106 protein-coding genes, 2 tRNA genes, 1 other RNA gene, 1 pseudogene and 2 riboswitches (2 of these 112 cut by a window edge) are annotated in these 112,675 nt (G+C 68.6%); of the genes and pseudogenes, 66 read left to right on the forward strand and 44 right to left on the reverse strand.

Going from position 1 to position 112,675, the window contains the following annotated elements:
• Both nadA and AC3ENO_RS08210 read right to left on the reverse strand, forming a co-directional pair.
• Positions 1–112, reverse strand: partial view of a quinolinate synthase NadA gene (gene nadA, locus AC3ENO_RS08205; protein WP_434970157.1) — the beginning only. The gene continues 1,238 nt to the left of window position 1, outside the view; only the first 112 of its 1,350 coding nucleotides appear in the window; it begins with the start codon at positions 110–112; its stop codon lies beyond the left edge, outside the window.
• A complete protein-coding gene (locus tag AC3ENO_RS08210) occupies positions 109–900 on the reverse strand; it encodes an NUDIX hydrolase (RefSeq protein WP_434970308.1) in 792 nt (263 codons plus the stop codon). The genes nadA and AC3ENO_RS08210 overlap by 4 nt, the downstream gene beginning before the upstream one ends.
• 137 nt (positions 901–1,037) lie before the next feature.
• On the opposite strand from AC3ENO_RS08210, the gene AC3ENO_RS08215 reads away from it, so the two are divergent.
• From AC3ENO_RS08215 to gcvP, 4 genes are all read left to right on the forward strand, one after another.
• Positions 1,038–2,222: a MarP family serine protease gene (locus AC3ENO_RS08215; RefSeq protein ID WP_434970158.1), complete on the forward strand. Its 1,185-nt coding sequence runs from the start codon at positions 1,038–1,040 to the stop codon at positions 2,220–2,222.
• A 65-nt stretch (positions 2,223–2,287) separates the two neighbouring features.
• Positions 2,288–2,379, forward strand: a riboswitch (glycine riboswitch).
• A 1-nt stretch (position 2,380) separates the two neighbouring features.
• Positions 2,381–2,495, forward strand: a riboswitch (glycine riboswitch).
• Between the two features lie 48 nt (positions 2,496–2,543).
• On the forward strand, positions 2,544–3,812 hold the full coding sequence (locus AC3ENO_RS08220) for a glycine cleavage system aminomethyltransferase GcvT (protein WP_434970159.1): 1,269 nt from the start codon (positions 2,544–2,546) through the stop codon (positions 3,810–3,812).
• On the forward strand, positions 3,809–4,192 hold the full coding sequence (gene gcvH, locus AC3ENO_RS08225; RefSeq protein WP_434970160.1) for a glycine cleavage system protein GcvH: 384 nt from the start codon (positions 3,809–3,811) through the stop codon (positions 4,190–4,192). Before AC3ENO_RS08220 ends, gcvH begins: the two co-directional genes overlap by 4 nt.
• A gap of 56 nt (positions 4,193–4,248) precedes the next feature.
• Entirely contained in the window at positions 4,249–7,104 is a 2,856-nt protein-coding gene (gene gcvP, locus AC3ENO_RS08230) for an aminomethyl-transferring glycine dehydrogenase (RefSeq protein ID WP_434970309.1), read from the forward strand.
• Positions 7,105–7,258: 154 nt separating this feature from the next.
• On the opposite strand, the gene AC3ENO_RS08235 is transcribed toward gcvP, so the two are convergent.
• Together AC3ENO_RS08235 and AC3ENO_RS08240 are read right to left on the reverse strand one after the other, a co-directional pair.
• Positions 7,259–8,227 (reverse strand): hypothetical protein, encoded by a 969-nt coding sequence (locus AC3ENO_RS08235; RefSeq protein WP_434970161.1) that lies wholly within the window; start codon positions 8,225–8,227, stop codon positions 7,259–7,261.
• A gap of 203 nt (positions 8,228–8,430) precedes the next feature.
• Positions 8,431–9,225: a CPBP family intramembrane glutamic endopeptidase gene (locus AC3ENO_RS08240; protein WP_434970162.1), complete on the reverse strand. Its 795-nt coding sequence runs from the start codon at positions 9,223–9,225 to the stop codon at positions 8,431–8,433.
• Positions 9,226–9,407: 182 nt separating this feature from the next.
• Between AC3ENO_RS08240 and AC3ENO_RS08245 the strand changes: the two genes are divergently transcribed.
• The 3 genes from AC3ENO_RS08245 to AC3ENO_RS08255 all read left to right on the forward strand — a co-directional run bounded on the left by AC3ENO_RS08245 (position 9,408) and on the right by AC3ENO_RS08255 (position 14,236).
• Positions 9,408–11,291 carry an ABC transporter family substrate-binding protein gene (locus AC3ENO_RS08245; RefSeq protein ID WP_434970163.1) on the forward strand — a complete coding sequence of 628 codons (1,884 nt, stop codon included), beginning with the start codon at positions 9,408–9,410 and terminating at the stop codon, positions 11,289–11,291.
• 202 nt (positions 11,292–11,493) lie between these two features.
• Positions 11,494–13,029: an ABC transporter permease gene (locus AC3ENO_RS08250; RefSeq protein ID WP_434970164.1), complete on the forward strand. Its 1,536-nt coding sequence runs from the start codon at positions 11,494–11,496 to the stop codon at positions 13,027–13,029.
• 1 nt (position 13,030) lies between these two features.
• Positions 13,031–14,236: an ABC transporter permease gene (locus tag AC3ENO_RS08255; RefSeq protein ID WP_434970165.1), complete on the forward strand. Its 1,206-nt coding sequence runs from the start codon at positions 13,031–13,033 to the stop codon at positions 14,234–14,236.
• Here AC3ENO_RS08255 and AC3ENO_RS08260 read toward each other — a convergent pair.
• Positions 14,227–14,838, reverse strand: coding sequence for a hypothetical protein (locus AC3ENO_RS08260; RefSeq protein ID WP_434970166.1), 612 nt, complete (start codon positions 14,836–14,838; stop codon positions 14,227–14,229). The genes AC3ENO_RS08255 and AC3ENO_RS08260 overlap by 10 nt on opposite strands.
• A gap of 29 nt (positions 14,839–14,867) precedes the next feature.
• On the opposite strand from AC3ENO_RS08260, the gene AC3ENO_RS08265 reads away from it, so the two are divergent.
• Both AC3ENO_RS08265 and typA read left to right on the forward strand, forming a co-directional pair.
• Positions 14,868–16,607 (forward strand): dipeptide ABC transporter ATP-binding protein, encoded by a 1,740-nt coding sequence (locus AC3ENO_RS08265; protein WP_434970167.1) that lies wholly within the window; start codon positions 14,868–14,870, stop codon positions 16,605–16,607.
• A gap of 113 nt (positions 16,608–16,720) precedes the next feature.
• Complete coding sequence (gene typA / locus AC3ENO_RS08270) at positions 16,721–18,634, forward strand: translational GTPase TypA (protein ID WP_434970168.1); 1,914 nt, start codon at positions 16,721–16,723, stop codon at positions 18,632–18,634.
• 31 nt (positions 18,635–18,665) lie between these two features.
• On the opposite strand, the gene AC3ENO_RS08275 is transcribed toward typA, so the two are convergent.
• Positions 18,666–19,796, reverse strand: coding sequence for a serine hydrolase domain-containing protein (locus AC3ENO_RS08275; RefSeq protein WP_434970169.1), 1,131 nt, complete (start codon positions 19,794–19,796; stop codon positions 18,666–18,668).
• A 72-nt stretch (positions 19,797–19,868) separates the two neighbouring features.
• Between AC3ENO_RS08275 and AC3ENO_RS08280 the strand changes: the two genes are divergently transcribed.
• From AC3ENO_RS08280 to AC3ENO_RS08305, 6 genes are all read left to right on the forward strand, one after another.
• Entirely contained in the window at positions 19,869–20,648 is a 780-nt protein-coding gene (locus AC3ENO_RS08280) for an AzlC family ABC transporter permease (RefSeq protein WP_434970170.1), read from the forward strand.
• On the forward strand, positions 20,645–20,959 hold the full coding sequence (locus tag AC3ENO_RS08285) for an AzlD domain-containing protein (protein WP_434970171.1): 315 nt from the start codon (positions 20,645–20,647) through the stop codon (positions 20,957–20,959). The genes AC3ENO_RS08280 and AC3ENO_RS08285 overlap by 4 nt, the downstream gene beginning before the upstream one ends.
• A gap of 33 nt (positions 20,960–20,992) precedes the next feature.
• Positions 20,993–21,376 (forward strand): histidinol dehydrogenase, encoded by a 384-nt coding sequence (locus tag AC3ENO_RS08290; RefSeq protein WP_434970172.1) that lies wholly within the window; start codon positions 20,993–20,995, stop codon positions 21,374–21,376.
• Positions 21,377–21,386: 10 nt separating this feature from the next.
• Complete coding sequence (fdxA, locus tag AC3ENO_RS08295; protein WP_434970173.1) at positions 21,387–21,707, forward strand: ferredoxin; 321 nt, start codon at positions 21,387–21,389, stop codon at positions 21,705–21,707.
• Between the two features lie 15 nt (positions 21,708–21,722).
• Positions 21,723–22,829: a succinyldiaminopimelate transaminase gene (dapC, locus tag AC3ENO_RS08300; protein WP_434970174.1), complete on the forward strand. Its 1,107-nt coding sequence runs from the start codon at positions 21,723–21,725 to the stop codon at positions 22,827–22,829.
• Between the two features lie 207 nt (positions 22,830–23,036).
• Complete coding sequence (locus tag AC3ENO_RS08305) at positions 23,037–24,332, forward strand: citrate synthase (protein WP_434970175.1); 1,296 nt, start codon at positions 23,037–23,039, stop codon at positions 24,330–24,332.
• Between the two features lie 11 nt (positions 24,333–24,343).
• Here the strand turns inward: AC3ENO_RS08305 and dapD are convergent, their stop codons facing one another.
• Positions 24,344–25,303 (reverse strand): 2,3,4,5-tetrahydropyridine-2,6-dicarboxylate N-succinyltransferase, encoded by a 960-nt coding sequence (dapD, locus tag AC3ENO_RS08310; protein ID WP_434970176.1) that lies wholly within the window; start codon positions 25,301–25,303, stop codon positions 24,344–24,346.
• A 79-nt stretch (positions 25,304–25,382) separates the two neighbouring features.
• Between dapD and dapE the strand changes: the two genes are divergently transcribed.
• The 3 genes from dapE to AC3ENO_RS08325 are packed head-to-tail and all read left to right on the forward strand — an operon-like array spanning position 25,383 to position 27,882.
• Complete coding sequence (dapE, locus tag AC3ENO_RS08315) at positions 25,383–26,447, forward strand: succinyl-diaminopimelate desuccinylase (RefSeq protein ID WP_434970177.1); 1,065 nt, start codon at positions 25,383–25,385, stop codon at positions 26,445–26,447.
• A gap of 23 nt (positions 26,448–26,470) precedes the next feature.
• Positions 26,471–27,673 carry a hypothetical protein gene (locus tag AC3ENO_RS08320; protein WP_434970310.1) on the forward strand — a complete coding sequence of 401 codons (1,203 nt, stop codon included), beginning with the start codon at positions 26,471–26,473 and terminating at the stop codon, positions 27,671–27,673.
• A gap of 35 nt (positions 27,674–27,708) precedes the next feature.
• On the forward strand, positions 27,709–27,882 hold the full coding sequence (locus tag AC3ENO_RS08325; protein ID WP_076490128.1) for a DUF3117 domain-containing protein: 174 nt from the start codon (positions 27,709–27,711) through the stop codon (positions 27,880–27,882).
• A gap of 90 nt (positions 27,883–27,972) precedes the next feature.
• On the opposite strand, the gene AC3ENO_RS08330 is transcribed toward AC3ENO_RS08325, so the two are convergent.
• Positions 27,973–28,605, reverse strand: coding sequence for an O-methyltransferase (locus AC3ENO_RS08330; protein WP_434970178.1), 633 nt, complete (start codon positions 28,603–28,605; stop codon positions 27,973–27,975).
• Between the two features lie 79 nt (positions 28,606–28,684).
• On the opposite strand from AC3ENO_RS08330, the gene AC3ENO_RS08335 reads away from it, so the two are divergent.
• Positions 28,685–29,089 carry a twin-arginine translocase TatA/TatE family subunit gene (locus tag AC3ENO_RS08335; protein WP_434970179.1) on the forward strand — a complete coding sequence of 135 codons (405 nt, stop codon included), beginning with the start codon at positions 28,685–28,687 and terminating at the stop codon, positions 29,087–29,089.
• A gap of 13 nt (positions 29,090–29,102) precedes the next feature.
• On the opposite strand, the gene AC3ENO_RS08340 is transcribed toward AC3ENO_RS08335, so the two are convergent.
• Genes AC3ENO_RS08340 through AC3ENO_RS08350 form a run of 3 tightly spaced genes read right to left on the reverse strand, consistent with a single transcriptional unit; the run spans position 29,103 to position 32,126 of the window.
• Positions 29,103–30,260, reverse strand: a complete 1,158-nt coding sequence (locus AC3ENO_RS08340) for a P-loop NTPase (RefSeq protein WP_434970180.1) — start codon at positions 30,258–30,260, stop codon at positions 29,103–29,105.
• Between the two features lie 16 nt (positions 30,261–30,276).
• Positions 30,277–30,846, reverse strand: a complete 570-nt coding sequence (locus AC3ENO_RS08345; protein ID WP_434970181.1) for a DUF1003 domain-containing protein — start codon at positions 30,844–30,846, stop codon at positions 30,277–30,279.
• Positions 30,846–32,126, reverse strand: a complete 1,281-nt coding sequence (locus AC3ENO_RS08350; RefSeq protein ID WP_434970182.1) for a magnesium transporter MgtE N-terminal domain-containing protein — start codon at positions 32,124–32,126, stop codon at positions 30,846–30,848. Before AC3ENO_RS08350 ends, AC3ENO_RS08345 begins: the two co-directional genes overlap by 1 nt.
• 91 nt (positions 32,127–32,217) lie before the next feature.
• On the opposite strand from AC3ENO_RS08350, the gene AC3ENO_RS08355 reads away from it, so the two are divergent.
• Positions 32,218–32,892, forward strand: coding sequence for a YflT domain-containing protein (locus AC3ENO_RS08355; RefSeq protein ID WP_434970183.1), 675 nt, complete (start codon positions 32,218–32,220; stop codon positions 32,890–32,892).
• Between the two features lie 24 nt (positions 32,893–32,916).
• Here the strand turns inward: AC3ENO_RS08355 and AC3ENO_RS08360 are convergent, their stop codons facing one another.
• Both AC3ENO_RS08360 and AC3ENO_RS08365 read right to left on the reverse strand, forming a co-directional pair.
• Positions 32,917–34,344, reverse strand: coding sequence for an aminopeptidase P family protein (locus AC3ENO_RS08360; protein ID WP_434970184.1), 1,428 nt, complete (start codon positions 34,342–34,344; stop codon positions 32,917–32,919).
• Positions 34,345–34,377: 33 nt separating this feature from the next.
• Positions 34,378–35,400: an endonuclease/exonuclease/phosphatase family protein gene (locus tag AC3ENO_RS08365; RefSeq protein WP_434970185.1), complete on the reverse strand. Its 1,023-nt coding sequence runs from the start codon at positions 35,398–35,400 to the stop codon at positions 34,378–34,380.
• 83 nt (positions 35,401–35,483) lie between these two features.
• On the opposite strand from AC3ENO_RS08365, the gene AC3ENO_RS08370 reads away from it, so the two are divergent.
• Positions 35,484–36,347 carry a PHP domain-containing protein gene (locus tag AC3ENO_RS08370; RefSeq protein ID WP_434970186.1) on the forward strand — a complete coding sequence of 288 codons (864 nt, stop codon included), beginning with the start codon at positions 35,484–35,486 and terminating at the stop codon, positions 36,345–36,347.
• Between the two features lie 168 nt (positions 36,348–36,515).
• Here AC3ENO_RS08370 and AC3ENO_RS08375 read toward each other — a convergent pair whose 3' ends face one another.
• Complete coding sequence (locus AC3ENO_RS08375; protein ID WP_434970187.1) at positions 36,516–36,950, reverse strand: SHOCT domain-containing protein; 435 nt, start codon at positions 36,948–36,950, stop codon at positions 36,516–36,518.
• A 114-nt stretch (positions 36,951–37,064) separates the two neighbouring features.
• Positions 37,065–38,492, reverse strand: a complete 1,428-nt coding sequence (locus tag AC3ENO_RS08380) for a DEAD/DEAH box helicase (protein ID WP_434970188.1) — start codon at positions 38,490–38,492, stop codon at positions 37,065–37,067.
• A 182-nt stretch (positions 38,493–38,674) separates the two neighbouring features.
• Between AC3ENO_RS08380 and AC3ENO_RS08385 the strand changes: the two genes are divergently transcribed.
• Entirely contained in the window at positions 38,675–39,394 is a 720-nt protein-coding gene (locus tag AC3ENO_RS08385) for a ferritin-like fold-containing protein (protein ID WP_434970189.1), read from the forward strand.
• A 15-nt stretch (positions 39,395–39,409) separates the two neighbouring features.
• Here AC3ENO_RS08385 and AC3ENO_RS08390 read toward each other — a convergent pair whose 3' ends face one another.
• Positions 39,410–39,634: a DUF3107 domain-containing protein gene (locus AC3ENO_RS08390; RefSeq protein WP_434970190.1), complete on the reverse strand. Its 225-nt coding sequence runs from the start codon at positions 39,632–39,634 to the stop codon at positions 39,410–39,412.
• A 98-nt stretch (positions 39,635–39,732) separates the two neighbouring features.
• Between AC3ENO_RS08390 and AC3ENO_RS08395 the strand changes: the two genes are divergently transcribed.
• On the forward strand, positions 39,733–42,960 hold the full coding sequence (locus tag AC3ENO_RS08395; RefSeq protein WP_434970191.1) for an ATP-dependent helicase: 3,228 nt from the start codon (positions 39,733–39,735) through the stop codon (positions 42,958–42,960).
• Positions 42,957–46,538, forward strand: coding sequence for an ATP-dependent helicase (locus AC3ENO_RS08400; protein ID WP_434970192.1), 3,582 nt, complete (start codon positions 42,957–42,959; stop codon positions 46,536–46,538). The genes AC3ENO_RS08395 and AC3ENO_RS08400 overlap by 4 nt, the downstream gene beginning before the upstream one ends.
• 344 nt (positions 46,539–46,882) lie before the next feature.
• Here AC3ENO_RS08400 and AC3ENO_RS08405 read toward each other — a convergent pair.
• Positions 46,883–47,632, reverse strand: a pseudogene (locus tag AC3ENO_RS08405) (phosphotransferase); the annotation flags it as partial.
• A gap of 68 nt (positions 47,633–47,700) precedes the next feature.
• On the opposite strand from AC3ENO_RS08405, the gene nudC reads away from it, so the two are divergent.
• Complete coding sequence (gene nudC / locus AC3ENO_RS08410) at positions 47,701–48,612, forward strand: NAD(+) diphosphatase (protein ID WP_434970193.1); 912 nt, start codon at positions 47,701–47,703, stop codon at positions 48,610–48,612.
• Positions 48,588–50,330 carry an ATP-dependent helicase gene (locus tag AC3ENO_RS08415; protein ID WP_434970194.1) on the forward strand — a complete coding sequence of 581 codons (1,743 nt, stop codon included), beginning with the start codon at positions 48,588–48,590 and terminating at the stop codon, positions 50,328–50,330. Before nudC ends, AC3ENO_RS08415 begins: the two co-directional genes overlap by 25 nt.
• A gap of 769 nt (positions 50,331–51,099) precedes the next feature.
• Here AC3ENO_RS08415 and AC3ENO_RS08420 read toward each other — a convergent pair.
• On the reverse strand, positions 51,100–52,494 hold the full coding sequence (locus AC3ENO_RS08420; RefSeq protein WP_434970195.1) for a zinc-dependent metalloprotease: 1,395 nt from the start codon (positions 52,492–52,494) through the stop codon (positions 51,100–51,102).
• A gap of 121 nt (positions 52,495–52,615) precedes the next feature.
• Between AC3ENO_RS08420 and AC3ENO_RS08425 the strand changes: the two genes are divergently transcribed.
• Positions 52,616–53,734, forward strand: coding sequence for a YlbL family protein (locus AC3ENO_RS08425; protein WP_434970196.1), 1,119 nt, complete (start codon positions 52,616–52,618; stop codon positions 53,732–53,734).
• Between the two features lie 93 nt (positions 53,735–53,827).
• On the forward strand, positions 53,828–56,746 hold the full coding sequence (locus tag AC3ENO_RS08430; RefSeq protein ID WP_434970197.1) for a UPF0182 family membrane protein: 2,919 nt from the start codon (positions 53,828–53,830) through the stop codon (positions 56,744–56,746).
• Between the two features lie 6 nt (positions 56,747–56,752).
• On the opposite strand, the gene AC3ENO_RS08435 is transcribed toward AC3ENO_RS08430, so the two are convergent.
• The 7 genes from AC3ENO_RS08435 to idi form a co-directional block, all read right to left on the reverse strand.
• Complete coding sequence (locus AC3ENO_RS08435) at positions 56,753–57,667, reverse strand: prenyltransferase (protein ID WP_434970198.1); 915 nt, start codon at positions 57,665–57,667, stop codon at positions 56,753–56,755.
• Positions 57,654–57,977, reverse strand: a complete 324-nt coding sequence (locus AC3ENO_RS08440) for a lycopene cyclase domain-containing protein (protein WP_434970199.1) — start codon at positions 57,975–57,977, stop codon at positions 57,654–57,656. The genes AC3ENO_RS08435 and AC3ENO_RS08440 overlap by 14 nt, the downstream gene beginning before the upstream one ends.
• Positions 57,974–58,330: a lycopene cyclase domain-containing protein gene (locus AC3ENO_RS08445; RefSeq protein WP_434970200.1), complete on the reverse strand. Its 357-nt coding sequence runs from the start codon at positions 58,328–58,330 to the stop codon at positions 57,974–57,976. Before AC3ENO_RS08445 ends, AC3ENO_RS08440 begins: the two co-directional genes overlap by 4 nt.
• Position 58,331: 1 nt before the next feature.
• The gene (gene crtI, locus AC3ENO_RS08450; RefSeq protein ID WP_434970201.1) at positions 58,332–59,945 is read right to left on the reverse strand and encodes a phytoene desaturase family protein; all 1,614 of its coding nucleotides are present in this window, start codon (positions 59,943–59,945) and stop codon (positions 58,332–58,334) included.
• Between the two features lie 66 nt (positions 59,946–60,011).
• Positions 60,012–60,884, reverse strand: coding sequence for a phytoene/squalene synthase family protein (locus AC3ENO_RS08455; RefSeq protein ID WP_434970202.1), 873 nt, complete (start codon positions 60,882–60,884; stop codon positions 60,012–60,014).
• Entirely contained in the window at positions 60,881–61,936 is a 1,056-nt protein-coding gene (locus tag AC3ENO_RS08460) for a polyprenyl synthetase family protein (protein ID WP_434970203.1), read from the reverse strand. The genes AC3ENO_RS08455 and AC3ENO_RS08460 overlap by 4 nt, the downstream gene beginning before the upstream one ends.
• Entirely contained in the window at positions 61,933–62,484 is a 552-nt protein-coding gene (idi, locus tag AC3ENO_RS08465; RefSeq protein ID WP_434970204.1) for an isopentenyl-diphosphate Delta-isomerase, read from the reverse strand. Before idi ends, AC3ENO_RS08460 begins: the two co-directional genes overlap by 4 nt.
• Before the next feature lie 81 nt (positions 62,485–62,565).
• Between idi and AC3ENO_RS08470 the strand changes: the two genes are divergently transcribed.
• Positions 62,566–63,036, forward strand: coding sequence for a MarR family winged helix-turn-helix transcriptional regulator (locus tag AC3ENO_RS08470; protein WP_434970205.1), 471 nt, complete (start codon positions 62,566–62,568; stop codon positions 63,034–63,036).
• 88 nt (positions 63,037–63,124) lie between these two features.
• On the opposite strand, the gene AC3ENO_RS08475 is transcribed toward AC3ENO_RS08470, so the two are convergent.
• Positions 63,125–63,201: transfer RNA gene (locus tag AC3ENO_RS08475), tRNA-Met, on the reverse strand.
• A 103-nt stretch (positions 63,202–63,304) separates the two neighbouring features.
• Here AC3ENO_RS08475 and AC3ENO_RS08480 point away from each other — a divergent pair.
• The 3 genes from AC3ENO_RS08480 to AC3ENO_RS08490 all read left to right on the forward strand — a co-directional run bounded on the left by AC3ENO_RS08480 (position 63,305) and on the right by AC3ENO_RS08490 (position 66,312).
• Entirely contained in the window at positions 63,305–63,835 is a 531-nt protein-coding gene (locus tag AC3ENO_RS08480) for a DUF6328 family protein (protein ID WP_434970206.1), read from the forward strand.
• A gap of 5 nt (positions 63,836–63,840) precedes the next feature.
• Entirely contained in the window at positions 63,841–64,650 is an 810-nt protein-coding gene (locus tag AC3ENO_RS08485; RefSeq protein WP_434970311.1) for a carbon-nitrogen hydrolase family protein, read from the forward strand.
• Between the two features lie 183 nt (positions 64,651–64,833).
• Complete coding sequence (locus AC3ENO_RS08490; protein WP_434970313.1) at positions 64,834–66,312, forward strand: S1C family serine protease; 1,479 nt, start codon at positions 64,834–64,836, stop codon at positions 66,310–66,312.
• 46 nt (positions 66,313–66,358) lie between these two features.
• On the opposite strand, the gene AC3ENO_RS08495 is transcribed toward AC3ENO_RS08490, so the two are convergent.
• A complete protein-coding gene (locus tag AC3ENO_RS08495; protein ID WP_434970207.1) occupies positions 66,359–67,324 on the reverse strand; it encodes a hypothetical protein in 966 nt (321 codons plus the stop codon).
• Between the two features lie 91 nt (positions 67,325–67,415).
• On the opposite strand from AC3ENO_RS08495, the gene AC3ENO_RS08500 reads away from it, so the two are divergent.
• The 3 genes from AC3ENO_RS08500 to AC3ENO_RS08510 all read left to right on the forward strand — a co-directional run bounded on the left by AC3ENO_RS08500 (position 67,416) and on the right by AC3ENO_RS08510 (position 70,675).
• A complete protein-coding gene (locus tag AC3ENO_RS08500) occupies positions 67,416–68,789 on the forward strand; it encodes an ABC transporter ATP-binding protein (protein WP_434970208.1) in 1,374 nt (457 codons plus the stop codon).
• Positions 68,765–70,333 carry a hypothetical protein gene (locus tag AC3ENO_RS08505; protein ID WP_434970209.1) on the forward strand — a complete coding sequence of 523 codons (1,569 nt, stop codon included), beginning with the start codon at positions 68,765–68,767 and terminating at the stop codon, positions 70,331–70,333. Before AC3ENO_RS08500 ends, AC3ENO_RS08505 begins: the two co-directional genes overlap by 25 nt.
• A gap of 75 nt (positions 70,334–70,408) precedes the next feature.
• Entirely contained in the window at positions 70,409–70,675 is a 267-nt protein-coding gene (locus tag AC3ENO_RS08510) for a DUF3039 domain-containing protein (protein WP_434970210.1), read from the forward strand.
• Positions 70,676–70,694: 19 nt separating this feature from the next.
• Here the strand turns inward: AC3ENO_RS08510 and AC3ENO_RS08515 are convergent, their stop codons facing one another.
• Complete coding sequence (locus tag AC3ENO_RS08515; RefSeq protein WP_434970211.1) at positions 70,695–72,023, reverse strand: nicotinate phosphoribosyltransferase; 1,329 nt, start codon at positions 72,021–72,023, stop codon at positions 70,695–70,697.
• Between the two features lie 96 nt (positions 72,024–72,119).
• Between AC3ENO_RS08515 and murI the strand changes: the two genes are divergently transcribed.
• The 4 genes from murI (at position 72,120) to AC3ENO_RS08535 (ending at position 75,363) form a co-directional block, all read left to right on the forward strand.
• Entirely contained in the window at positions 72,120–72,938 is an 819-nt protein-coding gene (gene murI, locus AC3ENO_RS08520) for a glutamate racemase (protein WP_434970212.1), read from the forward strand.
• Between the two features lie 58 nt (positions 72,939–72,996).
• The gene (rph, locus tag AC3ENO_RS08525; RefSeq protein WP_434970213.1) at positions 72,997–73,737 is read left to right on the forward strand and encodes a ribonuclease PH; all 741 of its coding nucleotides are present in this window, start codon (positions 72,997–72,999) and stop codon (positions 73,735–73,737) included.
• Positions 73,738–73,742: 5 nt separating this feature from the next.
• Entirely contained in the window at positions 73,743–74,360 is a 618-nt protein-coding gene (gene rdgB, locus AC3ENO_RS08530; RefSeq protein ID WP_434970214.1) for an RdgB/HAM1 family non-canonical purine NTP pyrophosphatase, read from the forward strand.
• An 88-nt stretch (positions 74,361–74,448) separates the two neighbouring features.
• Entirely contained in the window at positions 74,449–75,363 is a 915-nt protein-coding gene (locus AC3ENO_RS08535) for a cation diffusion facilitator family transporter (protein ID WP_434970215.1), read from the forward strand.
• Here the strand turns inward: AC3ENO_RS08535 and AC3ENO_RS08540 are convergent.
• Positions 75,360–77,777, reverse strand: a complete 2,418-nt coding sequence (locus AC3ENO_RS08540; RefSeq protein WP_434970216.1) for an ATP-dependent DNA ligase — start codon at positions 77,775–77,777, stop codon at positions 75,360–75,362. The two genes, AC3ENO_RS08535 and AC3ENO_RS08540, sit on opposite strands and share 4 nt — an antisense overlap.
• Before the next feature lie 76 nt (positions 77,778–77,853).
• Here AC3ENO_RS08540 and ku point away from each other — a divergent pair, with 76 nt between their 5' ends.
• The gene (ku, locus tag AC3ENO_RS08545; RefSeq protein ID WP_434970217.1) at positions 77,854–78,678 is read left to right on the forward strand and encodes a non-homologous end joining protein Ku; all 825 of its coding nucleotides are present in this window, start codon (positions 77,854–77,856) and stop codon (positions 78,676–78,678) included.
• A 17-nt stretch (positions 78,679–78,695) separates the two neighbouring features.
• On the opposite strand, the gene AC3ENO_RS08550 is transcribed toward ku, so the two are convergent.
• Together AC3ENO_RS08550 and AC3ENO_RS08555 are read right to left on the reverse strand one after the other, a co-directional pair.
• The gene (locus AC3ENO_RS08550; protein WP_434970218.1) at positions 78,696–79,439 is read right to left on the reverse strand and encodes a DedA family protein; all 744 of its coding nucleotides are present in this window, start codon (positions 79,437–79,439) and stop codon (positions 78,696–78,698) included.
• Positions 79,440–79,488: 49 nt separating this feature from the next.
• Positions 79,489–79,570 (reverse strand) — tRNA-Leu (locus AC3ENO_RS08555).
• A 180-nt stretch (positions 79,571–79,750) separates the two neighbouring features.
• Between AC3ENO_RS08555 and AC3ENO_RS08560 the strand changes: the two genes are divergently transcribed.
• The 4 genes from AC3ENO_RS08560 to AC3ENO_RS08575 all read left to right on the forward strand — a co-directional run bounded on the left by AC3ENO_RS08560 (position 79,751) and on the right by AC3ENO_RS08575 (position 83,940).
• Positions 79,751–80,146, forward strand: a complete 396-nt coding sequence (locus AC3ENO_RS08560; RefSeq protein WP_434970219.1) for a nuclear transport factor 2 family protein — start codon at positions 79,751–79,753, stop codon at positions 80,144–80,146.
• Between the two features lie 174 nt (positions 80,147–80,320).
• Positions 80,321–81,373 (forward strand): sugar ABC transporter substrate-binding protein, encoded by a 1,053-nt coding sequence (locus AC3ENO_RS08565; protein WP_434970220.1) that lies wholly within the window; start codon positions 80,321–80,323, stop codon positions 81,371–81,373.
• A gap of 3 nt (positions 81,374–81,376) precedes the next feature.
• Complete coding sequence (locus AC3ENO_RS08570) at positions 81,377–82,933, forward strand: sugar ABC transporter ATP-binding protein (protein WP_434970221.1); 1,557 nt, start codon at positions 81,377–81,379, stop codon at positions 82,931–82,933.
• Entirely contained in the window at positions 82,930–83,940 is a 1,011-nt protein-coding gene (locus AC3ENO_RS08575; protein ID WP_434970222.1) for an ABC transporter permease, read from the forward strand. The genes AC3ENO_RS08570 and AC3ENO_RS08575 overlap by 4 nt, the downstream gene beginning before the upstream one ends.
• 15 nt (positions 83,941–83,955) lie before the next feature.
• Here the strand turns inward: AC3ENO_RS08575 and AC3ENO_RS08580 are convergent, their stop codons facing one another.
• The gene (locus AC3ENO_RS08580; RefSeq protein WP_434970223.1) at positions 83,956–84,180 is read right to left on the reverse strand and encodes a PLDc N-terminal domain-containing protein; all 225 of its coding nucleotides are present in this window, start codon (positions 84,178–84,180) and stop codon (positions 83,956–83,958) included.
• A 157-nt stretch (positions 84,181–84,337) separates the two neighbouring features.
• On the opposite strand from AC3ENO_RS08580, the gene AC3ENO_RS08585 reads away from it, so the two are divergent.
• The 7 genes from AC3ENO_RS08585 to AC3ENO_RS08615 are packed head-to-tail and all read left to right on the forward strand — an operon-like array spanning position 84,338 to position 88,826.
• Complete coding sequence (locus tag AC3ENO_RS08585; RefSeq protein ID WP_434970224.1) at positions 84,338–85,513, forward strand: TadA family conjugal transfer-associated ATPase; 1,176 nt, start codon at positions 84,338–84,340, stop codon at positions 85,511–85,513.
• A complete protein-coding gene (locus AC3ENO_RS08590; RefSeq protein ID WP_434970225.1) occupies positions 85,510–86,370 on the forward strand; it encodes a type II secretion system F family protein in 861 nt (286 codons plus the stop codon). Before AC3ENO_RS08585 ends, AC3ENO_RS08590 begins: the two co-directional genes overlap by 4 nt.
• Positions 86,367–87,239 (forward strand): type II secretion system F family protein, encoded by an 873-nt coding sequence (locus AC3ENO_RS08595; RefSeq protein WP_434970226.1) that lies wholly within the window; start codon positions 86,367–86,369, stop codon positions 87,237–87,239. Before AC3ENO_RS08590 ends, AC3ENO_RS08595 begins: the two co-directional genes overlap by 4 nt.
• A gap of 52 nt (positions 87,240–87,291) precedes the next feature.
• Positions 87,292–87,510, forward strand: coding sequence for a hypothetical protein (locus AC3ENO_RS08600; RefSeq protein ID WP_434970314.1), 219 nt, complete (start codon positions 87,292–87,294; stop codon positions 87,508–87,510).
• Between the two features lie 11 nt (positions 87,511–87,521).
• Entirely contained in the window at positions 87,522–87,920 is a 399-nt protein-coding gene (locus tag AC3ENO_RS08605) for a TadE/TadG family type IV pilus assembly protein (RefSeq protein WP_434970227.1), read from the forward strand.
• Complete coding sequence (locus AC3ENO_RS08610) at positions 87,892–88,383, forward strand: TadE family protein (RefSeq protein ID WP_434970228.1); 492 nt, start codon at positions 87,892–87,894, stop codon at positions 88,381–88,383. Before AC3ENO_RS08605 ends, AC3ENO_RS08610 begins: the two co-directional genes overlap by 29 nt.
• Positions 88,380–88,826 (forward strand): pilus assembly protein TadG-related protein, encoded by a 447-nt coding sequence (locus AC3ENO_RS08615; protein WP_434970229.1) that lies wholly within the window; start codon positions 88,380–88,382, stop codon positions 88,824–88,826. The genes AC3ENO_RS08610 and AC3ENO_RS08615 overlap by 4 nt, the downstream gene beginning before the upstream one ends.
• A 29-nt stretch (positions 88,827–88,855) precedes the next feature.
• Here AC3ENO_RS08615 and AC3ENO_RS08620 read toward each other — a convergent pair whose 3' ends face one another.
• Positions 88,856–89,143: a hypothetical protein gene (locus AC3ENO_RS08620; RefSeq protein WP_434970230.1), complete on the reverse strand. Its 288-nt coding sequence runs from the start codon at positions 89,141–89,143 to the stop codon at positions 88,856–88,858.
• Between the two features lie 72 nt (positions 89,144–89,215).
• Between AC3ENO_RS08620 and AC3ENO_RS08625 the strand changes: the two genes are divergently transcribed.
• The gene (locus AC3ENO_RS08625; protein WP_434970231.1) at positions 89,216–90,535 is read left to right on the forward strand and encodes an FAD-dependent oxidoreductase; all 1,320 of its coding nucleotides are present in this window, start codon (positions 89,216–89,218) and stop codon (positions 90,533–90,535) included.
• Between the two features lie 75 nt (positions 90,536–90,610).
• Here the strand turns inward: AC3ENO_RS08625 and AC3ENO_RS08630 are convergent, their stop codons facing one another.
• Complete coding sequence (locus AC3ENO_RS08630) at positions 90,611–93,352, reverse strand: cation-translocating P-type ATPase (protein WP_434970232.1); 2,742 nt, start codon at positions 93,350–93,352, stop codon at positions 90,611–90,613.
• 165 nt (positions 93,353–93,517) lie between these two features.
• Here AC3ENO_RS08630 and AC3ENO_RS08635 point away from each other — a divergent pair, with 165 nt between their 5' ends.
• On the forward strand, positions 93,518–94,249 hold the full coding sequence (locus AC3ENO_RS08635; RefSeq protein WP_434970233.1) for an alpha/beta fold hydrolase: 732 nt from the start codon (positions 93,518–93,520) through the stop codon (positions 94,247–94,249).
• A gap of 42 nt (positions 94,250–94,291) precedes the next feature.
• Here the strand turns inward: AC3ENO_RS08635 and AC3ENO_RS08640 are convergent, their stop codons facing one another.
• Positions 94,292–94,678 (reverse strand): thioredoxin family protein, encoded by a 387-nt coding sequence (locus AC3ENO_RS08640; RefSeq protein WP_434970234.1) that lies wholly within the window; start codon positions 94,676–94,678, stop codon positions 94,292–94,294.
• Between the two features lie 57 nt (positions 94,679–94,735).
• Here AC3ENO_RS08640 and AC3ENO_RS08645 point away from each other — a divergent pair, with 57 nt between their 5' ends.
• Positions 94,736–95,104 (forward strand): rhodanese-like domain-containing protein, encoded by a 369-nt coding sequence (locus AC3ENO_RS08645; protein WP_434970235.1) that lies wholly within the window; start codon positions 94,736–94,738, stop codon positions 95,102–95,104.
• Positions 95,105–95,107: 3 nt separating this feature from the next.
• Here AC3ENO_RS08645 and AC3ENO_RS08650 read toward each other — a convergent pair whose 3' ends face one another.
• Positions 95,108–96,427 carry an MFS transporter gene (locus AC3ENO_RS08650; RefSeq protein WP_434970315.1) on the reverse strand — a complete coding sequence of 440 codons (1,320 nt, stop codon included), beginning with the start codon at positions 96,425–96,427 and terminating at the stop codon, positions 95,108–95,110.
• A 25-nt stretch (positions 96,428–96,452) separates the two neighbouring features.
• Here AC3ENO_RS08650 and prfB point away from each other — a divergent pair, with 25 nt between their 5' ends.
• The 5 genes from prfB to smpB all read left to right on the forward strand — a co-directional run bounded on the left by prfB (position 96,453) and on the right by smpB (position 100,578).
• Positions 96,453–97,565 (forward strand): peptide chain release factor 2, encoded by a 1,113-nt coding sequence (gene prfB, locus AC3ENO_RS08655; protein WP_434970236.1) that lies wholly within the window; start codon positions 96,453–96,455, stop codon positions 97,563–97,565.
• 79 nt (positions 97,566–97,644) lie between these two features.
• Complete coding sequence (ftsE, locus tag AC3ENO_RS08660; protein ID WP_434970237.1) at positions 97,645–98,766, forward strand: cell division ATP-binding protein FtsE; 1,122 nt, start codon at positions 97,645–97,647, stop codon at positions 98,764–98,766.
• On the forward strand, positions 98,763–99,677 hold the full coding sequence (gene ftsX / locus AC3ENO_RS08665; protein ID WP_434970238.1) for a permease-like cell division protein FtsX: 915 nt from the start codon (positions 98,763–98,765) through the stop codon (positions 99,675–99,677). Before ftsE ends, ftsX begins: the two co-directional genes overlap by 4 nt.
• A 38-nt stretch (positions 99,678–99,715) precedes the next feature.
• Positions 99,716–100,048, forward strand: a complete 333-nt coding sequence (locus AC3ENO_RS08670) for a hypothetical protein (protein WP_434970239.1) — start codon at positions 99,716–99,718, stop codon at positions 100,046–100,048.
• A gap of 53 nt (positions 100,049–100,101) precedes the next feature.
• Positions 100,102–100,578 carry an SsrA-binding protein SmpB gene (gene smpB, locus AC3ENO_RS08675; RefSeq protein WP_434970240.1) on the forward strand — a complete coding sequence of 159 codons (477 nt, stop codon included), beginning with the start codon at positions 100,102–100,104 and terminating at the stop codon, positions 100,576–100,578.
• An 11-nt stretch (positions 100,579–100,589) separates the two neighbouring features.
• Here smpB and AC3ENO_RS08680 read toward each other — a convergent pair whose 3' ends face one another.
• On the reverse strand, positions 100,590–101,255 hold the full coding sequence (locus AC3ENO_RS08680; RefSeq protein ID WP_434970241.1) for an SIMPL domain-containing protein: 666 nt from the start codon (positions 101,253–101,255) through the stop codon (positions 100,590–100,592).
• Between the two features lie 160 nt (positions 101,256–101,415).
• Between AC3ENO_RS08680 and ssrA the strand changes: the two genes are divergently transcribed.
• The 6 genes from ssrA to AC3ENO_RS08710 all read left to right on the forward strand — a co-directional run bounded on the left by ssrA (position 101,416) and on the right by AC3ENO_RS08710 (position 105,789).
• Positions 101,416–101,787: a transfer-messenger RNA gene (gene ssrA, locus AC3ENO_RS08685) on the forward strand.
• 120 nt (positions 101,788–101,907) lie between these two features.
• A complete protein-coding gene (locus AC3ENO_RS08690; RefSeq protein WP_434970242.1) occupies positions 101,908–102,759 on the forward strand; it encodes a sulfurtransferase in 852 nt (283 codons plus the stop codon).
• 136 nt (positions 102,760–102,895) lie between these two features.
• Positions 102,896–103,723 (forward strand): DUF4397 domain-containing protein, encoded by an 828-nt coding sequence (locus AC3ENO_RS08695; protein ID WP_434970243.1) that lies wholly within the window; start codon positions 102,896–102,898, stop codon positions 103,721–103,723.
• Positions 103,724–103,890: 167 nt separating this feature from the next.
• Complete coding sequence (locus tag AC3ENO_RS08700; protein WP_488185772.1) at positions 103,891–104,388, forward strand: class F sortase; 498 nt, start codon at positions 103,891–103,893, stop codon at positions 104,386–104,388.
• 5 nt (positions 104,389–104,393) lie between these two features.
• Positions 104,394–104,963: an RNA polymerase sigma factor gene (locus AC3ENO_RS08705; protein ID WP_434970245.1), complete on the forward strand. Its 570-nt coding sequence runs from the start codon at positions 104,394–104,396 to the stop codon at positions 104,961–104,963.
• On the forward strand, positions 104,950–105,789 hold the full coding sequence (locus tag AC3ENO_RS08710; RefSeq protein WP_434970246.1) for an anti-sigma factor: 840 nt from the start codon (positions 104,950–104,952) through the stop codon (positions 105,787–105,789). The genes AC3ENO_RS08705 and AC3ENO_RS08710 overlap by 14 nt, the downstream gene beginning before the upstream one ends.
• A 23-nt stretch (positions 105,790–105,812) precedes the next feature.
• Here AC3ENO_RS08710 and AC3ENO_RS08715 read toward each other — a convergent pair whose 3' ends face one another.
• Together AC3ENO_RS08715 and AC3ENO_RS08720 are read right to left on the reverse strand one after the other, a co-directional pair.
• Positions 105,813–107,135: a flavin monoamine oxidase family protein gene (locus AC3ENO_RS08715; RefSeq protein WP_434970247.1), complete on the reverse strand. Its 1,323-nt coding sequence runs from the start codon at positions 107,133–107,135 to the stop codon at positions 105,813–105,815.
• 43 nt (positions 107,136–107,178) lie between these two features.
• Positions 107,179–108,873, reverse strand: a complete 1,695-nt coding sequence (locus AC3ENO_RS08720) for an ABC1 kinase family protein (protein ID WP_434970248.1) — start codon at positions 108,871–108,873, stop codon at positions 107,179–107,181.
• A gap of 56 nt (positions 108,874–108,929) precedes the next feature.
• Here AC3ENO_RS08720 and AC3ENO_RS08725 point away from each other — a divergent pair, with 56 nt between their 5' ends.
• Entirely contained in the window at positions 108,930–109,274 is a 345-nt protein-coding gene (locus AC3ENO_RS08725) for a hypothetical protein (protein ID WP_434970249.1), read from the forward strand.
• Positions 109,275–109,310: 36 nt separating this feature from the next.
• Here AC3ENO_RS08725 and AC3ENO_RS08730 read toward each other — a convergent pair whose 3' ends face one another.
• The 5 genes from AC3ENO_RS08730 to AC3ENO_RS08750 form a co-directional block, all read right to left on the reverse strand.
• On the reverse strand, positions 109,311–109,892 hold the full coding sequence (locus AC3ENO_RS08730; protein WP_434970250.1) for a hypothetical protein: 582 nt from the start codon (positions 109,890–109,892) through the stop codon (positions 109,311–109,313).
• Positions 109,889–110,239 carry a hypothetical protein gene (locus AC3ENO_RS08735; protein ID WP_434970251.1) on the reverse strand — a complete coding sequence of 117 codons (351 nt, stop codon included), beginning with the start codon at positions 110,237–110,239 and terminating at the stop codon, positions 109,889–109,891. Before AC3ENO_RS08735 ends, AC3ENO_RS08730 begins: the two co-directional genes overlap by 4 nt.
• Entirely contained in the window at positions 110,236–112,029 is a 1,794-nt protein-coding gene (locus AC3ENO_RS08740) for a TIGR03767 family metallophosphoesterase (protein WP_434970252.1), read from the reverse strand. The genes AC3ENO_RS08735 and AC3ENO_RS08740 overlap by 4 nt, the downstream gene beginning before the upstream one ends.
• 79 nt (positions 112,030–112,108) lie before the next feature.
• The gene (locus tag AC3ENO_RS08745) at positions 112,109–112,561 is read right to left on the reverse strand and encodes a hypothetical protein (RefSeq protein WP_434970253.1); all 453 of its coding nucleotides are present in this window, start codon (positions 112,559–112,561) and stop codon (positions 112,109–112,111) included.
• Positions 112,562–112,616: 55 nt separating this feature from the next.
• Positions 112,617–112,675, reverse strand: the 3' end of a protein-coding gene (locus AC3ENO_RS08750) for a DUF3558 domain-containing protein (protein ID WP_434970254.1). It continues 523 nt past the right edge of the window; only the last 59 of its 582 coding nucleotides appear in the window; its start codon lies beyond the right edge, outside the window; its stop codon occupies positions 112,617–112,619.

Here is a 112,675-nt window from a genome sequence, read left to right on the forward strand (position 1 = left end):
GGTCGGTGTTGCAGGTCTCACCGGGTTGGGAGCCCTCCACGATCGCGCGGATCTCGTGATCGATCGACGGGTCGATGGTGCGGGGGGTGAGGGCGATGTTGACAGCGGTCATGAGGTGCTCGATTCGGGCGAGGGACGGCGGGCGCCGCCGGCCACGGTCTCGGGCGGGCATGCGCCGAGCGTGGACAGCTCCGCCGCCGAAGGGCTTAGAGGCCCCCGGTCGGCGAGTTCGACGTCCTGGTTGTATCGGTAGAGACGGGCGGGGCGGTGGCTTCCCGTGCGGAAGCGGTCGGTGGGGATGAGGGTTCCGGAGTTCTCGACCTGGCGCCGGAAATTCGCGGGGTCGAGGCGCCGATCGAGGATCGCTTCGTACACCTCACGCAGGTCGGCCAGCGTGAACAATTCGGACAGAAGGCCGTGTGCGATGCGGCTGTAGCCGACCTTGTTGCGAAGTCGCCAGAGGGCGTACGACACGATCTCGTTGTGGTCGAACGCCAGCACCCCCGGTGCGCCCGCGTCGAACCATGCGACGTTCTCGGGAGCATCGCCAGCGGCCTCGTGCGCCGCGCGCTGCGCATCCACGTCATCGGCGCGTAGGAGCGCCCAGTACACGATCGACACGACTCGGGTGGGGGAGCGGTCAACGTCGCCGAATGCGTACAGCTGTTCGAGGTAGCTCGGGGTGAGTCCGGTCGTCTCCGCCAGCGTGCGGGACGCCGCGGCATCCAGCCCCTCGCCGGCGTCGAGCCACCCGCCGGGCAGCGCCCACAGTCCTTCATGGGGTTCGCGAGTGCGACGCACGAGAGGCATCATGAGGCGCGCGGATGCCTCGCCCGGCGCGCGGCGGACCGTGAAAATGACGGTCGACACGGCGACGCGGATGGCATCGGTGGAGGCCATCCGTCGGGGACCGGGAGCGAGGCTGGTTTGTGTCATGGTGACCCTAAGTTCTGCGACGATCTTAGAGTCACCCTGACCCGAACCGCAACTCCGACCCGTGTGAAGAAATCCCTCAGGGTGATGGACAGACTTGATACGTGGTCCTGGGCATCCTCACCGACGTTCTCGTCGTGATCGTGCTGCTCGGCGCGCTCGCGTGGGGTATCGGAAGTGGGGTGCTGGCGATTCTCGGCGCGGCAGCGGGGCTTGCCGCGGGCGGCGTCGCGGTGTGGTGGCTGCTCCCGGTCGTGGCGCCGCTGCTGCCGGAATCCGAATGGCGGGGGCCGGTCCTGATCGCGGGGGTCATCGCGCTCCTGGTCGGTGGTGCCATCGTGGGCGGCGCGATCGGGGGCGCATTACGTCGTGGCGCCGAGAAACTGCATCTCCACGTGTTCGATCGGCTGTTCGGGGGTGCCGTCGCGGTCGTCGTCACAGCGCTCTCGTTCTCGCTTGTCGCTCAGAGCGCCGCGGTGTCGGGGGTTCCCGTGGTGACCGCGGCCACCTCGTCCTCGCGCGTACTCTCGGCCATCGATGCACTCACTCCCGAACCGGTCAGCGCCGCGCTGGCGCACCTGCGACAGGCGGTGTTCGTCGATGCGCTCCCGCGGGTGGGGACGCTCCTGGACCTGCCCACGACCGCACCCACCGCGCCGCCGGTCGCCCTCGACGATCCTGCGCTCAGCACCGCAGCCCAGTCCGTAGCCCGTATCTCGGGGACCGCGTTCAGCTGCTCGCGGGGCATGACCGGTTCGGGCTTCGTCATCGCCGACGATCGCGTGCTCACCAACGCCCATGTCGTTGCCGGGATGGAGCAGATCGTCATGGAACTACCGGGACGCACGGCGCAGGCGGGACGGGTCGTGTGGTTCGATCCCGATCAGGACCTCGCAGTCGTCGCGGTCGAGACCGACGACGCCGCACCGCTGACAGTGTCCCCCGCACTGGCGGCGGGGGACACTGCGGCGGTCGCCGGCTACCCCTACGGCGGTCCGTTCACGCTCGGACAGGCATCCGTCCTCTCGGTCGGCACCGCCCGTGTGCCCGACATCTATGACCGCGGGGAAGCGACCCGCGAGATCTATGCCCTCAGCGCGCGGGTGGCGCCGGGCAACTCGGGAGGACCCGTGCTGACCGCCCGTGGCGAGGTGGCGGGAGTCGTGTTCGCGCGCGCCGACGACGGTGCCGAGGTCGGCTACGCGGTGACCTCGGGCGTGCTCGCCCCGCTTGCGCAGCAGGCGCCGGGCCTCGCTGAGCCCGTTTCCACCGGTTCGTGCACGCCGTGACGCGCGTTGCCGGCCGCAGCGGCATGCCTGGGATATGCTGGCCGCGCAACTGAAGATCCGGCCACATGACGGGTGCGGGAGAGCCCCGGGTCGCACCGGGCACCGAAGGAGCAAGCCTCCCCGCCAATCTCTCAGGTCCGCGTACCGCGCACGTCCGGCCACTCTGGAAAGCGACATCTCCCGCCAGGCGGAAGATGCCCGCCGACGGTGAAAGCGCAGCATCCGTGTGCATCGGGTGCCGGGCGAAGCTCTCAGGCCACAGACAGAGGGGGAGTTCACGGGCGTCGTACGGCGTCCCCCGTCCGACGACCGGGAGAACTCATGTCACACCCCGCTCCACCAGGGAACGCCTCGACACCACCGGAGCCGAGACGCTCGCCGCTGCACGATCGGCACGTCGCGCTCGGCGCCGCCTTCACGGACTTCGGCGGCTGGCAGATGCCCGTGCGCTACGCATCCGACCTCGCCGAACACCGCGCCGTGCGTGAGGCGGCTGGCCTGTTCGATATCTCCCATATGGCGGAGTTTCTGGTCACCGGACAGCCCAGCGGCATGTTCCTCGACTACGCCCTTTCGGGTGATCACTCGGGCATGCGGGTCGGCAAGGCGAAGTACTCGCTCGTCCTCGCCGAAGACGGCGGCATCATCGACGATGTCATCGTCTACCGCACCGCCGAGGACCGATACCTGGTCATCGCCAATGCCGGGAACCGGGATGCCGTCGCCGAGGCGTTCGCGCAGCGCGCCGCGCGCGCGCCTGTCGCGGCATCCTTCCTCGCGCCCCGTGAGCGCGGCGAGGGAGCCGCGTCGTTTCTCTTCGTCCCGGGCCCGTCCGACACCGCACAGATCGAGGACGTGACCGATCAGCTGGCGCTCATGGCGGTCCAGGGTCCCGCAGCGCAGGAGATCCTCGAGGCGACGCCCGGGATCGACGACCTCTCTCCCACACTCGCGGCCGTCGGCTACTACGCCTGGGCGGCCGGGTCGTTCCGCGGAGAGCCACTTTTTCTCGCGCGCACCGGCTACACCGGCGAAGACGGCTTCGAACTGCTCGTGTCCCACCGCGCGGCGGGAGCTCTCTGGGACGCTCTGTTGACCGCGGGAGCGCCGCGTGGTCTCGTCCCAGCGGGACTCGCCGCCCGCGACACGCTGCGGCTGGAGGCCGGCATGCCGCTGTACGGCCACGAGCTGTCCCGCACGACGGCGCCCGCGCAGGCGGGGCTCGGCTGGGCCGTCGCCGCCGGCAAGGCCGAGTTCGTCGGCAAGGATGGGGCGCTGGCCGCGGATGCCGACGCTCGCGTCCTCGTCGGGCTCGTGTCCGAGGGCCGTCGCGCGGGGCGGGCCGGCTACCCGGTCGTCGCCGTGCCCGAGACGGATGCCGCGGGTCCCGGCGCGACGGATGCCGCGGGCCCCGTCGTCGTCGGTGAGGTGACCTCGGGCGCGCTGAGCCCGACCCTCGGGCATCCGATCGCTCTCGCCTATGTCGACCCCGCGTACGCCGCACCCGGCACCGTGCTCGCGATCGACGTGCGCGGCACCCTCATTCCCGCATCCGTGACGACCCCGCCTTTCTACCGGAGGAAGAGATGACCGACCTGACGGCCCTGAAATACACCGCCGAGCACGAGTGGCTGCGCCTGGACGGCGACGAAGCCGTCATCGGGATCACCGACTACGCCGCCGAGAAGCTCGGCGACGTCGTGTTCCTCGAACTGCCCGAGGTCGGCGCAGACGTGTCGGCCGGACAGGTGTGCGGCGAGATCGAGTCGACGAAATCGGTGGGGGAGCTGTTCGCACCCGTCAGCGGCGAGGTGCTCGCCGTCAATCACGAGGCGGTCGACGACCCGTCCGTCGTGAACTCCGACCCGTTCGGTGCGGGGTGGCTCATGAAACTGAAGGTCTCGCCCGCCGACGTCGACGCGCTGCTGGACCGCGACGCGTACGTGGCGCTCACGGGCGGCGACGCGTGACCGGCGGCTCCTTCGCCGAACGCCACATCGGCACCGACGACGCCGCGCAGCGCGCGATGCTCGAGGCCCTCGGGTACGAGAGCGTCGATGCCCTCGTCGAGGCGGCGGTTCCGGCATCCATCCATGCCACATCTCTGGAGTCCTCGCGGATTCCGCACGCGGCGACTGAGGCCGAGGCGCTGGGGGAACTGCGCGCGCTCGCCGGGCGCAACCGCGTCTCGCGCTCACTGATCGGGCTCGGGTACTACGACACCGTCACGCCGGCCGTCATTGCGCGGAACGTCTTCGAGAACCCCTCGTGGTACACGGCGTACACGCCCTACCAGCCTGAGATCTCGCAGGGGCGGCTCGAGGCGCTCATCACGTTCCAGACGATGGTGACCGACCTCACCGGGATGGCGACGGCGGGCGCGTCGATGCTGGACGAGGCCACCGCCGTGGTCGAAGGGATGCTGCTGGCCCGGCGGGCGTCGAAGAGTGCGTCGAACGTCTTTCTCGTCGATGCCGATGCACTGCCGCAGACGGTCGCGCTGCTGCGTCACCGCGCCGAGGCGCTCGGGATCGAGATCCGTGAGGTGCGGTTCGGCGCGTCCGAGGCCCTTCCCGAGGCCTTCGGCGCGTTCATCCAGTACCCCGGTGCCTCGGGGCGGGTGTGGGACCCGACCGACGCGATCGCCGCCGTGCACGAGCCCGGCGGGCTCGCCATCGTCGCGGCGGACCTGCTTGCCCTCACACTGCTGCGCTCGCCGGGTTCGATGGGCGCGGATGTCGCCGTCGGCACGACGCAGCGCTTCGGGGTGCCGATGGGCTTCGGCGGTCCGCACGCCGGCTACCTCGCCGTGCGGGCGGGCCTGGAGCGTCAGCTCCCGGGGCGCCTGGTCGGAGTGTCGGTGGATGCCGCCGGGCATCCGGCCTACCGGCTCTCGTTGCAGACGCGCGAGCAGCACATCCGGCGTGAGAAGGCGACCTCCAACATCTGCACCGCCCAGGTGCTGCTGGCGGTCATGGCGGCGATGTACGCGGCGTATCACGGGCCGGAAGGGCTGCGCCTGATCGCTCAGGCCGTGCACACGCGGACGGCGCTCGTCGCCGGTCTGCTGCGTGCGCGGGGGGTCGAGGTGCTGACCGAGGCATTCTTCGACACGCTCGAGGTCCGGGTCGCGGATGCCGATGCCGTCGTGTCGGCGGCTGCCGGGCTCGGCATCCTGCTGCGACGGACTGATGAGCGCACGGTCGGGATCTCGTTCGACGAGGTCAGCGCTGTGGACCCCTCGATCGAGACCGATCTGCTCGCGGTGTTCGGAGCGACGGGTGATGCCCGCGCCGGGGACGTGCCCACCGAGCTTCCCGAGGGCTGGTCGTGGACCGCACTCGACGCGGTGCGCCTGTACCCCGAACAGCTGCGGCGCACGGATGCCTACCTCACCCACGAGGTGTTCCACGCGCACCGGTCCGAGACGGCGATGATGCGCTACCTGAAGACCCTCGCCGACCGCGACTACGCGCTCGACCGCGGCATGATCCCGCTCGGGTCCTGCACGATGAAGCTCAACGCCGCCACCGAGATGGCGGCGGTCTCGTGGCCGGAGTTCGCGCGGATGCATCCGTTCGCCCCCGCCGCCGACGTCGACGGCTATCTCGCGCTCATCGATCAGCTCGAGACCTGGCTGGCCGACGTGACCGGATACGACGCGGTCTCGGTGCAGCCCAACGCCGGGTCGCAGGGCGAGCTCGCCGGTCTCCTCGCGATCCGCGGCTACCACCGCTCCCGCGGCGACGAGCAGCGCACGGTGTGCCTCATCCCGTCGTCGGCGCACGGCACGAACGCGGCATCCGCGGTGCTCGCCGGGATGCGGGTGGTCGTGGTCGCGTGCGACGAGGCCGGCAACGTCGACCTCGGCGATCTGCGCGCGAAGATCGCCGAGCACGCCGACACGCTCGCGGCGCTGATGATCACCTACCCCTCGACGCACGGGGTGTACGAGCACGACGTCCTCGAGATCACGGGGGCCGTGCACGACGCGGGTGGCCAGGTCTACGTCGACGGCGCGAACCTCAACGCTCTCGTCGGATACGCCCGGCTGGGCGATCTCGGCGGCGACGTGTCGCACCTGAACTTGCACAAGACGTTCGCCATTCCGCACGGCGGCGGCGGCCCGGGCGTCGGTCCGGTGGCGGCAAAGGCGCACCTCGCGCCGTTCCTGCCGTCGCATCCGATGGCGCAGCGGGATCGGCATCCGTCGCTCGCAGATGCCGAGGGCGCGGTGTTCGCCGGGGGGCCGATCTCGGGCGCGCCGTACGGTTCGGCGTCCATTCTGCCGATCTCGTGGGCGTATGTCCGGATGATGGGCGCCGATGGCCTTCGGCGTGCGACCGGCGCTGCCGTGCTCGCCGCGAACTACATCGCGGCGCGGCTGCGGGCGCACTTCCCCGTGCTGTACGCGGGCGAGAACGGTCTGGTCGCGCACGAGTGCATCCTGGATCTGCGCCCGCTGCGCGAGGCGACGGGGATCACGGTCGACGACGTGGCCAAGCGCCTCATCGACTACGGCTTCCACGCGCCGACGATGTCGTTCCCCGTAGCGGGCACACTCATGGTCGAGCCGACCGAATCCGAGGACCTCGGCGAGCTCGAGCGGTTCATCGAAGCGATGATCGCGATCAAGGCCGAGGCTGATGCCGTCGCGGCAGGGGAGTGGCCCGCAGACGACAACCCGCTCGTGAACGCGCCGCACACGGCCGAGTCGATCGCGGCCGGCGACTGGCAGCATCCGTATTCGCGGGAGCGCGCCGTGTACCCCGTGCGCTCTCTGGTGCGCTCGAAGTACTGGCCCCCGGTGCGCCGGATCGACCAGGCCTACGGCGACCGCAACCTCGTCTGCGCCTGCCCCCCGCCCTCCGCCTTCACCTAACCCCGCCCCCCGCGCCGCCGCCCCGCCCCCGCCCCCGCCCCACCCACCCCGCCCCACCCACCCCGCCCCACCCACCCACATCCGCGAACAAGCCGCTCGTTGCCGAACCAGCCCGCATTGCCGGCTTGTTCGCGGGAGGCCGGCTTGTTCGGCGTCAGTGTCCGACGGACCGAACCCGCCGGAGCGTCGCGAGGAGAGCGTGGTCGGGTGGGGCGATCGGGGTGAGCCCGGCTGCGACGAAGCGATCGCGCAGTGTCAACCCGGCGAAGAGGTCAGCCCAGGTCCACCGGGTGAATGCGCGTACGCGGGCACGGACGCGGTCCTCTCGCCGTTTTTCTTCGATGAGGCGGCGGGCGGCGAGATCCGGAGCTACCGAAAGGTATTTGAGGTAGCCGTCGGATTCTCCGACGAATGATGCGTCCCGCCACCAGAAGTCGACCCGGTCGATTCCCTCGCGGTGAGGGAATTCCGCCTGCAACTGAGGAGCCGGAAAGCCGAGCCATCCGATGACTGCGCGGCTCACCGACTCGCCCGCCGACTCAGCGAGTGTTGTGGCGTGCGCGAAAAGCCAGGTCAGCTGCCGTGCATTGCGTGCTCGGGCTTGGCAACGCGCGAGGAGCCGGAGGTCGGAGATGGTGGTTCGGTCTCGGCGCTCACCCTGAATCGCCGCATCGACGACGGCGAGGGCATAGGCCGGGCTGAGGACGCGTGCCAGATCGAGAGCCGTCGTTGCGACATCCGCAACGCGAACCCCATCGCGAGTGATGGTTGCCCTGTCGATTTCTCCGGCGTGCTCGACGATCCCCGACCGTCGCCGCGTCGCGGACCCGGGAGGCAGAAGGATGTGGATGTCTCGCGGTTCACCGAAGATCGGCAGACCGAGGCAGACGGCCGCGGACTCGAATCCGAGGGTGTCGCCTGGCCGCACAAGCGTGTGGGCGCGTACTCGCTCGGTGTACCGCTCGTGCGCGGCCAGAGCGCGCCACTCGTCGGGGGCAGCGTATACGCCCGGACGGACGCGAATGAACCGTCCCGATGCGAGGCCATCGCGAAGCCGGCGGGGAAGCAGCGGATCCGGGTTGGCGCTCAGCATCCATCCGTCTCGGTGAGGTAGCGCGTGCATCGCCCCACCCTCCTGCCGCGCGCCACCACACCCGCCGCCCCTGGGCCCACGACCCGAACAACCCGCCCGAAACCCACCCTGGGGAGGGGTGGGTCCAACGCGAACGAGCCGCGCTACGCCGAAGCATCCGGCAATGCGGGCTCGTTCGCGACGACGTGGCTTGTTCGCGGTTCTTTGCGCGAGGGGGCGGCGCAGGCGCGGGGTTAGAAGACGGAGGGGAAGAGGGTTACCGCTAGGGGGTAGCCGATGAAGGCCACGATGTCGATGAGGGTATGGGCGATCACGAGGGGCATGACGCGGCCCCAGCGGCGATAGCACCAGCCGAAGACGACGCCCATCGCGAAGTTGCCGATGATCGCGCCGAAGCCCTGGTAGGCGTGGTAGGCAGCGCGCAGGCCCGCGGTGGTGAGGATGATGGCCCACCAGTTCCAGCCGAACCGGCGGAGGCGATCGAACAGGTAGCCCAGGAAGATCACCTCTTCCGTGAGTCCAGCTCGGAGGGCGGCGAGGATCAGCAGCGGAACTGTCCACCACGCGGCATCCAGCGGCGACGCGCTCACCTGAAGTGTCACGCCGAGCGCGCGCCCGACGATGTAGAGTGCGAGCCCCGGGATGCCGATCGCGGCGCCCAGCAGCAGGGCGCGGCCGAGGTCTCCGCCGAAGCGAGAGAAGTCCAGACCGATCCGCCGCAGGGCGTTGGACCCCGGCTCCCACAGCAAATAGACGACCAGCGCCACGAGTGCCACACCGAAGAAGATGTTCAGGAACTGGTACAGCGCATTCCACAGCGCCTCAGCGTCCCGGTTGGGGTTCAGCTGAGTCTGCTGTTGCGCGAGCGTCTGGTTTTCCTGAGCGGCGCGAATGAGCGAGCGGATGAAGGACAGCACGCTGTAGAGCGCGGACTGGCCGACGGTGATCGCGAGAACGATCCACAGTTCCCAGGTCAGCCGCAGACGCGCCTGCCCCTCCACCCGAGGAACGTTCAGCACTTCGCTCACAACAGGAGGCCGCTTCGGGGGGTTCACCTTGTCAGATTGCCACATACAACTGCTGTCGAGTTAAGGGTATGTAACTTTTCGGCCTCAGGTTTTGAACAACTCACAGCCCGCGCTTAGGGTTTTTCCATCCGTGCCGGGGTCGATCGCGCCCCCGGCACACAACCCCTTGCACAGGAGGAAATGTGAAGATCGCACGTCTTGCGGCGGGCGTAGGCGTCGTTGCGGTGGGAGCCCTCGTGCTCGCCGGCTGCAGCAACCCCTATCAGTCGGATGTCGTGGAGAACACCGAGGTCACCGTTGCGTACAACGAGGGCTTCTTCCACTTCAACGACGACAGCTCGGCTGGCAACAACACGGCCAACGGCAACATCAAGTACATGACCGACACCCCGTTCGGGTACTACAACAACACCCCGGAGTTCGTATCGAACACGGACTTCGGTACATATGAGAAGGTGAGCGATGACCCGCTCACCGTTGAGTACACGATCACCGCCGATGCGGTGTGGTCCGACGGTGTGCCGATTGACGAGGCCGACATGCTGCTGCAGTGGGCAGCGATGTCGGGCAATGTGAGCGACGCATTCTCGCCTGCCTCAACGACCGGGTTCAATCTCATCACCTCGACGCCTGAAACCGGCGACAAGACGATCACCCTCGTCTACGACGAGCCGTACGTCGACTGGGAGCTGATCGGCGGCGCCTCGGGTGGAATCCTCGGCGTCTCGGCGCACGGCACCTACGCGCTCGCGTTCCCCGAGGAGTACGCAGACGTCCAGGCAGCGTGGGACACCTACTCGGCTTCGGGCGAGCAGGGCGACTGGGATGCCTACAGCGAAGCGGCAAAGAGCTTCGCCGAGACCGCGAAGCAGAACGTGGTCGACGCGATCACCAACGGTGACGACGCGGTTCTCGACGCTCTCGGCACCGCGTGGAACGACGGCTACGCCTACACCACGCTGCCCGATAGCCCCGCGGCCGCCCTGACCAGCGGTGCGTACACGATCGAGGAGACCGCTGAGGACCAGTACACGACCCTCATCGCGAACCCGCTGTACACGTGGGGTCCCTCGCCGAAGTTCGAGCGCATCACGGTTCGCGCCATCGGCGACGCAACGACGGCGCTCCAGGCCCTCGAGGCCGGCGAGCTCGACATCTGGACGGGTCAGCCCACCGCTGACATCCTCCAGGTCGCCGAGGGCATCGCGACGGCGGAGGTTCAGACCGGCGTTCAGGCCTCGCACGAGCACGTCGACCTCACCGTCAACAACGGCGGTCCGTTCGACCCCGCGACCTACGGTGGCGACGAGGCCAAGGCTCTCGCCGTCCGCCAGGCGTTCTTGAAGACGATTCCCCGCCAGGAGATCGTGGACAAGATCATCAAGCCGCTCAACCCCGACGCCGAGGTGCGCAACACGAACCTCGTGAGCCCTGCTGACACCGTGCGGTACCCGATCCTCACCGCCGACAACGGCTCGGCCGACTACGCGGACGTCGACATCGAGGGCGCGATCCAGCTCCTCGCCGACGCGGGTGTGACGACGCCGATCGAGGTGGGCTTCTGGTACCCCGAGGGCAACGTCCGTCGCGGCCAGGAGTTCGAGCTCATCGCCTCGTCGGCTGCTCAGGCGGGCTTCCAGCTCGTCGATCAGAGCGAGCCGAACTGGGAGTTCACCGACCCGTCGATCAACCCGATCAACCCTCACGACGCGACGATCTTCGCCTGGTCGCAGACCAGTCTCGCCGTGGGTGGCTCGGACCAGATCTACGCCTGCTACGACTTCGCGGCTCCGGACACGAAGGGTGGCAACTACAACGGCTACTGCAACGAGGACGTCACGGCTGCGCTGGAGACACTCAACGTCACCTCGGACTACGACGCGCAGACCGACCTCCTCAACGAGGCCGAGATGGGCATCTGGTCGGATGCAGTGACGATCCCGATCTTCCAGTTCCCCGGCCTGCTCGTTTCGAGCGACCGCGTGACCGGAGTGAAGGCCATGCCGCTGAGCCCGGACTACTTCTGGAACTTCTGGGAGTGGGCGCCGGTCGACGCTGAGGGTTGATCCCTGCTTCGTCGGAAGCGGTGAGAGCCGCTTCCGACGAAGTCGACAGCAATAGCGTGGGCGCCGAGGTGACCCCTCGGCGCCCACAGCTGTGTCGGGGCGACCCGCCGCGACACCGCATGCCGTAGTACCTTTGGGCAAAGCTTTGCCCCGAACGGAACACCCCCATGACACCTGAGTCTGCGAACCCGCGAGGCCGAACGTGCTGACATTCCTGCTGAGGCGGCTGGGCGCAATCCTGCTCGTCCTCCTCGTCGCGTCGTTCATCGTCTACACCCTCACCGCGATCGGCAGCGACCCGCTGCGAGACCTCCGCGGGAGCAGTGCACCGAACCGCGAAGAGCAGATCGCGTATCGCATCGAGATCCTCAACCTCGACCTTCCGCCGGTCGTCCGTTACTTCACGTGGCTGGGCGGAGCGGCGAAGTGTCTCATTCTGCAGTGCGACCTCGGCGTGGCCTACACCCGTGGTAACCAGCCTGTGACCGAAGCGCTGGCCTCGGCAGCCGGATCCACCATCCAGCTGGTGACGGCCGCGACGATCATCGCCATCCTCGTCGGTGTCACGATCGGTATCCTCACCGCGCTGCGGCAGTACAGCGGGTTCGACTACAGCGTCACCTTCTTGACCTTCATCGTCTACTCGCTCCCGATCTTCTGGGTGGCGGTGCTCCTGAAGGAGTACGGTGCCATCCGATTCAATGAGTTCCTCGCCGATCCCAACGTCACCTGGCTCGCCGTTCTCATCACCGGGCTGATATCCGGAGTCGTGTTCATGAGCCTCCTCGGCGGCAGCTGGCGAACACGCCTCATCACTTTCGGATCGGCGTTCGTCGCCGGCGCGGGCCTTCTGGGACTGCTCGGCGTGACGAACTGGTTCGCTCAGCCGACGATCGGACTGATCGGCGTCATCATCACGGGTATCGGTGCCGCCGTCGGTGTGACGGCGATCTCGACGGGGCTGGCAAACCGCCGGGCCCTGCTCGCCTCGCTGATCACCGTGGCCATCTGGGTCGCAGCGTACTTCCCGCTGCAGTACCTCTTCTTCTACGTCCCCGAGGGCTGGATGCTTGTCCTGCTCGGCATCGCCGCGATCGGCATCGGCATCCTCGTGGGGATCCTGGTCGGCGGAGACGGCAAACGGGAAGCCGCGCGAACCGCTGCGATCGTGAGCTTCATCGCGTTCTTCGTGATCGTGATCGACCGCGTCCTGCTGGTGTACCCGGACTACGTGCAGCGGATCCCCCAGAGCGGTGTCATCGCCACGATCGGCTCGCGGACGCCCGGCCTACAAGGCGATATGTGGTTCGAGATCCTCGACGGCTTCTCGCACCTCGTCCTCCCGACGATCGCGCTCGCGGTGGTCTCGATCGCCGCGTACACGCGCTATACCCGGTCGAGCCTGCTCGAAGTCATGAACCAGGACTACGTCCGTACCGCCCGGGCGAAGGGCCTTACCGAGCGCACGGTGGTCGTGCGCCACGCGATGCGAAACGCCCTCATCCCGATCGCGACGATCATCGCCTTCGACATCGGAGCGCTGATCGGTGGTGCGGTGATCACCGAGACGATCTTCGCGTGGAAGGGCATGGGGTCGCTCTTCGTCGACGGACTGGAACACGGCGATGTGAACCTCGTGATGGGCTTCTTCGTTGTCACCGGCGTCCTGGCAGTGATCTTCAACCTGATCGCCGATCTTCTCTACTCCGCTCTCGACCCACGGATCCGGGTGAACTGACATGGCGACTCCGATTCCCACCGACGCTCCGCAGGACCGCGGGTCCGAGCAGACGATCGAACAGAAGGCCGTCGCCGGCATGAGCCAGGGCGCGCTCGTGCGCCGCCGGTTCTTCCGTCACAAGCTCGCAATGACCGCGCTCGTCGTGCTCGTGCTCATCATCCTGCTGGCGTTCACCTCGGTCGGTACGGTGATCGGCGGAACTGGCGCGTTGCAGGCAGACGCGTCCGGCGTTCTGACGATCAACGGATGGCGCATCCCAGGGTGGTGGCCGCTCGACTGGTGGACCGCCTACCCCATCGTCAACGGCGGGCAGCCGACTCTCACGCTGTGGCCGTTCAGCCTCGGGGAGCACCCGTTCGGTCAAGACACCCTGGGCAAGGACGTGTTCGCCCAGGTCATGCGCGGTACACAGCAGTCGATCACCGTGATGTTCCTCGTCGGCCTGGTCTCGTTGATCGTCGGCGTGAGCCTGGGCGCGGTCTCCGGGTACTTCCGCGGCTGGTCGGACTCGCTCATCATGCGGTTCACGGACGTCATCATCATCATCCCGATCATCGTTCTCGGCTCGATCATGGGGAAGCTGTTCGGCGGAAATGCGTTCGTGTTCGGTCTGTTCCTGGGCATCCTGAGCTGGACCGGACTTGCCCGGCTCGTGCGCGGTGACTTCCTGTCGCTGCGAGAACGCGAGTTCGTCGATGCCGCCCGCGTCGCCGGTGCGAGCAACGCGCGCATCATCTTCCGGCATATCCTTCCGAACGCCGTCGGCGTCATCATCGTCAACACGACCCTGCTCATGAGTGCCGCCGTGCTGACGGAGGCGGCGCTGAGCTTCCTGGGCTTCGGCATCCAGTATCCGGATGTGTCCCTCGGCCAGATCATCTCCGAGTATCGCGAGGCATTCCGCACGCGCCCGTGGCTGTTCTGGTGGCCGGGTCTGTTCATCATCCTCTTGGCGCTGTGCATCAACTTCATCGGTGACGGTCTGCGCGACGCGTTCGACCCACGTCAGCAGGCGAAGGTCAGCCGTCGCAAGGCAGCGCGCGCGGTCGCCGCGATCCCTTCGGTACAGGCGGTCACGATGGTGGAGGGTCCGACCTCGGCATCCGACGCGCCGTACATCGACGAGTTCACCGATCTGGGGGAGAGATCGGGTCCACCCGATGCGCGAGGCGACCGCGGTGATAGGCCGGGTGATCAGCCGTGAGGCAGGACCAGGCTCAGCACCGCGGCAGCCGTCAGGACGGCCGTGCCGGCGATCAGCAGCGGATGCCACGTGACCACCGCCTCACCGGCAGCAGGAGCGCTGCTGAGCGGGGAGTCCTCGCGACGGTGCCGGTCGAGTTCGCGGCGCACGAGCCCCGCCGCATCGCCCGAGGCGGTTCCCTCGGCATCGGACGGCCGGCGGGTGTCGTCGTCTCCCGGCGTGTGGGCGACGTCCGCGCGCTGCGTCGACAGGGCCTGGCGGGCACCGGGAGCCGGCGCCGCCCAGGCCCGGATGGTGCGGCCACTGCGTGTACGGATCGTGAGTGCGAAGCGCGACTCGATCGTTTCGATGTCGCTCCACGGCACGCGGTACGTGCGAACGATGTTGCTCACCTCGACGAAACCTTCGGATACGCGCACGAACGGGCGCAGGTACAGCAACCATGCGCCCCACCCGAGCAGGACGACCGGCCACGCCCAGCGGGCGAGCTCGAGCAGACCGCCGTCCACGACGATGAACACCAGTGCTGCTGCCGTGATCATCAGGGCGATCGCGGCGATGATCATTCCGCCGCGAGGGCGAAGAGTGACCGGTTCGGGCATGCGCCCATCCTGACACGGGAGAACGAACGATGACCTCTGACCAGCCGCGCACGGGCGGCCGTTCCAGCCGCCGTGACCGGGCCGCGGAGACCGCCTCCGCATCGACCGCAGGCCCTGCGCTGTCGGTCTCGAACCTCGGAGTGGAGTTCTTCGTCGGGGGGAGCTGGGTCGCGGCCGCCAAGCACGTCAGCTACGACCTGATGCCGGGGAAGGTCCTGGCGATCGTGGGCGAGTCGGGCTCGGGAAAGAGCACCAGCAGCATGGCCATCATGGGTCTGCTCCCCAAGAACGCCCGCGTGCACGGCAGTGCCAAGCTCGCCGGCAAGGAGCTCGTCGGCGCCCGTCCCGAGGTCCTGCGGAAGGTGCGCGGTGAGGGAATCGCCGCGATCTTCCAGGAGCCGATGACCGCGCTCAATCCGGTGTACACGGTGGGCTTCCAGATCTCCGAAGCGCTCATGACTCACCGACCCGGCATGACCCGCAAGCAGGCGAAGGAGCGCTCGCTCGAGCTGCTCCGCCTGGTCGAGATGCCCGATCCGCTCAAGGCGTTCAACTCGTATCCGCATCAGCTCTCGGGCGGTCAGCGTCAGCGCGCGATGATCGCGCAATCGATCTCGCTGGAGCCCCGCGTGCTCGTCGCCGACGAGCCCACGACCGCGCTGGATGTGACGGTTCAAGCCGAGATTCTCGACCTGCTTCGAAACCTCCACACGAAGCTCGACTCCGCGATCATCCTCATCACGCACGACATGGGGGTCGTCGCAGACATGGCCGACGACGTCATGGTGATGAAGGACGGCGACGTCGTCGAGTACGGTCCCGCATCCCAGGTGTTCGGCGAGGCCGAGCATCCGTACACCCGCGCGCTCATGGCATCCGTGCCGCACCTGGGCCTGGGCGAAGCCAAGACCGAGGAGGAGAGCCGGCGCGACGAGTCCACTGCCGCGCTGCGTCTGGAGAACGTCTCGATCGAGTACCCCAAGCGGGGACGCGTTCCCGCGTTCCGGGCGGTGTCGGATGCCACACTCTCGATCCAGCCGGGTGAGGTGCTGGGCCTGGTGGGGGAGTCCGGATCCGGTAAGACGACGATCGCCCGCGCCATTGTCGGCCTCGTGCCGATCGCAGAGGGAAGCCTTCGTGTCGCCGGCCAGGACATGGTCGGCGTGAGCGCCAAGGAGTTGCGCGCGGTGCGTCGCAAGCTCGGGATCGTGTTCCAGGACCCGGGATCCTCCTTGAACCCGCGCTGGCCCGTCGGCGAGTCGATCGGTGAGCCGCTCGAACTGGCCGGTCGTGGCCGTCAGGAGATCTCCCGGCGGGTCGAAGAGCTCCTGGATCTCGTCGAGCTGCCCCGCGACTTCCGAAACAGGTATCCCCACGAGCTCTCGGGCGGCCAGCGCCAACGTATCGGTATCGCGCGAGCCCTTGCCCTGGACCCGACGGTTCTCGTCGCCGATGAACCGACGAGTGCGCTCGACGTGTCGGTGCAAGCGAGGGTGCTCGAGCTGCTGCAGGCGATCCAGAAGGAGAAGCAGTTCGCGACGTTGTTCGTCACTCACGACCTCGCCGTGGTGGACCTCCTCGCGGATCGCATCGCGGTCATGCAGCACGGCAAGATCGTCGAGCAGGGCACGAAGGAGCAGATCCTGCGCAACCCGCAGGATGACTACACCAAGCGCCTGATCGCCGCGGTCCCCGTGCCCGACCCCGCCGAGCAGCGTCAGCGACGCGAGGCTCGGGCAGCGCTGCTGGCGGAACAAGCCTCCGGCTGACGGGTCCGCCCCCGCGTCCAGGGCGGCTATCGGTTCCGCGGGCACGAAGCCTGCCTGAGATACCCTGGAGGGTGCCGGCATCCCGGCAGCACCCCACCCGCAAGGATTCCCTCATGGCGCATGCCCTCCGTTCGGACCTCCGCAACGTCGCGATCGTCGCGCACGTCGATCACGGCAAGACGACCCTCGTGGACGCCATGCTGCGCCAGACCGGCTCGTTCGGGGAGCACGCGCACGTCGAAGAGCGCGCGATGGACTCGAACGATCTCGAGCGCGAGAAGGGCATCACGATCCTCGCGAAGAACACTGCGATCACCTACAACGGCGCCCACACCGACGTTCCCGTGACGATCAACGTCATCGACACCCCCGGCCACGCCGATTTCGGCGGCGAGGTCGAGCGCGGCCTGTCGATGGTCGACGGCGTGGTGCTGCTGGTGGATGCCTCGGAGGGCCCCCTGCCGCAGACGCGCTTCGTGCTGCGCAAGGCGCTCGAGGCCAAGCTTCCCGTCATCCTGCTCGTGAACAAGACAGACCGGCCCGACGCCCGCATCGCCGAGGTCGAGGAGGAGTCCCACGACCTGCTGCTGGGGCTTGCCTCGGACTTGCAGGAAGATGTGCCCGACCTCGACGTCGACGCCCTGCTGGACGTGCCGGTCGTGTACGCCTCCGGACGCGCGGGCGCGGCATCCCGCAATCGGCCCGCCAACGGATCGCTTCCCGACAACGACGACCTCGAGCCGCTGTTCGAGGCGATCCTCGAGCACGTCCCGGCCCCCTCGTACGACGACGAGGCTCCCCTGCAGGCGTGGGTCACGAACCTCGACTCCAGCCCCTTCCTCGGTCGCCTGGCCCTCCTGCGCGTCTTCAACGGCACGCTGAAGAAGGGCCAGACGGTCGCGTGGGTGCGCCACGACGGCTCGCACTCGAACGCGCGGATCACGGAGCTGCTGAAGACCCGGGCGCTGGAGCGCTACCCCGCCGAGTCCGCCGGTCCCGGCGACATCGTCGCGATCGCGGGCATCGAGGAGATCACGATCGGCGAGACGATCGCCGACCCCGAGGACGTGCGCCCGCTGCCGGCGATCACGGTCGACGACCCCGCCATCTCGATGACGATCGGCACCAACACCTCGCCCCTGGTCGGCAAGGTCAAGGGCCACAAGGTCACCGCGCGCATGGTCAAGGATCGCCTCGACCGCGAGCTCATCGGCAACGTCTCCATCAAGGTCGTCGACATCGGCCGGCCGGATGCGTGGGAGGTGCAGGGCCGCGGGGAGCTGGCCCTCGCGATCCTCGTCGAGAACATGCGCCGCGAAGGTTTCGAGCTCACCGTCGGCAAGCCCCAGGTCGTGACCCGCAAGGGGCCGAACGGGCAGGTGCAGGAACCGTTCGAGCACCTCACGATCGATGCTCCCGAGGAGTACCTCGGCGCCATCACGCAGCTGCTTGCCGCGCGCAAGGGCCGTATGGAGACGATGGTCAACCACGGTACGGGCTGGGTGCGGATGGAGTTCATCGTCCCCTCCCGCGGTCTCATCGGCTTCCGCACCGAGTTCCTCTCGATCACGCGCGGCACCGGTATCGCCAACGCCATCTCGCACGGCTACGACGACTGGGCCGGTCACATCGTCGCCCGCCAGAACGGCTCGATCGTCGCCGACCGCGCCGGCGTCGTCACCCCCTTCGCGATGATGGCGCTGCAGGAGCGGATGAGCTTCTTCGTCCAGCCGACCGAAGAGGTCTACGAGGGCATGGTCGTGGGCGAGAACACGCGCGCTGACGACATGGACGTGAACATCACCAAAGAGAAGAAGCTCACGAACATGCGCTCCTCCACCGCGGACGAGCTCGAGCGTCTCACGCCGCCGCGCCAGCTTTCGCTCGAAGAGAGCCTGGAGTTCGCCCGCGAGGACGAGTGCGTCGAGGTGACGCCCGAGAAGGTGCGCATCCGCAAGGTGATCCTCGACCAGACCGAGCGTGGCCGCGCGGCGTCGCGCCTGAAGCGCCAGGACGCGAACGCCTGACGCGTCCTGTGACCGGCTCTGGACCCGCTGCTCAGTCGGCGAGGATGAGATCCGCCAGCTGTTCCAGAAGATGCGCGGGCAGGTCGGAATCGGGTCCCGTCGCGTTGAGGACGATCGCGGCCGCCGTCTCGGTCTCCGGGTGGTACATCGCGAGCGCCTGGTAGCCGAGTCCGTTCCCCGTGTGTCCGATCCATTCGCCGATGCGTCCGATGCCGAAGCCGTACTCGTCGTAGTAGGGGCTGTGCGGATCCGGCGACGTAGTGCGCAACGCACCAAGCCGGTGCGCGTGCGCAGAGGCAGACACGAGCGTGCCGGAGCCCAGCGCTTCAGCCCAGGTCGCGAGGTCGCCCGCCGTGCCGAACAGCCCACCGGCGGCCGAGAACGCGCTCGCGCGGACCTCCGGCAACGCCTCGACGCTGCCGTCGGCATCCACCTGGAACGGCGCAGCGGTGCCCTCGGGCGGCAGCGCGTTCCCGGGGTAGACCACCGTCTCGAGCTGTAGCGGCTGGAGGATGCCTGTCTGGATCGCTTCGGGCCAGCTCTCCCCGGTCGCGGTGTCGATGATCTGCCCGAGCAGGACCGTGTTCGTGTTCGAGTACTCGTAACTCGTTCCGGGCGAGAACTGCTCGGATGCGCTGTCGGCAAGCCCGTACAGGGTCGTGTCGGTCCAGCTGCGAGTCCATTCCTCGCGCAGCAGGTCGATCAGCCCTGGTTGCGCCGAATAGTTGGCGATTCCCGAGGTCATGGTGGCGAGGGCATCGATCGTTGCGGTCGTCTCGACCCCGGTTCCCGCCGTCGGGGCGGGAGCGTCCAGGTCGAGGATGCCCTCGTCCGCGAGCTGGAGCACGACGGTCGTGACGAACGACTTGGTGACACTGCGGAACCCGAAGAGGGTGTCGTCGGTGACCGGAGTGCCATCGAGGTCAGCGACGCCCGCCGGGTACACCGCGCTTTCCCCGTTCCGGTGGACCGCGAGCGCGCCGCCGGGCACGGATGCGGCGGCCAGCGCTTCCGCGAAGGCCTCGCCCAGGGGCGTCGACGGCGCCGCGGGGCTGCATCCGGAAAGGAGCGGGGCAACGAGCGTGGCGGCGGAGATGGCGGCGGCGGTGGCCCGGCGGACTCCCGCGAGGGAGCGTCCACGGTGGCGGGGAGAGCGGGTCATCTGTTCAGCCTACGGGCGCGCCTCGCGCGCCTTCGGACTCACGGAGGCGCGCGGACTGGGAGGATGGCGAGCATGCGGTCGCCTCATGACCCGTCGGCACACGACGAGACAGACACGGCCCGTGGTGCGTGGCGCCAGGGTGTGGGTGTCGCGATCGCCACGAGCGCCTACGGGATCTCGTTCGGCGCATTGGCCGTCGCCGCGGGGCTGGATGTCTGGCAGACCTGTGTGCTGAGCCTCGTCATGTTCACCGGCGGATCGCAGTTCGCCTTCGTCGGCGTCATCTCCGCGGGAGGACTGGCCGCCATCCCCGCTGCGATCGCCTCGGCGGCGCTGCTCGGCGTGCGAAACGTCGCCTACGGGATCCGGATGTCGACGCTGCTGCCACCGGGACGGTTCACCCGGATCGCGGCGCCCCAGTTCACGATCGACGAGTCCACGGCCGTCGCTCTGGCACAGAGCTCGCCCCGAGCCCGAACCGTCGGCTTCTGGGTCACCGGCCTCGGCATCTACATCGGGTGGAACCTCTCCACCCTGGCGGGCGCGTTGCTGGGCGACGTGCTCGGTGACCCGCGAGCGTATGGGCTGGATGCCGCGGCGGCGGCAGCTTTCCTCGCTTTGCTGTGGCCGCGGTTGCGCGGGAGGCAACCCATCGTCGTCGGTGTCGCCGCCGCTGTCGTCGCCACGGTGCTGACCCCCGCCCTGATGCCCGGACTCCCGGTCCTCCTTGCCGCTGTGGTGGCCATCGTCGTCGGGTGGCTGGACTGGGGAAGCGGAGCGACCCGAGGCCCCGGCACCGCCGAGGGTCTCGACGAGCCCGACGATCTCCCCGAGCGAGAGGGGCTGCCATGACCCTGTGGAGCGCGATCGCCCTGGCATCCGTCATCTGCCTGGCTCTCAAGGCCACCGGGTATCTGGTGCCTACTCGCGTGCTCGAGGCGCCGCGACCGGCGAGGATCGCCGATCTGCTGACCGTTGCCCTCCTCGCGGCGCTTGTCGCGGTCCAAACCCTCGGGGTCGGGCAGCAGATCGTGGTCGATGCCCGCGTGCCCGCAATCCTCGTGGCGGCGGGCCTGCTGATGCTGCGTGCCCCGTTCCTCGTGGTCGTGGTCGCCGCGGCCGCGGTCGCTGCAGCGCTGCGGTGGTGGGGTTTGGCGGTCTGAGTCCACGGGGGCACGGCGCGGTACAGTGAAGCGGTGCCACGCTTCTCGTTCCTGCGACTTGCCGCGTGGGCAGTTGCGTTGGTGGTCGGTGCCATCTACGGCGCCGCGGGAACGATCAGTCACGCCTACCGCGTGTTCGGCTTCCCAGTCGGGCTGATACTCGCGATGGTCGCGGCGGGTGCCGTCATCATCGCGGTACGCGCGCTCACGGCAGACAGATGGGCTGCCCTTGCCACGGGGCTCGGCGCGATGATCGTGTCGCTCGTGCTGTCGGGAACCGGAGCGGGTGGATCGGTGATCGTGCCGCAATCGATTCTCGGCATCGTGTGGACGCTGTGGCTTCCCCTGGTCACGACGTTCGTCGTGGCGTGGCCCGAGCGGATCGATCGCGGCCGGGCGGTCGGAGTGGCCGACTAGACTTGTTGCCGTGACGTATGTGATCGCCCTTCCGTGCGTCGATGTCAAGGATCGCGCCTGCATCGACGAGTGCCCCGTCGACTGCATCTATGAGGGGGAACGCAGCCTGTACATCCACCCCGATGAGTGCGTGGACTGCGGCGCCTGCGAGCCTGTCTGCCCCGTCGAGGCGATCTACTACGAAGACGATCTGCCCGAGGAATGGCAGGACTATTACAAGGCAAACGTCGAGTTCTTCGACGACCTGGGCTCGCCGGGAGGCGCCGCGAAGGTCGGGGTGATCCCCAAGGATCACCCGGTCATCGCTGAGTTGCCCCCGCAGAGTCACTGACCGCGGATCTCGAGGATGGGCGTCGCCGATCTGGCCGATTACCCGTGGGACGCAATGGCGCCGTACGCGGCGCAGGCCCGGTCCCACCCCGATGGCATCGTGGATCTCTCGATCGGATCGCCGGTGGATCCGACCCCCGAGGTGGTTGCGCGGGCGCTCGCGGCGGCGACCGATGCGCATGCGTATCCGCAGACCGTGGGAACCGTGCCGCTGCGCGAAGCGATCGTGGACTGGTACGAGCGTCGGCGTCGCGTGCCGGGGCTCACGGTGGACCAGGTGCTCCCAACGATCGGCTCCAAGGAGCTGGTGGCCCTGCTGCCGCTGCTGTTGGGGCTCGGGCCGGGCGATGTCGTCGTGCACCCGGTCGCTGCGTATCCGACCTACGAGGTCGGCGCACGTCTCGTGGGGGCGACCCCGCTGGCCTCCGACGACCCCGCCCAGTGGCCGGAGCCGACGCGACTGATCTGGGTGAACTCGCCGGGAAACCCCGATGGCGCGGTCCTCGATGTCGCCGGGCTGCGCGCGGCGCGGGAGCGTGCTCGCGAGCTCGGCGCCGTGCTCGCCAGCGACGAGTGCTACGCAGAGCTCGGATGGGACGCGCCGTGGGACGGTGAGGCGATCCCCTCGGCCCTCGACCCCCGGGTGACCGATGGCGACCCCGCCGGGGTGCTCTCGGTGTATTCGCTGAGCAAGCAGTCGAACCTCGCGGGATACCGTGCTGCCTTCGTCGCGGGCGACCCCGTGCTCGTCGGTCGGATGCTGACAGCCCGCAAACACCTGGGGCTCATGCCGCCCGCCCCGGTTCAGGCGGCGATGACGGCGGCGCTGCGCGATGACGCCCACGTCGCCGAGCAGCGCGAGCGCTACCGGCGTCGCCGTGAGGTGCTGCGCCCTGCCGTGGCGCAGGCGGGTTTCCGCGTCGATCGCAGCGAGGCAGGCCTGTACCTCTGGCTCACTCGCGATGAGGACGCATGGGCGTCGGTCGAGTGGTTCGCGCAACGCGGCATCCTCGTCGGGCCCGGGGTGTTCTACGGGGCTGACCACGCGCGCCACGTGCGGCTCTCGTTGACGGCGACGGATGAGCGCATCGCCGCGGCAGCAGACCGCCTCCGTGCGGGCTGATACCGGATGCCGTGACGTGCCGTCAGGACGAGATCGCGAGCTTATCTCCATCGAAACGGCCCCTGCTTTGGCGGTGCGCACAGTAGGCCGAGCGGACTACTAGGCTGTAGGGGCAGCCCGGGCACGTACTCGTGCGCGGACGGCTCCGCGAGGCGGCGAACCCGACTCGCGTGCCGACGACAGCCCCAGACAACGCAAGGAGGCGCCGTGGACGACGCGCAGACCCCGCAGCAGAAGGCCATCCTGACCGTCGGCGAGCGGACCGCCGAGTTCCCCGTGCTTCAGGGCACCGACGGCGTCCCGAGCATCGATGTCGCGACATTCACGCGGCAAACGGGGTTCACGGCCCTGGACTACGGGTTCGTCAACACGGCGTCGACCAAGTCGGCGATCACCTACATCGACGGCGACGCCGGCATCCTGCGTTACCGTGGCTATCCGATCGAGCAGCTCGCGACTCACAGCACGTACCTGGAGGTTGCGTGGCTGCTGATCTATGGTGAACTGCCCACCGCCGACGAACTTGCGGCGTTCGACACCCGCATCCGTCGGCACACCCTGCTGCACGAGGACCTCAAGCGTTTCTTCGGCTCCCTGCCGCCCACCGCCCACCCGATGTCGGTGCTGTCGGCGGCGACGGCGGCCCTCTCGACCTACTACGAGGACGAGTCCGACCCGCACAACCCCGAGCACGTCGAAGTCAACACGATCCGCCTGCTGGCGAAGCTCCCCGTGATCGCGGCCTACGCGCACAAGAAGAGCATCGGTCAGGCTTTCTTGTACCCGGACAACTCCCTGAGCTTCGTCGACAACTTCCTGAAGCTCAACTTCGGCGTCCTCTCCGAGATCTACGAGGTCAACCCCGTCATCTCCCGAGCCCTCGAGCGTCTGCTCATCCTGCACGAGGACCACGAGCAGAACGCTTCGACCTCCACCGTCCGCCTGGTCGGTTCAACCGGCGCCAACCAGTTCTCCTCGATCTCGGCGGGCATCAACGCGCTCTACGGACCGCTGCACGGCGGTGCCAACGAAGCGGTGCTCTCGATGCTCGCCCAGATCCGCGAGTCCGGCGAGAGCGTGCAGCGCTTCGTCGAGCGGGTCAAGAACAAGGAGGACGGCGTCAAGCTCATGGGCTTCGGCCACCGGGTGTACAAGAACTACGACCCGCGTGCGAAGCTCGTCAAGGAGTCCGCGGACGAAGTCCTCTCCGAACTCGGCGTACACGACCCGCTGCTGGACCTGGCCAAGCAGCTCGAAGAGATCGCCCTCAACGACGATTACTTCAAGGAACGTCGTCTCTACCCGAACGTGGACTTCTACACGGGCGTCATGTACAAGGCGATGGGCTTTCCGACGCGCATGTTCACGGTGCTGTTCGCGATCGGGCGCCTGCCGGGCTGGATCGCGCAGTGGCGTGAGGCGATCACCGACCCGCAGACCAAGATCGGGCGCCCTCAGCAGCTCTACATCGGCTCACCCGAGCGCAACTACCCGGGCGTGTAGCGCAGCCGCCGTCAGGCGTGCAAGGCGTCATTGAGCGTGACGCCGACGCCCGCCCGCCGGACCGCTTCGACCGCTCCGGTCACGGAGTTGCGACGAAAGAGGATGCCGCCCCGCCCGGAGAGGTCGGCGCCCTTCACCGTCGGGCGGCTGCCGTCGGCGCGCGCGGGCTCGTCGGCGAGGACGATCTTCGATCCGGCCGTCACGTACAGACCCGCCTCGACGACGCAGTCATCGCCGAGGGAGATCCCGATCCCGGCGTTCGCGCCCAGCAGCGTCCGCTGACCGATCGAGACCCGGTGTGCGCCACCGCCGGAGAGCGTGCCCATGATGGATGCGCCCCCGCCGATGTCGCTTCCGTCACCGACGACGACGCCCTGCGAGATCCGCCCCTCGACCATGCTCTGGCCGAGAGTGCCGGCGTTGAAGTTGACGAATCCCTCGTGCATGACCGTCGTGCCGGGGGAGAGGTATGCGCCCAGACGGACCCGCGACGCGTCGGCGATCCGCACTCCCGGAGGTGTGACGTAGTCGGTGAGGCGCGGGAACTTATCCAGACCTTGCACCTGGATGCCCGCGCGGCGAAGCCGAGCCCGCAGCGCGGGGAGCTCGCGCGGGTCGACGGGACCGGCGTTGGTCCAGGCGACGTTGGGAAGCGCGCCGAAGATGCCGTCGAGGTTCAGGTCGTTGGGTGCGACGAGCCGGTGCGACAGCGCGTGAAGGCGAAGGTAGGCATCCGGTGTGTCTCGCGGGGCCGTGTCGAGGTCGATCTCGACCTCGACCGCCTCGATGCGCACGGCGCGCACATCATCGGCGCCGGTCGCCTGTGCGACGAGGGTTCGCGCCGCGTCGTGGGCTGCCGCGTCCGCACGCAGCGGGCCGAGCTGGGGCGCCGGGTACCAGGTGTCGAGAACTGTGCCGTCGGCCGCAACCGTCGCCGCACCGATTCCGCTGACCATCCGCTGTGCCGTCATCGTTCCAGGCTATCGAGTCCCACGCGTCACGCGTGCGCCGCCCGGGCGGCGGAGCACGCCCGCTGGCTAGACTCGAGGAGTGCTGGACCTGACCTCGGACTCTGTCGATCTGACCCGCGCGATCTGTGACATCCCCAGTGTGTCCGGGGAGGAAGGACGGCTCGCAGATCTGATCGAGCAGGCAGTGCGGACCCTGCCGCACTTAGAGGTCATCCGAGACGGGGACACGGTTATTGCGCGCACGCAACTAGGCCGGCCGCGTCGCGTCGCGATCGCCGGCCACATCGACACCGTGCCGATCAACCGGAACGTGCCCACGCGCACTATCGAGATCGACGGTGAGGAGTTCATCTGGGGACGCGGCACCGTCGATATGAAGGCCGGCGTCGCTGTGCAGGTGAAACTTGCCGCGGACCTTGTCGCACCGAAAGCGGACATCACGTGGATCTGGTACGACCACGAGGAGGTGGCGGCGGCCCTGAACGCCCTCACCCGCATCGCCGCGACGCGCGCAGACCTGCTCGCGGCCGACTTCGCCATCCTCGGAGAGCCCTCCAACGGGCAGGTCGAAGGGGGGTGCAACGGTCACATGCGGGCAATCATCAGAACCCATGGTGTGCGATCGCACAGTGCCCGTTCGTGGATCGGTGAGAACGCCATCCACAAGGCCGCTCCGATCCTCGAACGGCTCGCCGCCTACACGGCGCGAGAGGTTCCCGTCGACGGTCTCGTCTACCGCGAGGGACTGAACGCCGTACGCATCGCGGGTGGTGTGGCGGGCAACGTCATCCCGGACCTGTGCGAGGTGGAGGTCAACTATCGCTTCGCCCCGTCCCGCAGCGGCGCTGACGCCGAGGCGCACGTTCGGGAGGTCTTCGACGGCTTCGAGGTCGAGGTGATCGACATGGCAGAGGGTGCGCGTCCGGGGTTGGACGACCCGCTGGCTCAGGAGTTCGTCGCCGCAGTCGGCGGCCAGGCGTACCCCAAGTACGGCTGGACGGATGTTGCACGCTTCTCGGCGCTGGGCATCCCGGCTGTCAACTACGGACCCGGCGATCCGCAGCTTGCGCACCACGACGAAGAGCGGGTCGCGGTCGCGCAGATCCGGGACGTCGAGCGCGGGCTGCGCGCGTGGCTGAGCTGACACGCGAACAGACACGCGAGGGGATGCCGCCGCGGACGCGGCATTCCCTCCCGCCGGCGTTAACGATCGCCCTGGTGTACCTCGCCGCCCGCGCCGTCACTCTCGGCTTCCTCGTCCTGGCGGCCACGCTGTCGGCCGAGGGCACCCGCTTCGGCGCAGGAGCGAGCGTGCAGGACCTCGCCGTGGGATGGGATGCGCAGTGGTACTGGTATCTGGCGGTCAACGGGTATCCGACGGAGCTTCCGCTGACCGACACGGGTGCTGTTGCCGAGAACCAATGGGCATTCATGCCGATCTACGCATACCTCGCTGCGGCGCTGGCTCCGCTCGTCGGCGGCTGGTGGGGAGTCGCCGCCGTGCTGATCTCGCTCGCGGCGGGCTACGGGGCGACCTACGTGCTCTACCGCATGCTCCGTGGCCGGATCGGCGGGAACGCGGCGGTATGGGCTGCCGCCTTCTTCGCGACAGGGCCGCTGGCTGCCCTGTTCCAGGTGGGATACGCCGAGGCGCTCTTCCTACTGTGGCTGTTCTTGGCGCTCTGGGCGGTGTCCGCCCGACGCTACGGATGGGTCTACCCGCTGGTGATCCTCATGGGGTACACCCGCCCTGGTGTGCTCGCGTTCGCGCTGTTTCTCGGCCTGTTCGGAATCTTCCGGTTCTTCTCGAGGGCGCGTGAGCCGCTGCGGGTTGTCGAGGTCGTGCACATCGTCGCACTGGGTGCGCTGGCAACCGTGGTCGGGTTCTCGTGGCAGCTGATCGCCGCGGTCGTCACGGGCGACCCCGGTGCCTATCTGGCGACAGAGCTGGCATGGCGCCGCAACTGGCTTCTCGACGACGAGGGGCACTTCATTCCGTTCGACGCATTCGTGCGTGGCGCTGCGTTCTGGGGCCAGACCTGGGGCTGGGGTGCGGTCGGTGGCATCATCCTGCTCGTCGTTCTTGTCGTCGGGGTCGCCGCAGCACTGCTGTGGGCGCCGCCTGTCCGAGCACTCGGGCCCGAGATCCGCCTCTGGTCGGTCAGCTATGTCGTGTACCTGCTGGCTGTCTTCTTTCCGCAGTCGAGCATCTTCCGACTTCTCGTTCCGCTCTCACCGCTCTGGGGTGCGTTCGCCGTGCCGCGCTCGCTCCTCTGGCGCGTCGGCGTTCTGCTCGCATGCTTGGCGGGGCAATGGTGGTGGATCTACAACATGTATGCCCTCGGCAACCGTTTCTGGCAGATCCCCTAAGCTTGATAGGCAGACCACGACGAAAGGGAGCCGCCATGGCAGCCATGAAGCCGCGAACCGGAGACGGACCGATGGAGGCCGTGAAGGAAGGACGCCTCATCATCGTGCGTGTACCGCTCGAGGGCGGCGGACGCCTTGTCGTCTCGGTGAACGACGCCGAGGCGAAGGAACTGTACGACGTGCTGGGTGGAGTCGTCGGAGCCGCGTAGCGGGGGCCATTGTCTCAGAACGCGGAAGCGGCCGGTTCCTCACCGGCCGCTTCCGCGTTCTGGTCGTTGAGCCTGGTCAGGCAGCGCTGGTCAGGCAGCGCCGCGAGTTGTCAGCTGCAGGAGACCTTCGCGCGCGGTATTGAGCGCGCCGAGGACTGCCGGTGATTGCGCCACCTCCTGGATCAGCGAGCGGTAGGCGGTCGTGACCTGATCACGTTTGACCGGGTCGGCGACCGCGCCACCTGCCAGCACGCGAGGGATCAGCACTGTCCCTCCCGGGCGGACCAGTCGCAGTCCGTGCTCGACGTACTCGATGACGCCCTCCGGCTCGGCGTCGACCAGCACGATGTCATACGACGCCTCGTTCATGCGGGGGAGGACCTCGGCCGCTCGACCCGTGATGAACCGTGCGCGTGCGGGCGGGACCTTGGCCTGGGCGAAAGCGAGACGTGCCGCGGCGAGGTGCTCGGGCTCGACATCGATTGTCGTCAGGGTCGCCTGGGGCGCTCCGCGAAGCAGCCACAGCCCGGAGACTCCGCCGCCGGTGCCGATCTCGACGATGTTGAGAGCGCGGCCGACGGCGGCGATCGTCGCGCACTGCACACCGACGGCGGCGCTGATCGGCTCGGCACCGAGCTCGAGCGCGGCTTCGCGGGCGCGGGCGATCGAGTCAGGTTCGATCGTCACCTCTTCGACGAATCGATTGACCGCGTGATCGCTCATGCACTGCTCCTTCTCTGAGGGGCAAGCCTACGTGCGCGTGAGCAGAATTCCGCTGAGGCGCGAGGGGTAATCTTGACCCATGTTCAACGGGATCACGATCGAGAAGCTGTTGCTGATCGGTCTGATCGCGGGCATGATCATCGGCCCTCAGCGCCTTCCGCGCTACGCTGCTGCCCTCGCGCAGTTCACCCGCCGCGTCCGCGACTTCGCGCGCTCGGCGGGATCCCGGGTGAAGGAGGAGATGGGCGAGGATTTCGACGACGTCGACTGGCGTACGCTCGATCCCCGGCAGTACGACCCGCGCCGCATCATCCGTGAGGCGCTGCTCGACGACCCGCCGACACCGCCGGTCAAACCGCAGTCGGCCGCGATGGCCCCGGCGGCTGCCGCCGGTGCCGCAGCAACGGTGAATGCGACGGCGACGCGATCGTCGTCTCCTCTTGCGGCCGGTGAGCTCCCGCCGTTCGACGCCGAAGCCACCTGAGCCGCCGGGGACGTCAGTCGCTCCGGTGCACGCTCATCGGAAGCGGACGCCCGGACAGGCCGCGGCCGGACGAGATGACGGCATCCGCCACCCGCGCGATGGCTGCCGCGGCAGGATCGGTGGCATCCGTCGCGAGGTGCACGTCCCCGGCATCACCGGATGCCCGAAGCCCCGGGCTCAGCGGAATCGAGCCCAGCAACGGCACGGCCTCGGCATCAGTCCGCAGGGCTTCAGCCACGAGGCCGCCGCCGCCTGATCCGAACAGGTCCAGCACCGTGCCGTCGGGCAGGGTCAGCGGGGCCATGTTCTCGACGACCCCGAGCACTCGTTGACCGGTCTGCCGCGCGACAAGACCGGAGCGGATCGCGACATCCGCGGCGGCGCGCTGCGGTGTGGTGACGACGATCACCTCGGCATGCGGCAGGAGCTGCCCGACCGAGATCGCGACATCGCCCGTTCCCGGAGGCATGTCCAGCAGCAGGATGTCGAGGTCCCCGAAGTGAACATCGGTGAGGAACTGCTGCACGGTCCGGTGCAGCATGGGTCCGCGCCACGCGACCGCACCGAGGGGCGCATCGTCCGGGCCCCGGCGCAGGAACATGCCGATCGAGATGACCTTCACACCGTGGGCGACGGGGGGGACCATCAGATCGTCGATCCGGACGGGCTGCGGGGGAGCACCGTCTGGACCGACCAGTCCCAGGATGCCGGGAATCGAGAAACCGTGGACATCGGCGTCGATGAGCCCGACGCGAAGCCCGCGGGCCGCCAGCGTCGTCGCCAGGAGCGCCGTGAGCGTGGACTTGCCGACGCCGCCCTTGCCGCTGGTGACGGCAATCACCCGGGTCAGCGAATCCGGGCCGAACGGCATCGACCGCGCCGGACGGCCGGCGCGCAGCATCTCCGTCAGGCGGCTGCGCTCCTGCGCATCCATCACCCCGACGACGATCTCCGCCGAAGCGACGCCGGCAACCGACAGCGCTGCCGTGCGCACATCCGACTCGATCCGTGCGGCAGCGGGACACCCGGCGACGGTCAGAGCGATCTCCACCCGTGCCGCCTCGCCGTCGATGCTCGCACTCCGGACCATCCCGAGCTCGCCGAGGGGGCGTCGCAACTCGGGGTCGATCACGGCGCCTACCGCGCGCGCGACGTCGTCTCCGGATGTCACCGTGGGCCTCCGCCGGTCACGCTGGGGTGTCCTTCGTGTGCGTTGCCTCGCTCGGGGGAGCAGTGCTGTCGCCGGTATACGATGGCGCGCGCTCGTCCAGCTTCTTCAGGAGCGACTTCAACTCCGATCGCAAGGTGTCGCGCGTGACGACCTCGGACGAGATCTCCGTCAGCGCGATGCGCAGCGCCACGATCTCGCGAGCCAAGTACTCGGTGTCGGCGAGGTTTCGCTCGGCGCGCTGACGGTCCTGCTCGATCTGCACGCGGTCCCGGTCGTCCTGACGGTTCTGTGCGAGCAGGATCAGCGGTGCCGCGTACGAGGCCTGAAGCGAGAGCATCAGCGTCAGCGCGGTGAAGCCGTTGGCCGCCGAGTCGAACCGCAGGTTCTCGGGCGCCGCCGTGTTCCATGCGATCCACGCGACACAGAACAGCGTGAGGGCCACCAGGAACCATGGCGTGCCCATGTTGCGGGCGATCCACTCGGTGGCGCGACCGAAGCGATCCCGGGACGGCTGCGGCGGACGACCGCGCATCGGCATGCTCGACCGGCCGCGGGGGGCATCCAGCCCCCGAGGGGCGCGCGCCATCACAGCTTCACCGGTCCCGTCCACGGAAAGGCGGTGGGTCGCTGCTCGGTCGAATGCGAACGCCAATCCTCGGGGAGCAGGTAGTCCAGGACATCGTCGACGCTCACGACCCCGACCAGGCGGTGGACCTGATCGACGACGGGCACCGATACGAGGTTGTACGACGCGAGGATGCGCGCGACCTCGGCCGCCGTCGCGGTCGCCTGGAGCGGCTCGATCGTGTCGTCGATGAGCGAACCCAGTCTCTCGTGCGGCGGGTAGCGCAGCATCCGCTGGAAGTGCACCGTCCCGAGGAACCGCCCCGTCGGGGTCTCGTACGGCGGCAGGGTGATGAAGACGGATGCCGCCAGAGCCGGATGCAGTTCGTGGCGACGGATGAGCGCGAGCGCCTCCGCGACCGTCGCCTCCGCCGACAGCACGATCGGCTCGCTCGTCATGAGGCCACCGGCCGTGTCGGGGCCGTACTTGAGGAGCTCGCGGACATCTTCCGCCTCCTCGGGCTCCATGAGGTCCAGGAGCTGCTCGGAGCGGAGAGCCGGCAGCTGACCGAGCAGGTCGGCGGCGTCATCCGGCTCCATCGCATCGAGGATGTCGGCGGCCCGTTCGTCGCCGAGCTGTTCGAGGATGTGCGCCTGATCGTCCTCGGGCATCTCCTCGAGCGCGTCGGCGAGGCGATCATCGGGAAGCTCCTCGGCGACTTCCAGCAGGCGCGCGTCCGGCAGATCCAGCAACGTGTTGGCCAGGTCGGCGGGCTTGAGCTCGCTCAGGGTCGCGACCAGCTGCTCGGCCGACGGCTCCTGTGTCGAGTCGAGCTGTTCCGTGACATCCTCCCAGCCGGCGAGGGTCGTCGGCCCCTTCGTGAACGGGGACGCGCTCGTGCGCGGTCGCCGAAGAAACAGCTGACCGATATCCCACGCGCCGAGCCGGTTCCGCTCGATCGCGGCATCCTCGATCACGGCCTCGCCGGATCCGTCTCGGAAGTAGACGCGACGGCCCAGCAGCTCCGCGAGGACCCGTACTTCGCCGCCGCGCTGCTGGAAACGCCGAACGTTGATCAAGCCCGTCGTGATGACCTGGCCCGGAGCGATCGAGGTGACCCGTCCGATCGAGACGAACACGTTGCGGCGGCCCGGAATCTCGACGACGAGCCCCACCACGCGAGGCGGGTCATCCGCGCGATAGACCACGACGACGTCCCGGACTCGCCCCAGGCGGTCTCCGGCAGGGTCGAAGACGGCGCAGCCCGACAGGCGCGCGACGAAGACCCGCTGCGTGTTCACCCGTCCAGCGTAGCCCGCACCCGTCGTCGCGCCCGGCGGCAGCGAGGGCTGACTCACCGGATGCCCGGAGCAGGCATGGGAAGATGGACGAATGAGCATGATGGGGGGACAGTTCGCCCGCAACCTCGAGGACGTCGGTCAGACCGTCGCGACGTTCTCACAGTATGAGGCGGCGCAGAAGGCGGTGTCCAAGCTCATCGCCGAGGACATCCCGGCGCGGGAGATCACGATCGTGGGTCAGGGGTTGCGCTCGATGGAGCGGGTCACCGGCCGACTGGGCTACGCGACTGCCGCCCGCTCGGGCGCCATCAACGGGCTTCTCCTGGGAATGCTGTTCTCCGCTGTCTTCGTGCTCGGGATGCCGAACGTGCCGGTCCAGGCCTTCGTCGGCGTGCTGTTCGTCGGCATCGCGATCGGCATGATCGCGAGCCTGCTGACCTTTGCCATCGTCCGTCGCCGCCGTGATTTCGCCTCTGTCATGCAGTTCGTCGCCGATCACTACGACATCGCGGTGGCAGCGGGCAGCGCGGGCAAGGCACGCCAGATCCTGGGGCCGCAGGCCGCCGCGCCGGCCGCGCCGCGTACGCAGGTCGTCGCGCCGCAGGTCGAGCGCCGTCCCGCTTCGCAGGAGCCGCCGCGCTACGGCCAGCGGATCGAGGACGTGACCGAACCCGAGTCACCCGCGGACACGGAGCCGGACGCCCCGGCCGCGTCTGCGCTGGACGGCGGCGACACGCCCGCCGCGAAGGAGGACCGGGAGGCCTGAACCCCGGTCACCCGCGGCGTTCCCTCATTCCGTGGTCGGAGCGAGCCGCGCGATCCACGCCTCCACCTCATCGGCGGTGCGGGGGATCGCTGCGGACAGGTTCACGGGGCCATCCTGTGTCATCAGAACGTCATCCTCGATGCGCACGCCGATCCCGCGAAGCTCTTCGGGCACCGTGAGGTCATCGATCTGGAAGTACAGCCCCGGCTCGATCGTGAACACCATGCCGGGCTGCAGGATGCCGTCGTAGTACATCTCACGTCGAGCCTGCGCGCAGTCGTGCACGTCGATGCCCAGGTGGTGGCTGGTGCCGTGAACCATGTAGCGGCGGTGCTGTCCGCCGGTATCGGCCGCGAGCGCCTCCTCGGCCGTCACCGGAAGAAGTCCCCATTCCGCGGTCCGGGCGGCAATGACCGCCATCGCCGCTTCGTGGACGGAGCGGAAGGTGACGCCGGGGCGCGCCGCCGCGAACGCCGCGTCGGCCGCCTCGAGCACCGCCTCGTAGACCCGACGCTGCACGTCGGTGAAGCGGCCGCTCACCGGAAGCGTGCGGGTGATGTCGGCGGTGTAGAGGCTGTCGAGCTCGACGCCGGCATCGATCAGGATGAGGTCGCCGGGAAGCACCGCGCCGTCGTTGCGGGTCCAGTGCAGATAGCAGGCATGGGGGCCGGACGCGGCGATCGTGTCGTATCCTTCGCCGTTGCCGTCGGTGCGTGCTCGAAGGTGGAAGACTCCCTCGACGATGCGCTCGCCGCGCGGGTGCGCGCTGATCCGCGGGAGGTCGGCGACGATGTCGTCGAATCCGGCGGCAGTGACGGCGACGGCTTCGCGCAGCTGTGCGATCTCGTCGTCATCCTTGATGAGTCGCAACTCCGACACAGCGCGGGTCAGGTCGGCGTCCGCATCGACGACCCGCTCACCGTCAGTGGGCTGGAACGCGGCGATGTGCTCGGTGCGGATGCCCAGATCCGCGGCGACTGCCGCCAGGGCCGGTCGCGGTCCGATCCAGAACTCGCCGATGGATGCGTCAGCGTAGAACTCCGCGGTGGTCCGGTCTGCTCGCTCCCGGAAGTACAGGACGGCGTCGTGGCCGGTCTGCGGAAGCGGGTTCATCACGAGGACGGCGCCGGGCTCGGCATCCGACCCCCACCCCGTCAGGTGTGAGAACGCGGAGTGCGGACGGAACCGGTAATCGGTGTCATTGGATCGCTGCTTCAGGTCCCCCGCGGGGAAGACGAGGCGCTCGCCGGGGAACATCTTCGAGAGAGCCGCGCGTCGACGTGCGGCGAACGCTGCGCGGGGGCGCGGTTCGGGGAGCGTCTCGGGGCGCTCCGCCCACCCCGCCGAGATCGTATCCAGGAAGCCCTGGGGGAAGGGCTGCCTGCGATTGGTCGTCCCGTCGGCACTCGCCGGGGCGGTCGTGGTCGTCTCACTGTCGCCGGTCGCGCTCATCCGTCAAGTCTCGCACGCGACGATCGTGTGCGTTCAGCGTGTCGCGGGCTCCAGCTGCACCACGAGAGGCCGGTGATCGCTCCCGCTGCCGTCGACGGACGAGAGAACGAGCGATCCTGTCACCGTCCAGGCATCGGTCGTCATGACGTGGTCGATCGGAGTGCCCAGCAGCGGAGGCCAGGAGGTACTCCAGGTCCCGACCGAGCCCGTACCGCTGTCGGCCGCCGCGTCGATGCAACGGCCGAGCTGTCCGCCGTCGACACCGAGGCCGCTGAAGTGATCGATCGTCGCATTGAAGTCGCCCGCCATGATCACGTTGTCGGCGGCACACTGGTCGCCGAGCCAGCGCAGATCCGCGCGCCACTGGTCCATGTACCCGTTGCGCGGCGCGACGGCGTGCGCCGCAACCACAATCGGGCCGACGCCCGAGACCGGCATCGCGACGGCGCTCGGCACCGTCGAGGTCGTGCTGGTGCCGTCCTGGGATGACTCGATCACGGCGTAGTCGCCCAGGTCGGGGGTGATCAGCAGCGTGGTCGATCCCGCGTCCCACGGCGTCGAGGGATCCTTGGCGTGGTGCGCCCACATCGGATGCCCGAGCTCGCGCATCCGGATCGCGACCTGCTCGCCGGTCTCGATCGTGGTCTCGGGCAGGGCGACGATGTCGGCATCCATCGCGACCGCGAGTCGGGCGATCTCATCGGCCGAGGTTGCCGGTCCCGCCGTGTTCCATGTCATGACCCGGATGGCGTGATCCGTCTTGGCGGGGAGGCTCTCGGTGCCGATCCCGCGATCCAGGACGACTGCCCCGTTCGCGACGGCGCCGATCAGCGCGACGACAAGGATGGTGACGGCAAGCGGCCGGATCGAGCGGGCAAGCGCTGCGAGGAGCGCGAGGAGCGCGGCGATGCCGAGCGCGAGGACGATGACACTGCGGAAGGCGATGATCTGGGCGATCGGCGCGACGCGTTCGACACGGAAGAAGTCGGGCGCGGTGAGCACCGCGACAGCGGCGATCCAGAGCACCGCAACGAGGATCCCCAGAGCCCGACGCACGAGCGCGAGCCTATGACAGCGGTCTGAGAGAACAGTACGAGCCGCGCCGCAGGGAGCCGGGAGACCGGCGCTACGCTCGGATGATGGACGACGCGCGGCTCTTCGAGGGACCCGCCGACCTGCACCTGCACTCCACCCAGTCCGACGGTACGGATGCTCCCGCCGACGTCATGCGTGCAGCTCACCGCCACGGAGTGCGCATCGCGGCCCTCACCGATCACGATACGACAGCGGGCTGGGCCGAGGCGGCCGAGGCCGCCACGTCCCTCGGCATGGTGTTCGTGCCCGGGATGGAGATGTCGGCGCGCGATGACTGGCGGAGCGTCCACGTGCTGGCCTATCTGTGTGATCCCGACGACGAGCAGCTTCGCTCGATGACCGAGCGGGTGCGCAGTTCCCGGCTCGAGCGGGCGCGACTGATCGCGGACCGGATCGCGCGGGACTTCGACCTGGAGTGGGAGGACATCCTCGCGCAGACCTCGGACGGGGCCACCGTCGGGCGTCCGCACATCGCGGACGCGCTGGTCGCGCGCGGACACGTGCACGATCGCGACGAGGCTTTCCGCAGCATCCTGAGCCCACGAAGCCCGTACTACGTCGCGCTGTTCGCTCCCGACCCGGTCACGGCGGTGCGTCTGATCGTCTCCGCCGGTGGCGTGCCGGTCCTCGCGCATCCCGCGGGACGGGCGGGCCCCTTCCCGCCGCCGCTCGTGACCCGGATGCTGGATGCCGGCCTCGCCGGGTTCGAACTCGGTCACCGCGACAACACCGCGGCCGGCATCCGGCAGCTGGAGTCACTGGTCGCCGAGCGCGACCTCATCGTCACGGGCTCGAGTGACTATCACGGTCTGGGAAAGCCCAACCTGCCCGGCGAATACACGACGGCCCCGGAGATGGTCGAGCGCATCCTGGCCGCGGCAACCGGAAGCGCCCCCGTCTATCCGTAGACGCCGCGCGCCCCACCGACGTCGCAGAATCGCGCGAACTGCGCACCCCTGCGCCAGAATCCTCCGAAGTTGGTGCGATTCTGCGGGTTTCACAGGTCCCGCGCCAGCCACAACGAAGCGCCTCCGTCTCAGGGGAGATGGAGGCGCTTCGTTTCTGAGCGAGGTCGGTCAGCTGAGGGCCTTGGCCTTGAGCTGGTCGTACTCGGCCTGCGAGATGGTGCCGGCGTCCAGGAGCGCCTTGGCCCGGGCGATCTCCTCGGCGGGGCTGTGCTTTGCGCCGCCGGCGACGGACTGGATGTAGGCATCCTGGGCCTGCTTGATCTGCTCGGCCTCCTTCGCGGAGCGCTCGCTCATGCCGCGACCGCGGGCGATGAGGTAGACGAGGGCCGTGATGAACGGGAGGAACAGCAGGAAGATGATCCACACCGCCTTCCACCAGCCGTTGAGCTTGTGGTCGCGGAAGAGGTCACCGATGATCGCAAAGAGAACGAACAGGTAGGCGACGAAGACGAAGATCCACAGGAACCACCAGATGAGGTCCCAGAACGAGCCCCAGAACCCCTGGTACTCGTATCCCGTCGTCACAGCTTCGAAGAATCGCATGACAGCCTTTCGGGGTTTGCGCGGCCACATGCCGCAGGCATCACCCTAGCGCTGTCGGTGGTCAGATTTCGAGAGCGTCGTGACGGGGTGTCACGACGACGTCAGTGCGTGATCTCACGCTGCGTCGGGACGGGGGCCACGACGCCGGCGACGGCGCCGCGGCGTCGTGGTTCCATCGCGGTGTTCCGTGCCACCGCCATCGTGTGTGCCGGCGCCATCAGCCCCGCGCGACGGGGTGCCCGAGGACCCGTGAGATCCGGTCGCGCTGCCGCTGCGCGAGCGGCGCCGACGCGACCCCGAGCGTCCACTCGGTGAGGATCCACCCTCGGTCGTCGTGACGGCCTCGGTGCGGGGCGCCGTCACGATACGGCCCTTCGTTCCTTCGGGGATGTTGAGATCGCTGTACAGGTGCGGGCTCGACGAGTAGGTCTCGATCGGCTCCGGCTGACCGAACTCCAGTGCGCGGTTGATGAGGGCCCACTTGTGCAGGTCATCCCAGTCGACGAACGTGACCGCGATGCCCGTGCGCCCCGCACGTCCGGTACGTCCTGCTCGGTGCAGGTACGTCTTCTCGTCATCCGGAATGGTGTGGTTGATCACGTGGGTCACATCGTCGACGTCGATGCCACGAGCCGCGACGTCTGTAGCGATGAGGACATCCTTCTTGCCGGCCTTGAACGCGGCCATGGAACGCTCGCGCGCCTCCTGGCTCATGTCGCCGTGCACCGCGACAGCCGAGAACCCGCGATCCTGCAGCTCGTCGACCAGCTTCTGTGCCGCGCGCTTGGTGCGCGTGAAGATGACCGACTTGCCGCGGCCCTCGGCCTGCAGGATGCGGGCGATGACCTCGTCCTTGTCAAGGGAGTGCGCGCGGTACACGAGGTGACGGATGTTGGCCTGCGTGAGACCCTCATCCGGGTCGGTTGCCCGGATGTGGATCGGGTTGCTCATGAACCTGCGGGCGAGGGTGACGATCTGGCCGGGCATCGTCGCCGAGAACAGCTGCGTGTGTCGGACGGCGGGCACGCGCTGGAAGATCTTCTCGATGTCGGGCAGGAACCCGAGGTCGAGCATCTTGTCGGCTTCGTCCAGCACGACCTCGGTTGCGTGTGAGAGATCCAGCAGGCGCTGGCCGGCGAGGTCGATGAGTCGTCCGGGTGTTCCCACCACGATCTGCGCACCGGCCTTGAGCTGATCGATCTGACCCTCATAGGCCTTGCCGCCGTAGATGGCAACGACCGAGGTCGTGCGGTTGCTCGTGAGCATGTCCATGTCTTCATAGACCTGCACCGCCAGCTCACGGGTGGGTACCACGATGAGCGCCTTCACGCCCGGTTCCGGATCCAGGCCGAGCCGCTGCACGACGGGGATGCCGAAGCCGAAGGTCTTGCCGGTTCCGGTCTTGGCTTGACCGATGATGTCCTGGCCGGGAAGCCCCAGTGGAATCGTCTGTTCCTGGATGGGGAAAGCGTCCACAATCCCGCGCTCAGCGAGAGCGTCGACGATGTCCTGATCCACGCCGAGCTCGGCGAAAGTCGTCACGATAAGTGCCTGTCTGGCAGCCCCTGCTGCCGCTGATGTCGGATCCACGCCCTTCACTCAGCCGCAGGCGCGGGGCTCCGGTCCTACGCCGGAGACGCCATCAGTCTACCGGGGAGCCCTGTGCGCCCCCTCGGAGCGGGTCTGCTCGGCGGGTCGTACCCGGCTGGCCCTAGGCTGTGTGCGTGGTCGACTGGAAGTTCTGGCGCAAGAGCCGTCCGCTCGCCGCGACGCTGTCGTTGCGGTCCCGGGGGGACTTCGGCGACGCCCACCGCGTCGATTTCGAGGAACTCGCTCCCGACATCGAGGTGTTCCTGGGTCAGGCCGCCTACCTCCAGTTGGGCTTCTTCGAGACGCTGAGCGAGCTCATCGCCCTGACGCCGTCCCTGGAGAAGAAGGAGGCGCTCTCGCGCGCCGCGGGAGCCGCGCTGACCAAACACGAAGCGCTCGTGGACGTCATCCGTGATCGCGGCGATGACCCGACCGCGCTCATGCTTCCCTTCCGCGAGCCGCTCGACCACTTCCGTCGCGCAACCCACGGTGTGCGGCCGCAGGAGACGATGCTCTCGGTGCACATCATCGCCGGCATGCTCGACGACTTCTATCTCGCACTCGCGGCGAGCTACGGCGAGACCGGCCGTCGCGTCGCGCGCATCCTCGGCGCGGATGCCGACCGTCAGGCCGTCGTCGAGATCCTCACCGAAACGATCGACAGCGACGACGAATGGCGGTCGCTGCTCGCGATGTGGGGCCGTCGCCTCGTGGGCGACACGCTGCTTGTCGCCCGGGCGGCGCTGCGTCCGAAACAGCTCCAGGCGCAGGACGAGCAGAAGGTCGAGCCGGTGTTCACTCAGCTCATGGCAGCGCACTCGCGCCGCATGGATGACCTGGGGCTTGCCGCGTAGGCAGAGCTTGTGGGGTCAGGCGACGAAGCCGACCCGCCGAGCCTCTTCCGTGCCCACCTCGACGTATGCCAGGCCGGCCGTCGGCACGATGTAGGCGTTTCCTCGCACGTCCGTGAACGTGACGTGCGTCGCGCCGGAGTCCAGCGCTTCCGCGACGGATTGGCGCACGTCGGCTGCGGACTCGTTCGTCTCGAAGTTCAGCTCGCGACCCGAATTCGTGATGCCGATGCGAATCTCCACGTTCCTGCCTTTCTGATGCCGTCCGTTCGGCCGATGCCGCGGGCGCATGGCAACTCTACGACACCGCGATGTCCCCGGGGCTGGGTAGCGTCGACGTTATGGATCCGCGCCCCATCCCCTCCGAGCAGGCGAGGTCGGTGGCTCCGGAGGCGATGCTGTTGGATCCCTCCCAGGCACGCGTCGTGCAGTTGCCGGCAGGAACCAGTGGGCTCGTGATCGGTGCCGCCGGCACCGGCAAGACGTCCGCGATCCTGGCGAGAACCGCGCGGCTGCTGCGCGAGGAGGACGTCCGACCGGACGATGTGCTCATCCTCACGCCCACGCGACAGAGCGCGACGGCAGTGCGGGATCGCGTCGCCGCCGATCTCGATATCGCCACCCCGGGTCCGCTCGCCCGGTCGGTTGCGTCGTTCGCGTTCCAGATCGTGCGGGCCCATGCTGTTGCGTCAGGCGAGGCGCCGCCCCAGCTTCTGACCGCTCCCGACCAGGATGCCGTGATCGCCGATCTGCTCGAGGGCGATGAGGCGGACGACGAAGAGGGGCGGTCACGGTGGCCGGAATCTCTCGGACCAGCCGTGCGCCGTTCGCGTGGGTTCCGGTCGGAGCTGCGCGCGTTGTTCGCGCTCGCGGTGGAGCTCGGGCTCGCGCCGGCCGACCTCGAACGGCTCGGGGCTGAACGCGACAACCCCGTGTGGTCCGCTGCGGGATCCTTCTGGGGCGAATACCGGTATGTGCTTTCGCGGCTGCGCCCCGCGCATCGCGACCCCGCCGAGTTGCTGCGGGAAGCGACGGACTGTCTTCACGACGTGCCGACCGCGGCGGCGCCGCGGGTTCTCATGATCGACGATGCACAGGAGCTCAGCTGGGGCGGCGTCGCCCTCATCGAGGCGGCACGGATGCGCGGGATCGCCGTGGTCGCTTTCGGTGATCCGGATGTGGGTTCCGGCGCGTTCCGCGGGGCGGGCCCCGAGACGTTCGCGCGGCTGTCGTCGCTGTTCTCCGAACGGTTTGTGTTGCCGCATCCACATCGCGCCCGCCCGGCGCTCGTGCGCGTCGCCCGTGTCGTCGCCGAGTCCATCGGCACGGCCGGAATCGTCGGGCACCGGCTCCCTCCGGATGCGGGGCTCCCGCTGGTCGATGACGCGCCGCACACGGCGGGTGAGGTCGCGACGCTCTGGGCATCCTCACCACACGAAGAACTGGATGCGATCGCGCGCGCACTGCGCTCCTGGCACATCACCGACCGCCTGCCGTGGCGCTCTCTGGCCGTGATCGCCCACGACACCCGCCAGATCGCCCGGTTGAGCGCCGAACTCGCGGCGCGTGAGGTTCCGACTCGCGCCGCGAGCGCCGCCAGACCCCTCGGGGAGGAGCCCGCTGTCCGGGGGCTACTCCACCTCGTGCGTGTGGGGATCGCCTCGCCGGCGGAGCGCTCGCCGGACGAACTGGCCGCGGCGCTGACCTCGCCCTTCGGTGGCCTCGATGCGATCGGGCTGCGGCGCCTCCGGGCGGCCCTGCGCGCGCAGGAGTTCGCGGGGGAGAGTCGACGTGCTGCCGCGACGCTGCTGGCCGAGGCGATGGCGGAACCGGCGACGCTGATGCTCATCGACACCCCGCAGGCGCGGGTGGCGCTGCGACTGGCGCAGACGCTCGCCCAGATTCATGAGGCAGCGCGGCGGGGGGAGTCCGCGCACGACCTGCTGTGGCGGGCGTGGGATCGGTCCGGCCTGGCCGGACCCTGGCGGGAGCGGGCTCGGCTGGGCGGAGCGGAGGGCGCTGAGGCGACCCGATCCCTGGACGCCCTTGTCGCTCTGTTCGCCGCGGCCAAGCGCGCCGCGGAGCGCGAGGACGAGGATCCGGAGCGATTCCTGAGCGACATCCTCGGCAGCGAGGTGCCGGAGGACTCGCTCGCGGCCGTGCAGCGCCGGGACGTTGTCGAGGTGCTGACGCCCGCTGCATCCCTGGGTCGCGAGTTCGACGCGATCGTGATCGCCGGTGTGCAGGATGGCGTATGGCCCAACACTCGCCTTCGGGGGAGCCTCCTGGGCGGCTGGCGGCTGGCGGATGATGTCGAGGCCTGGCGTCACGGCGGCGAACCTGCGCCGCGCGATGTGCTCGACCGGCGTCGCAGTGTCCTGCACGAGGAGCTCCGTCTCTTCGAGCGAGCCGTCACGCGAGCCCGGTCACGCGTCCTCGTGACGGCGGTGGATGACGAGGACCAGTCGCCCAGCCCTCTGTTCTCCTACCTTCCCGAACCGCCGCCGCGCCGGGTGGACCGGCATCCCCTCACCCTCCGCGGCGCCGTCGCCTTCCACCGGCGCCGGCTCACGGAGACGTCCGATCCGGACGTTGCCGACCATGCCGCGACGCAGCTCGCGGCCCTGGCTCGCGCAGGTGTGCCCGGCGCGGACCCGGAGTCTTGGTACGGAGTTGCCGAGCGTACGGGCAGCGGCGGAATCCATGATCTGACGCGTGCGCCGGTATCGATCTCCCCCTCACGGGTCGAGGCCTTCGAGGACTGCGGTCTGGACTGGGCGATCCGGGAACTCGGCGGCGATTCCCGAACATTTTCGGCGGGACTGGGCACGATCCTGCACGCCGCGATGGAGGCGGCTCCCGACGGGACATTCGAGCTTCTGGACGCGATCGTCGAGCAACGGTGGGCTGAACTCGACTTCGAAGCGGAGTGGCTCTCGCGGCAGGAACGTCAGTGGGCGAAGACGCTGACGGGTCGGCTCGCGAGCTATCTTCGGGAGTTCGCCTCGCAGGGCGGGCGCGTGGCGGGCGCGGAGGCCCGATTCCGCATCGCGATCATGCCCACCGGCGACGGTCCTCGGGTGGTCGCGGCTCCCTCGCCGGCGGCCACCCCGGACGGCGCCGTCGCTGTCATCAGCGGGTCGATCGACCGCGTGGAGCGGTGGGATCCAGCCGCGGAGGATCCGGACGGGCGCACCCGATTCGCGGTCGTCGACCTGAAGACCGGTCGGTCCGAAGCGCGGCTGTCGGACGACAAGGTCACCGACGATGCGCAGTTGGCGTCCTATCAGCTCGCGGTAGCAGCCGGTGCGGTCGCCGGCGCGGAGGCGGGAGATCTCCTCGGGGCTCGGCTGTTGGTGCTCTCGAAGACGCTCAAGAACACCGACTATCGGATGGCGCAGCAGTCGCCGTTGGACGCCGCCGCCCGCGACGGGTTCCTGCAGCGCATCATCGCCGACGCCGGCGCGATGGCCGCCACCACGTTCTCCGCCTACCCGGACGTGCACTGCAATCACGACCATTTCGCGGTGTGCCGCCTCCACACCGTCAAGCCGGTGAGTTCGCCGTGAGCGCCCCTGCGTCTGCTCCGGACAGCGCGAGCACGCCGCTGTCGGCCCTTCGGATCGCCGAACTCCTCGAGCTGCCTGCGCCCACTCCCGCCCAGCAGCAGGTGATCGAGGCGCCTCTGAGCCCCGTCCTCGTCGTGGCCGGTGCGGGAAGCGGCAAGACGGAGACCATGGCGGCGCGCGTCGTGTGGCTCGTCGTCAACGGCATCGTTCGCCGCGACGAGATCCTGGGGCTCACGTTCACACGCAAGGCGGCCGGCGAACTGTCCGAACGGATCGAGCGGCGCCTCGCCCGGATCGACGCCCTCGTGCGCGACGGGCGGATCGACGGGCACGAGGGGACGGAGGCCGACCACGCCCTCCTGCGCCCGCGGGTGTCGACCTACAACGCGTTCGCCGATTCCCTCGTGAGAGAACACAGTGCCAGGATCGGGCGAGATCCGGATGCGGCGCTCCTCAGCCCGTCCGCGTCGTGGCTGCTGGCCCGGCGCGTCGTCATCGCCTCGCGAGACCCCCGGCTGTCCGAACGTGAGGATCGATTCGGGACGGTCGTCGACAGCGTTCAGCGGCTGGCCGGCGACGTGCTCGACCACGGCGTCGACCTCGACGAGCTGGCCTCGTACGGCGATCGCGTCGCTCGCGCCATCCACCCTGCCTGCAACCCCGCCCTCGCCACGCCGAGCGATATCGAGAAGTTCCACACGGCGATGAGTGCGATCCCGGTGCTCGCGGGGCTCGTGCGTGACTATTCGCGGGCCAAGATCGCTCAGGGCGCGGTCGACTTCGCCGATCAGGTGGCGGGAGCGCTCGAGATCGTGAGAAGCGCTCCGTCGGTCGCTCATGAGGTGCGCGGGCAGTACCGCGTCGTGCTGCTCGATGAATACCAGGACACGTCGGTACAACAGACGCAGTTGCTCGCAGAGTTGTTCGCCGACGGCGCGGTGATGGCCGTGGGCGACCCGCATCAGTCGATCTACGGGTGGCGTGGCGCCAGCGCCGACAACCTCGCGTCCTTCCCCGCCGCGTTCGCCCGGCAGACCGCGTGCGTGAACGTCGCTCTGATGACGAGCTGGCGAAACGACAGGACGATCCTCGACGCTGCGAACGCCCTGATCGCCGACCGCGGTACCCCGGGCATCCGCGTTCCGCCTCTCCAGCCACGTCCCGGCGCGCCCGCGGGCCGGGTCGGTCGCGTGTATGCTCCCACGATCGATGACGAGGCCGCGGAGGTGGCGGAGTTTTTCGCCCGCGTCCGGGCTGAACACGAGGCCGCGCTGCCGAGCGTGCCCGCCGCCACAGGTTCCTCCGCCGCGGGTGGGTCCGCGCCGGCGCACTCCGGCGCGATCCTGTTCCGTACCAAGCGCCACATGACCGTCTTCGCCGACGCGCTGGCCGCACGCGGCATCCCTCATCGCATCCTGGGGCTCGGAGGACTCCTCTCCACGCCGGAAGTGGTCGATGTCGTCGCCGTGTTGCGGGTGCTCGATGACCCGAGGCAGGGCTCGGCGCTCATTCGCATCCTCGCGGGACCGCGTTTCGGGGTCGGTCTTTCCGATCTTGCAGGTCTGCGCCGTCTCGCTGATGCCCTCGCCCGTCGCGGCGCTGATCTCACCCCGCTGGCCCCCGACGTGCTCGATCGGATGCGCGATTCGGTCGGTCCCGATGAGCAGCCGTCGATCATCGACGCCCTCGACAGGCTCCGTTCGCTGCGTCCGGACAATCCCCTGCTCGCCGAGCTGAGCGCCGAGGGAGCCGAGCGGCTGCGGGCCGCGTCCGCCATGTTCCACCGGTTGCGTGGAGTGCTCGGTGGTCCGATACCGGAGGTGATTCGTGCGATCGAGCGCGAACTCCTGCTCGACATCGAGTTGTCTGCGCACGAGACCCGTGGTCCTGCCGGGCTCGCGACAGCCCAGTTGCGATCGTTCCTCGACGAGATCCAGAGCTTTCTGGCCATTGATGAGCGTGGATCTCTGTCGAGCCTGCTCGCGTGGCTCGATCATGCGGAGGAGACCGACGAGCTCATGCCGCGCACGGAGCCGCCGGAACCCGGGGTTGTGCAGCTGCTGACGATCCACGGCGCGAAGGGTCTGGAGTGGGACGCGGTCGCGGTCGTCCGTATGGTCCAGGACGAGTTGCCTGCCCGGCCGCGTTCGACGCAAGGGTGGATGGGGTACGGCACGCTTCCCTACCGCTTCCGCGGTGACCGTGCCGCGCTTCCGGTGCTGGAGTGGGAGTCTGCCACCGACCGCAAAGCCTTGCGGAACGCGATCACCCAGTTCAAGGCATCCGTCAAGGAGCACCTCGCCGCCGAAGAGCGCCGGCTCGCCTATGTCGCGGTCACTCGGGCGCGTCACGATCTGCTGCTCACCGGATCCCGGTGGGGAGGGCAACGCGAGCAGCGCGCGCCGAGCGTGTTCCTGAACGAGATCGGTGGGGCTCTGGGATGGCCCGACGTGGAATCGTTCGATGACAGCGCCAACCCGTACGAGGGACGGCGGGGAGCGGCGGTGACCTGGCCCATCGACCCGCTCGGGTCGCGCTCGGCTCGGGTGCGCCGCGCCGCAGCGCAGGTGCGCCGCGTGCTGGAGCGATCGACAGCATCGCCGGTTGCGGCCGATGACGACAGGGTCGATCCCGAGATCCTGCGGCTGCTGGCTGAGCGCGACGAGCGCGCCGCGGCGGGTCTGGTCGACGGTGAGGGGCCGCGACGGGTCGCCGCCTCGCGTTTCAAGGACTTCATCGTCGACACAGACACCGCGATGCAGGAGTTCGCTCGCCCTATGCCGGAGCGCCCGTACCGCGCGACAACGCTCGGGACCCGCTTTCACGCGTGGGTCGAGTCCCGTTCCGGGCGCACCGGCCGGGGACCGTCCCTCGATGATGTGCTGTGGGAGTCCGATCTCGACGACGACGAGGACGTGACCGCCCATGAGGCTCGCGATCACCCCGCGGGTGGCGGCGAGGACCCGACACTGCGGCGGTTGCAAGAGACGTTCCTGCGTTCGGAGTGGGCCGAGCTTGCGCCCCTCGAGGTCGAGACCGAGATCGACATCTCGCTGCGCGGGGCCGACGGCGTGGAACAGATCATCTGCAAGCTCGACGCGGTGTACCGTCGCGAGGATCGCGGGGGCAGGATCGAAATCGTCGACTGGAAGACGGGCGCGTCCCCGCGGTCAGCATCCGACCGGAACAACCGGATGCTGCAACTCGCCCTTTATCGCCTCGCTTACCACAAGCGCACGGGCGTTCCCCTCGACCAGATCGACGTCGTGCTGTACTACGTCGCGGAGGACCTCACGATCCGCTCCGATCGGGTCTATTCGGAAGCCGAGCTGGCCCATCTCTGGAACGCGGCGCGGGCTGCGCGCGCCGGTTCATCGGCGTCGGCTCCTTCATCCGGCGGGAACAGCGCGGCCGAGTCGTTTCCGGGAAGGATGATCGGCGCCGTGATGACATCCGAAGCGGCGGTTTCACGCGCTGCAGCGGCGTCGACAGGTGCGGCCGGCTCGGAGGGCTCGTCAGCTTCCGACACCTCTCCTGCCGGCGGTGACCCGTCGGCAGGAGAGGTGTCGTCGAGCTGATGCTCGTCCTCCGCGGGGAGCCACATCGCCAACTCCTCGGGGTCGTACGCATCGGTGTGCATCGAGGTGTCCGCGGGACGGGTTGCCGTATCGGTGAGCCCGGAAGATGTATCGGCGACGCTGTCCAGGACGGCCATTGCGTCGTCCATGCCAGAGGTGGTGCGCAGGACCAGGTCGTCGCTGCCGACGGTGTCGGCAAGCGAAGACAGCAGCGACTCCGCGTCCGCGAGAATCGTCGCATCGTCGGTGTCGTGCCCGTGCACGAGCCACGCGGCGAACTCGAGTTCGGCGTGGAGGCGCGCGCGCGAGCGCAGGAGGCCGTCCGGTGCGCGAGTGCTGGCCGCGACGTAGGCGTCGAGGACGTCGCCGGCAGCAGTTGGCGCCGACGCAAGCCATTGCAGGTCGACGGCAGGGTCGCCAACGGCGACGCCGTGCCAGTCGACGACACCGACGACCGTGGGAACGCCGCCGCGGTCCTCGAGGAAGAAGCTCGAGGATGACGCGCCACCGAGCATCACCGTCGGCTCGAAGCGCCAGAGCTCGTCGTCTGCGATCGCGCGGCGCCAGCGCGTGACCAGCGCCCGCGGCACCCGCTTGGTGTGCTCCGCGCGATCGACAAGACGTGAGGACTCGTCCCTCGCCTGCTGCGCCGACCGTACGACGAGTCCGGCCTCGCGAGCCCAGGACACAGGCAGCGCATGGATGGCAGCGAGAGCTTCCGCGAGCGCAGGTGCAACACCGGGCCCCGGCGGCACGTCGGCCGGATCGACCCGATAACCGGCGATGTAGCTCGTCACGACGGCGGTGTCCTCGCCGAGCGGTACCTCGCCGAGCAGGTCAGGCGCGGCGTAGGGCAGCAACGCCCGGACGCCCGGTGTCAGCGCTCGCAGGGCTCGCGCGTCGGCGCGGAGCTCGTCGACGGCCTCGGAGGTGGTGCCCACGCGGACCACGACGTGTGCACCCGTGTCGAGGGTTGCTCGAACGGCATCCACGCGACCGGACCCATGTTCGGTCAGGGGAGCCACGGCGACGATGTCGGCATCCGGCGCGACGGCTGAGACCGCCGCGGCTAGAGTGAACAGGGTGCGCGCCATGTGCCCAGGGTAGGTCTGGCTGGCGTCGCAGCCGTCGCGCCACGCCCTTGAGGGAGGTCCCCGTTCCCATGCGCTCCTCCGCCGTGCCGCCGATCGGTCGCAGCGGGTTCGACCGCGCGGAACACCGCCGGGCCGTGGTCGGGGCGACCCCGGGTGACGGATCGCTCGTGCTCGTGGTGGACGCAGACCGCGCTCCCGTGGTCAGAACGGACGGCGAATCCGCTCCGGTGCTGCAGTGGTATTCGAGCGGGGATGCCGCGCTCGAGGGCGCCGACGGCGAGTACGCCTTCCTCGGTGTCGGACCCGACGGAGTCGATCGCTGGGTGCTCGCGTTGCGTGAGGTTCCCTCTTCGCTGAGTGCACCGGACTCGTGGGTCCCGCTGCGCGTCGTGGGTGGTGACCTCGGCGAGGGCGATGGCGCCGCGTTGGTTGCGGCCGTGAGCCTTGGTCGCTGGCTGCTGGATTCGGGGCACTGCCCCCGGTGCGGTGCGGCGAGCCCGCTTCAATCGGGCGGCTGGTCGCGACGATGCGGTCCCTGTGAACGCGATCTTTTCCCCCGCACCGACCCCGCCGTCATCGTCGCCGTGACCGATCGCGCTGGCACTCGGCTCCTCCTGGGCTCCCACGTCGCGTGGGGAATGGGGCGGTTCTCGTGCTTCGCGGGCTTTGTCGAAGCCGGGGAGTCGTTGGAGGCGACGGTCCGGCGCGAGGTGCTCGAAGAAGCGGGCGTCCGCGTCGAGGACGTGCGCTATGTGGCATCGCAGGCGTGGCCCTACCCGCGGTCGCTGATGGTCGGATTCACCGCGTCGACGACCACGGAGCACGCGAGAGCCGACGGTGAAGAGATCGTCGAGGTGCGGTGGTTCGACCGCGCCGACGTGGGCGCGGCACTTGCCGGCGAGTCGGACGTGCAGCTTCCCGGGCCGAGTTCCATCGCGCGCACCCTGATCGAGCAATGGCACCGGTCGGCGCAGCCGTGAGCTCACTCGAGGGCCTCGACGAGCAGCAGCGTGAGGCGGTGACGGCGCTGCGCGGACCCGTCGCGGTGCGTGCCGGCGCCGGCACCGGGAAGACGCGGGTGATCACCCGGCGGATTGCGCACGGCGTCGATACCGGGGCGTACTCGCCGGGGCGCGTCATGGCCCTCACCTTCACCAGCAAGGCTGCCGGTGAGCTACGGGGCAGGCTGCGAGCGCTCGGTGTGGAGGGAATCGCTGCCCGCACGTTCCACAGCGCTGCGCTCGCTCAGCTGAACTACTTCTGGCCGACGCTCGCGGGGGACCGGCCTCCCGCCATCGTCGACAACAAGGTTCGTCTCCTCGCTCACGCCGCGGACGGGATCGGATTGGATCCCGACACCGCAACGCTGCGGGACGTCGCCGCCGAGATCGAATGGCGCAAGGTCACGATGCTCAGCATCGACGACTACGCGCGGGTGCGCGCCGGCGTATCGATCGGACGGTTGGCCTCGAGTGCCGTCGTCGACCTGCAGCGCGCGTACGAGGCGCTCAAGGATGAGCGGCGGCAGATGGACTTCGAAGACGTCCTCCTGGCGTGCGCCGGGATGCTGGAGACCGAGACGCACGTGGCCGCGGCCGTGCGGGAGCAGTACCGGCACTTCACCGTCGATGAGTACCAAGATGTGTCGCCGCTTCAGCAGTACCTGCTGGAACTGTGGGTGGGGGAGCGGCGTGACCTGTGCGTCGTGGGTGACGCGAGCCAGACGATCTACTCCTTCGCGGGGGCCGACTCGAGGTTTCTCCTCGAGTTCCCCCGGCGGTGGGATGACGCGCGGATCATCGAACTGCACAGTAACTACCGTTCTGATGCCGCGATCCTCGCGGTCGCCAACGACCTCATGCGGGGTCGCCCGGGCGCCGTCGAACTGGTCGCGGCAGCCGCTGGCGACTCACCATCGCCGCCACCGACCGTGCACGCCTATCGAGACGAGGCGGCCGAGGCGCGCGGCGTCGCAGCCCGTGTCGCCGCGCAGATCCGGGATGGTGCGGATCCGACGACCATTGCCGTCCTTTATCGTGCCGGCGCACAGTCGGCCGAGGTCGCCGCGGCGTTGGCGGACGAGGGTATCGCGACGACTGTCCTCGGCGGGCGACGCTTCTTCGACATGCCCGAAGTGCGCCAGGCCATCTTGGCGCTTCGGGGCGCATCCGTTGCACCCCTCGATCGCGGTTTCGTCGATGCCGTCCGCGACATCCTCCGCTCGCTGGGCATGACCGAGGACGCGCCGCCCGCGGGAGGGGCGGTGCGCGAGTCGTGGGAGGCGCGTCAAGCGATCCTCCGCCTGGCCGAGGAAGCGCCCGCACAGACCACGATGCGTTCGTTCACGGATGACCTCATGGCGCGCGCGCGGGCGCAGGACGAGCCCGCCCTGCGGGCGGTGACCCTCGCCACCCTGCATGCCGCGAAGGGGTTGGAATGGGATCACGTCCACCTCATCGGTCTCGCCGAGGGGGTACTGCCGATCGGGTACGCGACGCACTTCGAGCAGATCGACGAGGAGCGGCGGCTGACCTACGTCGGTATCACGCGGGCACGGCGGTCGCTGTCGCTGTCGTGGGCGGCAGGCTCACGGGGACGTGCGCCGTCGCGGTTTCTGGGAGAGATTCGCACGAGCATTCGGGATGCCGGTCCCACGTCCGCTGCTCGACGCCGGTCGCCAGGGTCGCCCGCAGACTGAGCCCGCCGCGACCGGCCAGCAGCAGCCTTCCCGCGTGCAGCGCCGCCTCGGACGCAAGCGCCGCAGGACCTGCAGGTTCCCGGCGGCCGATCAGCTGTGCTGCAACCAGCGGCCAGGACGCGTCGCGGTCTCGCTCGTGCGCCGCGACGCACTCCAGGCACGCGCTCTGCCCGGGAACGACGAGCGGACCGACCTCGACCTCGCCGTGCCCGAGGACGATCCCGACGTGCGGCGTGTCGTCGCGCATCCAGGCCGCCGCTCGTCGGGGATGCAGTCCGTGTGCCGCGAGCATGACGACGGCATCCACGGTTGCGTTCGTCGACGCGACGAGCGAGGTGTCGATCCCGAGGTCGTGCAGTCCGTCCCGGATCTGCGGCGCGTATCGGGCGGCTGGGTCATCGGCGATCTCCACACCGACGCGCAGTGCGCGCCCGGTGCGGACAAGAACCGGACCGAGCGCGATCAGCAGTGCGTCGAGGTCGGCTCTCGTGACGCCGAGGGATCGCGCGAGGGCCGCCACGCCCACCTCGGGCACCCCTTTCGCGAGCTCGTGGATGACCTGTAGTTGCCAGAGGGCCGGCTCATCCAGCCGTACCCGGCCAGTTCTGCCGAACTGAAGGGTCGTCGGCGTGCGCCACAGGGGAGGGTGCGTGGGGTCGATCCGGAGCATGCCCCCGATTGTGGTCGGCGCGGGACGCGGGTGCTCCCGCCTGTCCACAGTCCTCGCTCTTCCGGGCTCCGCGGCGGACTGGGGAGGAACGGGCTGCGCTCAGACGGGCCGTTCCTCCGGTCCGTCGTCGGGGCTGTCGGGATCCTTGCGGTCGCCCGCCTCGCCTGCGCTGGGCTCGTCACCGGAGAGCAGTCGCGCCAGCGCGTCGTCGAACTCGTCAGGGGCGGGCTCTTCTCCGCGGGCGCGCGCTTCGAGGCGGGCGATGAGGGCGGTCGGATCGTCGATATCGTCCGCGGTCGGGACAAGATCCGGTGAGTCCCACAACTCGTCGCGCACGTCGACGCCGACGGCATCCGTGATCGCCCGCCACATGGCTGCGGCCTCACGGATGCGGCGGGGTCGGAGTTCGAGGCCGACCAGGGTGCCGAGTGCCTGCTCGGCGGGCCCGCCGACGGCGCGTCTGCGGCGCACCGTCTCGGCGATGCGATCCGCCGCGGGCAGTCGCGTGGTTGCCTGCGCGGTCACCACATCGACCCAGCCCTCGATCGTGGCGAGCGTCGTCTCCAGACGAGCGAGGGCCGCCTGCTGGGACTCCGATCGCTCGGGCAGCAGTGCGCCGCTTTCGAGGGCCTCGCGCAGTTCCTCCGGATGCTGGGGATCAAAGCGCCCGGCCAGGTCCTCGAGCGCTCCGGTGTCGACCCGGACCCCGCGGGCGAAGTCCGCCACCTGGGAGAGCACGTGCAACCGCAGCCAGCGGGCGTGACGGAACAGCCGCGCGTGGGCCAGCTCGCGGGTGGCGATGTAGAGCGCGAACTGGTCGTCGGGGATCTCGAGGTCCTTCGAGAGCTGTGCATAGTTCTGCGGCACGACGGCTGCCTGACCGTCCGGCAACAGCGGAATGCCCACGTCCCCGCCGCTGACGACCTCCGTCGACAGGTTGCCGACGACCGTGCCCAGCTGCGCCGCGAACAGCGATCCGCCGATCGTGCGCATGATGCGTCCTGCGCCGGCGATCATCTGCTGCATCTCGGGCGGCGACTGCTCCTGCAGCGCTGTCGTGAAGGCATCCGCGATGCTCGTCGCGACGGGCTCGGCGAGCTCCTGCCACACCGGGAGCGTCGCCTCCACCCATCCGCCGCGGGTCATCGTCACACCCGGGGACGGGAGCTCGGAGATCGTCGTCGCCTCGCCGAGCCAGAGGGATGCGAGCGTGAAGGCGTCGTCGGCCGCGGCCCGGTCGGCTGCGCTGATGCTCGCGCCGTCCTTGTTCGCGATGTGCAGCGCCTGCGTCGTGGCGGCCTCCCAGGAGATGCCGCCCTCGCCCGCGGAGGCGAACGCGCCCTGGAGCTGCTGCATGGCGCGCTGCAGCATGGCGGGGTCGAACCCCATCTTCTGCAACTCGGCGAACTGTTCGCCGCCCATGCCTGCTTGGCCGAACAGCTGTCGGAACAGCTCGGGGAGGTCGTCGTCGGGGCTCCGGTCGTCGTCAGCCACGGGTGCCGCCTTTCAGCCGGTTCTTGAGGATGGCCTCTACGCTAGTCGCACGAATGATCGCACCCGCGGGCCCCACCTGAATCGCCTTACGCCGGTCGCGAACGACGGCCGAGAGGATGATGTGGCGCTGTTCGACGAGAACGTTTCGGTGACGCCTGCCCCGCGGCGCGTCATCAGCCGGCGCACGCGCCTGGGTCTGTGGGCTCTCGTGGTCGCGCTGCTGGCGCTGCTGGCGATGTCGTTCCTCCCGACCGCGTATGTGATCCAGCTGCCCGGGCCCGTGTACAACACGCTCGGCACCGTGAGCACGAGCGACGGCGAGGAGGTACCGCTCATCGAGGTCTCGGGTGCGCAGACCTACCCCACGACCGGCGCGCTCGACCTCCTGACCGTGCAGATCGCGGGGAGCCGGGAGCGACCGCCGTCCTGGTTCGATCTGGCCGTCGCCTGGTTCGACCCGGCCCGCGCGGTCGTCCCCATCGAGACGGTCTTCCCCGACGGTCAGACCAGTGAGCAGCGCAGCGAGGAGTCGGCGGCGCTGATGACCGACTCTCAGGAAGAGGCGACTGCTGCCGCGCTCTCCGAACTCGGGTACGACGTCGGAGTCCAGATCACGGTGTTCTCGGTCGGGGAGGATGCACCAGCACGAGGCATCCTCGAAGAGGGTGATGTCGTGCTGCGCGCCGACGAGGAACCCGTGACGGATGCCGCGGCGCTGCGCGATTCCGTCCAACAGAGCGCCGGCGCGCCGTTGACGCTCGACATCCTGCGCGACGGTGAAGAGACGACGGTCGAGGTCACCCCCGCGCCCACCACGGTGGACGGTCAAACGGTGTGGCTCATCGGCGTCACCCTCATCACCGACTACGACTTCCCGATCGATGTCACGATCCAGCTCAACAACGTCGGTGGGCCAAGCGCCGGGATGATGTTCGCGCTAGGCATCATGGACACCCTGACCCCGGAGGACCTCACCGGCGGTCAGAGCATCGCCGGCACCGGAACGATCACGGCGGACGGAACGGTCGGACCGATCGGAGGCGTCCAGCAGAAGATGTGGGGGGCGGTGCGCGCCGACGCCGACTACTTCCTCGCACCCGCCGCCAACTGTCCCGACGTGGTCGGCGAGATCCCCGGCGGCCTCCAGGTCTTCTCGATCGCGACGCTGGATGACGCCCTCACCGCCCTCGATGCGATCAGCACCGGCGGCGACCTCTCGCAGCTTCCGACGTGCGGGTGACCGACGGATCCGGCGCCGCCTGGTCGCTCAGGGCGAACACGGTCTGGGCGTCTGCACGGCGATCGCTCAGAAGCGGCCGCCTAGGATGAAACGGTGACCACGACCTCAGCGCCGAACAGGGCCACGCCTTCGCCGTCCCGCCGCATCCTCGCCATCTCCCTCGCGATCATCGCCGCGCTCGTCGTCGGCTTCTTCATCTTCGCGAGCCTCTACGCGGACTGGCTGTGGTACGAGCAGCTCGGATTCCAGGGGGTCCTGTTCACCCAGTGGGTCGCGCGCGTGATCATGTTCGCGATCGGATTCCTCGGGATGGCCGTTCCGGTGTGGATCGCGATTCAGCTTGCCTACCGGCTGCGGCCCGTCTACGTGCGACTCAGTTCGCAGCTGGATCGGTACCAGGAAGTGGTCGAGCCGCTGCGCCGCCTGGCCATGTGGGGAATCCCCGTCTTCTTCGGCTTCTTCGCCGGGTTCGCCGCATCGACTCAGTGGCAGACCACGTGGCTGTGGCTCAACGGTGTGCAGACGGACGTCACCGACCCGATCTTCAATCTCGACACCGGCTTCTACATGTTCGCGATGCCGTTCTACAGCGCCCTGCTCGGCTTCGTGTCCGCCGTGCTGCTGGTGAGCCTGCTCGTGACCGTGGTGGTCTCTTACCTGTACGGCTCCGTGCGAGTCGGGCAGCGCGAACTGCGCATCTCCAAGGCTGCCCGCATCCAGATCGCCGTCATCGCCGGCCTGTATGTGCTCGTCCAAGGCGCGAGCCTGTGGCTTGACCGGTACCTGCTCATGGTGCAGAACGACGACCGCATCACGGGCCCCGCCTACACGACCGCGAATGCCGTCATTCCCGGGCTCGCGATCCTCTCGATCAGCGCGATCGTCGTCGCGATCCTGTTCTTCGTGACCGCCATCATCGGGCGGTGGCGCTATCCGCTGGTGGCTACTGCTGTCCTCGTGGTCGCAACTGTCGTCGTCGGGGTCGGATACCCGTGGGTCGTGAACACGTTCCAGGTCACGCCGAACAAGATCAGCTACGAAGCGCAGTACTACCAGCACAACATCGATGCCACCAAAGCCGCGTACGGCGTCGGCGGGCTCGAGCAGATGGAGTTCTCCGCGGCGACGGATGCCGAGGCGGGTCAGCTGCGGTCGGATGCGGCGACCACCGCGCAGATCCGGATCATGGACCCTGCGATCATTCCGCCGACCGTTCGACAGCTGGAGCAGTACCGCGCGTACTACCAGTTCCACAACCCGCTGGATGTCGACCGGTATGAGATCGACGGCGTCTCGCAGGACACGATCGTGTCGGTTCGCGAACTCGACGTGAACCAGCTCGACTCTGCTGCTCAGACGTGGCAGAACATGAGCCTGATCTACACCCACGGCTACGGCATCGTCGTCGCCAAGGGCAACGACCGCACCACCGAGGGCGAACCTGTCTTCCTCGAGCGCGGGATCCCGGCGTCAGGGTTCCTCTCCGACCAGGAAGACTTCGAGCCGCGCGTCTACTTCGGCGAGATGTCGCCGCAGTACTCGATCGTCGGGGCTCCGGAGGGAACTCCTCCCGTCGAGCTCGACTACCCGACGGGGGCGGACGGAGCAAGCGAGACCAAGACGACGTTCGAGGGCGACGGGGGGCCGAGCGTCGGCAACGTCTTCCACCGCCTCATCTACGCGCTGAAGTTCCAGTCCGAGCAGATCCTCTTCTCGGATGACATCAACGAGGACTCCCAGATTCTCTACGACCGGGATCCGGTGCAGCGCGTCCAGAAGGTCGCGCCGTACCTCCAGCTGGACTCCGACCCCTACCCGAGCGTCGTCGACGGCCGGATCGTGTGGATCATCGACGGCTACACGCGCAGCGCGAACTACCCGTACTCCTCGACGGTGAGCCTGCAGGAGGCGATCTCGGACTCCAACACGGCGCAGCAGCGGTTCGGTCTGGACAACATCAACTACATCCGCAACTCGGTCAAGGCCACAGTCGATGCCTACGACGGGTCGGTCACCCTGTATGCATGGGATGAGACCGACCCGGTGCTGCAGACGTGGCAGAAGATCTACCCGTCGACGCTGAAGCCGGTATCCGACATGTCGGCAGATCTCATGAGCCACGTGCGATACCCGACCGACCTCTTCAAGGTGCAGCGGGCGATCCTCGGGGTCTACCACGTCGACGATGCCCAGTCGTTCTATCAGCGAGACAACGCGTGGGAGACACCGAACGACCCTCAGAACGACGCCGAGCTGCAGCCGCCGTACTACCTGACGATGCAGATGCCGGGCCAGACGTCGCCGACGTACTCGATGTTCACCACGTTCATCCCGTCTTCGGAAGCCGGCAACGCGCGCAACGTCCTCATGGGGTACCTGGCGGTGGATTCGAACGCGGGTGATGCAGCCGGGACGCCCCGGGATGACTACGGGAAGCTCCGGATGCTCGTCATCTCGGCCGATACCACCGTGCCCGGCCCCGGTCAGGTGCAGAACACGTTCGACGCCGACCCGTTCGTCTCGTCGCAGATCAACCTGCTCAAGCAGGGTCAGTCCGACGTGCTCAACGGCAACCTGCTTACCCTCCCTGTCGGTGGCGGTCTCCTGTACGTGCAGCCCGTGTTCGTGCAGTCCTCCGGTGCGACGAAGCTCCCGACTCTGCAGAAGGTTCTGGTCTCGTTCGGTAACGACATCGCGTTCGAGGACACGCTCACCGAAGCGCTCGACTCGCTGTTCGGCGGTGACGCCGGTGCGACCGGCGGCGACAACGACGTGACGCCCACCCCGGGCGCCACGGCCGCGCCGACGCCGGAGCCGTCCCCGTCCGACACGGGCACGCCGAGTGAGCCGACGGAGCCGACGGATGCGTACCAGGCGGCGTTGCAGGACGCGCAGCAGGCGATGCTGGACCGGGATGCTGCGCTGAAGTCGGGCGACCTGACGGCGTTCGCCGAAGCGGATGCGCGGCTGACGGCGGCGGTGGAGACCCTCATCCAGCTGGGCGCGCAGTAAACGCGCTCAGTCGGTGAGGATCCACCACCAGATCAGCAGCAGCGTCACGATGAAGCCGGCGAGCTGGTTGATCCAGAGGAACCGCCGCCAGCCGGTGGTCGCCTGTTCGGCGTCGGCGTCGCGAATCGACCGGTAGGGCCACACCGCCAGCAGGTAGGGAATCGCGGCGAGCGCCGCGAGCGGGCCGGGCCAGGCGGTTCCGAGCATGACGACGCCGGAGAGGGCGTAGCACACGAGGGCGAACCAGACAGTCCATCGCGCGCCCCGAGCCGTGGCGATCGACGAGATACCCGCCTCGCGGTCCGCCACGACATCCTGCACGGCGCCGAAGGCGTGCGAGGCGACACCCCACAGCGCGAAGGCGAGGATGACGAGTCCGAGCTGCCACGTCCAGGTCGCGCCGGCCAGGACGAGCCCGTAGACGGCGGGGGAGAAGAAGTGGATGCTGCTGGTGACGGAGTCGGCGAAGGGGCGCTCCTTCAGGCGCAGCGGCGGAGCACTGTAGAACACGACGAAGAACATGCTCAGGATCAGCACCAGCCAGGACAGCGGCGATCCGACGACCACGAGGTAGATCACGAAGGGTGCGCACGACACTCCGGCCGCCCAGAGCGTGATGGCGTGCATTCGTCGGTCGAGCACGGCTCCGTGCGCGCCGCCCTTGCGGGGGTTGCGCAGATCGGATTCGTAGTCGAACACGTCGTTGATGCCGTACATCGCGAGGTTGTACGGAATGAGGAAGAACAGCGTGCCGACCACGAACGTCACGTCGATCTGTCGAGTGGTCAGCAGGTAGGCCGCGGCGAACGGGTAGGCCGTGTTGATCCAGCTCACCGGTCGCGACGAGACGAACAACTCGCGCACGACTCGGCCGGGGCGCAGCGCGGGGCCGGCGGCGTTCTCGGGATCAGGGGTGCTCACGCCGCACGTCTTTCGAGGATCTCGGTAGCAGGACGTACACGGCCGGGACGAGGTAGGCGGCGCAGATCGCGTACGAGAAGTCCTCGATCGGCGCGACCCCGATCCGGATGCCGCTGGAGGTGCCCTCCGGGTAGGCGACCAGGCCGGAGGAGATCATGACGTTGTCGAAGATCGCGGTGAGGACCACGAGCACCCCGGCACTGATCGTGGATGCCAGCATCCGCTGACGCATCCCGGGGCGGGGCGCCGAAACGAGCGTGACCACGAGGGTGATGAGCGCGAAGGGAATGATGATGAGCGCGTAGGTCATCGGTCGCTCACCGCCTCGTCTTCACCCGCGCGCGCGGCACCGCGGGCTGACAGGTACCGAAGCGCTGCCGCATAGATGACGAGCCCCAGGTAGCTCAGGAAGGCGAGGAAGAACAGCTCCTCGAGCGGGAGCTCGGGTGCCAGGTCGATCCCGATGAACAGGTCGCTGTCGCCCTTCACGAAGGCCCGGGTCACGATGCCGACCGCGTCCCAGGCCAGAAAGAACACGACGCCGATCGCGACGGCCGCGAGCGTGCGTACGGGAGCGACGAATGCGGCCAGGCGCCACCGCGCGTCGATGATCAGGATCCCCGCGCCGGAAATGAGGATCGCCAGCAGGTAGAGACCCGGCATCTCAGACAGCCGCCGGCTCGGCGATCGGGCCAGGGGAGCGGTCGCCGCGGAGGCGCTTGATGACGAGCTCGGCGGAGATGAGGCACATCGGCAGCCCGATGCCGGGAAGCGCCGAGGCGCCCGCATAGGCGAGGGCGTCGACCTTCTTCGACGCGTTCCTCGGCCGGAAGAGCGCGCTCTGGCGCAGCGTGTGTGCCAGGCCCAGGGCGTTGCCACGCCACGCGTGGAAGTCATGCTCGAAGTCCCCGGGCGCGATCGTGCGGCGCACGGTGATGCGCTCGGCGAGGTCGGGGATGCCGCACCACTGCGCGATCTGGGCGATCACCCGGTCTGCTGCGGCCTCGATGCGGGGTGAACCGCCGCGGTCCACCCCGCCGTGCCCGAGGCTCGGGTCAGCGGGAATCGGAACGAGAACGAAGAGGTTCTCGCTGCCCTCGGGCGCGACCGTCGGGTCGGTTGCGGAGGGCTTGCATACGTAGATCGATGCCGGATCGGGGATGCGCGTGTGCGCACCGAAGATGTCGTCGAAGTTCGCGCGCCAGTCCTCCGTGAACAGCAGGGTGTGGTGTGCCAGTTGCGGGAGTTCGCCGTCGACACCCAGCAGGAGGAGCAGGGCGCCGGGGCTCGGAGTGCGCTTGTCCCACCATTTCTGCGGATACGTGCGCAGTGGCTCAGGAAGCAGCCGGGTCTCGGTGAAGTGCAGGTCTGCCGTCGAGACGACCAGGTCCGCGTCCGCCCGGCGCCCGTCGGCGAGCGTGACCCCTGTCGCCTGCGCACGGCCGCCTGCTGTCGGGGTCGTGACGATCGAGGTGACGTCGGCTCCGGTTTCGATGACCACTCCTTGCGCGCGAGCGACGCGCTCGACCGCGCGAATCACCTCGTAGAGACCGCCGCGCGGATACAGCACGCCGTCGGCGAGGTCGAGGTGGCTCATGAGGTGATAGAGGCTGGGCACTCCGTAGGGGGACCCGCCGAGGAAGACCGCCGGATACCCCAGCACCTGCTGGAGGCGCTTGTCGGTGAAGCGCCGCTCCACGTGCCGCGACAACGGGGTGGTCAGCAGGGGAGCAAGCTGTGGGACGCGGCGAAGCAGTGCCGGATCACGCAGTCCGGCCGTCGTCTCGTATGTGTCGTAGAGGAAGCGCGTGACGGCGAGGTCATACGCATCCTTGGCCGAGTCGAGGTAGTCCGCCAGCACGTCGCCCGCGCCGGGCTCGATGCTCTCGAACAGGGCGGTTGACAGCTCCCGCCCGGAACGGATGTCGATCGGTTCGGCGGCGCTGCCCGCTGCCGGCTCGCTGTAGACCCGGTACGCGGGGTCGAGCCGAACGAGATCGAGCTGTTCGGCGGTTGTCGTGCCCAGCAGCCGGAAGAAGTGGTCGAAGACCTCGGGCATGAGATACCAACTCGGCCCGGTGTCGAAGCGGAACCCGTCTGCCTCCCACACGCCGGCGCGACCGCCCACCTGGTCGCGCGCTTCGAAGAGCGTCACGGCCCAGCCTTCGCGTGCGAGCAGGGCTGCCGTGGCGAGGCCTGCGATGCCGCCTCCGATGACGACGGCGCGGCCGGCATCCGTCTGGGGGGCGCTGCGTGTGGCGCTGTCCGTCTCGCTCATGCGGAGATCCTCATTCCTCGGGCGGCTGGGTTCATCGGGGCGACGGGCGTCGGGGCTGCTCGCCCATCACTTGGCGGGTCGGCTCGCGGGCGCGAGTCCCACCAGGGCGCGGGCGATAAGTCCCGCTTTGACGATATCGGGCACGCGCACCCGTGCGGCCGGTGCCGGGTCTGCTCGCAGTCGCCGCGAGAGCTCGGCGAACAGGTCGTGCGCGGCAGTGACAGCGCGGCGGCAGTCCGCGGGAAGCTGAGGAATGACGGCGGCGGCGGCGGCAAGATCCCCGTCGATGCGATCGAGGATCGCTTCGCGATCGTGCTTTCCGGTGGCGATGCCGAGGTAGTCGCGCCCGAGCGCGGCTTCGTCGTGGTCGAGGTCGCGCAGGAAGTTCACGTCCTGGAAGGCGGCACCGAGCCGCCGCGCCCCGTCGACCAGCTCTGGTGTCGGGCCGGGCGGCGAGGGCTGTCCGGCATTGACGAAGACCTGCAGACACATGAGTCCGACGACCTCGGCGGATCCGTAGACATAGGAGTCATGCGAGGCGTCGTCGTGCGTCGTGACCGTGAGGTCGGTGCGCATCGACGCGAAGAACGGCTCGATGAGGTCCGCGCCTATCGCTGCCTCACGTGCCGTCCGCGCGAAGGCATGCACCACGAGGTTGCTGCTGAACCGGCGGTCTATCGCGGTCGTGGTCTCGGTCTGGAGTTCGTCCAGGAGTGACGCGGCGGATGCCGCATCCACCCCTGCCTCGGCGGCCGGGCCGTCGACGATTTCGTCGGCGACTCGGACGAGCGCGTAGATGTTTCGTACGTGCGTGCGCACCCGTGGCCCGAGGAGCCGCGTCGCCATGCCGAAGGAGGTCGAGTATGCCGAGATCACTGCCGCGGCCGCGTCATCGGCCGCGGCGTTGTACAGCGCGATGCCCGTCGGCTGGTTACTCACGGTATGCGCTCCTCGACAGCGGTGGCCAGAGTGTCGACCAGAGTCACAGCCCGGGGTGGGAGCGTCGAGCGCGAGGCGCGGCGGCGCACGTCTGCCAGGTTCTCATCGATGAGTCGGCGCAGCCGCTCGCGCGCGCCACTGGCCTCGAGCGCCGACTGGGCCTCTCTCACCGCGATGGGTCCGGTATGGGCAACCGCGAGCGTGCTCGTCACGAGGGGCCACTGTGCGCTGTCGCGCGCGAGGGCGATGAGCGGAGTCCGCTTGGATTCCCGCAGGTCGCTGCCCGCGTCCTTGCCGGCCTGCTCTGCGGTTCCGAACGCGCCGATGAGGTCATCCACGAGTTGGAAGGCGAGCCCGAGTGAGCCGCCGATCCTTTCCAGGTCGGTGATCCACGTCGAGGGCGCTCCGGCGAGGATGGCGCCTGCGCACAGCGGCGCGGTGAACGAGTACACCGCTGTCTTGTTGAAGGTCGCCGCGAGGATCTCGTCCTGTTCGGCCAGCTCGGGAGTCACGCTGTTCTCGACGTCGGCGAGCTCGCCGGCAGCCGAGACGAACACCGCCTCATCGAGCAGGTCCAGCAGCCTCGAGCGTTGCGCGTCGGGGGTATCTGCGAGCGCGACCATGCGGGTGGCCTCGTGCAGGAGAAGGTCGCCGGCGAGGATCGCTGCGGCGTCGCCGAGCAGTGCCGCACCGCGTGAGTCCGCTCCCTGTGCCCGCGCGCGCATGCGGAATCGCCCTGCGACGTTGGGCACGCCGCGCCTGGTGACGTCGTGATCGATGACGTCGTCGTGGATGACGAACGCGCTGTGCAGGAGTTCGAAAGCCGCGGCGACCGGGTACAGTCCCGGCGCGCGCTCGAGGTCGCCGCCGACGGCCAGGAAGGAGCCCACGACCAGCTGAGGTCGCAGCCGTTTGCCGCCGGCAGTGGCGGCGCTCACCGCTGCCGTGAGCGCCGTCATGGAATCGCCGTGACCCTTCGCTCGGTCGGCCAGCCGCGCGAGCGCGTCATCGATGGCGGTGTCGACGGCGATTCGAGCAGGCTCCGGGATCATGACGCTCGTCGCTGCAACTGTGGAGACTCGAACAGGCGGAGCTGCTGGGACTGCAGGACCAGCCACGGACTGAAGGCCCAGGGGGTGGTGACCAGGGACGAGCCGAGCTCCTCGGGATCCACCCAGCGGGCCTCGACCACCTCGAGCGGGTTCGGCGCCACTTCGTCGTCTGTGCGGGCGATGTAGACCGGGCAGATCTCGTTCTCGACGATTCCTCCGGCATCGACAGCGCGGTAGCGAAACAACGGGAGAGCCAGCTCGATCTCTGTCAGCCGAATGCCCAGTTCGAACTCGCCGCGGCGTTGCACGGCAGACAGGAGGGGTTCCGCCGGTCGGGGGTGACCACAGAAGGAGTTGGTCCACACGCCCGGCCATGTCTTCTTGTCGAGCGCGCGACGGGTGACGAGCACCTGGCCGTCGGCGTTGAGGACATGACAAGAGAACGCGAGATGGAGAGCGGTCTCGGTGCCGTGAACGCTGCTCTTGGGCGCCGTGCCGACGGGGTTTCCCTCGTCATCCAGAAGGACCACATGGTCACCATCCGTCATGTTTTCCTCCTCCTATATCGCTAGCTTAGCTAGCGATATCTCCCGTCCGATGATAACAAGGACCTGGAAGGAGTGTCCATCATGACCACGCCGTGGGTTCCGCAGACACCACACCAGCAAGCGGTGCTGGATGTTCTGCTGAGCATCCGTGCGCTCAATGATGCCATGGACCGCATGAACGGGGGCATGAAAGATGACATGGACATGAACGCGAGCGACCTCGCGGCGCTCCGGATGCTCATCGTGCGTGAGCAGCGGGGCGAGCAGGTGAGCCCGCACGAGGTCGCGAAGCACCTGCGGATATCGACGGCGTCGACCACGAAGCTGCTGGACCGGCTCGAAGCGGCCGGCTACGTCGAGCGGCGACCGCATCCTCGCGACCGCCGCGCGCGGATCGTCACGCTGACGGCGCACTCCCGCGCGACGTTCTTCCGTCATTTCGCCGAGCGACTCGAACAGATGCGGCAGGTGACCGAGCCGTACGACGAGGACGAGCTGAAGCTCATCGCGACCTATCTGGCTGACTTGAGTCACGCGATCGACCCTCAGTAGGGCGGTTGTCGCTGCGTGTTCCGCTGAGTGAGGTCTGCGTGGTGCATGGCAGAAGGCCCTGGATCCGATCGGATCCAGGGCCTTCTCTTGGTTGCGGGGGCAGGATTTGAACCTACGACCTCTGGGTTATGAGCCCAGCGAGCTACCGAACTGCTCCACCCCGCGGCACAAGGGTCGACTCTAGCACGGATCGCGACGATGCGCATCCCGGGCGGCGCCCCGAGTCGAGCGGTTGCCTCCGCCGGTGCCGGGCGGGGAGGATGGCGACATGACCAGCCCCCGACGCGAGACCACCTCGGACCCGGCGGTCGGCGTCGCGCCCGACGGTCGGTCCGAGACGGTGAGCGAGCGAGCCGACCGCAACTGGAACGATGTGCTGCAGGAACTGCGTGTCCTGCAGACGGGCACGCAGATCCTCACCGGGTTTCTCCTCGCCGTCGCCTTCCAACCCGCATTCGACGAACTCACCGGTGCGCAGCGGGTGTTCTACCTCGTGCTCCTCGTGCTCGCCGCTTTCAGCGCCATCATCGCGTTGGCGCCCGTCGCGATGCACCGGAGCCTGTTCCGGCGGCTGGCCAAGCCCGACGTCGTCGTGTTCGGACATCGAGCCCTCGTCGGTGCTCTCGCTACCGTCGGCGTGCTGCTCGTCGGTGTCGTGGCGTTGGTGTTCGATGTCGTCCTCGGGTTCGATCCCGCGTGGGTTGCCGCGGCAGGCCTGGGCGCCGCGGTCATCATCCTGTGGCTTGCCGTACCCGCCTATCTCAGAAGTCGTCACTCGCGAAAGGCGGACCAGCGATGACCCGGATGCCGGCTCCGGCCCTGGCGGTGGCGGTCGCTCAGTTCGCGCCCTCCGTCGATAGCGATGCCAACGCACGTCTGATCGATCGGATGGCGACGGCCGCCGCCGACCGCGGCGCGAAGCTCATCGTCTTCCCCGAGTACTCCAGCTACTTCGTGGATCCGTTCGACGAGACGCTCGCGACGCACGCGCAGGCCCTCGACGGCCCCTTTGTTGCGGCGCTGCAGCACAGCGCAGCGCGCACCGGGGCCGTCATCGTGGCGGGGCTGGTGGAAACGGCAGACGATTCGCGGAGGGTCCGCAATGCGGCCGTCGCGGTCGGGCCCGACGGCATCCTGGCGGTGTATCGGAAACTGCATCTGTACGACGCATTCGGACAGCGGGAATCTGACTGGGTCGAGGCGGGAGAGATCTCGCCGCCGCAGACATTCGAGCTCGGCGGCCTGCGGTGGGGGCTCATGACCTGCTACGACCTCAGGTTCCCCGAGGTCGCTCGAACGCTCGCGGACGCCGCTGTCGATGGCATCGTGGTTCCTGCTGCCTGGGTGCGGGGGCCGCTCAAGGAGTTCCAGTGGCAGACGCTGCTGGCGGCACGCGCGATCGAGAACACCGTGTTCGTCGCCGCCGCCGATCATCCGCCACCGCTGGGAGTCGGCGGCTCGGTCGTGCTCGATCCCCAGGGCGTGGCGATCGCCGGCATCGGGACGGGCACCGATCTGGCGGTCGGCTATGCCGATCCGGACGCGATCGATCGCGTCCGGCGGGTCAACCCGGCTCTACGCCTTCGCCGATTCGATGTCGTGCCCCGTGTCTGATCCCTCTCGTCGCCGCGGCGAACGAACACCGAACAAGGCCATGACGTCTGCATAGACGGCTCCCGACGTCGCCATAGGATTCACACAGCATCCGGCGGCAACGTGGGTGGTGCTTGGAAGGAGCATCCATTGAGCACCGAGAACCCCGCAGGCCCTGCCGACGAGCAGCGCGCCGAAGACCCGATGGCAGATGCCGTCATCCCGTCGAGCACGGAGTCGGCGCAGGCGACCGAGCCGACCGAGCCCTTGCCGCCGGCCCCTGCTGCGCCCAGCGCTGTCGCTTCGACCGCCACCCCCGCGACGAATGCCCCGCACGCCGGAGCGACTCCGTCCGCCGCCCCGTCTCCTGCGTGGGCTCCCCCGGCCGCAGGCACCCACCACCCGCAGTCTCCCTACGCGCAGGCTCCGTTCGCGACGTCGCCGACGCCCCCGCAGTACGCATTCGCCCCCGCGGGATCGTCTCCGCGCGCAAAGCTCGGCGCCGGCAAGGTCGCGGGGATCATTGTCGCTGCCGCCCTCGTGGGGGGAGCGGCAGGGCTCGGCGGCGCGTATGCGGGCGTCGCGCTCTTCGCTCCTGAGACCGTCACCACGGCGTCGGGCCCGGCCAGTGTCACCGTCAACGACACGTCGTCGGTGACACAGACGACCGGTATCGCGACCAAGGTGCTGCCGAGTGTCGTGACGATCGAGGCGACCTCCTCCAGCGGCGGCGGTACGGGATCCGGCGTCGTGCTGACCTCTGACGGATACGTCGTGACGAACACGCATGTCGTCACGCTGGACGGCGCGACAGCGGATGCACGAGTCCGCGTCAGCACGTCCGACGGGCGCGTCTACGACGCGGAGATCGTCGGAACCGACCCCACATACGATCTCGCAGTCATCAAGCTGATCGGTGCCGAGGACCTCACGCCGATCGAGTTCGCGGACTCGGCGGCACTCAATGTCGGAGACCAGACGGTCGCCGTCGGCGCCCCGCTGGGCCTTGCCAACACCGTGACCACGGGGATCGTGAGCGCGCTCAACCGTTCTATCGAGATCTCCTCCGCGGCCGCCCCGGATGCCGACGAGACCGCCCCGGAGTCGGAAGGCAACGGCGGCGAGGGCCCGTTCTACTTCGACTTCGGCCAGGGCCGCCAGGGCGGTGGCGCGACCGAGACGATCAAGATCGCGGTGATCCAGACGGACGCCGCCATCAACCCCGGAAACTCCGGCGGTGCGCTGGTGGACTCCGACGGGCGCCTCATCGGCATCAACGTCGCCATCGCCTCCGCGGGTGGCTCCTCCGGTCAGGCGGGATCGATCGGCGTTGGTTTCGCGATCCCCTCCAACGTCGTGGAGCGTGTGGCGCAGGAGATCATCGAGACCGGTGCCGCAACGCACGGCCTGCTCGGCGCGACGGTGCAGGATGCCGCGATGATCGACGGTTCGACGATCACGGGCGCCTACGTTGCCGAGGTCACCGGCGGCGGTGCTGCTCAGCTGGGTGGTCTGCAGGCGGGAGACATCGTGACAGCCTTCAACGGTGTTCCGATCTCCGACGCGACCGACCTCACCGCTCAGGTACGTGCCGCCGCCGCGGGAAGCGAAGCGACCGTGACGTTCGTGCGAGACGGCAAGACTCGCACCATCGAGGTCACGCTGGGAGCTCTCGCGCCCTGAGGTATTGCGCGGTTGCTCGAACAGACCCGACCGACGCCGCCCCGGACTATTCCGGGGCGGCGTCGGTCGCTTCGGGAGCGGATTCCTTGGTGGATCGGCGGGTGATGCTCCGCGCCGCTCCGCCGAGCGCGGTGGTTCCGCGCGAGACGCTGCCGCCGATCGCGGTGGCGCCTTTGGCGACGCCGGTCCCCACGACAGTGCCCGCCCGGCGCACCGCGGAGACCGCGGAATGCTCGAGCCTGCGTGCTCCGGGCAGCGGTTCGGTGTCGGCCGGCAGCGCCTGCGGGGGGATGCCGAACGCTCGCCGGGATCCGGCAAGCACCCGTCGACCGAGGATATGGTTGCCGGTCCCGCCGATCGCCGCGCCGATGCCGAAGGGGAGTGCTTTGCCGATCCAGGACGCTCCGCCTTTGGCGGCGAACTGCCGCACGAAGGTCGTCTTCAAGCGATCGACGATCGGTCCCATGGCAGCCCTCGGGATGGTCTTGGTGACCATCTCGCCCCAGTACTTGTCCCGGCTGGGACCGCGACCGGTCGCCTGGCTCGCGAACTGCGAGACGAGGTCGACGCCTTCCTGGCCAAGCATCAGCGTCAGGACCAGAGCGCGAGCGCGGTCGGGATCGGAGACAGGTATGCCGTGAACTTCCGCGACCGACTGAGCGAACAAGGTGGTCGCTTCGAGGAAGCCGATCGTCTCGACGCCGCTGAGCGCGAGAGTGACGCCTGTTCCGATTCCCGGGACGACGGCTGTCGCCCCGACGGCCGCGCCCCCGGTGGTGACCGCAGCCAGGTAGCGGCGCTCGAGGGTGCGGATGATCTGCGCAGAGGTCGCGTTCGGCTGGCGCAGACGGATGCTGCGTAGATGAGCCAGGACGACGGGTCGCTGTATCGAGAGAACCCGATCGAGCGCGCGAATGAACGCCGGGTGCTCGGCCGAGCCCTCGGGGGGCAGCCCGCCCGACCAGGGAGCGTCCTGCGGGAGCGAGTGGATCTGATGGACCTTGTCGGCCATGGGGCCGATCCTATGCATGTCGGCTGAGCATCCGCCTGGCATGGAGTGTCATCCGCCGTCTGCGTGCACGGCGGATTGATAGTTTGGAGCCGTGACTGACGCGACGGATCTTCCCGACGAGTCCTCCGGCGAGTCCGGCGAGACGCCAGGGGAGGGACCGGCGAAGAAGCCCGCGGCACCGCGCACGCCGCGAACGCCGCGCACGACGTCGAACTCGCGAACAACCGCGCCCCGCGCCGCGGGGTCGGGAGCACGTACGCCTCGCCGTCCGGCCGCCAAGCGCCCCACCACTGCGCGCACGCGCCCACCCGCCGCCGCACCGCCCGCGGACCCGGAAGAGCTGTCCTCCCCGGAGCCCGGCGAGGCACCCGCCGATGCGGTGACGGTCGATCCGGCGCTGGAGTCCGCACTCGAGTCGGTGAAGGCCACCGAGGTTCGGGAGGACTCCGACGCGCCTGCCCCCGCAGAGGCCGGAGCCGGCGCGGCAACCGACTCGGAGCCCCCGTCACAGGCCGGCACCGAGACGCCCGTCGAGGGGGACGCGTCCTCGGATACCGCGGAGCAGGATGTCGCCGAGCAGGAGACTCCGAATGCCGCGGAGCCGGATGTCGCCGAGCCGGAGACGCCGGACGTCGCCGAGGAGGCGATCGCGACGATCACCGGTTCGACCGACATCGTGCCGGTCGACACAGACGAGACGACGGCGGTCCCCGCCCTCGTCTTGCGGGATGTGCGCAAGTCGTTCGGGGAACTGCAGGCACTGGATGGCATCACCCTCGAGGTTCCTGCCGGCAGCTTCTACGGAATCGTCGGACCCAATGGCGCGGGAAAGACGACGACCCTGTCGATCATCGCGGGGCTGCTCCGCGCCGATTCCGGCGAGATCTCGATCGCGGGCGTCGACGCTGCCGCGAAGCCTCTTGTCGCCAAGCGGCTCATGGGCGTTCTGCCCGACCGCTTCCGCACCTTCGACAGGCTGACCGGACGTCAGCTGCTCTACTACTACGGCACCTTGCGCGGGCTTCCGCCTGCCGAAGTCGACCGACGGACGACAGACCTTGCCCGCGCCTTCGACCTCACCGAGTCGCTCGGTCGCGTCGTGTCGGACTACTCGGTCGGCATGTCCAAGAAGATCATGCTCGCCGGCGCGCTCATCCACTCACCTCGTGTGCTCGTTCTCGACGAGCCGTTCGAAGCCGTCGATCCTGTCTCCAGCGCGGGAATCCTCGACATCCTTCAGGCGTACGTCGCGCACGGCGGCACCGTCATCCTCTCCAGCCACGGCATGGAACTGGTCGAGCGGGTGTGCTCGCGCGTCGCCGTGATCGTCGCCGGGTCGCTCGTCGCGGAAGGCACTGTGGACGAGGTCCGCGGCGAGGGGAGCCTTGAGGAGCGATTCGTCGAACTCGTCGGCGGTGCGGGCGAGTTGGAGGGGCTCGAGTGGTTGCACACGTTCTCCGACTGAGACTTGCGCTCCTGGTCGGCACCTTCCGCGGGGATCCGCAGACGGTGTCCCGCGGTCTTGTGGGAACCGTCCTGCTGGTGGGGGCCACCGCGGCGGCGTGCTGGGGCATCCTGAGCGTGCAGGAGTCGTCGACCGCCGCCGTCGGGGCGATCACCGTCTTCTGCGGTGCGGCGCTGACGCTCGCCTTCGTGGTGGCGCCCCTCGTGTCTGCGGTCACCGATCCGCTGGATCCGCGGCGGTTCCGCGTCTTCGCACTGCCCCCGGACGCGCTCGCGGGCGCACTCGCGGTGGCCGGACTGTTGAGCGTGCCCGTGCTCGCGCTCAGTGCACTCGCCGTGTGCGCTGCCGTCGCCTGGGTAGCCGCCGGCGCAAGCGTCGTTGCGGCGATTCTCGCGGTTCTGGTGGGCGTCGCCACCTGCGTACTGTTCGCGCGCGTCGCGCTCGGTGTCGCCGGAATCGTGTTCGCTGAACGCCGCTCGCGGGAGCTCTCCGGTCTGCTTCTGGTCGCAGTCCTGGTGATCGTGGTCCCCGTGGGGGTGTTCCTCGGGTCGCTCGACTGGCGTGGAACCGTGCCCGGCCCGCTGCAGCAGGTCGTCGACGTCCTGAGTTTCACGCCGGTCGGGGCGGCGTGGGCCTTCCCGCTGCTGCTCGCGCGGGGCGATGCGTCCGGTGTCCTGGCGCTGCTGGTTGCCCTTGCCACGCTCTTCCTGCTCGGCTTCGCGTGGCGCGCCCTCGTGCGTCACGCGCTGTCGACGATCGAGAAGCCCCTGACCACACGCGAGCGGGGCGGGCTCGGCTGGTTCAGCGTCGTGCCCGGAACGCCCGGCGGCGCTGTGGCCGCGCGCAGCCTCGTGTATTGGCTGCGCGACCGGCGATACCTCGTCAACACTCTCGTGATCCCGGTCGCAGCGGTGGCAACCGTCGTGCCTCTGCTGATCGCTGGAGTTCCCGGGAACGTCGCCGCCCTCGTGCCGATCCTGTTCGTCGCACTCTTCTTCGGGTGGCTCCCGCACAACGATCTCGCCTACGACTCGACAGCTATCTGGATGCATGTCGCGAGCGGGCTGCGTGGGCTTCCCGACCGTGTGGGGCGGCTGGTGCCGATCCTGGTCATCGCCATTCCGGTCCTGGCGATCGGCATCCCCGTGTCGGTCGCGCTGCACGGGCGGTGGGCGCTCGCGCCGGCAATCGTGGGTGTCTGCGCGTCGCTGTTCTTCTCCGGGCTCGGACTCTCGAGCATCGCCTCGGCGGCCGCGCCCTACCCGGTCACCCCGCCCGGGGAGAGCCCCTTCCAGCAACCGCAGCGCACCGGGTCCAGCGGTGCGGTGCCGCAGGCCCTCGTCATGCTCGGGGCTCTCGCGGTCACGGCGCCGAGCCTGTGGTGGACGTGGGTGGCGCTCACAAGCTCGATCGAGGCCGCATCCCTCGCACTCTGGGTGGGCGTTGCGACGGGGCTGGTTGTCCTCGTGCTCGGCGTCGCGACCGGTGCGGCAGTCTTCGATCGTCGCACCGGTCGGATCATGGAGTTCGCCGAGGCATCGTGACGGTATCCGTGACGCCCCCGCATGCGCCGTGATCATCTGAGCCGGCGCCTGATGCCGCGACTACACTGACTCTCCATGAGCACTCCGCTGGATAGCCCCGACCAGGGGGGACTTGCGACCCTCGACCGCGAGCTCGAGGAACTGCTTCGCGAGGAGCACGTCGAGCCCGGCGACCACGAGCGGTTCTCGCACTATGTCAAGAAGGACAAGATCCTCGAGTCGGCGTTGACCGGCAAGCCCGTGAAGGCACTGTGCGGCAAGAAGTGGACCCCCGGGCGTGATCCCGAGAAATTCCCGGTGTGCCCGACGTGCAAGGAAATCTACGAACGGATGAAGAGCTGACCACGCCACCGGAACATGCTCACATCGCGCGATAGGTGGTCTCGATCGCCGGGTCAGACCGGCTCAGGGCGAGCGCGGTCAGGGGCAGCTCCGATCGCGCCTGCGAATGGTGAGCGCGAGCGCTGAGAACGCCGGAGGGTCCGAGCGCCGCTGCGTCGATGTCCCCGTGGACGACGAGAGGGACCTGAAGGTCCCGGGCGTTCGGGACCGCATTCGGTCTCTGGTGGGGCTCGTAGCCGTCGGAGACGAGGATCATCTCCTCCCGGGCGACGCCGTCATCGAGAACACGGAAGGCCGACTTGCGTCCTCCCCGCGAGCCCTTGTCGGTTGAGGTCTTCGCCACCGGAATCCACGCACCGTCCGCTGCCTGACGCGCAACGAGCTTGTAGACCAGACCCGCGGTGGGCGAGCCCGAACCCGTCGCCAGCGCGGTGCCGACACCGTACGCGTCGACCGGCGATGCCGCAAGTGCCGCGATCGCGAACTCGTCGAGGTCGCTCGTCACCGTGATCCGTGTGTCGCGTGCGCCGAGGTCATCGAGTTGTCGCCGCACCTGCGCGGCAACAGCGGGGAGGTCGCCGGAGTCGATACGCACGCCGCCCAGACGCGTCCCGGCAACCGCGATCGCGGTCGCGACGCCGGTCGGGATGTCGTAGGTGTCGATGAGAAGAGTGGTCTGCTCGCCCAGGGCCTGCACCTGGGCCCGGAACGCGTCCGCTTCGGTGTCGTGCAGGAGCGTCCAGCTGTGGGCAGCTGTTCCCATCGTCGGGATGCCCCAGCGACGCCCGGCCTCGAGGTTGCTGGTCGCACCGAAACCCGCGATGAACGCCGCGCGGGCCGCGGCCACGGCGGATTCCTCTCCGGTGCGGCGCGAACCCATCTCCGCAAGCGGTCGGTCGCCCGCGGCAATGCTCATCCGGGCTGCCGCGGCTGCAACGGCGGAGTCGCTATTGAGCACGCTCAGCGCGAGTGTCTCGAGAATGACCGCCTCGGCGAACGTTCCCTCCACCGTCAGCAGCGGCGAGCCCGGGAAGTACAGGTCGCCCTCGCGGTACCCGTGGATCGAGCCCGTGAAGCGGTAGCCCTCGAGGAAGCGGAGGGTGTCGGCATCCACGACCCGAGCGTCGCGAAGGAATCGGAGTTCCTCGTCGCCGAAGCGGAAATCGCGCAGCAGCCCCAGCAGGCGGCCCGTTCCTGCGACGACGCCGAAGCGCCGCCCCGCGGGCAGCCGCCGTGCGAACACCTCGAAGACGCAACGCCGGGAGGCCGTGCCGTCGTGGAGCGCGGCATCGAGCATCGTCAGTTCGTACCGGTCGGTGAACAGCGCCGTGCTGACGGATGCGGTCATGGGCGCCAGCCTAGTGATGCCGCCGCTGCCGCAGCGATACCCGCCAGGGCGATGCCGCGTGGGGAGCTCACGGGCGCTGGCGTAGGCTGGTGCACCGTGAACAACGCGCCGATCGGGATCTTCGACTCCGGTGTCGGCGGGCTGACGGTCGCACGCGCCATTTCGGATCAGCTGCCGCGCGAGTCCCTCCTCTACATCGGTGACACCGCGCATTCGCCGTACGGCCCCAAGCCCATCGCCGACGTGCGTCGATACTCGCTCGAGGTCCTCGACACTCTCGTCGGACAAGGCGTCAAGATGCTGGTGATCGCCTGCAACACCGCATCGGCCGCCGTGCTGCGCGACGCGCGGGAACGGTACGACGTGCCGGTCGTCGAGGTGATCGGACCGGCAGTGCGCACCGCGATGTCGACCACGCGCTCGGGGCGCATCGGCGTCATCGGCACGAGCGGGACGATCGGCTCGCGCGCGTACCAGGACATGCTCGAGGTCAACGATCGGCTGACCGTGTTCGCGCAGGCATGCCCCCGCTTCGTCGAGTTCGTCGAAGCCGGCGAGACGGACACGCCGGAGGTGCTCTCCGTCGCCGAGGCATACCTGTCGCCGCTGCGCCATGCCGGGGTCGACACTCTCGTGCTGGGCTGCACGCACTACCCCTTCCTCAAGGGGGCGATCAGCTACGTCATGGGACCCGACGTCTCGCTGGTCTCCAGCGACACCGAGACGGCAAACGACGTCTACCGTCAGCTGGTGAGCAGGGATCTGCTGGCGGGGACGGATGCGACTCCCACCCACACGTATGAAGCGACCGGCGGTTCGGCTGATGAGTTCGTCAGCCTCGCCCACCGACTCATGGGCCGCGAGGTGCGGGACGTGCGTCTTGTACAGACCGGAGCCATCGACCTGCGGCGATGACGCGCCGCAGAGAATCCTGCTCCGCCGCGCGGAGCATCCGAACCGAGAAGAGAACAGCATGAACGAGACCACCCGCGCCGACGGACGCAGCGTCGACCAGCTGCGGCCCGTGACGATCGAACGGGGCTGGAGCAGGCAGGCCGAAGGGTCGGCGCTGATCAGCTTCGGCGACACCCGGGTGTTGTGCACGGCATCCTTCACCAACGGTGTTCCCCGCTGGCTTACCGGCAAGGGCAAGGGGTGGGTGACCGCCGAGTACGCGATGCTGCCGCGCGCGACCAATGACCGCAACGATCGCGAGAGCGTCAAGGGCAAGATCGGCGGGCGTACACATGAGATCTCCCGGCTCATCGGCCGTGCGCTGCGAGCGGTCGTGGACACCAAGGCTCTGGGTGAGAACACGATCGTGATCGACTGCGACGTGCTGCAGGCCGACGGTGGCACGCGAACGGCGGCGATCACGGGCGCCTACGTCGCGCTGGCCGATGCGATCGCGTGGGGCCGGGAGAAGAAGTTCATCGGTCAGAAGTCGCGGGTGCTGCTGGATTCCGTCGCTGCGGTATCGGTGGGCATCATCGACGGCGAACCCATGCTGGACCTCGCCTACGTCGAGGACGTCCGCGCCGAGACCGACATGAACGTCGTGGTCACGGGTCGCGGCCTGTTCGTCGAGGTGCAGGGCACGGCCGAGGGGGCCCCGTTCGACAAGCGTGAGCTCGACGCACTCCTCGAGCTGGGACTTGCCGGATGCGCGCAGCTGCGCGACATCCAGGCTGACACGCTCGGGCCGGGGGAGTGACGCCGATGCCGCAGCAGATCGTCCTGGCCACCCACAATCCCCACAAGGTGGCGGAGTTCGCACGCATCGTCGCGGCGACCCGACCCGACCTTCGGGTCATCGGGTACGACGGTCCCGAGCCTGTCGAAGACGGTGTCAACTTCGCGGAGAACGCGCTTATCAAGGCACGCGCGGCAGCCCGACACACCGGGCTCGCGGCCCTGGCGGACGATTCCGGCATCGCCGTCAACGTGCTCGGGGGCGCACCGGGCATCTTCTCGGCGTATTGGGCGGGGCACCAGAAGGATGCTGCGGCCAACATGCACCTGCTGCTGGATCAGCTCTCCGATATCGCCGATCCGCACCGTAAGGCATCCTTCGTGTCGACGATCGCGTTGGTGGTCCCCGAGCGCGGGTCCAACGCCTTCGCGCTGGAACACGTCGTCGAGGGCCGCTGGCACGGACGGTTGGCGACAGAGCCCCGCGGTGAGGGGGGATTCGGGTATGACCCGATCTTCATCCCCGACGGCCAGGAGCCTGGCGCGGAGCGCACCGTCGGGCAGTGGAGTCCCGAGGAGAAAGCCGCGGCATCGCATCGCGCCCAGGCGTTCGTCGCCCTCGCCCCTCTGCTGTCGGCCCTCTGAGACGCCCTACGCGCGAGCGAGAATCAGACTCGTTCCCGTTTGGATCGCCGACCCGACTCCCACGGTCTCGGAGCCCTACGCTGGGGACGTGCACGATCACGCTCCCGGTATTCGTGGCGCCAGCCACCGCCGATTGCTGACCGCGTCACTGGCCATCACGTCGGTCGTGCTCGTCATCCAGGTGATCGGCGCGTTCTGGAGCGGGTCGCTCGCTCTGCTCGCTGACGCCGTGCACATGCTGACGGATGCCGCCGCCCTCGTGATCGCGCTGATCGCGAGTATCGTGGCCGCGCGGCCCGCGACCGACCGCCAAACCTACGGGTATCAGCGCGCTGAGGTATTCGGAGCGCTCATCAACGCTGTGCTGCTGATCGGCCTGTCGGTCTGGGTCGTCATCGAAGCCATCCAGCGCCTGCTCGCTCCGGGCGACGCGGAGGTGCGCGGCGGCATCATGCTCATCGTGGCGATCGTCGGCCTGCTCGCCAACGCGGCCGCGATGTGGCTGCTTTCTGCCGCACAGCGCACGAGCATCAACGTCCGCGGTGCGTATCTGGAGGTGCTCGGCGACCTGCTGGGGTCGGCGCTGGTCATCGTGGCGGCAGTCGTGGTGCTCGTCACCGGCTGGCAGGCAGCGGATGCCGTCGCCTCACTCCTGATCGCGGCTCTCATCGTGCCCCGTGCGGTCGGGCTGCTCCGGGAGGTCTTCCACGTGCTCTCGGAGGCCGCGCCGAAAGGCACCCACGTCGCGGAGATCCGCGACCACATCCTGTCGGCCGATGATGTCGTGGCCGTGCACGACGTCCACGTGTGGCAGCTCACTCGCGGCGCTCCCGTGTTCACGGCGCACGTCGTCGTCGACCCGGCGGCGATCGCCGCGGGGCGTTCGGGCGAGATTCTCTCGCGCCTGCAGAGCTGCCTGGCGGCGCACTTCGACGTCGAGCACTCGACCTTCCAGCTGGAGCCGGCCGGCCATGTCGATACGGGCGACGCGACCCACGCCTAGAACGGGGCGTCCGCGTCTTCGCGTACCACGGCATCGGGGGCATGATCAGGACGAAGGCCTCGCCAGCGGGCATGGCGCAGAATTCCGCCCGGCGTGAACTCTGCGAACTCGACCTCGCCGACCAGCTCGGGTCGGACCCAGATCGCATCGCGCGCGTCCGCCGCGGGCACGCCGACGAAGGGGTTCTCGTGCGTCCCAAGCGGGGCGAGCAGGCGCCCCAGGGTGGCCAGGGACGTCTCGGTGAACCCCGTTCCCACCCGACCCGCATAGTGCAGGCCGTCCGAACCGGGGATGCCGACCAAGAGCGATCCGATGGCACCGGATCTCCCTCCCTGACCGGGACGGATGCCGCCGATGACGACATCCTGGGTGCGGGTGAGCTTGATCTTGAGCCAGTCCGCCGATCGCTCACCCGACCGGTAGCGTGAGTCGGGGTTCTTCACGACGAGTCCCTCGAGGGCGGCCTCGCGGGCGGCTGCCAGCGTCGCGTCCAGATCGTCGAACACCGGCGGGACGGTGATGCGGTCGCCGGCGCCGTCAGCAAGCCTCTCCAGGAGCGCGCGTCGATCAGCCAGCGGCAGCGCTGTCGCGTCCTGCCCGTCGATCTGCAGCAGATCGAACAGGTAGTAGCGCACCGGCGTGCGCGCCGCCTCGCGAGTGATCTCCACGGGATTGGCGAGATTCATCCGCTTCTGCAGCAGCGGAAAGCTCGGCCTGCCGCCCGCGTCGAGGGCGACGATCTCCCCGTCCACGATGCACGGCGCGTCGCCGAGCCTGGCATCCTGCAGGTCCGGATAGGCGGCGGTGAGGTCGTTTCCGCTGCGCGCGCGGAGGGTCAACTCTCGTCCGTCCCAGGTCCCCACCGCACGGATACCGTCCCACTTCATCTCCACCCAGGGCTCACCACCCCATCGGGCGATGGCCGCCGCCGCGAGCCCCGGCGTGGCAACCGTGGCGAGCATCGGAGCGGGGCTGTCGTGACGCTCCTGTGGCCCACGGCGCGGGCGAACCACCCGCTGGGCGGGCGCCGTGCTCGCCTGGGCGTCCTTCATGCGATGCAGGAGCCACTGCGACTTCTCGCCCTCACCGCTCGTCCGGATGAGCGCGAAGCGCACGCCATCCATCGCGCCGCCGCGCCTGCCGTGCGCGCGGAAGATGACCTCGTCGGGGCGCCATTTCTCCGTCTCGAACGTGCCTGTGTCCCACACCGTCATCGTGCCGGCGCCGTACTCGCCCTTCGGGATGGTGCCGTGGAACGTGAGGTACTCGATCGGATGGTCCTCGGTCATCACGGCGAGGTTGTTGCGATCGGGTGAGGTCGGGATGCCGCGGGGAACCGCCCAACTGACGAGCACACCGTCACGCTCCAGGCGCAGATCGAAGTGCAGCCGCGACGCATGGTGTTCCTGCACGACGAAACGCGGGGGCTCGCCGTCCGCCCGGACCCCGGGAAGGGTGCTGGCATCCGGCACCGGCTCGGGCGTGCGTGCCGCATCGCGCTTCTGGCGATATCGATCGAGCGGCGCTGGCGCCGGAGCAGCGAAGAACGGCGCGATCCCCGTGGCGGCGCGCTCGAGCACCTCTGTGAACAGCAGCTGACGCAGGTCCGGTTCGGACAGCTCGTCCCACGTCCGCGGGGCGGCGACGGTGGGACGTTCCCGCCCGCGGAGCGAGTAGGGGCTGATGGTGGTCTTCTTGCCGTTGTTCTGGCTCCAGTCCAGGAAGACCTTGCCCGGACGGGCCGCCTTGGACATCGAGCTCACGACCAGATCCGGGTGATCGGTCTCGAGAGCCCGCGCGAGTTCTCGCGCCAGGTTCGACGCACCATCGCTGGTGAGACTGCCCGGCAGCGGGGCGTACAGGTGGATGCCCTTGCTTCCGCTGGTGACCGGCACGGACTCCAGCGACATCCCGCGCAGGATCTCTCGCACGAGCCGGGCGACCTCGGCGCACTCGGCGAGGCCGGTGCCCGGCCCCGGATCGAGATCGAGGACGAGGCGGTCGGGGTGAGCCGGTGAGCCATCCGGCGCGAATCGCCACTGCGGCACGTGCAGTTCGAGGCTGGCGACCTGGCCAAGCCACACGAGCGCTGCCTGGGAGTCGATGAGCGGGTAGGTCTTGATTCCCGTGGAGTGCTGGATCGGCATCCGGGGGATCCACTCGGGTGCACCCCGCTCGAGATCCTTGGTGAAGAAGGACATCCCGGGATGCTCCGCGTCGCCCACGCCGTCGGGCCATCGCTTACGAGTGACGGGGCGTCCCGCCAGCAGCGGGAGGATGGTCGGGGCGATCCGACTGTAGTAGTCGATGACCTCACCCTTAGTCGTGCCGGTGGCCGGGTAGAGGACCTTGTCGAGGTTGGTGAGGCGCAGGCGGTGGCCCTGCACCTGTACCGTCTGCTCCGGGCCAGCCATGCGCCAAGGCTAGTCCCCGGGGTCGGAGTGTGCCCGGATGCTGGCCCTCGGGCCCGACAGCGTGTGTACTGGTCAGATGAGGTCGATCTGGAAAGGCGCGTTGACGTTCGGGCTGGTCAACGTTCCGGTGAAGGTCTACGCCGCGACCGAGGACCACGACGTGTCGCTGCATCAGGTGCACGCGGCCGACGGAGGCCGCATCCGCTATCAGCGTGTATGTGAACTCGACGGCGAGGTCGTGCCCTACAGCGAGATCGACCGCGCCTACGACGACGGCGAGAAGACCGTGATCCTCACGAAGGAGGATTTCGCGGCGCTGCCGTCCGAGCGCAGCCGCGAGATCGAGGTCGTGGAGTTCGTCCCGAGCGACCAAGTCGATGTGCTCACCCTCGATAAGGCGTACTACCTGGAGCCCGACTCGAAGTCCCCGAAGGCCTACGTGCTCCTGCGTCAGACGCTCGAGCAGACCGATCGCACCGCGATCGTGCGGTTCTCGCTGCGGCAGAAGACGCGCCTCGCGGCTCTGCGGGTGCGCGGTGACGTGCTCGTGCTGCAGACGCTGCTGTGGGCCGACGAGGTGCGGGAGGCGAGGTTCCCGTCGCTGGACGAGCCGGTGAAGATCTCGGACAAGGAGCTCGAGCTGTCGGCGTCCCTCGTCGAGAGTTTCTCGGGCGACTTTGATCCTGCCGATTTCGTCGATGAGTACCAGCAGGAGCTGCGGACGCTCATCGAGGCGAAGCTCGAGAAGGGTGACGCGATCGACACCGCCGAGACCTTCGGTGAGCAGCAGGAGGAACAGGGCGGCGAGGTCATCGACCTGATGGAGGCGCTGCGCGCGAGCGTCGAGCGCTCGCGCGCGTCTCGCGAGAGCGGCTCCCGGCAGGAGAAGAAGTCCGGCTGACAGCCGTCGGGCTGACGTTAGTCGGCGTCGGGGCGCCGCTCAAAGACCTGGGGGTCCAGAGCCAGTTCGCGTGCCTCCGTGGCGTCAGTGTCCAGGTTCTCGCCCGCTGCAGCTTCCTTACGCGCCTTCCACTTCTCGCTGAAGTAGTGATAAGCGACCACCAGCGCAGTGCCGCCCACCGCGACGAGCAGGATGATGTCGATGTACTCGGTGACGAGGTCGCGCACCCACGGGATGTAGGCGATGAGGTACCCGACCATCGTCAGGCCGAAGCCCCAGATGAGCGCGCCGATGAGGTTGTAGAGGGTGTATTTGCGCCACGGCATGTGTCCGACGCCCGCCGCGACGGGCGCGAAGGTGCGCACGATCGGGACGAACCGGGCGAGGATCACCGTGATGCCGCCGAAACGTTCGAAGAACGCATTGGTGCGCTCGACGTTGCGCTTGCTGAAGATGCCGGATTCCTTGCGTTCGAACACCGCGGGTCCGCCCTTGTGCCCGATGTAGTAGCCGACCTCACCGCCGATGAACGCCGCCAGCGCGATCAGCGAGCACACGACCCAGATGTTGACGCCGAACACGTCGTTGGTGTGGGTGAGTAGCCCCGAGATGATCAGGAGCGTGTCACCGGGGAAGAGGAACCCGACCAGCAGGCCCGTCTCGGCGAAGATGATCAGGCACACCACCAGCAAGGCCCAGGGGCCGGCCGCGTCGATGATCGTCTCAGGGTCGAGCCAGGGGATGAGAGCCAGTGAGTGCACGTGTGTTCCGTCGGTGTCGGCGGTCGAAGGCGCGGCAGGATGCCTCGCGTGCGGAAGGTGGGACTTGAACCCACACGCCCGAAGGCACAGGAACCTAAATCCTGCGTGTCTGCCAATTTCACCACTCCCGCGGGTGCGATCAGTCTACTGAGGCCGCATTGGAGAGCTCGACCCGCACGCACGCGCACCTCGTGCCGACGCCGCACACGTGCCATCCGTGCGATCCCGATCGGTTGCGGGGACGGCTCTGACGCGACATTCTGTGCAGTAATACTGAACCACCGTGGATGGTGTGAACAGAAGGAGTGATCGTGGCGACGGAGCAGATTCAGGCTTGGCTGGACCGATACGGTCGTGCGTGGGAGGAGCGCGATGCGGATGCTGCCGCGGCGTTGTTCACGGCGGATGCGGTGTACCGCGAGCAGCCCTATGACGAGCCCTATCGAGGGCGTGAGGGCGTGCACGCCTACTGGTCTCGAGTGACGGCGACGCAGTCGGACATCCGGTTTCGGGCGGGCCGCGCGGTCGGCAGCGGTGCGCACGCGGCGGCGGAGTGGTGGGTGACCCTGCGCAATGAGGGCGCGGATGTGACGCTCGCCGGCGAGTTCTTCCTCGTGTTCGACGAGTCGGGATTGGTGCGCGAACTGCGCGAGTACTGGCACTTCCACCCGGGAATCGTCGAACCACCCGCGGGCTGGGGGGAGTGATTCGCGCGAGCCGACAACGGATTGGTCACGGTCGCCGTCCTTGCGGCGCCAACCCTTGCGTTAAGTGATACAACACGGCAATGTGTACGCCAGCACTGAACATTGTCCAGGCCGGCTTTCCCGGCGTGGCCACGATGGTGGTTCGTCAGCGCACCCGATTTCAAAGGAGAAGTCATGCCACTCAGCACAGCATCCCCACGGCGGAGGGGGGTTCTCGCAGGAGCGGGGATCGCCGTCGCCGCTCTCGCACTGGCCGCGTGTTCGTCGGGGGACACGGGCACGTCTGGTGCCGGTGAGACGTCGGCGCCCAGCGAGGAGCCCCTGCAGATCGCCTACATCTCGTTCGCCGTCGCAAACACGTACGACGAGCCGATGCTTGCAGCAGCGGAGGAAGTCGCCGCCGCGAACAACGCCGAGATCACGGTCTTCGATGGAAACCTCGATCCTGCGACACAGGCCACCCTCATCGAGGACGTCATCGCCTCGGGCGACTATGACGGCATGATCGTTCAGCCCATCTACGGGCCCGCGATCATGGACGTCGTCGCCGAGGCGATGGATGCCGGTCTCACGGTGGTGAACATCGACCAGATCCTCGGTGAGGACTTCACCTCCGGTGCGACGCAGCTGCCGGGCCTGGCGTCGAACATCGTCTTCGTCCCGACGATCCTCGGGCAAAAGCTCGGCGAGCAGACCGTCGAGGCCTGCGCGTCCAAGAACCTCGATCCGTGCAACGTCGCCTACCTGCACGACCTGAAGACCTCGAGCGTGAGCATCGCGCTGTGGGATGCCTTCAGCGAGGCAATCGCGGGCACCCCGGTGACGGTCGTCGCCGAAGGGGAGACCTTCTGGAACCCCGCGGCCGCGCAGACCGCCGTGGCCGACATCCTCACCGCCAACCCCGACATCGACGCGATCGTCACCTCGGACCAGGGCCTGCAGGGCGCCGTCCTCGCGATCGGCGACTCCGGAGCGGCGGTCGGCGACTACCTGCTCGTCGGATACGGAGGCTCGCAGTGGGCACTGGATGCCATCGGCGAGGGCATCGTCTACTCCGACGTGATCATGGCTCCGGCCACGACCGGACGGCTCGGCATGGAGGCGATGATCGCGGCGCTGCGCGACGGGAAGGACATGGGCGACGTCGACCCGTTTGCGGACTTCCCCAACAACGGGATCATGACTCCCGACACGGTCTCCGAGTTCACCGGCGAGTGGCCCGGTTGATCCATGCCGCACGAACCGGCTGACGCCGGCGTCCCGCAGCTCACCGTCGAGCTGCGGGACGTCGGCAAGTCCTTCGGCGGGCTCCCCGTCCTCCGCCATATCGACCTGACGATCCGGCCGGGCACCGTCCATGCCCTCGTCGGAGAGAACGGCGCCGGCAAGTCCACGCTCGCCAAGATCATCGCGGGCCTGTACAGCGCCGATGACGGGCAGGTGCTCGTCGGCGGCGAGAGCGTGCACTTCGGCTCGCCGCGCGAGGCGCTGGACCGGGGCATCGCGACGATCGCCCAGGAACTCGCACTCGTGCCTGCGCTGTCGGTCGCCGAGAACGTCTTCCTCGGTCGCGAGCCGCGCCGTGCGGGCTTCATCGGACGCCGGCGCCTGGCCGCCGAGTATCGGTCGCTGAGCGAACGCACGGGGTTCGCGCTCCCGGCCGATGTGCCGGTGGGCGCTCTCCGGACCGCCGATCAGCAGAAGGTCGAGATCCTGCGGGCCCTGGCGCGCGGCGCGTCGGTGATCATCATGGACGAGCCGACCGCGGCGCTGTCGGGGGCGGATGCCGATCTGCTGCACGCGGTCGTGCGCCAGCTGGCGGCATCCGGGCACACTGTCGTGCTCATCTCGCACTTCCTCCGTGAGGTGCTCGACCTGGCCGATGAGATCACGGTGCTGCGTGACGGTCGCCTCATCCGCACCGCACCGGCCGCCGACGAGACCGAAGAGAGCCTGATCGAGGCGATGCTCGGCCGGACCCTGGGCGCGGTCTTCCCGGAGCAGCCGCCGGTGCCTGCCGATGTCGAGCCCGTCCTGACGGTCACCGACCTCGAAGCGCCCGGAGTCAAAGGGGTGTCGTTCTCGGTGAGGCCCGGCGAGATCGTCGGGCTCGCGGGCCTGGTGGGGGCCGGCCGCAGTGAGATCGTGCACGCGATCTTCGGCGCCGCCGGGCGGCACGGCGGCGCTGTGGAGCTGCTCGAGTCCGGGGCGGACGGGTCGGGGCAGCGCGTGGCGGTGGGCGCCTCGGTGCCGGCGGCGTTGCAGGCGGGCCTGTTCCTCATCCCGGAGTCCCGCAAGGAGCAGGGGCTCGTGCTGGGCAGGCCGATCCGCGACAACGTGACCCTGTCGAACCTCGCCGCCTTCGCCCGTGCGGGTTGGGTGCGCACGCGTGCGGAGCGCCAGGATGCCCGGGCGATGCTCGATCGGGTGACCGTCGCCGGCGACGATCGCCGCGACGTCTCGAGCCTGTCGGGTGGGAACCAGCAGAAGGTGCTGTTCGCTCGCGCTCTCCAGCGCCCCCGCAGGGTCCTCATCGCCGACGAGCCCACGCGCGGGGTGGATGTCGGATCCCGTCGCGCCATCTACGACCTCATCGTCGCCGAAGCCGCCAGTGGAGTCGGGGTGATCGTCGTGTCGTCGGATGTCGAAGAAGTGCTCGGGCTCGCGCACCGCATCCTCGTCATCCGCAGTGGCCGGATCGTCGCCGAGCTCACCGGCGAGGACCGCACCGAAGCACACGTCCTGACCGCGGCATTCGCGGACCCGATCACGAGTGGGAAACCATGACCCTGACTACCGGCACCGTGCCCACCCAGGCACAGCAGAGCACCCTGTCGCGCATCCCGTGGCGGTCCGTGGCGATCGTCGTACCGTTCCTGGCGGTCTTCATCGCGCTGTCGATCGGGAGCCCCGCGTTCCTGTCGTTTCAGAACATCGGCAACGTGCTGGACCGTCAGTCGGGCATCCTCATCATCGCCGCAGCGAGCACTCTGGTGCTCATCGCCGGGGGGATCGACCTGTCGGTCGGGGCCACCTATATGTTCACCGCGGTGGTCTGCGGCACCGTGATCATCAAGGTCGGCGGGGCCGAGGGGGCTGTGCTCGGCATCCTCGCGGGGGTCCTTTCGGGCCTTGCCGTCGGCATCATCAACGGCGTCATCAGCACGTACCTGCGGATCAACCCGCTGATCGCGACGTTGGCGATGAGCTTCATCATCCTGGGAGCGACCAAGCTCGTCTCGCAGGCCGGCAAAGAGGGGATCGGGCAGATCCGCGTGGACGTGCCCGAGTTCACCTGGATCGCGAAGACCGAACCGCTCGGGATGTCGCTGCCGATCTGGATCGCGCTGGTCGTCGTGGTGGCACTCGGCATCGTGCTGTGGCGCACGACGTTCGGCCGCTACGTCTACGCGGCGGGCGGCAACGCCGAGGCGGCGCGTCTTGCCGGCATCCGGGTCAATGTCGTGCGGATCGCAACCTTTGCTCTGACGGGCCTCGGTGCGGGCCTTGCCGGCGTGATCGACCTGGCCCGCACCCCGTCGGTACCCGAGAACGATGCGATCGCGACGACGCTGACGTTCACGGTGCTGGCAGGCATCGTCGTCGGCGGCACCTCGATCCTCGGCGGGGAGGGGGCCGTGTGGCGGACGGTGCTCGGGATCCTCTTCATCGCGATGCTCTACAACGGCTTCACGCTGCTGAAGATCGACCCGCTGTTCCAGGGGATCGCGCTGGGCGTCATCATCCTGCTCGCCGTCGGTTTCGACGCCTGGTCGCGCCTGCGACGGCGGTGACGCTGACGCGCGGCCTCAGCGCTTGGGAGCGAAGAAGAAGTAGATGAGCGGCCCGATCCCGCCGAGCAGGATCACGAAGGCCCACAGCGGTTTCTTGCCGTTGATCTTGTTCTCGGGGCGCAGGTAGAGATCCCAGAACGCGAGCCCCGCCCAGGCGGCGCGGAGCATCCCGCCGACCAGTCCGCCGACGATCCCCGTGCCGGTCTTGCGTGCCACGTGGCTTGGTGTCTTGACGGTCATGATTCCCCACCCCTCGGTGCTGCGTCCTACGTACTGGTGCCATTGTGCATCCCCGGCGGCGGCGCGGCCAGGGGCCGTTCGGCGCAGCCAGGGTGTTACGCCGCACCGCTGTGGATAACTCCTGCGGCCGGGGAGGCAGGCTTGTCAGGATGCACGGGTGACCATCACCTCGCCCGTCGACCCGGCCGTCTCGGTCGTGGCGCGGGTGCGCGAGTCGCTGCGCGCGGCCCAGATCGACCCACAGCGGGAGCCGGATCGGGCCAGTCAGATCGCCCGGTCGGAGGTCCGCAGGCACAATGACTTCGCGCTGGCGCGAGGCGAGCGAACCCTGGATGACGAGGCACACCACGTGCGCGACATCCTCGCCCAGCTGTCGGGGTTCGGTCCGTTGCAGGTCTACCTCGACGATCCTGAGGTCGAGGAGCTGTGGATCAACGCCCCCGACCGCATCTTCATCGCCCGCCAAGGGATCGCATCCCGCGTCCCCCTGGCCTTGACCGACACCGCGGTGCGAGACCTCGTCGAACGGATGCTGCACTCGACCGGTCGCCGCGTCGACCTCAGCCAGCCGTTCGTGGATGCCTCGCTTCCCGACGGGAGCCGCCTACACGTCGTGATCCCCGACATCACCCGGCGGCACTGGGTTGTGAACATCCGCAAGTTCCTGCCGCGGTACCGGTCGCTCGACGACCTTGTCGCGGTGGGGAGTCTCGCAGCAGCGGATGCCGATCTGCTGGCGGTTGCGATGCGCGAGGGGCGCAGCATCCTCGTCTCGGGCGCCACGCATGCGGGCAAGACGACGCTGCTCGGAGCGATCATCGCCGCGTGCGGTCCCTCGCAGCGCATCGTCACTGTGGAGGAGACGTTCGAACTCGCCGTCGATGCGCCGGATCTCGTCGCGCTGCAGGGTCGGCAGCCGAGCCTCGAAGGGGGAGGGGAGGTGACGCTTCGCCGCCTCGTGAAGGAGGCGCTGCGGATGCGGCCGGATCGCCTCGTGATCGGCGAGGTGCGCGACGCCGAGGCTCTCGATCTCGTCCTCGCCCTCAATACCGGGGTTCCGGGTGCAGCCACGATCCACGCGAACTCGGCGGCCGATGCGCTGCGCAAACTTTGCTCCCTGCCGTTGCTGGCCGGCCGCAACATCGACAGCGGGTTCGTGATGCCGGCCGTTGCGGCATCCGTCGACCTCGTCGTCCACTGCCAGCGCGATGCGACCGGACGGCGGCGCGTGACCGAGATCGTCGAGCCCACGGGGATCGAGGACGGCATCATCCAGACGCGTCCCGCCGCCCGCCACGCGTCGCCACCCCTGATGAGGAGTCGTGACCGATGACACTTCTGATCGGAGCGATGCTCGGGGCAGGGATGCTGCTGGTTCTCTCGCCGTGGCTGTGGCCGGCTCGACCCGGGACCCCATCGCCCACGGCATCCTCGTCGCTCACCCGCTTGATCGGTGAGGCGGGCTTTGCCGAGCGAGCAAGCGCCCGCGCCATCATCGCCTCCTCCGCGCTCGGCGGTGCCGTTGCCGCCGCGTTGGTATGGCTCGTGTTCCCGACGCTGCCGCTGTGGATCCTCGCGGGAATCGTCGGTGCGTATTCCCCGATCGCGTGGCTGCAGTCCCGAGCGCGGAGGCGCGCGAAAGAGCGCCGCGGCTTATGGCCCGACGTATGCGACCTGCTTGTCTCGTCGGTTCGGGCCGGGATGTCGCTCGCCGACGCCGTCGCGAGCCTCGCAGTCTCGGGTCCTGAACGTCTTCGGCCGGACTTCGTGCGGTTCGCGCGCGATGTCGCGGCATCCGGACACCTGGATGCCGCGCTCGCCGGGCTCAAGACGCGCCTGGCCGACCCGATTGCCGACCGCATCGTCGAAACGCTGCGGATGGCGCGCGAGGTCGGCGGAACGGAACTGGTGCCGACGCTGCGCGCGCTCGGCGCGTCGGTTCGGGCCGATGCCGCGCTGCGGGCCGAGGTCGAGGCCCGCCAGTCCTGGATTCGCGCGGCGGCTGTTCTCGGCGCTGTCGCCCCGTGGGTGATTCTCGGCCTGCTGGCACTTCGCCCGGAAGCCGCTGCCGCGTACGGCTCGCCGCAGGGGATCGCACTGATCCTCGGTGGCGCCGTCGTCACAGTGGTCGCGTTTCGTCTCATGCTGCGCGTGGGAAGGCTGCCGGAGCCGCGGAGGTGGTTTGCGTGAACCCCACCGACATCGCGCTCGCCGTTTTGCTGGGCGGTGGGCTTGCCGGAGGACTGCTCCTCGTCCTCTCGGCATCGCCACGCTGGCGCGCCCGGGGACTGACCGCCCGGCTCGCGCCGTACTTGCGGGACGTGACCGAGGGTGACCCCGGGAGGGCGTTCAGCGCGATCACTGTGCCGGTTCTTGGGGCTGCAGTCCCAACGTGGGAGGCCGCAGCTGATCGGCTGTCGCACATTCGAGCGTCGTGGCAGCGTTCGCGCGCCGTCCTTTGGGCATTGCTCGGCGCGGGCGCGGGCGCCGCGCTGGCTACGGTCGTTGCGCTGGCGCAGGGACCGCACGCGGGCCTGCTCGCGTTGCCGCTGGTCGGTGCCACGGGCGCGGCAGTGGGGGAGCAGTCGCTTCGACGTGCCGGCGATCGGGCGCGCGGGCGGCGGCTGCATGAAGAGCTGCCGGTCGTGCTGGAGTTCCTTGCGCTCTGCTTGTCTGCCGGGGAGGGTCTGCTGGATGCGCTGCGGCGTGTCGGCAGCCGCGGAACCGGCGAGCTTGCTGCCGGCATCCGTGAAGTCGTCGTTGAGGTCGGGACTGGATCGGCGCTGACGGACGCGCTGCTCGCGTTCGCGCGTCGGGAAGACAGCCCCGCACTGTCGCGGGCGATCGATCAGCTCGTAGCGGCGGTCGACCGGGGGACACCGCTCGCGGATGTGCTGCACGCACACGCCGCGGATGCGCGGGCCGGGGAACAGCGCGAGCTCATCGAGCAGGCCGGGCGCAAAGAAATCGCCATGCTCGTGCCGCTCGTCTTCTTGATTTTGCCCGTGAGCGTGCTTTTTGCGATCTTCCCGGGCGTCGTGATGCTCGATCTCGGATGACCGCACGCCATCTAGACCACCGAAACCGAAGGAGATGATGACGATGAGACGGATGCTGGAACGCTTGCGTGAAGCGACCGCGCCGCGCGAGGGAACCGACCGGGAGGATGCCGGCGTGGCCGCAGCTCTACGGGAAGACCGCGGCGATGTCCCTGGCTGGGTGTTGATCACACTGATGACCGCGGGGCTCGTGGTGCTGATCTGGGCGCTCGCGGGGCCGGCGCTGTCGGGTCTGTTCGAACAGGCGATCTCCCGCGTATCGGGGTTCTGAGGCGGCTGACTGTGAACGACCGTGGCTTCTGGGGCGACGACCGGGGCTCGGCTCCGGTCGAGTTCGTCATGGTCGCCGCGCTGCTCACGGCCCTCACACTCGGCGTCATTCAGCTCGGCGTCGCCACCTACGTCCGAAACGTCGTGCACGACGCCGCGGTCGAGGGGGCGTACTACGGCGCACTCGCCGACACCTCGACCGGCTCAGCGGTCGATCGCACTCGCGAGGTCATCACCCGCGCGATCGGACCCGAGTACGGCACGGATGTCGGCACCCGCCAGGTCGTGATCGACGGGCAGCCTGTGGTCGAGGTCACGGTGCGGGCGAGCATCCCACTCGTGGGCCTGTGGCCGAGCGGCCTGCAGACGGAGGTGACCGCCCATGCTCCGCTGGAGTCGTTCGATCGCTGACCGGTGGCGTACGCGACTGACTCGGATGCTGCGCGAGGAGCGCGGGTCGGCGTCGCTCGAGTTCCTCACCGTCGGACTCCTCATGCTCGTGCCGCTCATCTACGTCGTCGTCGCGCTCGGACAGATTCAGCACCAGGCGCTCGGCGCCGAAGCCGCAGCCCGCCATGTCGCGCGGGCGATCTCGCTGTCGTCGGATGCGGCATCCGCCAGTTCGAGCGCCTCCGAGGTGCTTTCCGCAGTGATGGCGGAGTACGACCTCGATGCCTCCGCCACGTCCCTATCTATCTCGTGTGCTCCGGCGTCGGCATCCTGCCCGACAGCGGGGGCGACAGTTCGGGTTTCCGTCGCGACGCGCGTCTCGTTGCCGCTCGCGCCGCCGGTCCTCGGTCTCGATGAGATCGCGAGTGTGCCGGTCGAGGCAAGTGCGGTGCAGCGGATGTCGCGGTTCTGGAGCGGAGGATGAGGTCGCTACTGAGGCGGCTTCGCGATTCGGCGTGGGTGGCGGATGACGAGGAGGGCAGCATCCTGCCGCTCGTACTCGGGTATGCGATGCTCGCGATCGTGCTGATCCTCGTGACGGTTGATGCGACGAGTCTGTATCTCGCGCAGAAGCGGCTCGACAGCGTCGCCGATGCGGCAGCGCTCGCCGGCGCTGACGGGTTCACGCTCACCATTGCCGGTGGTGCGCCGCGGGCCGAGCTCTCGTCGGGCGACGTGTATGCGCAGGCGAGTGCGCTGCTGGCGCAGTCGGATGCCGACGCGAGCCTGGTGTCGGCATCCACCCCCGACGGTGTGTCGGCTCGCGTGACGGTCGCGGGGCAGTGGCATCCGCCGGTGTTCAGTCTCTTCGTGCCCGACGGCGTCGCGCTCCAGGCCACCGCCACCAGCCGCAATGCTCTGCGGTGACAGATGGTGAGGAGGGCATGAGAAGCAGTTCACTCCGAGTCGTTCACCTCGATGATGATCCGGCCGTCGGCTCCGATGATTCCGGGCCCCTTGTCGGGAGTTGGCGCGGGAGCGGGGATGATCTGCTCCTGCTCCCACGCCAACCGTGCATTGTGAGCTGACGGGTAGAAGAGCTCGTCCATCCCGAAGGTTCCTCCCGAGCTAGACGACGACTGCAGTGCTCGGCCCTGCCGCCACGCGATTGCGCCGCCGATCACGAAGCTCACGGGCACGAGTGCGATCGCAGCTATTGCGAGCCAGCCGAACGCATCCGACATGAGCCGAGAGTACGTCCGTCGCGCGGCGAACGGATCCCCCTCAAGACGGATGCCGCGCGGTAGCGTTCGATCGTGGATGTGTCCCGCCGCTCACTGATGCTCGGCAGCCTCGCTCTCGGCGTCTCTGCGGCGCTCGCCGCATGTACTCTGCGAGGCAGCGACCCGGGCATCCGTTCGCGAGTTCCGGATCGGCCTGCGTCGTTCCTGCGGACGTCCTGGTCAGCGGATCCGTTCGCCCTCGGTTCCTACTCGTACCTGGCCCCGAGTGACCTCGGCTCGAGCGCGCGGGAGCTTCTCGCCGCCCCCGCAGGCCGCCTCTTCTTCGCCGGTGAAGCGACCTCGACGAGCGCGCCCGCGACGACGACCGGCGCGTGGCACTCCGGCGAGCGGGCTGCCGCACAGGTGGCGGAAACGACGGGGTCGGTCATCGTCATCGGTGCGGGTCTCGCAGGACTCGCCGCAGCTCGCGCTCTCGCCGACGCCGGACGAGAGGTCACGGTGGTCGAGGGTCGCGACCGGATCGGCGGGCGCGCCCACACGGTTCCGTTCGCAGGCGGGGTCGCCGACCTCGGCGCCTCCTGGATCCATGGCTCCGCTGACAACCCGATGACCGAGCTGGCAGCGGATGCCGGGTCCGACCTGATCCCGTTCGACTACGAGAACCAGATCGGTGGTGACGAAGCGGCGCTTCAGTGGCTGGAAGCGGTGGCGGACGAGGCATCCGATGCTCCCGACCCCGAGGCGCACCCGTTGTCCGATCTGCTTCCCACCACTCTCACCGCGGGGCAGACGTGGGCGGTTGCCGTCGAAATCGCAGGGGAGTACGGAGCAGACCCCGATCGCCTCGCCATCGCAGCCCTCGACGAGGGCGAGGAGCAGCGCGGCGGTGACGCCTTGCTGAGCGACGGCTATGGCGCTCTGGTCTCCGCGGCGGCGGCCGGTCTCGACATCCGCACCGACTGGCCGGTGACCAGCGTCACGCAGGATGCCGCCGGAGTCACCGCCACCGGGGCCGACGGCCAGACCCTCACCGGCGCTGTCGCCATCGTGACGGTGCCCCTCGGCGTCCTCCAGGCCGGCGCCATCGCCTTCGACCCACCGCTTCCGGCCGAGAAGACCGCCGCGATCTCGGCCCTCGGAATGGGACTGCTCGACAAACTGTGGCTCGCGTTCGACGAGGTCTTCTGGGACCCCGACGTCGACGTCATCAACATCGTCGACCCCGAGAACCCGGGCGCATGGCCGTTCTGGGTCAACGGCTACAAGGCGTTCGGGCTGCCCGTCCTGTTGGGCTTCGCCGGTGGCGCCTCCGCGGAGCGAAACGCACAGCTCACGGATGACGAACTCGTCGCCAGCGCCATGGCCGTCCTCCGCGCCGGCAGTTCGACCTAGCCGCGCTCAGGCCGAGATCTGCACAACGACGGATGCTTCGGGCCGACGTGTCCGTCGTTGTGCGGATGCCCGTGGTTATGCGGGTCGAGGCCTCCCGGCGAGACCGCGGCGGATGAGCTTGTCGACCTCGACGACGATCGGGGGGATGAGCGCGAGCCCGATCGCGAGCCACCACTGCGCGGCATCCAGCGGTGTCGTCATGAGAAGCGCGTTCATGAAGTCGAGTTCGACCGAGAGCACCGTGAGCACGACCGGGATCCACATCCACTTCAGGGCGTTGGCGATCGGCGCAGCAAGACCCGAACCGGGGTCGCGGCGCATCGCGAATCCGGCGAGGACCGACCCGAGGCTCAGCACGACGAAGGTCATCGTGACCGGCACCGACGGCTCGGTCTGGCTCGGCTGGCCGGGGGAGAGGAGCATCGCGGCGAGAGCCACCCCGAAGATCGCGACGCCATAGAGCAGCCACTGCGCGATCGAGCGGCGGTTCGCGAGCGGAACCTTGGTGTCGCGCGGCGGCTGACTCATGAGCCCGGCGGGACTCGGGTCGAGGGTGATCACGATCACGGGGAAGAACGTGATGAAAAAGCTCAGGAACAGCACCATGAGGGGCGTGATCGGTGTGCCGTTGTTGATGTCGAGGATGCTGGACACGAGAAACAGCAGCACGAGCGAGAACAGGGTCGCCATCTGGTAGCGGACGTAGCTGACGATCTTGTCGTAGATCGTCCGGCCGAGCCGGATCGCCTCGACGAGCGTGCCGAAGTTGTCGTCGGTGAGGATCATCTTGCCGGCCTGCTTGGTCACCTCGCTGCCCGATCCCATCGCAACCCCGATATCGGCCTGCTTGAGGGCTGCGGCGTCGTTGACGGCATCCCCGGTCATCGCGACGACGTCGCCGCGCTCCTGCATGAGCCGGGCGATCCGCAGTTTGTCTTCGGGGGTGACGCGGCCGAACACGTGGAGTTCGGGCAGACGCGCCGTGAGCTCTTCGTCGCTGAGCGCTCGCAGCTCGGGCCCGCTGATCGCTCCCGGGCCGAGGCCGAGTTCGCGTCCGATCGCGGCGGCGGTCACGGCATGGTCGCCGGTGATCATGCGCACCTCGATGCCCGCCTCACCGGCGATCCGTACCGCCTCGATCGCCTCGGGTCGCAGCGGATCGATGATGCCGACGAGCGCGACGAAGGTGAAGTCCTCGGCGAGGGACATCGGGTCGGCCTTCGCTGTCGCCTCTTGCCCAGGCAGATCACGCACAGCAATCGCCAGGACCCGCAGGCCGTTGCGGCTGAGCTCGGCGTTTGCCTCCAGGATGATGTCCTTCGCGTCCGCGATGGGAACCACGCCGTCGGCGGTGACGACGTGCGAGCAGCGGTCGATGACGACATCCGGCCCGCCCTTCATCGTCGCCAGGAACGTCTCAGCGCCCTGCAGCGGCGCGTGGTGGAAGGTCACCATGAACTTGTAGGCCGAGTCGAAGGGCACCTCGGCCTCGCGCGGGTAGGCGCGGCGGCTCTCTTCGGCGTCCACGCCGAGCTTCGCGGCCAGCACGACGAGGGCGGCCTCGGTGGGGTCGCCGACCACGACGCCCGAGTCGGAGACTGTCGCGTCGGAGTTCAGGCACAGGCCGTAGGCGAGCGGCGTGAAGTCGGGAACCTCCTTGCCTGCGGCGTGCCGCAGGGCCCCGGTCTTGCGATACCCCTCGCCCTCGACGGTGAACCACTGCCCGAGCGCATAGAGCTTTGTGGCGGTCATCTGGTTGAGGGTCAGCGTGCCGGTCTTGTCGGAGTTGATGGCGGATGTCGCGCCCAGCGTCTCGACGTCGCTGAGGTTCTTCACGACAGCGCGGTGTTCGGCCAGCTGCCGGGCGCCGTATGCGAGCATCCCCTGCACGAAGGTCGGGAGGGCGGACGGGATTGCCGAGACAGCCATCGCAATTCCCACCAGCAGTACCGTCGCGATCGTCTCGCCGCGCAGGAGACCCAGGATGATCATGATCGCCACGGCACCCCACGCGACGAAGCCGAGCACCTTCGTGAGGCCGTCGAGCTCACGCTGCAGCGGCGACTTGGAGGGCGCGACAGCGGTGAGCATCGCCGCGATCTGTCCCATCTGGGTCGACATCCCGGTTCCGGTCACGACCATCGCGGCAGTGCCGCGCGTCACGGTGGTGTTCTGCCACAGCATGTTGGCGCGGTCGCCCAGGGCAACATCGTGTCCGTCGATCGTTGCGACATCCTTGTCGACGGGTGCGCTTTCTCCCGTGAGCGCCGCCTCCTGGGTCTGGAGGTTGGCCGAGCGCAGGATGCGGCCGTCGGCCGGCACGAGATCTCCCGCTTCGAGTTGCACGAGATCGCCGGGGACCACCTCCGGCGCGGGGACTTCGCGGAGGGACCCGTCGCGCACGACCTTGGCATGCGGGATCTGCAGGTTCGCAAGACCGTCCACGCTCGCCCGGGCGGCGAGTTCCTGGCGAGTCCCGAGAACCACGTTCAGCACGATGAGGGCAGCAACGATGAAGGCGACGGCGAACTGGGCGATGATCAGGCTCACCACGACGACCGCGACGAGCATGAGATTCATCGGATCCGCGAGCATCCGCAACGCGATCGTCCACGCGCTCGGCGCAGGGGGAGCGGGGATCGTGTTCGGCCCATAGCTCGCGAGGCGTCGGGCGGCTTCGGCACTGGTCAGGCCGCGCACGGCATCCGTGCCCAGATCAGACGCGACGGCGGCGGCATCCGTCGCCCACCACGTCGTCGGATCGGATGCCGGTGTTGGTCCGCTGCCTACGGATGGTGTCGCGGCATGTTCGCTCATGCGGATCCCTTCGCCGGGGCGATCCTATCGAGAGCCCTCACGCGGCGGACAGGGGTCGGCGGCACCCGCCGGCCGATACGTCTTCGGCGGATGCGGGAAGGACATGCAGGAATCTCACGGCTGCCCTCCGAGCCGGCTCATAGCTGGCGGGCGTACCGTCGATATGTGCGTCTGGCGGTACACGAATTCGGAAGCGGTGAGCGCACCGCAGCGATCGTCCACGGCATCAGTGGGTCGGGTCTGCTCTGGCAGGATTTCGCCGAGCGGCTCTCGCGCCGGCACCGGATGCGTGTGCTCGCGGTCGACCTGCGCGGACACGGTTCCAGCCCTCGCGCCGACCACTATCGCCTCCGCGATTTCTCCGACGACCTCGTCGAGACCCTGCCTTCGGAACTAGACCTGGCGATCGGGCACTCGCTGGGCGGCCGCGTCCTTGCCGACGCCGCGGCGCGACTGCAGCCCGGCCACGCCGTCTACCTCGACCCTGCGCTCGACGTGGATGCCGGCGTGGCGGGGCGACGGCTGCTCACGTACCGCATGGCGGGCCCGGTGGTGGCACGGATGCTCTCGGTCGTCGATCCGGCCGTGCCCGCGCCCCTGCGCCGTCGCCTTCGGGCGAGCACGCGTCGCTGGGATCGCCTCATGGCTGTGTCGGTGGTGCGGGAACTGGATGCTCACCGCGTTGAGCCCGCTCCGCCGCCGGTCCCGTCAACGGTTGTGAAGGCCACCAAGTCCCGGTTGCTGCGCGGTCGATACCTCGAACGCCTCACCGCTCACGGGTGGGACGTGCGCGAGTTCTTGAGCCGCCACGAGATGCAGCTGCTCAAGCCCGAGGCCCTCCTGGACGCACTCGATGACGTGCTGCGAGCGCCCTCACGAGCACTCAGCACCGTCTGATCGATACTCAGCGCCATCTGGCAAACAGGCGGGGGCCCGCCCTCAGGTCGCCGGGTCCTCGCTCTGGGTGGCCTTCTGCGCGGCTACCTGTCGCCGCACGTCATCCATGTCGAGTCCTTCGACGGCGGTGATCACCTGTTCGAGCTGCGGGGCGGCGAGCGCGCCGGGCTGTGAGAAGACGAGGATGCCGTCGCGGAAGGCCATCAGCGTCGGGATCGAGGTGATGCGGAAGCCGGCGGCGAGCTGTTGCTGAGCTTCGGTGTCGACCTTTCCGAACACGATGTCGGGGTGCGCATCCGATGCGCTCTCGAACACGGGCGCAAACATCCGGCAGGGTCCGCACCATGCGGCCCAGAAGTCCAGGAGCACGATGCCGGGCTCGGTAATGGTCTCTTCGATCGTCTCGAGGGTGATCTCGCGGGTTGCCATGATTCGTATTATACCCTAGGGGGTATACCTCATCTCGTGTGATCGGAAGGACCCCCCATGAGACGCATCCGACTGCTTCTGGCCGCGCTCGCCGCCGCCGCCCTCGCCACGAGTCTGGCGGCGTGTTCATCGTCACCCAGCCTCGAGGTTTCCTCGGATGCCGTGATCGTCGATGTGCGCACACCGGGGGAGTACGCGCAGGGCCACCTGGACGGCGCCGTGAACATCGATCTGCAGTCGGGTGCGTTCGAGCAGGAGATCTCACAGCTGCCCGCCGACGGGGAGTACATCGTCTACTGCCGCACGGGGAACCGGTCCGCGCAGGCGGTCGCGATCATGGAGGGCCTCGGCTTCGAGAACGTCACGGATGCCGGCGGCGTCGACGCGGCGTCGTCCTCGACCGGTATCCCGATCGTGACCGACTGAGCGTCAGCCGAGGCGGCCGGGACGCGGCACGAATCGGGGAACCCAGCGCACAAAGGCTGCCGCCCCGAGCAGTCCGAGCACGCCGATGGTCCCGGTCGCCAGCGGCAGGGTCGACAGTGCAGCGATCCCCGACACCAGCAGCGGCGCGATGGCCCCACCGGCATCGGTGAGCATCCGCCACGAGCCGAGGAAGGGGGCCGGGTCCGTGCGCGGCGCGACGTCGGCGCCGAGGGTGAGCAGGATGCCGCTGGAGAGGCCGTTGCCGACACCGAGCACCGCAGCGAACATCGCGAACCACATGGCCGACGAATCGAGGTCATGCGTGAACGCGAGCGCGAGGAAGCCGAGGCCCATGAGCAGCATCGCCGGGAGGGCTGCCCAAAGACGCCCGAACCGATCCATGACCTGTCCGCTCGCGTAGAACAGCGCGAAGTCGATCGCGCCCGAGATGCCGACGACCAACGCGATCGTCTGGGCATCCAGTCCTATCGAGACGCCCCACAGCGGCAAGACGACCTGTCGTGCCGAGCGGACAGCCGCCAAGGATGCTGCCGCGACGCCGAGGCGGGACAGGACGGCGCGGTACCGCCAGGCGACGACGAAGACGCTCTCGCGTCGCCCCGGTATCCGGATGCTCCCGGTGATCGCTTCCCCGGTGTCCTCGCCGTCGAGTTCGCGGTCATCTCGCTCACCGGTGGCATTCGCTGACACGGTCGCCTCGGTCGGCGCGAACTGCTGCTCGGGGTCGGGGCCGAAGACCACCAGGACCACGGTGGCGGCCAGGCACACCCCGAAGAACCAGATCGCCGCGTGCTCGTCACCGAACAGCGCAAGCAGCGCGGCGGCCACGAACGGCCCGACGAACATGCCGAGGCGGAAGGTGCCGCCCAGCAGCGACATCGCCCGCGACCGGAAGGACAGCGGAACCCGTGTCGTCATGAACGAGTGCCGGGCAAGCCCGAAAGCCGCCGCGCAGAGCCCGATGAGCAGCACGGATGCCGCGAACACCCCGAGCATCGGCGCCAGGACCATGCCCGCGACGCCGACGAGCGCGATCGCCCCGGCAACGCCCATGGTGACGCGCTCGCCGAACCGCGCCACCGCCCATCCCGCCGGCAGGTTGCCGGCGAGCTGCCCGACCACGAGCGCGGACGCGACCAGAGCCGCTCCCGCGACATCGGCGCCGAGTTGGGCCGCGATGACGGGAATGAGCGGGATCACCGCCCCCTCACCGAGCGCGAACAGCACGGTGGGCAGGTACACCATAGGCCCGAACCGCCACAGAACGTCGCGCGCGCGGATCGGTGCGGGGGGATCGACCATCAGTTCCACGTTAGTCTGGACTGTCATGCTCGAACTCGATCTGTCCGCCGACATCCAGGCCCTGCGCTCCACGTTCACCGACATCCAGTCCGTTGTCGACGTCGACGCGCTCGCCGCCGAGATCGCCCGGCTGAGCGACGAAGCGGGCGCGCCCGACCTGTGGGACGACCCCGAGAAGGCGCAGAAGGTGACGAGCGCTCTCAGTCACCGGCAGGCGGAGATGTCCCGCATCACCGCCGTCGCGCAACGCCTGGACGACCTCGAGGTGCTCGTCGAGCTCGCCAACGAGATGGAGGACGAGGAGTCGGCGGGTGAGGCGCGACGCGAGCTTGCCGAACTCGAACGAGTCATCGGCGACCTCGAGGTGCAGACCCTCCTCGACGGCGAATACGACGATAGGGCGGCCGTCGTCACGATCCGCTCGGGCGCGGGCGGCGACGATGCGACAGACTTCGCCGAGATGCTCATGCGCATGTACTTGCGCTGGGCCGAGCGACACAAGTACCCCGTGAAGGTCATGGACACCTCCTACGCCGAGGGTGCCGGCATCAAGTCGGCCACGTTCGAGATCGACGCCCCGTATGCCTACGGCACCCTTTCGGTGGAGGCCGGCACCCACCGTCTCGCCCGGATCAGCCCCTTCGGTGCGGCCGACAAACGTCAGACCTCATTCGCTGCGGTCGAGGTCATCCCGGTGATGGAAGAGGCTGTCGAGGTCGACATCCCGGAGAGCGACATCCGCGTCGATGTCTTCCGCTCGTCCGGTCCCGGCGGCCAGTCCGTCAACACGACCGACTCCGCGGTGCGCATCACGCACCTTCCCACGGGAATCGTCGTGTCGATGCAGAACGAGAAGAGTCAGATCCAGAACCGTGCCGCCGCGATGCGTGTTCTGCAGACTCGGCTCCTCCTCCTCAAGCGTGAGGAGGAAGCGGCCAAGAAGAAGGAACTCGCCGGAACCATCACCGCGAGCTGGGGCGATCAGATGCGCTCCTACTTCCTCTACGGACAGCAGCTGGTCAAGGACCTACGCACCGGATACGAGGTTGGCAACCCCGCCGTCGTGTTCGACGGCGACCTCGACGGATTCATCGCGGCCGGCATCCGGTGGCGAAAGCGCAAAGACAACGACGACTGAGTCGCGCGATACGCGAGACTGAGCGCCCTCGGGTGTCGCACCCGCCCCTGCACGGTGGCGCGCTTAGGCTCAGATCGCCATGATCCGGTTCGAGAACGTCACCAAGCGATACCGGGGCACCGCGAAACCCGCCCTCGACCAGGTGAGCTTCGAAGTGCTCCGCGGCGAGTTCGTGTTCCTCGTCGGCGCATCGGGGTCGGGTAAGTCATCGTGTCTACGCCTCATCCTGCGGGAGGATGTCGCCACCTCCGGGAACGTGCTCGTGCTCGGACGCGACCTGCGTACGCTCGCGAACCGCAAGGTTCCCTACTTCCGGCGCCACGTCGGCGCGGTCTTCCAGGACTTCCGGCTCCTTCCGAACAAGACGGTCTTCCAGAACGTCGCCTTCACGCTGCAGGTCATCGGCTCCTCGCGCGGGTTCATCAAGCAGGCAGTACCCGAGGCGCTTGCCCTGGTCGGACTCGCCGATAAGCAGAAGAGGATGCCGCATGAACTGTCGGGCGGTGAGCAGCAACGCGTCGCCATCGCGCGCGCGTTGGTCAACCGTCCCCAGGTGCTACTGGCCGACGAGCCCACGGGAAACCTCGACCCGGCGACCTCGATCGACATCATGCAATTGCTGGCGCGGATCAACGCCGGCGGCACGACGATCGTCATGGCCACGCACGAGGCCGGGTTCGTCGACCAGATGAAGCGCCGCGTCATCGAGTTGCGCGGCGGCCAGATGATGCGTGACGAGCGCCACGGCGGGTACGGCGACACCTCGGGACTGCCGCGGCTCCAGCCCGAGCAGGTGCGCGGGGCCGCGGCTGCCGCTGCCCTCACGGCGGTGCTCGAACTGCAGCGCGAGGTCGGTATCGAACCGACCGTTACGGATGCCGAGATCGCCGTGGCTGCCGCTCTCGACGTCGCCGACGATCCGTCGACAGCGCCGGTCGCGTCACCGCTCGCGGAGGTCCGCCCCGCTCCTGTGGATCCGGACGTGCCCGCTCCAGCCGTCGGCGAGGTTCCATCGGCCGCCGACGATCGCGGATCATCCACCGATGCCCCCTCGACGGAGGCGAAGCCTGCGCCTCGACCGGCCACGCAACCGGTGCCGGTCATCGACATTCCGGAGGTCGAGGTCGAAGAGCTCGGGCTCGCCGAACGCCTGGGATTGAATGCGCAGCAGCGCGACGACGAAGTCGGACCCACCTCATGAGGGTCGGGCTCGTCCTCGGGGAGGCCTTCAGCGGTCTGCGACGCAATGCGTCGATGGTGATCTCGGTTGTCCTCGTGACCTTCGTGTCGCTGACCTTCGTCGGTGCCGCGATGCTCATGCAGCTGCAGATCGGCACGATGCGTGCGTTCTGGGCCGATCGTGCGCAGGTGCAGATCTACATGTGCAGCTCGCTGTCGCAGGTGGCCAGCTGCGCGGGCGGGGTCGCGACCCAGGAGCAGATCGACGCGGTTCGGGCTGAACTCGATTCGGACTCTCTCTCGCCGCTGATCAGCGACCTGCAGTACGACAGCGCCGAGCAGGTCTACGAGGACGCGCTGAGTCTTCTCGGTGATGAGTACGACGGCATCCTCACCGAGGACCAGTTCGGCGCGAGGTTCCGCATCACTCTCGCAGATCCGAGCAAGTCGGCCGTTATCTCGGAGGCCTTCGCGGGTGCCGACGGTATCGAAGAAGTCAACGATCAGCTGCAATACCTTGAGCCGCTGTTCTCGGCGCTGACGGTCGCAACCTACGTGGCGGTGGGGGTCGCAGGCCTCATGTTGATCGCTGCGGTTCTGCTGATCTCGACCACCATCCGTCTGTCGGCCTACGCGCGTCGACGGGAACTGGGGATCATGCGGCTGGTCGGAGCATCTAACCGGTTCATCCAGACCCCGTTCATCCTCGAGGGTGTCTTCGCCGCGCTCATCGGCTCGGTGCTGGCAAGTCTCGCGGTCGTCGCGGGTGTGCAGTTCGGGGTGCAGGAATATCTGCGCTCCCGCATCACGTTCGTGGCGACCTGGGTCGACACCGCTGATGTGATCCTCGTGATCCCGGTCCTCATCGGCATCGGGATCGTGCTTGCTGCACTGTCCGCGGGCTTCGCCATCCGTCGCTGGCTCCGGGCCTGAGCCCCGAGCCGGAAGTCGCGAGCGAGGGAGCAGGCGAGATGGCGCAGGGGCGGAGGGCGGCGCGGCCGGTTCGATCGGCGCCGGTGTGGGGTGCGGCGGGCGTCATTCTCGGACTCGGCCCCCTCGTCCTCTTCGCAATCGCGGCACTGGCCCAGCTCGGCGGCCCGCTCATCTCGGTGGCCGTGTTCGGACTCCCCGTTGTCGCCAGCACCGTGCTGGCCGTCCTCGTCATCCGTCGCCTCCTGCGCGCTGGGCACATCGGGTGGGGGTACTCGGTGGCCGCCGTCACGATCTTCGCGGGCGTGATCGGGTACGTGCTCTGGATCTTCCTCGCCCTCCTTGCCGTTCAGTTCGGCAATGCGCCGACCTGAACGCCCGCGCGGCGGTTGATAGACTGGTGGGCTGCTACCGGGAAGGAGGAGTCATGCCACGTGAACGCGGAGAGAAGGTCATCGCGACCAACCGTCGCGCGCGCCACGACTACTCCATCGAGAAGACGTACGAGGCAGGCCTCGTGCTCACCGGCACCGAGGTGAAGTCGCTGCGCCAGGGGCGCGCGAATCTCACGGACGGCTACGCATACATCGACGCGGGCGAAGCGTTTCTCGACGCCGTCCACATCCCCGAGTATTCGCAGGGGCACTGGACCAACCACGCCGCCAAGCGGGTGCGCAAGCTGCTGCTGCACAAGGACGAGATCATCAAGCTCAGCCACGCCGTCTCGGCGGGCGGCTACACGCTCATCCCGATGAAGCTCTACTTCTCGGACGGGCGCGCCAAGGTCGAGATCGCCGTGGCCAAGGGTAAGGCGGAGTACGACAAGCGTCAGACACTGCGGGAACGGCAGGACAAGCGGGAGGCTGAGCGCGCGATGCGCACCCGCAACCGCCTGGGCGAGTGAGCCGCGGCCCGTCAGCGGGCGCTGAACCGTGCCTCGACAGCGGCGCTGACCACGATGTCGGCCGGCTGCAGCTCGAGTGAGCTCGCCGAGTCCATCGGGCTCGCAGCCATCATCATCCGGGGCGAGGGTCCGGATGCAGGGGTGGCGGCGCCACCGCCGAGGAGGCCCACGTCAGCGACCTCGACAGCCGTAACCTCCGCGAGCCCGAGCGCGGCGGCGTAGGCGGTCGCGCGGGTCATCGCGACACGGACCGCTTGGGCTGCGACATCCGCCTCGACGGCTGTGCGGGTCGCGTCGGTCAGCATCCACTGCACGCCGTCGACGTGGATCGCGTCGAGTTCGGCGACCTCGCCGAGCCATCCCGAGAGCGCATCGAGGTCGGCGAAGGTCGCTGAGACATCCAGCGCGGCGTGGTGCGCGAGCGGCAGCTGCTTGCCCTCGGCGTTCCACGGGCGCTCGGAGCGGACGGTCAGGCGGCCGGTGGACCACTCGCGAATATCTCCCGCGTCCTGGCGGGCGGTAAGAGCAGCACGCAGGATGCCTGCGGCATCCGTCGCTCTTCCCATGACGTCGGCGCGCTCCTCACCCTCGGTCCGGATCGTGAGCCTCGCCACGGCCTCTTCGGGAGCGACCCGGGTCTGGTGTTCGCCACGGACGGTGATGATGACATCGCGCATGAGTGCGACTCTACGTCGTGCAACTGAGCACCGGGAATGCGCAGGATGCGGCATCCGTTGTATCCTGTAACGCTCGGGTGCTCTTGCATCCTGAACCTTCGTAACTCCACAGTGTGACAGCGGCCCCTCACGTGAGGGAACAGCCTCAGCAGAGGCACATGGGGATGATCGGTTTCGACATCGTCTGCGAATTCGCGAGAAGCGGGCCGAGGATGCGGGGTTATCTCGTAAACGCCCCCTGCAAACAAATAACTGCCAATAAGAAGCAGTCTGACTTCGCCCTCGCTGCCTGAGCAGCGAGCCCGAGTCCGTTAGCCCGTAGGCGATCCCGCTACGGTTCCTAGCGTCATCTAAGGGATCTTGCTGCGTGACGGCGCCTGGACGTCACGCGGGACTCCTCCCAGGCTGGGCTTGTCGACTTAGGTGTCTGTGACAAAGGTCGGAGCCGAGCAGAACGCTTTCACAGAATGCGCCCGGAGAAGGCGCGATGACCCAGCGATGGACGGGGGTTCGATTCCCCCCATCTCCACCACGGCACACAGAAGATGGATGCCGACGCCGCTGTCACACTGTCGGAGTGAGCCTCCTCGATCCGCGTGTTTGCGCTTGTCGAGGAGGCTCTTCGTTTTCGCGCGCGTGCGAGGATGCTGCTATGCCCGGCTCCCCGCTCATCTCGGCCCACGAACTCCACGATCTGCTCGAGGCCGGAAGCAGCATCCGTCTTCTCGACGTGCGATACCGCCTCGACAAGCCCGACGGCCGTGACGACTACCGGGCGGGGCACCTCCCGGGTGCGGTGTACGTCGACATGGACACCGAGCTTGCGACGCATGGTGCGCCGTCCCAGGGGCGGCACCCGCTCCCGTCGCGCGAGACGCTGCAGGATGCCGCCCGCCGCTGGGGGTTGCACGCGGGAGAGACGGTGGTCGTCTACGACGACTACCGTTCTATCTCGGCGGCGCGGGCCTGGTGGCTGCTGCGCGGCGCCGGGATGAGCGACATCCGTGTTCTCGACGGCGGCCTGTCGGCGTGGCGGGCGGCAGGACTTCCGCTCGAGACGGGCGACGTCTCACCTGAACCGGGATCGATCGAGCTCGATGACCTGGATGAGGGCATCTCGATCGACGAGGCTTCCGCATGGCCGCAGCACGGAGTGCTGCTCGACGCGCGTGCGCCGGAGCGCTATCGCGGAGAGTCCGAGCCGTTCGATCCCGTCGCTGGGCACATCCCGGGCGCGGTGAACCTGCCCGCCGATGCCGTGCTCGACGGAGAGAGTTTCGCGTCGCCGGCGGCGATTCGCGCAGCGTTCGAGAGTGCCGGAGTGAGCGACCTCACACCGGTCGCTGCGTATTGCGGCTCGGGTCTGACGGCGGCGCACACGGCGCTTGCGGGGGTTGCGGCGGGCCTGGACGTGGCTGTCTATCCCGGATCGTGGAGCCAGTGGTCCAACACACCGGATCGCCCGGTCGCAACGGGCGCCGAGCCGGGGGTCCCCGAGTCCTGACGCTCCGTTACGCGCGGAACCACGCGGCGCGGAAGCGCTGCTCGAAGTTTTTCCATACTGCTGCATCCAAATCGCCTCCTCCCCAGGAATCACTAGTCAGTGGGACAACAACGACCCACCTGACCCTGGAGGAACGATGCGCAAGACACTTCTCGCCGGCGCAACGGCCGGCGCTCTACTCGCTTTCGGTGCCGTCACCCCGGCCTTCGCGATCTCGGACACCAGTGCCGACCTGTCGGTGTTGCACGGCATCCCCGACACGCCTGTCGACGTCTACGTGAACGGGGAGCTCACGATCGACGACTTCCAGCCCGGTGACCTCGCCGGTCCCCTTGACCTTCCTGCGGGCGACTACGAGGTAGCGCTGACGGCGCCGGATGCTGCTGATGCGTCGAGCCCCGTGCTCGGCCCGATCACGCTGACGCTGGACGCGAACACCAGCTACACCGCCGTCGCGCACCTGACCGAGACCGGTGACCCCACCGCGACGCTGTTCACCAACGACATCAGCGAGACCGCCGCCGGCGAAGGCCGACTGACGGTGCGTCACGTCGCGGCCGCTCCGGCCGTCGACATCCTCGCCGGCGACACCGCCGTGGTTGAAGGACTTGCCAACCCCGACGAGGCGACGCTCGACCTGGCAGCAGGCACGGTGTCAGCATCCGTCGTGGCGGCAGGAACGACCAGCCCGGCGCTGCTCGGACCCGCCGACGTCACGATCGCTGACGGTCAGCTGACGATCGTGTACGCCTGGGGAAGCCTCGATGACGACAACCTCGCCCTCGCCGTGCAGACCATCGACGGCCTGCACTCCGCACCCGGCGGCGTGAACTCTGGAACCGGCGGACAGCTGGCCCAGCAGGACGCCATGATGCAGGGCGGTCTGCTCATCGGCGGGCTCGTCGCCGCTGCGGTTCTCGCGGGCGGTGGCGTGCTGATCGCTCGTTCGGTCGCCCGCCGCTGATGCTCACCTCAGCGCGAGTGCGCACCGCCGCGGCTAGCACCGCTGCCGTCGTCGCCTTGTCGCTGCTCTCTGGCTGCGCCCTCATCCCCTCCGGGGTGGGGGCGCAGCCTCCGGCTCCGCCGAGTCCGAGCGCGACAGCCCCGGCTCCTCCGCGGCCGGCGGTCGATGTGCCGGTCGTCTCGGCGGCGCCGCAGGCGGTTGCGCTGACACCGCAGCCGCAGTCGTTGACGGTTCCGGATGTCTCGGTATCCGTTCCTGTCGTTCCGGTCGGCGTCCTGGCAGACGGGTTCATGGAGATCCCCGAGGACCCTGCGGTCGCCGGGTGGTACCGGTTTGGCCCGGCACCGGCATCCGAGGAAGGAAACACCGTGATCGCAGCTCACGTCGATTCTGCGACCTACGGCATCGGTCCGTTCAGCAGGCTCCGCGACCTCGGTGTCGGAGCAGCCGTCACTGTCGCAGACGAGTCGGGCCGGGAATGGGCGTACCGCGTCGAGTCGGTTACCGAGTACGTCAAGAGTGAGCTCCCTGACCACCTTTTCGCACGGGATGGAGAGCGTACGCTGGTGCTCATCACCTGCGGCGGACCGTTCGATTCCACGCTCGGCCACTACCGAGACAACATTGTCGTCGTCGCTCGTCCGGCAGATGCCGCGGCGCGGTGATTGCCATGAGGCAGGAGGTCTCTCCGGTGCAGGACGAGGAACACCTCGAACTGAGCGACCGTTTCCGGGCCGGTGACGAGCGGGCGCTCGCGCACATGTACGAGCGCTGGTCTGCGGTCGTTTACACGATCGCGCTGCGCTCCCTGGGTGATCGCCTCGACGCCGAGGACGTCACCCAGAAGACGTTCGTGTCGGCGTGGCGGTCCCGGGACACGTTCGACCCGTCCCGGTCGATGCTCTCGACCTGGCTTGTATCGATTGCCCGTCGTCGCATCGCCGATGCCCACGAAGCCCGTTCACGCGCCGCTCGTCTGCAGCAGGAGTTGGAGAGAGTGGCTGGACCGGATGTCGCCAGCGCGGATGTCGACCTCGGCGATTCACTACTGTTGGCCGAAGAAATCGACCTTCTCGAACCCGATGCGAAGGCCGTCGTGAAGCTCGCCTTCTACGATGACCTCACGCATCAGCAGATCTCCGAGCGGCTCGGGATGCCGCTGGGAACAGTCAAGAGCCATATCCGGCGGAGTCTGTCGAGACTTCGCGACCGACTGGAGGTGAGCTATGTCGCATCTTGACCCCGACATCCTCCCTCTCGTCGCCTTGGGGGAGCAGGAACTCACCGCGGCGGACCGCGCGCATCTCGACGAGTGCCCGCAGTGCTCCGCGGAGGTCGATGCGCTGCGCCGCACCGCGGCGATCGGCCGCTCGACGATCGTCATCGACGCCCTCGAATCGCCGCCCCCGCGGGTGTGGGACTCCATCGTCGACGAACTCGGCCTGAGCATCGAGGGGGAACCCGTGGCGAACACGGCAGCCGGCACGTCGACGGGCTCATCGGGTTCCGACACGGCGGTCGCGGCCTCGGATGCAGCATCCGAAGCGGATGCTCTCACGATCGAGGCGGCGCCGGCGCACCCCCGGCGCGAGCGCGCGGTCCAAATGCACGGTCGTGGCGCGCAGCGCCGGCCCGGCGGATGGACCCGTGGCCTGTGGGCGCTGGCGGCCACAGTGGCGCTGGTGCTTGTCGTCGGAGGAGTGTGGTCACTGGCTTCACTGCCGCAAACCACACCGATCGCGTCGGCGGAGCTGCTGGCTTTCCCCGACCATCCCGGAGCGCACGGCGAAGCGATTGTTGAGGAGACCGGTCCCGAGCGCAGCGTCGTCGTCACCCTCGATGCAGCGCCGATCCCCGGAACCTTCCGCGAAGTGTGGCTGATCTCGGCCGATGCCACCCAGATTCTCAGTCTCGGCGTCCTCGACAGCCAGACTGCGACGTTCCCGATACCCGACGACGTCGACCTCGACGAGTTCGTCCTGGTCGATATCTCGGCAGAACCCGAAGGCGGTCCACCGGAACACTCCGGCGATTCCATCGTGCGGGGCGAGCTGCAGCGCATCTAGCGGCACGGCCGTCCCGCGCCGCGTCAGCTCCAGAGGGTCTTGATCGGGATGTCGTGACCCACGATCCGCTCGGCGGCGCGGTGGCCCGAGAGCATCGCCGCAGGAACCGTCGCGGGATCGTCGGTCCACGTCGCCTCGCCCGCCAGGTGCAGCACGCCGCCGATCGGTGTCGCGAGGTCGTCGTGGTCGGCCGTCGTCGAACCGAGCGTCATGTAGGCGTACGACCCGCGCGCGAACGGATCATCGTGCCACGACGTGATCGCGACGGTCGTGGGTTCGACGACGCGATCACCATAGAGCCGGCGCAGCTGGGTGAGGATGTCGGCCACGACGCGCTCGGCATCCCACTCCGCAGTCTCACGTGCCGTCGGTCCGGCGGCGAAGGTCAGCAGGGTCGGCGTGCCGTGCAGCGCGGTCAGGTCGTACCACGAGTGCCAGGCCCGGCTCTCGGGGCCCTGCTGACGGATGGCGTACACGCCCTCGTCCCAGAACTTCGTCGGGAAGCGCAGGAACACCTTCTCGAACGCGTTCATCGTCAGGCGCGACAGTGCGCCAGCGACGGGCTCGGGAAGCGGGGGGTGGATGACGAACTCATCCGAGCGCAAGACACCGACCGGCACCGTGACAACGGCGGTGGCGCCGCTGAACGTGCCCCGGTCGGTCGAGACGACGACCCCGTCATCCGACCACTCGACCCGCGTGACGATGTGCTCGAGGCGGATGTCGAGCCCTTCGGTAAGTCGCGCGGCGAGCACGTCGTAGCCGTCCGGAAAGACGACCTCATCACCGTCGATCGCGTCATCGTCGAGGCCGTGCGCGGCGAGGTCCTCGATCCAGGCGCCGTACTGCTCCTCAGCCCGGTGCTCGAGGTACTCGCGCACCCGCTGGGTCCGCTCAGCGTCCCATCCCTGGTCCGCCAACGCCTGTTCGGTGACATCGCGGTACGACGCGTCGGGCGCGGATGCCGCGATCACGGCCACCAGCGCCGCATCGACGGCGTGGACGTCGTCCGCGAAAGCGTGGGCCTCGGCATCCGAGAGCCGCAGGCCGTCCGGGCCGTAGTAGGCGATCGCTCGGCTGTCGGGTTGGTAGCCACCGACCGTGAACTCCACCGTCCGCATCCCGAACGCTTCGGCTGCCGCCGCGACGGGGCTGTCGGTGACGCCGTGGATCCAGGATGCGCCGAGATCGGTCACCTCACCGTCGGTGCGATCGGTCTGCACCCGTCCACCGACGCGGTCCCGGGCCTCGAGGATGACGACGTCGCGGCCCGCCGCAGCGAGAAGTCGCGCGGCGGTCAGCCCCGCGATCCCGGCGCCGATGACGACGGTGTCAAAGCGTTCCATGCCCCGATTCTGCACTGTCCGGGTGCGCCCGGGCACCAGGATGTCAGGGGCGGCGCCCCAGCAGGGCATCCACCGCCGCGGTCACAAACGTCGCGGCAGCCCCGATCGCCAGCGCCACACCCGCCGCGACAGGGGAGAGCGAGCCGCCCTCGAACGGCGGAAGCACGAACATCACGAGGGACGCGACGGTCAGCATCCCGCCGAGAATCACGGTCGAGACTCGGCGGATGACGCCCGTGACGACCCGGCGATCCCGGTCGTCGGCGAACAGGCGGATCTTCACGGTGAGCTTGCCATCGGCCAGGTCGCCGACGATCGTCTCGAGTCGATCGGGAAGCCGCCGCAGGCGCGGGAATGCGCCCAGCGCGGAACGTCCGAGCGCCCCGGCAAGTGCCCGCGGCCGCAACTGCGACAGGATGAGCGCCTGCGCCGCGTCGCGGGACTCGCCGATGACATCCATCGTCGGTGCGGCGGTGCGGAGGGTCCCCTCGAGGATCGCGAAAGCACGGCCGGCGGCGACCAGATCGGCGGGCAGCGCGCTGCCGTAGCGGATGAACAGGTCGCTGGCGTTGTCGATCGTGCCGAGTGTGATGCGGGAACCGCTGCCGAGGTCGTGGGTGACGAACTCGGCGAGGGCACGTCGGAATCCGGGTTCGTCGGCGGGGTTTGCCAGGGGCATGATCGCCAGAGCGGCATCCGCGACCCGGCGGGTGTCGCCCTGCAGGAACGCGATCGCGAGATCCTGGACCGTCTGCCGCAGGTCGCGGTCGAGCCGGCCCACCGAGCCGAAGTCGATGAGCGCCGGCGCACCCTCGGGGTCGATGATGATGTTCCCGGGGTGCAGATCGGCGTGGAAGACGCCGTCGATCACCAGCTGACGCAGGAAGCTGCGCAGGACCGTGCGCAGGGCATCCTCGATCTCGTCGGTCTGCCCCTCGCGCCGCAGAGCGGTGATCGTCTCGCCGTCGATGAATTCCATCGTGAGGACGCGGTCGGTGGACAGATCGGGGAAGATCCGCGGGATGCGCACCTCGTCGCGCGCGGACCGTGCCGACTGAGCGAGGCTCTCGAGGTTGCTCGCCTCGCGCGCGAAATCGGCCTGGTTGCGCAGGTCCTGCGCGTACTGCTTCGCGATATCGAGCGCACCGAACTGGCGGGCCTGCGCGATCCGACGGGTTGCCCAGCCGGCAAGACGCAGCATGATGTCGATGTCGCAATCGAGCAGGGCACGGATGCCGGGGCGCTGCACTTTCACGGCGACGACGGTGCCGTCATCCAGGGTTGCCCGGTGCACCTGGGCGATGGATGCCGCCGCCAGCGGCTCCACGTCGAAGCTGGCGAACCTGCCGCGACGCTCGCCGAGCTCGCGTTCGAGGAGCTCTTCGATCTGCGTGGGGGGAGCGGGGTTCACTTCCTTCTGTAGACGCGAGAGCTCGCGAACCCACTCGGTCGGCAGGATGTCGTCGCGGGTGGAGAGGAGCTGCCCGGCCTTGATGAAGCCGCCGCCTGCCTCTTCGAGCGCTTCGCGCAGGCCGCGTGCTTGGCGTGCGCGAACGTCGGCGGTTGCGGGGTCGTAGCTGAAATCGAGCTTGCGGAGCGGGAGGAGTCCGTGACGCCTGGCCAGGCCCCAGATCTGCCGGAACCGGGCGCGACGCTGCCGCCAGGTCAGGGGCTTCTCGCCCGCCGCTGCGGCAGCGAGGTCAGAGAAACGGGGTGGCGCGAACAGCGACGAACTCACGTTCTGATTCTTCCGTGTCTTGCGGCGCCCCGGGTCATCCGGGTTACGGTGGGGCCATGACCGATACGCAGACGCAGGTCGGGGTGCGTCGGAATCGGGCCTGGAACTCGCCAACAACGATCCTCCTGCTCGGTGTCCTGCTCGTCCCGGGACTCTTGGGCATTGCCGCGAACTCGTGGAGCGAACCGCATGCCGCTGATTTCGTGCGGATGGCGTTCGCGACCGTGATCGGCGCGACCGTTGCGATCGGGACTGTCGTCGGGCTCTGGGTCTTCTTCCTGCGGCGCCGCAGCCCCTACTTGTTCTGGTACACGCTGGGCGCCGTTTTTGCGGTCGCGATGCAGGTCAGCTTCATCTTCGGTGCCGCCGAGACGCTTCTGTACAGATTGGCGCTGTCATGACGGATGCCGACACCCAGGCATCCGTTACCGGCTAGGTCAGGCCCGATCGCGGCGCGGTGTCGCGAACCAGGACGCGAGAACAACAACGCCGACGAGCCCGAAGACCAGCCACGTCAGGGCGGCGCCGACCCAGCCGGTGACGAAGAATCCGAACACGAGCGCTGCGAACCACAGCAGTGCGGCCAGTGCCAACGTCATGAGGGTGAGCAGGACGCCGCGCAGCGGTGCCTGTGCGAACAAGCCGAAGCCCCACGCGGTGCGCTGCGGAACTCCGAAGACGGCAGGCAGCATGATGGCCGCGACTGCGAGTGTCGGGATCACGAGCCACGCAGCGACCAGAGCGCTTGCTGATACGGCGACCGTGAGCAGCAGCACCGCGAGCCATTCGCCCCAGGTCGGCCATCGTCTGCTCCCTGCAAGCGCCGAGCGGAGCGCCGCAGCAATCAGCGCGACGCTGGCCACGACTCCGGCGAGCGAAGCGAGCACGAGCAGCACGAAGACGACCGATGCCGCGGGCGTCGCGAAGGGAACCACGAGCAGCGCCTGCAGCACGGTGTTCAGCAGGGCGATAGGCACCCACATCCGCCAGGTGCGACCGAGCAGACCCCACGCGCTCACAGCTCACCTCGCACAGCGTCATCCAGGATGTCCCAGTACTTCCCGTCATAGATCGTGTCGCTGCCCACGGTCACGGTCACCGTGTCGGTGGCATCGGCCGGGGAGGTAACGGTGATCACCTCGCCGTCTGCCGTCTCACCGGTGCACGACACCGCCTCGCCCGACTGCTCACACACCGGTGCGACGAGCACGTCGATGTTCTTCGCGAGCAGGATGTCGATCGCGGCGTACCGGATCTCTGTCATGTGATTTCCACCGACCGGTGCCAGGGCCTCGACCTGCGAGCATCCGGCCACTGCCATCATGCTCGCCGCGAGCACGGATGCCGTGATCAGTCGCCGCCTCACAGTCCACGCTCCGTCTCGTAGGCGAGGATCCTCGCAGCCTCGGTCATGTGCTGCTTCTCGAGCGCGGCATCCGTAATGCGAGACAGATCGAACGGGGCCTTCAGCAGGAGTTCCGTATTGCGATCCAGCGGCGAGCCGCGACGCATCATCGGACTTTCTGCCCAGTCGTTCGCGGCGAACTCGCGGGAACGTGACGCGAGGTCGGCGACGCTGCCGCTCGATCCGGGCACGGCCGGTGAGGCGTGATCGAGCACCGTCGTGAACAGCGAAAGGGTGCCGTCGCGGTTGTCGACGATCTCGACCACCTGCTGCTGCTGGGGGAAGTCGATGCACGACGCGGTCGTGATCTCCCAGAAGCCGCGCTCGCCGTCTGCGTGCGCGAGGATCTGATTCAGATGCGTGTGCCCGTTGAGCCACCCGATCACGACGGGGTACTTCAGCAGCATCGCCACGAATTCCTCGGCGCCATAGAGCTTCTGCGGATCATCGAACCGCTGCGCCTTGTTTTCGAGGGTGAGGCTGTTGTGGTGGCTGAAGATGAGCACGAGCTTGTTCTCGGCCTGGGCCTGCTGCAGTTGCGCTTCCAGCCACCGGAACTGCACCTCGGGAACGCCGCCGTCGGGCCCCGCGACCTGATTGCAGGTGTCGAGGCCGAAGCCTCGGACGTTGGGCGAAAGGTCGGCTGACCACCAGGTCTCTCCGGAGTCCAGATTGTGCTGGGTGAAGCCGTGGCCCACGGGGCCTGGCGTCGGCTGGGTGTTGAAGTGCTCGGCCATGAACTCGCGCTGCTCGAACAGGTAACGCTCGGCGCTCGCCGCGACCTCCTTGAAGCCCGGCCGACCCCACTCGAGCCCGAGGGCGTCGACCGCCTGTTGCAGGATGCCGGTGGCAGCCGCCCACCCGCCGAGCGCCGTTCCCGCCGTGCCCTCGAGCGTGTACGACTTCTGGGCGCCGATCGCCAGAGCGTGAAGCTGCGGGCTGAGATTGAAGGTGCCGAGCAGCAGTGTGTCGTGGTTGCCGTACACGGCGTACCAGGGGGCGGGCAGGCCCACAGAGTCGACGGGCTTCGCGATGGCCTGCGAGAGCAGCTCCGGAAGCTGCGGGAACCCGTAGTCGCCGAAGGCTCCGCCGCTCGGGTCACCAGGTCGGTACGCCCAGGTGGCTTCCGCCCACGCTTGCACACCCTGATACGTCGAACTCGCGTAGGCAGGGTCGACGCTCAGGCCATCCATCAGATCGATGTACCAGCGCAGCTCCATGTGGGAGTGCATGTCGGCCGAGTCGCCGGTGACGATCGCCGCGCTCATCGGCGCGCCGGTGAGCGGGCTGTACCGGGCATCCGAGAACGCCTGCACCATCGCCGCGGTCGCATGCGGACTCAAGGGGTCTTGCGGGTGGAACGCGGAACCCCACGCCGAGTGGTCCTGCACGATCATCGGTTCGATGCGCCCGGGCGACTGTGCGTCGATGACGTGCAGATCCGAGAGGTGTCCGAGATACAGCAGCGAGCGGCGGGCACCGGCGCGGGTGCTCGAGGGTGTCGCACGCAGGATGTCGAGTCGGGGGAGGTAGGGCTCGCCCGGTCCGGTGGTCAAACCGCGGTACGAGCCCTTCACGACCCCGCCCTGCAGGATCGTCTGCTGGAGCGTCGTCGGGATGCTCGCCGCCGTCTGTGCCGTCGACTGCGCGCGGGCGGCGAGGCTACGGCCGAGGAGGTCGACGTTCATGCCGGTGGCGGCCGCGAGCGCGGCGACGCCAGCGAGGAAGTGGCGGCGAGACAGTCCGGGCATCGATGCCGTCCGTTCGGGTCAGGCGACAATGACTCTGACTGTATCGGACCGGACGGGCGAGCAGGATGGGGGCAGCCGTTCAGGATCGGCGTCGCGACAGGAGCCCCAGGGCGCCGCCCCAGACGATGTGGGCAATGACGATCGCCCTCGCGCGGGGCGGGCGGTCGCGGTGAGCCGGGGGGAGGATGCCCGCGGCAGGGAGCCATCCTTCGTAGCTGATCAGCCAGACGATCACGCCCCAGACCGGCCCGAGGACTGCCCGTCTCCCGTGAGCTCCCGGCGCCAGCACCGCGAAAGCGGCTCCCGCACCCGCGCCGTAGGCGACATGGAGCACCATCGCCCATCGCGTCACTTCGGCGCTCCGGTCGCGGCGGCGCGTGGGGCCGACCAGTCGCTGCAGGATGAGCGTCGGAGGCAGCGTGTCGATCGCGCCTCTGGCGCGGGCAGAGAGGAAGACACCCGTCATCGGGACGGTAGCGGTGGCTCCGGCAACAGCGCCGCGCACCGCGCGAGCGAGGATCGAGGAGGACATGGTCCCAGTGCACCCGGAAGGCGCCTCCCACGCGAGCGGGTTGACAGCACCGGAGTCAGGCGTCTGGGCGCTCGATGAGCACGAGGCCCTGCTTAGTCAACGCGACGGTCACCC

The organism is Microbacterium sp. bgisy207, from assembly GCF_057706855.1.

What these genes read in the sequence shown, in the direction of transcription:
- AC3ENO_RS08210 (WP_434970308.1), bottom strand. Translation starts at nt 900, where the DNA reads ATGGCCTCCACCGATGCCATCCGCGTCGCCGTGTCGACCGTCATTTTC.
- AC3ENO_RS08220 (WP_434970159.1), top strand. Translation starts at nt 2,544, where the DNA reads ATGTCACACCCCGCTCCACCAGGGAACGCCTCGACACCACCGGAGCCG.
- gcvH (WP_434970160.1), top strand. Translation starts at nt 3,809, where the DNA reads ATGACCGACCTGACGGCCCTGAAATACACCGCCGAGCACGAGTGGCTG.
- gcvP (WP_434970309.1), top strand. Translation starts at nt 4,249, where the DNA reads ATGCTCGAGGCCCTCGGGTACGAGAGCGTCGATGCCCTCGTCGAGGCG.
- AC3ENO_RS08235 (WP_434970161.1), bottom strand. Translation starts at nt 8,227, where the DNA reads ATGCACGCGCTACCTCACCGAGACGGATGGATGCTGAGCGCCAACCCG.
- AC3ENO_RS08255 (WP_434970165.1), top strand. Translation starts at nt 13,031, where the DNA reads ATGGCGACTCCGATTCCCACCGACGCTCCGCAGGACCGCGGGTCCGAG.
- AC3ENO_RS08260 (WP_434970166.1), bottom strand. Translation starts at nt 14,838, where the DNA reads ATGCCCGAACCGGTCACTCTTCGCCCTCGCGGCGGAATGATCATCGCC.
- AC3ENO_RS08265 (WP_434970167.1), top strand. Translation starts at nt 14,868, where the DNA reads ATGACCTCTGACCAGCCGCGCACGGGCGGCCGTTCCAGCCGCCGTGAC.
- typA (WP_434970168.1), top strand. Translation starts at nt 16,721, where the DNA reads ATGGCGCATGCCCTCCGTTCGGACCTCCGCAACGTCGCGATCGTCGCG.
- AC3ENO_RS08275 (WP_434970169.1), bottom strand. Translation starts at nt 19,796, where the DNA reads ATGACCCGCTCTCCCCGCCACCGTGGACGCTCCCTCGCGGGAGTCCGC.
- AC3ENO_RS08280 (WP_434970170.1), top strand. Translation starts at nt 19,869, where the DNA reads ATGCGGTCGCCTCATGACCCGTCGGCACACGACGAGACAGACACGGCC.
- AC3ENO_RS08285 (WP_434970171.1), top strand. Translation starts at nt 20,645, where the DNA reads ATGACCCTGTGGAGCGCGATCGCCCTGGCATCCGTCATCTGCCTGGCT.
- dapC (WP_434970174.1), top strand. Translation starts at nt 21,723, where the DNA reads ATGGGCGTCGCCGATCTGGCCGATTACCCGTGGGACGCAATGGCGCCG.
- dapD (WP_434970176.1), bottom strand. Translation starts at nt 25,303, where the DNA reads ATGACGGCACAGCGGATGGTCAGCGGAATCGGTGCGGCGACGGTTGCG.
- AC3ENO_RS08320 (WP_434970310.1), top strand. Translation starts at nt 26,471, where the DNA reads ATGCCGCCGCGGACGCGGCATTCCCTCCCGCCGGCGTTAACGATCGCC.
- AC3ENO_RS08325 (WP_076490128.1), top strand. Translation starts at nt 27,709, where the DNA reads ATGGCAGCCATGAAGCCGCGAACCGGAGACGGACCGATGGAGGCCGTG.
- AC3ENO_RS08330 (WP_434970178.1), bottom strand. Translation starts at nt 28,605, where the DNA reads ATGAGCGATCACGCGGTCAATCGATTCGTCGAAGAGGTGACGATCGAA.
- AC3ENO_RS08335 (WP_434970179.1), top strand. Translation starts at nt 28,685, where the DNA reads ATGTTCAACGGGATCACGATCGAGAAGCTGTTGCTGATCGGTCTGATC.
- AC3ENO_RS08345 (WP_434970181.1), bottom strand. Translation starts at nt 30,846, where the DNA reads ATGGCGCGCGCCCCTCGGGGGCTGGATGCCCCCCGCGGCCGGTCGAGC.
- AC3ENO_RS08355 (WP_434970183.1), top strand. Translation starts at nt 32,218, where the DNA reads ATGAGCATGATGGGGGGACAGTTCGCCCGCAACCTCGAGGACGTCGGT.
- AC3ENO_RS08360 (WP_434970184.1), bottom strand. Translation starts at nt 34,344, where the DNA reads ATGAGCGCGACCGGCGACAGTGAGACGACCACGACCGCCCCGGCGAGT.
- AC3ENO_RS08370 (WP_434970186.1), top strand. Translation starts at nt 35,484, where the DNA reads ATGGACGACGCGCGGCTCTTCGAGGGACCCGCCGACCTGCACCTGCAC.
- AC3ENO_RS08375 (WP_434970187.1), bottom strand. Translation starts at nt 36,950, where the DNA reads ATGCGATTCTTCGAAGCTGTGACGACGGGATACGAGTACCAGGGGTTC.
- AC3ENO_RS08395 (WP_434970191.1), top strand. Translation starts at nt 39,733, where the DNA reads ATGGATCCGCGCCCCATCCCCTCCGAGCAGGCGAGGTCGGTGGCTCCG.
- nudC (WP_434970193.1), top strand. Translation starts at nt 47,701, where the DNA reads ATGCGCTCCTCCGCCGTGCCGCCGATCGGTCGCAGCGGGTTCGACCGC.
- AC3ENO_RS08415 (WP_434970194.1), top strand. Translation starts at nt 48,588, where the DNA reads ATGGCACCGGTCGGCGCAGCCGTGAGCTCACTCGAGGGCCTCGACGAG.
- AC3ENO_RS08440 (WP_434970199.1), bottom strand. Translation starts at nt 57,977, where the DNA reads ATGACCTACGCGCTCATCATCATTCCCTTCGCGCTCATCACCCTCGTG.
- AC3ENO_RS08445 (WP_434970200.1), bottom strand. Translation starts at nt 58,330, where the DNA reads ATGCCGGGTCTCTACCTGCTGGCGATCCTCATTTCCGGCGCGGGGATC.
- crtI (WP_434970201.1), bottom strand. Translation starts at nt 59,945, where the DNA reads ATGAGCGAGACGGACAGCGCCACACGCAGCGCCCCCCAGACGGATGCC.
- AC3ENO_RS08460 (WP_434970203.1), bottom strand. Translation starts at nt 61,936, where the DNA reads ATGATCCCGGAGCCTGCTCGAATCGCCGTCGACACCGCCATCGATGAC.
- idi (WP_434970204.1), bottom strand. Translation starts at nt 62,484, where the DNA reads ATGACGGATGGTGACCATGTGGTCCTTCTGGATGACGAGGGAAACCCC.
- AC3ENO_RS08470 (WP_434970205.1), top strand. Translation starts at nt 62,566, where the DNA reads ATGACCACGCCGTGGGTTCCGCAGACACCACACCAGCAAGCGGTGCTG.
- AC3ENO_RS08480 (WP_434970206.1), top strand. Translation starts at nt 63,305, where the DNA reads ATGACCAGCCCCCGACGCGAGACCACCTCGGACCCGGCGGTCGGCGTC.
- AC3ENO_RS08485 (WP_434970311.1), top strand. Translation starts at nt 63,841, where the DNA reads ATGCCGGCTCCGGCCCTGGCGGTGGCGGTCGCTCAGTTCGCGCCCTCC.
- AC3ENO_RS08490 (WP_434970313.1), top strand. Translation starts at nt 64,834, where the DNA reads ATGGCAGATGCCGTCATCCCGTCGAGCACGGAGTCGGCGCAGGCGACC.
- AC3ENO_RS08495 (WP_434970207.1), bottom strand. Translation starts at nt 67,324, where the DNA reads ATGGCCGACAAGGTCCATCAGATCCACTCGCTCCCGCAGGACGCTCCC.
- AC3ENO_RS08510 (WP_434970210.1), top strand. Translation starts at nt 70,409, where the DNA reads ATGAGCACTCCGCTGGATAGCCCCGACCAGGGGGGACTTGCGACCCTC.
- AC3ENO_RS08515 (WP_434970211.1), bottom strand. Translation starts at nt 72,023, where the DNA reads ATGACCGCATCCGTCAGCACGGCGCTGTTCACCGACCGGTACGAACTG.
- rph (WP_434970213.1), top strand. Translation starts at nt 72,997, where the DNA reads ATGAACGAGACCACCCGCGCCGACGGACGCAGCGTCGACCAGCTGCGG.
- rdgB (WP_434970214.1), top strand. Translation starts at nt 73,743, where the DNA reads ATGCCGCAGCAGATCGTCCTGGCCACCCACAATCCCCACAAGGTGGCG.
- AC3ENO_RS08540 (WP_434970216.1), bottom strand. Translation starts at nt 77,777, where the DNA reads ATGGCTGGCCCGGAGCAGACGGTACAGGTGCAGGGCCACCGCCTGCGC.
- ku (WP_434970217.1), top strand. Translation starts at nt 77,854, where the DNA reads ATGAGGTCGATCTGGAAAGGCGCGTTGACGTTCGGGCTGGTCAACGTT.
- AC3ENO_RS08565 (WP_434970220.1), top strand. Translation starts at nt 80,321, where the DNA reads ATGCCACTCAGCACAGCATCCCCACGGCGGAGGGGGGTTCTCGCAGGA.
- AC3ENO_RS08570 (WP_434970221.1), top strand. Translation starts at nt 81,377, where the DNA reads ATGCCGCACGAACCGGCTGACGCCGGCGTCCCGCAGCTCACCGTCGAG.
- AC3ENO_RS08575 (WP_434970222.1), top strand. Translation starts at nt 82,930, where the DNA reads ATGACCCTGACTACCGGCACCGTGCCCACCCAGGCACAGCAGAGCACC.
- AC3ENO_RS08580 (WP_434970223.1), bottom strand. Translation starts at nt 84,180, where the DNA reads ATGACCGTCAAGACACCAAGCCACGTGGCACGCAAGACCGGCACGGGG.
- AC3ENO_RS08590 (WP_434970225.1), top strand. Translation starts at nt 85,510, where the DNA reads ATGACACTTCTGATCGGAGCGATGCTCGGGGCAGGGATGCTGCTGGTT.
- AC3ENO_RS08600 (WP_434970314.1), top strand. Translation starts at nt 87,292, where the DNA reads ATGCTGGAACGCTTGCGTGAAGCGACCGCGCCGCGCGAGGGAACCGAC.
- AC3ENO_RS08610 (WP_434970228.1), top strand. Translation starts at nt 87,892, where the DNA reads ATGCTCCGCTGGAGTCGTTCGATCGCTGACCGGTGGCGTACGCGACTG.
- AC3ENO_RS08615 (WP_434970229.1), top strand. Translation starts at nt 88,380, where the DNA reads ATGAGGTCGCTACTGAGGCGGCTTCGCGATTCGGCGTGGGTGGCGGAT.
- AC3ENO_RS08620 (WP_434970230.1), bottom strand. Translation starts at nt 89,143, where the DNA reads ATGTCGGATGCGTTCGGCTGGCTCGCAATAGCTGCGATCGCACTCGTG.
- AC3ENO_RS08630 (WP_434970232.1), bottom strand. Translation starts at nt 93,352, where the DNA reads ATGAGCGAACATGCCGCGACACCATCCGTAGGCAGCGGACCAACACCG.
- AC3ENO_RS08640 (WP_434970234.1), bottom strand. Translation starts at nt 94,678, where the DNA reads ATGGCAACCCGCGAGATCACCCTCGAGACGATCGAAGAGACCATTACC.
- AC3ENO_RS08645 (WP_434970235.1), top strand. Translation starts at nt 94,736, where the DNA reads ATGAGACGCATCCGACTGCTTCTGGCCGCGCTCGCCGCCGCCGCCCTC.
- AC3ENO_RS08650 (WP_434970315.1), bottom strand. Translation starts at nt 96,427, where the DNA reads ATGGTCGATCCCCCCGCACCGATCCGCGCGCGCGACGTTCTGTGGCGG.
- prfB (WP_434970236.1), top strand. Translation starts at nt 96,453, where the DNA reads ATGCTCGAACTCGATCTGTCCGCCGACATCCAGGCCCTGCGCTCCACG.
- ftsE (WP_434970237.1), top strand. Translation starts at nt 97,645, where the DNA reads ATGATCCGGTTCGAGAACGTCACCAAGCGATACCGGGGCACCGCGAAA.
- ftsX (WP_434970238.1), top strand. Translation starts at nt 98,763, where the DNA reads ATGAGGGTCGGGCTCGTCCTCGGGGAGGCCTTCAGCGGTCTGCGACGC.
- AC3ENO_RS08670 (WP_434970239.1), top strand. Translation starts at nt 99,716, where the DNA reads ATGGCGCAGGGGCGGAGGGCGGCGCGGCCGGTTCGATCGGCGCCGGTG.
- smpB (WP_434970240.1), top strand. Translation starts at nt 100,102, where the DNA reads ATGCCACGTGAACGCGGAGAGAAGGTCATCGCGACCAACCGTCGCGCG.
- AC3ENO_RS08680 (WP_434970241.1), bottom strand. Translation starts at nt 101,255, where the DNA reads ATGCGCGATGTCATCATCACCGTCCGTGGCGAACACCAGACCCGGGTC.
- AC3ENO_RS08690 (WP_434970242.1), top strand. Translation starts at nt 101,908, where the DNA reads ATGCCCGGCTCCCCGCTCATCTCGGCCCACGAACTCCACGATCTGCTC.
- AC3ENO_RS08695 (WP_434970243.1), top strand. Translation starts at nt 102,896, where the DNA reads ATGCGCAAGACACTTCTCGCCGGCGCAACGGCCGGCGCTCTACTCGCT.
- AC3ENO_RS08705 (WP_434970245.1), top strand. Translation starts at nt 104,394, where the DNA reads ATGAGGCAGGAGGTCTCTCCGGTGCAGGACGAGGAACACCTCGAACTG.
- AC3ENO_RS08710 (WP_434970246.1), top strand. Translation starts at nt 104,950, where the DNA reads ATGTCGCATCTTGACCCCGACATCCTCCCTCTCGTCGCCTTGGGGGAG.
- AC3ENO_RS08715 (WP_434970247.1), bottom strand. Translation starts at nt 107,135, where the DNA reads ATGGAACGCTTTGACACCGTCGTCATCGGCGCCGGGATCGCGGGGCTG.
- AC3ENO_RS08725 (WP_434970249.1), top strand. Translation starts at nt 108,930, where the DNA reads ATGACCGATACGCAGACGCAGGTCGGGGTGCGTCGGAATCGGGCCTGG.
- AC3ENO_RS08740 (WP_434970252.1), bottom strand. Translation starts at nt 112,029, where the DNA reads ATGCCCGGACTGTCTCGCCGCCACTTCCTCGCTGGCGTCGCCGCGCTC.
- AC3ENO_RS08745 (WP_434970253.1), bottom strand. Translation starts at nt 112,561, where the DNA reads ATGTCCTCCTCGATCCTCGCTCGCGCGGTGCGCGGCGCTGTTGCCGGA.